Raw genomic sequence first — 104,444 nt, 5'->3', positions numbered from 1 at the left:
CTCAACCGGCTAAAGCCTAAATAAAAAAACGGCATTTCTGCCGTTTAGCCGTGGAGCTCATTTCAAATGGTTGTTTATCCAGTCCAACATGGGTTCCTATGATATCATCTGCAAGATTTGCATGATCTCCTGCTCCATTTTCGCATCCCGCACGGAATCGAGATGTTCTGGCTGGAACAGCTGGTATTTTTTTAACTGGTAAAAATCCATCAGCGCCTGTTTTAACGTGAGATCATACTGGATCGAGAATAGCGGGTCCAAAATACGACGGAGAACCGCATCGTCCTGAACCATGAACAACGCCGCGTTCATCCGATTAAATATGCCCTGGTCCATTCCGGCTTCGAAGAATGCCTCGAGATTTTTGTTGCGGGTTTGCTGGGCTGCCCACAGTCGGTCAAATAACTGCGGATAGGACTCTTTAAGATCCTGCAGGAAAAGATCCGACACGTAAATCACGCATCTCAGAGACTGCTCGTACGTTTTCTGAAAGCGATCGGCAAAAAGAATCTTCTCATCCTGAACCATGAAATCTGCCCGAAGCAGATAGTCGATGTAATGCTCAACCACCACCTGAATGACATCATCTCTGGAAGAAAAATGCTTATACAGCGTTACTTTACTGATGTCCATATGATGTGCAATATCATCTATTTTCAATTGGCTGAACTTCGTTTTTCTCAGTACAGGCTTTATCTTCTCAATATATTGTTCTATACTTACCGCCTTTTTCACCTCTAGAACTCCCCCTCCCGTTCTACTCTTCATTATAACGCATGAAAGAGATCCATAACCATTTGAATTATATTTATTAACTTTATTAACTTTACTAATTTAATTAATTTAGTTTACTTTGTTTAATATCCGTTGTATAATTTCCTTGCAAGTGAGAATTGAGGAGGAATAAGCCATGAGAACAATTTTAATTACAGGCGCTTCTTCAGGAATCGGAAGAGGAACCGCACAGTATTTTTGGGAGCGAGGCTGGAATGTCATCGCAACCATGCGTTCGCCGGAGAACGAAATGGAGTTCATTCAAAGAAAGCGTATGCTCGTTACAAGACTGGATGTTGTGCGTAAGGAAACAATTGAAGCATCCGTCGCTGAGGGGATTCGGCAATTCGGTAAAATCGATGTGCTGCTGAACAATGCAGGCTACGCAGCCATTGGCGCATTTGAAGCCGCGACGGATGAACAGATAAGAAAGCAGTTTGATGTCAACGTATTTGGTATCCTCCAGACAACCCAAGCCATACAGAGTAGCCTTTCCTCTCCTGTCTTTATACCATGCGAGCAAGTGGGCTATAGAAGGGTTCTCGGAGTCCTTGTTTTATGAGCTGGCTGCACAGAATATTAAGGTGAAAGTTGTAGAGCCCGGAAACGTTGCGACAGACTTTACCGGACGTTCATTGGATCTGTTATCAGATCCTTCGCTTGATGCTTATGCAGCGTATACGAAAACGGTCATGCAAAAACAAATGGCCAGCTTCGACAACGTCTCCACACCGGAGTTAATCGCGGAAACCATTTACGAAGCAGCTACAGATGCATCCTCCCGTTTCCGCTATTTATCCGGAGCAGATGCTCATTTCTTGATGGATTTGCGAAGCAAGGCCTCGGAGGAGGAGTTTATGGCGGGGATCACTCAGCAGTTCAGCTGAAAATTAGAAACCACCAGCTCCCGTTATAATCGGAGCTGGTGGTTTCAGGTGATCCATCATTGATCGGATGACAGAGACTGTGCCTTTCTTCCACCTCGCGCGGCTGGCAGCAGGGACAGCAGGCCGAGAACAGCCAGCAGTGCGCCAACCCACAGAGGCGATGCCAAGCCATAACCGGCATCAATCGTCATCCCTCCCATGGAGGAACCAACAACAACGCCGAGGCTGATAACGGACCCATGCACCGTCGTAACAAGCGATCCCGTATCGGCAATCCGGGTGACCCGGCTCGCCATGGCCGGGTTCATGGGCACACCCGCCAAACCTACGATCACAACCGCAATCATAGCGATCGCCTGGCTGTGCACAAACAATCCGAATACCACTAAAGCCGCGGCTAGAGCGACCAACCCAATGGTGAGGATCTGCATCATATAATGATCCGCCAGCCTGCCGGTGACCATGTTGCCAAGCACCGTTGCCACGCCGTAAACGCCAAGCAGGATCGGAACCGCCTGAGCGCCAAAGCCGGCAAGATCGGTTAAGATCGGCGAGAAATAACTGAATGCAGCAAAGGTAGCTCCGATAATCAGCATGCTAGTAGCATATGCAGCCCATAAATGGCGATTCTTGAAGGCGACAAACTCTCCCCGGATGCCGGCCGATTCAGGTCTGGGTAACGACGGGATCGTAAACTGCCCTACCAAACCGGATACCGACACCAGAACCACCACGGCCCAGAAGCTGGCACGCCAACCGAGCAGTTGCTCGATCCACATCGCCAGCGGAAGTCCGATCGCCGTTGCAACCATTAAACCGCCGAGGACGATCGACGCCGCCCTTCCACGCGACTCCGGACCGACGAGGGAAAAGCAAATCGCAAGCGATACGCCGAACGCCGCCGCAGAGGAGATGCCCGTGATCACTCTGGCCACCATCATTACTTCATATGTGGACGCGACAGCGCCCAGCGTCTGACCGACAAGGAAGATGGCAGCCAAGATCATAAAAGCCAGTTTGCGCGGCACCTTCAAAAGCCCCACCGTCAGCAGCGGTCCTCCTATAATCATGCCGACAGCATAAGCGGTAATGAGATAACCGATGGCTGCAACCGAAACGCCGAATTCTGCTGAAAGCGAAGGCATAATGCCTGCTACCATAAACTCAGAGGTCGTCATCGAGAAGATCATTAAACCTAATATATAAATGGAAAATGGCAATGGGAACAACTCCTATCATAATGATTTAATAGTTTTGTAACTTTTGGTACAAAAGTAAGCGCAATAACTCCAACCATCTATAGCTGGATTTTCGCTTTCACATAAAACATTTTTTACTATTCAGTACAAAAATATTCAAAAAAATCATGCCTCTCTAAATTACTACATATCGTAACGTACCATTTCGTCGTTGCAACAACATGCCCCTGCATACTCTTCTCAAGGTGATTGGCTCCTTTCCTAAGGCTTCCAGCTCATTATATACATTTTGTAACGTTCGGTCAATAAGTGTTGTTCGTTCCAAATGTTATCCTTTACGGACGGCCAAATACCCCACTTCTACATTAGAAATAGCATGGGGTACTTAGCTCCGCAACAGCTTTATGTTGCCTTAATGACTTGCCCATTAGTGAACGTACCGAGCTTCCTTAGCTTATCAAATCAACCATCAACGATCCCAATGACGGCATTAATTATAATTCTCTTGCCGGCTCTTGCACCTGCGTATCGTGGCTGGTATCAAGCAATACCGCGTTAATCCCGTTAAGAAAAGCCAACGCGCTCGCCTTAATAATATCCGTATCCATCGCGCGCCCGGAATAGATTTTGCCCTGATATTCGATTCGAATGTTTACCCGGCCGATGGCTTCTTTTCCTCTGGACAGACTGTTGATTTTGTAATCCTTTAACTGTACGTCCAAACCGACCAACGCTTTCATGGCGCTGTACAACGCATCAATTGGGCCATCCCCCACCATGCTGTCCCTGAACGTCTCACTGCCTTTTTTCAGCTTCACGGTTGCCGTCGGATACAGATCATTGGTCACAACCTGGAACGAATCCAGCTCATACAGATGACTGCTGACTTCTTCATGGGTACGATGCTGGGTCACCAGATAAAAAACGTCATGATCATATACTTCCTTCTTAGCATCGGCAAGCTGCAGGAATTTCTCAAACAGCGCTTCAAAATCTTCGCCTTCGCCTGTCTCGAAGCCAAGCTTCTCCACTGCATTCTTGAACGCATGTCTTCCGGATCGCGCAGTCAGGATCAACTCCATGCTGTCAGCGCCAACTTCCTCCGGCGACATAATTTCGTAAACCTGCTTATCCTTAAGCAATCCATCCTGATGGATGCCGGAAGAGTGCGCAAAGGCATTCTCGCCCGTAATCGCCTTATTCACCTGCACATCCAGGCCCGTCAAATGCGTCAGCAGCCTGGAGGTTCTAATCAGCTCCTTGAGCCGGATATTGGTGGAGGCCTTAAAGTGATTCTCCCGGACTTTGAGTCCCATGACCACTTCTTCAAGCGACGTATTGCCTGCGCGCTCCCCTAAACCATTGATCGTACATTCTACTTTTTGAGCGCCGTTTCTCACTGCGCTGAGCGTATTCGCCGTAGCAAGCCCAAGATCGTTATGGCAGTGAACGCTGAGAATAACCTGGTCGTTCAGATTCTTCAGGCGCTCGTTGATTTTGCGGATCAATTCGCCAAACTCATCCGGAACGGCATAACCGACCGTATCCGGCACGTTAATCATCGTTGCTCCGGCCTTCACGACGGCTTCGATCGTTGTCCACAGATATTCAAAATCGGACCTGGATGCATCCTCGGTTGAATACTGTACATGAGGCAGCAGCGTTTTGGCATACTTCACCGCATCAACACCCATTTGGAGCACCGCATCCTTGGAGCGGTTGAATTTCTTCTCCACATGAATGTTCGAGGTGCCGAGTACGATATGAATCAGCGGATTTTGCGCAAGCTTAATGCTTTCATATACGGCATCGATATCGCCCTTCACCGCGCGTGCAAGTGCGGTGATCGAGACACTATCGCCTACGGTTCGGGCGATTTCCTGAACCGCTTGAAAATCCCCTGCCGAAGACGCGGGAAAACCCGCCTCGATAATATCGACGTTCAGCCGCTTTAGCTGCTGCGCAAACTCGATCTTTTGCTGTACGTTCAGTTTCGCGCCCGGAACCTGCTCTCCGTCGCGCAAAGTCGTGTCCAATACGATAATGTTACGTTCCATCTGATATTCCTCCTCGATAATCGATCGTTCATTTTCGTTCATTTATATCAAGCGGGGTTGGTTAAACCCGGAATTTAACCAACAAAAAACCCCGCCTCTACGTATAGAGGCGGGGTTGGACCCGCGGTACCACTCTAATTCATTTTTATGCAAAATGATCTTCTTCGATGGCCATCACCATCTATCCCTATAACGGTGGAACTCCGGCTAACCCTACATGATCAGGCAGCTGTTCATAGACGAGTTCAAAGGGAACGACATTACCGTTTCACACCTGCCAACGGCTCTCTGAAAAGTCATTACGCTTTTACTATTTCTAATCAAAACATTTCGATATGAATTTTGATAACTATCTTAAGGAAAGAGAAGCGTTTTGTCAACCCTTTATCTTCCAAAAGCAAAAGAACGCATGGGTTACAGCAATCCGGACTTCTTCACATTCGCCAGGAAATCATGGAATTCCGGAATATTCAGCTGCTGCGCTGCATCGGACAACGCCGTAGCCGGATCGGGATGAACTTCAACCATCACGCCGTCTGCCCCAGCAGCGAGAGCCGCTCTGGCACAAGGGGCCAGGATGTCCTTACGGCCTGTGGAATGGGTCACGTCCACCAGTACTGGAAGATGTGTTTCCTGTTTCAGAATCGGAACCGCCGAGATGTCCAAGGTGTTTCTTGTCGCCTTCTCGTACGTCCGAATGCCGCGTTCAATCAGCATCACTTGCGTATTGCCACGGGACACGATGTATTCCGCAGCGTGCACGAACTCATCGATCGTAGCTGCAAGACCGCGTTTCAACAGCACCGGGGTCTGAACATCCCCCGCCGCTTTTAACAGCTCAAAATTCTGCATGTTCCGCGCGCCGATCTGAATGACGTCAATGTATTCGCACGCAAGCTCGATATGCGCAGGATCCACGATTTCGCTGATCGTCTTCAGGCCGAACTCGGACGCCACTTCCTTCAAAATTTTCAGGCCTTCAATGCCCAAGCCCTGAAAATCGTAAGGCGATGTTCTCGGTTTGAACGCGCCGCCGCGCATGACGGTTATGCCCGCTTCCTTAAGGGCAGCCGCAACCTGGCGTACTTGCTCATAACTCTCAACCGAGCATGGTCCTGCGATCATGACCGGCGTGCCACCACCAATGATGGTGCTGCCCAGTTGAATCAGTGTATCCTCCTGTTTCTTCTTCCGACTCACCAGCAAATGCTTCTTGTGATCGACTTGCTGCAGCTTCAAGGATGCCTGGAAAATCTGTTTAAATAAATGACGCACGGTTTCATTATCGAAAGGACCTTGGTTATGCTCCACCAGAGTGTCCAACATTTTTTTCTCACGTACCGGATCAAAATCAGGCACTCCCTGCTTTTGCTTCTCCTGACCGATCTCCTGGGCGATTCGCGCCCGCTCCGACAACAGCTCCAGCAGCTGAAGATTAACGGCATCAAGCTCCGATCTTAATTGTTCCAAACGTCCTTGACTCATCTGAAATCTCTCCCTCACCTATTTTTCTAGTTTATAAAAACAAAAAGACCCCCCGCCCGGAAAGGGACGAGGAGTCGTGGTACCACCCTTATTAGATATGCCGAAAAAAGCAAACACATCTCACTTGAACCTCTTAACGCAAGGGTTACGGGTAAACCTACCATCCGCACAGAACATGCAGATTATCAGCATACCAGCTCCGGAATGAACTTCAGCGGAGAACCTTCGCCCGGGCGCTCTCAGTCGGTGGCAGCCCTTTCCTGTCAGGAACGTTCTTTCGCTTACTCTTTCCATCATCGCTTGTTTTAACATATCGTGTTCGTTAATTAAGAAGCATTGTAATACAGCCCGGATTGAAATTGCAAGAGTTTTATTTAAAGCTTGGGTGCTTTGATGCAGTGAAGTTTTATAAAAGCGGGCTTCATGTCAGAGACGAACATTCACCTTCTGCCCCTGTTTCACCGGATTTCCCCAATACGTAAACAGGCGCCAAATGTATTCGAATGGTCCGATCGGAAGCCGTTTTAACCAGACTCTGCTGAAGATCGCTTGCAGAGCAAAAATGACGACAACCATCACCATCTGCCAGATCGGTTCGATCGTTCCGTACCACCCTAATCCGTAGCTGTAAAAGATCAATCCGCACAGGATCGATTGAAGCAAATAGTTGGTGAAGGCCATTTTTCCGGGATAAGAAAATAAATCCAGCACCTTCTGCCACGATGTATTCTGGTATAAAAGTGCAAACACGCCGATATAGCCCAGGGCCAAGAGTAGTGCCCCAACGAATAAGGCTACTGCCTCGCCCCAGGATGGAAGTCCATCCGCTAGCGACATCACGAGTTGAAGGACAAGACCCAAACTTCCGCCAATGACGACCAATTTGATGATCCCCTTCCGGTGCTTCTGGACCTCGTGCAAAATACGGCGCTTGCAGAAGTAGGCACCCATCAGGAACATCCCTAATACTTGCGGGTAGAAGACCACCATATTCAAAATGGAGCTGATGTAATCATTCAGCCGCTGAGCGATGATCTGGGTCATCGTCCCCTCTCCGTATATCGCTGCATCCCGCTCCTGGAAATAGATCCCCATCTGATGCGCATCCGCCTGACTCAACGACTCAAAGACCTGTCCGGCCGAAGAGCTCAGCAGACTTGCTCCTGTCAGCAGGACGGGAACGAGCAGCAGCAGGGACAGTGACCAGATCAGCAGCGTTCTCGGCTTGCAGCGCTGAAACAGCATCAGCAGAAAACCCATGAGTGCATAGTGGGTCAGAACGTCTCCGTACCAAATCAGAATGCCATGAATCAGACCGATCAGAAGCAAAGCCGTTAACCTGCGAGTATAGATACGGTTAAAGCTTCGGCCTTTGGCCTGACTGCTCTCCTGTAACAACACCATACCAAAACCAAACAGGAAAGAGAAAATCAAAATAAATTTGCCGTCAATTACAATGCCGCGCAACAGCATCAGGACTTCATTGTACCAGCCTGACCATAATTCGACCCCGAACGAAATCGTTTGAAGCGATGTTGTAAAAAACGTAATGTTAACCAAAAAGATGCCTAATAATGCAAATCCCCTCAAGCTGTCAATGAGCCTTATTCTTGGCTGTGAATTCGTTGCCATCATCGTACCTCCTTATCATTGTGCCTTCAGGTTAAGGTACAATCATAAAGAAAGGATAAAGAAACTTATATTGAACTGTAAGTATTCAGTAGCTTAAGCATCACTGCGCATGCGGATCATTCTTCCGGTCGCTGTTGCCCCCAGATTTCTATCTATCCATTAAAGAATGGTTGAAATCCGGATGCAGTGTTTGCTTCCAATGCCAGCTTTCCTTTGGAAAGCTTTCAGGCGACCGCTGCCGCTTCTCCAGAACGATTCCGCCTGCTCCGTTGAAGGTTGGGCAATTATAAACTTCAAGTAATCTTACTTACTTTCTTTATTCATTCTTTAGAAATGACGTGTACACTAACTAGATAGACCCTTTTTTAATAGCTATTTTTCGGAGGATGTAATAAATATGGCAAATGAAACGATCCTATTGGTGGATGACGAGGAGGAAATCCTTGCTTTTATACAAGACGCGCTGGAACTGGAAGGCTATCACGTACTGACTGCCGGAAGTGGACGGGAGGCGCTAATCCAGAGCGAGCAGCAGCCGTCCCTGATCATCCTCGATGTGATGATGCCCGAGATGAACGGCATTGAGGTCTGCGAGCAGCTTAGGGAAAGGACGCAGTGTCCCATTGTGTTCTTGAGTGCTTGCCAAAGTGAAATGGACCGGATTCGAGGGCTCGCTGCTGGCGGGGACGATTATCTGCTCAAGCCCTTTAGCCTCGCGGAATTGAAAGCCAGAATCCATGCCCATCTGCGGCGAGAACAGAGAATCCACGCGCAAAAAGAACAAGGCGTCCTGCGATTCCAATCCCTGATGATTGATTGCAAGGGACATGCCGTTACCTGCAGCGGGCACAACATCGCTCTTACAAATAAGGAGTATCAGATCGTAGAACTGCTGGCGATGCATCAGGGGCAGGTCTTTTCCAGAGAACAGATTTACGAGAAGTTATGGGGGTTTGACGCTGAGGGGGACGACGCTACCATTACCGAGCATATCAAGAAAATCCGGGCCAAGCTGGCCGCCCACGCCAAGGACCGCAGCTATATTCAAACCGTATGGGGCATTGGCTACAAGTGGGATCCCAAATGATGAAACAGCGTTCCATCAAAAACACGTTCGCCCGCCATTTCGTCTCCATTCTGGCCTGCAGCTTGCTGGCTACGCTTGTAACCTGGGGACTGCTCGTCATGCTGCTTGGGTACTTGTTCAACCATGACATCGTGCTCCCGGCGAATCATTACGAAGCTCAGATCCCTGTTATTTCGGAGTACGCGGTAGACCGGGGCGATTCTGTCATGAGCATGCAAGGACAAGCCGAATTGGAAAAGGTGATCCCCTCGCAGGGCATGTCCTACCTGGTTGTATCCCTTACCGGCCAACCCTTATATGGTGATCTTACTCTAAAAGAATCGCTTAGCCGGCAAAAGATACTGGCACGCTTGAACCAGACGCGCAGCAGCATGAATCAAGTCGTTAAATACATTCCGGTTGTCTCCAGTGACGGAGATCTTGCAGGAGCTCTTCTGCTTGGATATAACCTGAAGGTGACGGCAGCCAATCCGGCGCTGAATCCCTGGCTAACCTCTGGGACCCTGGCCTTTGTTCTGACGCCTTTTCTGTATATCATCTTGTTCACTCTGATATTCGGAAGGCGATTCAGCCGCAAGATCAGCACCCCGCTGCAGCAGCTTCTGCAAGGAGCCGAACAGATTAAAGAGCGAAATTTACACTTTTCCATGACAGGGACATCATCCATAACGGAAGTTAATCAGCTTACGAATGCTTTTGAGGACATGCGTCAGGAGCTGGAGCAATCCATCGAGCGGGAATGGAGATTGGAGCAGGATAGAAGCACCATGTTTGCGGCTCTCGCTCACGACCTTCGGACACCGCTTACGATTATTCAAGGACATGTTGAGGGCTTGGAGCAGATGAACGGGGAGTCTTATGAAGCTAAACGATCGCAATATCTGCAAGTCATCAAACGCAACACGACACGTGCTTCGAAACTCCTTCAGGATATGAACACCATCGCAGAAATTGAAAAGGTATCTTTTCGGCTTCAACCGCTTCCCGTGGATATCGAAGAATTAGCGGATGATAAAACCATGGAATATGCCGCTTTATGCAGCAATAAGAACATAACCTTCCATATAGAGATCAATGATAAACGAATGAACAAGAAGCCCGTCATCCTGGATCCCTATCGCATCATGCAGGTTCTGGATAATCTCGTTTCGAACAGCATTCGATATACCCCTGAAGCCGGACAGATTCTATGGAGGATCGAAATCACCGAGCAGCAGGTGATGATGGCTGTGACGGATAATGGAGCAGGCTTTGGGCAGCAGCAAGATCTGCAGCAGGTATTTAAGCAGTTTTATCAAGGGGATCATCCTTCCTCCAGACAAAAAGGGCATTCCGGTCTGGGGCTGTATATCGCCAAACTTCTCATTCAGCACCATGGAGGGCATATTTCTGCCGAGAACACCCCACCTCGCGGGGCGACGGTGCGGTTTACCCTACCGATCCAAGCATCATAAGCTTCCCCAAGCACCATAAAGAGGCATCCTTCACGATCCAATGGATCGGGGGATGCCTCAATTGTTATACCTTCAACCGATAAATCGCCTTATTATCGAGTCCGCGGATCATCGGTGTCCATGGCTCCGTTTCAAGCGTCGTATCCAGGGCATCCTCTACCATCTGCAGCTTGGCATCCAGCAGGTCGATATGGTGCAGCGCAACGGCTTCAGCCGTTTGCGGCTGAACCGGGCTCCCCCACTCTCCCAGGTTATGATGGGAAAGTACGAGATGCTGCAATCCCAGTATCACTTCGGATTCTAGCGCGATGTCATTCTGAATGGCGGCTTCCACGATCCAGTTGGATGCCAGGGCGATATGTCCGATCAGTTTTCCCTGGTTGCTGTAGTCCGTAACGATGCCCATCTGGGCGATCATTTCTTCCGGCTTCGCGATATCATGAAGGATAATGCCGGCCTTGATCAAATCCGGATTCAGAAACGGCCGCTGCTTGCAGATGAAATCGCCTATCTCCAGCATGCGGACAATATGATAGGCAAGTCCGGCAAAGTAAGCATGATGATAGGTTTTGGCAGCCGGATAATGCATCAGTTTCTCTTCCACCTTCGACACACAATACTGCACGATGCTTCGTACCTGCGGCTCCGTAATCTCATTCATCGTAAGTTTGATCGTATGTAACAGATCCACGGGACGGATTGGCGCAGCCCTCACAAAATCGGTCAAGGAAACGCCATCCTCATCCGTTGTCTTACGGATTCGGCTGATTTTGACTTGAAGCTGATCCCGGTAGCTCAGCACGGTTCCCTGGATTTTGACTAATTGCATCGGCAGGAACGTTTCTTTATCCTGAATGGTCACATCCCAGTACTTGGCCGAAATCTGGCCGCTCGCATCCGAGAGAATAATGTCAAAATAATCTTTCGGTGGCGTGCCGTTGGTCTGTCTCATATTTAATTCTTTCAGCAAGTAAAATCCAACAAAATCATCTTGAACGCTAAGTTTATTAATCGGTTTCATCTGGTTCCTCCCACGATCTTCATTCCATAAAACTACTCTATCATATTTATAACCTATTACTAAATACGATTCCCAATTTGTCATGAAAGTTCATAATCTAACGAAAAAAAACCACTTAGCAAAGTGGCTTTTTACGATTTTTATATTATACATGCCTAGATTCAAAGCCGCTGATCATGACCGTTCGGCCATTATAAGCGTTTTATTCCCTCCACGAACCCGGATGGTCGTCCTGGACCAGATCCAGCTCCACGGCTCTTGCGTTCATCTCCACCTGCTCGACGCTCTTGCAGCCGGGAATGACACAGCTGACCGCAGGATGCTTCAAACACCAGGCCAGCGCCCATTCAGCCATATTCACGCCCTCCGGCACTTCGTTCTGCTTAATCTCTTCAACAAGCTTCAGCTTGGCATTAATCTCGTCCTGGTCACGGTTCTTGCGCACTTTATCGCTGAAGACCGTCCCCGGCTTATACTTTCCGCTTAAATACCCGCTCGCAAGCGGAACTCGCGCCAATACGCCAAGATCCTGCTTCATGCATGAAGGAAGAACCTCTTCCTCCGGAGCTTGGTCCAGACGGTTATACACGACCTGAATGGCTTTGGCATTAACCTCCGCAGCCTTGTCGGTTTGATAAATATTTTTGTTGCTACCAATGGAAATGCCCAGATTACGGATGGTTCCCGCCTGAACCTGCTTGTCCAGCATCGTCCACATATCATCATTGTTGAACACTTCATCCGAGCCGGAATGGAATTGATACAGGTCGATGTAATCGGTACGAAGCGCTTTAAGTGATTCCTCCAGCTGAATTCGGATCTGCTTCGCATCCCAAGCGTTCTCCCATTGCTCATGCCATCGATGACCAAACTTCGAGGCAATGACCCAATCCTCGCGGCGGCCGCGCGACAAGAAATCGCCGATGAAATTCTCGGACATATGATGAGGCCCATAACATTCGGCTGTATCGAGCAGATTAATGCCAAGTTCCTTCGCATGCGTTAAGATGGCATCAACTTCCTTTTGATTGAAATCCTTCCCCCAATCACCGCCAAACTGCCAGGTTCCCACACCGACAACCGATACTTTCAGATCCGTTTTCCCGAGACGTCTGTACTTCATATATTCACTCCTACTCGTAGATTTGTGCGCCTATATCTTATTTGAAATTGCAACCGTTTGCAACTCTTGCTGCAGACTCTTTTTTTCGTCTATAGACCTTATTTTCATTCACTTGCCGTATCCTGACTGTTTAATAACAAGTCGTTATGGTGAACCCTATAATACGTAAACATTTTGCTATAATAGAACGGAATCAGAAAGGAGGATTGTCGGCGTGAATACTCGGACACTGGAGCAATGGATGCCGGACATTATAGAGAGCCTGAAAGCAAAAACACCAAATGACTTTCAGCGAATGATCGATGAATTTCTGCCTTATGACCTGGCCAGAATACATAGCCATCTCAGCGATACAGACCAAACCCGATTTCTGCAGTTTCTGAACGAGGAACAGCTGGCCGATATGATTCAGGAAATGGAGCATGACCAGCAAATCGAGGTTTTGGGTAAACTGGGCAAAGAAAAAACAGCCATCATCCTGGACTTGATGGATAACGACGACCTCGCCATTCTGCTTGACGAGCTGTCTCCCGAGCAGAAAGACGAATTCCTCAAGGGAATGCGGGACGAGGAATCCCAATTTGTCCAGAACCTGATGAAATACCCGCCGGAAACTGCGGGCCGAATCATGACGAACCGTTATGTGTGGATTCCCCAGCATTACACCGTATCGGAGGTAGTCCAGAAGCTGAAAACCTACGTCTCCATTTCAGAAACGATCAACTATCTGTACGTCATTGACCAAGACAAAAAGCTGATGGGCGTGGTGTCCTACCGCGGACTCATTTTGGCTGAGCCGGATGAATATATGGTGGATATCATGCACAGCCGGGTTCTGTCCGTACCTGTGGATGCCGATCAGGAGGAAGTCGCCCAGATTATCCAAAAATACGATCTCGTCGCCATCCCCGTTGTTGAACAGGATAACAGGCTTGTAGGCATCATTACGGTTGACGATATTCTCGACGTCGTCATCAAGGAAGCCGATGAGGATATTCGCAAAATGAACGCCACCGGGGGCAAATCCATCGACTTCAACACCAAAGCAACCGTTGCCGCCTTTCGAAGATTGCCATGGCTAATCTTGCTCTTATTCATCGGTCTGATCTCGGGAACGATCATTTCCAGATTTGAAGAGACGCTGTCACAGGTTGTGGCGCTAGCCTTCTTCATGCCCATGATTGCAGGAATGACCGGCAATACCGGTACACAGTCGCTTGCTGTCATTGTACGCGGCCTGACCACGAAAGAAATGACGAAGTCGCTGGTGTACCGACTGTTAGCGAGAGAGCTAAAGGTCGGCTTGATGATCGGGGTCACATGCGGCATCCTGATATCCTTGATCGCATACTTCTGGCAGGGCAATCTCTATCTGGGGTTTGTGGTCGGAAGCTCGTTGATTGCAACCCTCATTGTGGGAACCATGGCAGGTACCATCATTCCGCTCATTCTATTCAAATTCAAAATTGATCCGGCAGTAGCCTCGGGGCCGTTAATTACAACCATTAACGATATCCTATCGCTTGTCATCTACTTTGGTATCGCCACCCTGTTTCTTTCTTACATCTAGTCGTTTTTTTGCGAGATATATTCCTTTACTTTAAAAAGACTTCCGGCTTACGCTTACGAACCGGAAGTCTTTTTTGGACTCTGCCAAAGCAAGGATCTCCATTGGCTCAAGAACCTGCTTGTTCATTACCCGTGTTTCCACTATACCGATGAGCATGTGGAATCCTGCCATCTACTGTGGTATAGCCTTCAAAATAATGATAGTGCCCGCCGCCTGCCAAGGGAATGGCGGGGCCAGTTGTTCCTCTAATCATGTGCTTGTGTTGGTCATTAAATGATGTTTGGGCATGATAATTATGGACGTGTGGAACGCCACTTGGAGCTGGTTCAGTTACACCCACGTAATGGTGGAAATGTCCAACATCAAAGGATGTATCTCCTTTAAAGGGATGAACATGAACATTAACGGGTCTTCCATCCCAAGATGTAAGAAAGAGTTGATGCGAGTGTTCCGAATCGGAGTCATTGGAATGAACAATAAAACCGGTTATTGGTATTTCCATCAAATAAACCTCCCTTTTCTTAATGCATGATTTCTTTCTTGTTAACCTTCATGCCAGACAATGACCGATCGAACATGTCAAGGATAAATAAGAATCGTTCAGCCTCACGAAAAACGTGATCTGCTAATAAGGGATGAATGATACTTTTGATTCGACACTCCTCGATCAAGTCGCGTGCAGTCTTCTTAAAATCTCGTAATGATTTGACTGAAACGCGGTTTTCATCAACAAATTGACTTAGTAATGGATGGGTTTGCGATTGTGGACGCATGGAACTTAAGTCAATGGCTTGATACATCAGCGTATCAAAATCTTGGCTAAACTCCCTTGCTTGTTCCACTAATTTCCGCTCCGATGGATCAAGCAGATGACCTATAAATTTTGCATGGTCAGCCATGATTTTCAGGAAAAAGACATTTTCATCGATAATCGCATCAGGTAATGGTTCAAGTCTTCCGTTATTAAGTTCCTCCAGCCGATTCTTAAAGTAATTTGCTTCTCGGCTAATATGATCTACAAGCAGAGGGAAATTTGTTCCTCCAGGAAGCTGGCACCGCAGTATAAGCCCAAGCACCTTTCTCTTAAACGCCCAAATGTGTGCAGCCGCATTGTGAACTTCTGAATTAAACTGTCGAATCGTTTGTGGATCCGTATCTGCACGATATGAATGTGATCTTCTTTCAATCTCTTCAAAGATTGCATGAAATTGATTAGCCTCATTAATTAACTGCGTGTCTTCACATCTAAATCCTAGCCGCAGAAAAAAGGAATGTTCTTTCATAATGCGTGACCAAAAACGTATTTCGTCTAATGATCGAACTACAAAAGGATCTGACAAACCATATCCCACCCTTCCGCACACTTAAAGACAACCATCTTTATTGACTTGATAGCAAAGTATATGGAGAAGGCATGTTTCAATATGCTGTCGAAAAATAAAAAAATCAAGATCCATTAGATTTAAATTAAAAAAGCCTCTCTGGCAAGTTGCCATCTGAGACAAGAAAATGAGCAGGCGTAATGAATGAGCCAAAAATTCACTGTATATTCAAACTGCGTGTTTGACGAAAAGATAATACGTTTGTTACAATCTCACCAACAAACAGGAAAAGGATGAGGACGATGGTTCGTCGTTTGAAAAGGTTTAAGAATGTAGCTATTGCACTAAGCTTCTGAGTAAATCATGATTTATTCTACTTAGAAGCGAGGAGAAAAAGAATGAAACAACATTCGTTTGAACACTGGTCCGAAATTAAGTATTTAAAGGATATTGTCACCAACCCCATGATTCAAGTAGGGGAATACTCTTACTATTCTGGTTATTACGATCATCATGATTTTGAAGATGGGTGTGTTAGATACCTATGGGGAGATGAAAAATCCAGAAGGTTGTTTAACCCCATCGAAGACCATGGTTGGCATATAGATAAATTGATTATTGGAAACTACGTATGCATTGCAAGTGGTGTAGTTATTTTAATGGGTGGAAATCACAATCATCATCCTGAATGGATAACCGTATATCCGTTTGTGGAGCAGATTGAAACTTCTTACCTACCAAAAGGCGATACAGTCATCGAAAGTGATGCCTGGATTGGAATGAATGCCATGATTATGCCAGGTGTGACCATAGGCGAAGGCGCCATTGTAGCGGCTGGTTCGGTAGTTGCAAAAGATGTCCCACCATATACTATCGTAGGCGGTAACCCTGCTAAAGAGATAAGGAAACGCTTTGCGGAAGAAGAAATTGAAAAGTTAAAGGAAATGCGATGGTTTGATTGGAAGCGCGAGAAAATTGAACGGGTCAGTCATATCTTGTCCAGTTGTTCCGTTAATCAATTATATGACTTTTATCAAAAAGAAATAAAACCATACGTTTAATTTCAGATCTTCTCATAGAAAAAACTAATAGTTTAAAAAGCAATAGTCCCTTCTTGGAATTCAAGAAGGGACTATTTTTCTCTAGCCCGATCCTCAAAGTTTTGTTTATCATTCAAAACTAGCTTCGTATCCCCTTAGATTTATGTGGTTGGCATTGCTTAAACATTACCAAAAAGTAACTAGGTCACTTCAAAGTGCGTACTTCTCAAGCCGAACCCTAACGTGCAAAATGACATTAATCAAGAACATGTCGTTAGGAGATGAATTTATGAATACGGATCAACATTCACATTATTCGCAAAAGACGGCTTTGGTTGTAGGAGCAAACGGGGTGATCGGCCGCAACCTCATCGAATACCTTGCGACGCTTCCCGATTGGGATATTATTGGTGTATCGCGCCGAGGCGGGGAATCAACGAACCGAGTTCGTTATATATCAGCCGACCTGCTTGATCGCGAGGATACGATCGCCAAATTAAGTCACTTAACGGAAGTGACGCACATCTTCTATGCGGCCTATCAGGACCGGCCAACGTGGGCCGAGCTCGTTGCACCGAATCTGGCGATGCTCGTCCATGTAGTGGAAGCTATCGAGCCGATTGCTCCCAATTTGCAGCATGTCAGCCTGATGCAGGGCTACAAGGTATACGGTGCTCATCTCGGTCCATTCAAGACGCCAGCACGGGAGTCGGATGCCAGCCATATGCCGCCAGAGTTCAATATCGATCAGCAGAACTTCCTCGAGGAACGGCAGCAAGGCAAAGCTTGGACCTGGTCAGCCCTGCGTCCATCCGTTGTCAGCGGCTTCGCCCTTGGAAACCCGATGAATCTGGCGATGGTCATTGCCGTCTATGCCTCGATTTCGAAAGAGCTCGGCATCCCGCTGCGTTTTCCAGGTAAGCCGGGGGCCTATCACAGCCTGCTGGAGATGACCGATGCCGATCTGCTCGCGAAGGCTACAGTATGGGCAGCAACCGATAAACGATGCGCCAATCAAGCATTTAACATCACGAACGGGGACCTGTTCCGTTGGAACGAGTTATGGCCGAAGATTGCGAAATACTTTGACATGGAAACCGCGCCGCCCTTGCAGATGAATCTGGAAACGGTCATGGCGGATAAAGAGCCGGTCTGGAATCGTATGGTTGAGCAGCATGGACTTGCGGAGCATACGTATCAAGAGGTTTCCTCCTGGAAGTTCGGTGATTTTGTGTTCTCCTGGGATTATGATTTCTTTGCTGACGGTTCGAAGGCCCGCCGCTTCGGATTTCATGAGTATGTCGATACAGAGGCCATGTTCATAAACATCTTTGACGAGCTCCGGCGGCGTAAAGTCATTCCATAAGGATAGAAGAGCCGACTTTATGGATTCAAAGTCGGCTCTTTCATTTACTATACCTTTTAATGCGGATCCTCCAATGCCGGCTTCTCCAGCACCATGGCGGATTCGCCATACTTCCGTTCGATATGCGTATCTCCCCATCTGCACATCAGATGAAGAATTTCCTTTAAGCTCCAGCCATACTCGGTCAATTCATACTCCACCTTGGGCGGAACTTGATTATACGTCTTGCGTAATATAATGCCCTCCTCTTCCAGCTCCCGCAGATGCTGTGTCAGCATTTTTTGCGTGATCTTGGGAATCAGGCTTAAAAATTCGCTGTTGCGTCTTTTACCGAAGGTAAGATGAAATAGAATGACCGGTTTCCACTTTCCGCCGATGACCTGCAGCGTAGCTTCGACCGCGGTGTTGTATACTTTTTCCTTATGCTCCATGAAAAGCCTCGCTCCTTCGTTCCACGATATGGCATTACCAGTGATTTCCGACCTCTCGCTTTACTTCTTCCACTATAACACGAACCCCTTCCTCGATCTGTTCCAATCGCGCTCTGGAAATACTGATACGTATAAACTTCTCGCGCATAAGGTAGTCGGACAGATAAAACAGCTTGCCGGACACCACATGAACGTTCCGCTCTTGCAGCCGCCTGATCAATCGCTCCAGGTTAACGGTCTGCGGCAGCTTAAACAGTTTATATATGCCGCCGTCGCCGGGCATGGCTTCAATGAATCCGGTTCCCTCGTACCGTTGCAAAGCGGCATTCAGGGCTTGCATTCGGGTTTCATACTGGCTATAAATCTTCTGTTTGTGCCGCTCGTACATCCCGTTGCTGATATAAATTTCGAGCGCCGCTTGGGACAGCAGCGACGTATCCCCATAACTACTGTGGGCATTAAACGTTTGGAGCAAATGTTCCGGCAGGACGACGGCTCCCAGGCGCAATCCGGGGAAAATAATCTTCGAGAAGCTCTTCAAATACACGACATGCGAAGTTCGGTTGTAGGCATAGATGGGATCGTATCCCCGCTCCTCGCCGAGATCAGCCATATAATCGTCTTCCACAATGTAGACATTATATTTCGCCGCCAGGTTAGCAATGGCCTTCCTCTGCTCTGCACTGTAGGAGGTGCCCAGCGGATTATGATATCTTGACATCGTATAGAAAAATTTAATATGTCCGGATCGGAAATGCCCCTCCAGAGCCTGCAGGTCGATTCCCGCTGCCGTGCGGGTTATTCCGATAACGGGTACTCCTTCACTCTCCAACAACTGCAAGTAGTTATTGTAGCTTGGCTGTTCGACCAGAATGGCGGAATGTCCGCTGGGAAACGGCATTTTTGTCAAAATCTCAAGTGCCTGCTGGGCGCCCGCCGTAATCACGATCCTCTCCGCGGCAGTGAACACTTGAGCTCCTGCCAAATGGGAGACCAGGGTATGGCGCAGTTTCTCCATCCCTTGCGGATCGCCATAGGTAAACAGTTCATATTTATAGGTATCAATCGCCTTGTTCAGGCAATGCTGAAAATCCAGATACGGGAATACATTCACATCCGGAGAGGCCGAAGAGAAATCGATCATGGTGCTGACACTCGCGTCTTCTTCCTCTTTCGGACGGTCGACCACATAATATCCGCTCTGGGATACGGAATATATCGCATGTCGTTTCTCAAGCTCGGCGTAGGCTCGCAGCACGGTGCTGACACTGCATCCGTACGTGAGCGCAGCACTCCGTACGGAAGGCAGCTTCTGCCCGGGACGGTATTGTCCTTCCGAGATTTTGGATTCCATATCCGAGAGGATGGACAAGTATTTTCTCATCATGCACCTCCTGTCATTTCTATGCTTGATTATATCCGACCGAGCCTCAATCTAAAAAGATCTAATATTTTTAGGTGAAAAACCTAATTTTATTAGGTTTTTTGGGAGGAAAGCGTCTGATAGAATAAATACAAGCGCTTACAATGCAACGATTCAAGGAGGAAACGTGATGACCAAACCCGTACAGCCTAATGAACCGATCGTAACCCATATCTATACCGCGGACCCTTCCGCCCACGTATTCGAGGGTAAAATTTATATTTATCCATCCCATGATCTGGACCACGAGAATACCTCCAATGATAACGGCGACCAGTATGACATGGAAGATTACCATATTCTATCAATGGATGATGTGAATGCTCCATGCGTAGACCATGGCGAAGCCCTTCATGTAAAAGATGTTCCATGGGCGAAAAAGCAAATGTGGGCACCGGATGCTGCCTTCAAGAACGATACTTACTATTTATACTTCCCTGCCAGGGATCATGACGATATTTTCCGTCTTGGCGTAGCGACAAGCTCGTCCCCTTCCGGCCCCTTTAAGCCGGAGCCTCATTACATCCCGGGCAGCTACAGCATTGACCCTGCCGTATTCGTGGACGACGATAACCGGGCCTATATTTACTTCGGCGGCCTCTGGGGCGGACAACTGGAACAATGGCAGACCGGATCGCATATTCCGGATGCGGAAGGACCTGCCGCAGATGCACCTGCCATCGGACCGCGGGTCGCTGAGCTGAGCGACGACATGCTTACTTTCAAGGAGGCGCCCCAAGAAATATCCATCGTCGATGACAAGGGCAACCCCATTGTTGCAGGGGATGAAGAGCGAAGATATTTTGAAGGACCTTGGGTTCATAAATACAACGGAACCTACTATCTTTCTTATTCTACCGGTTCAACACACAAAATCGTCTACGGCACGAGTCAAAGTCCAACGGGTCCTTTCGAGTTCAAAGGCACAATTCTAACCCCCGTTATCGGCTGGACGACCCATCACTCCATCGTTCAGTTCCAGGATAAGTGGTACCTCTTCTACCATGATAGCTCCCTCTCCGGGGGAGCGGACAACAAACGCAGCGTCAAATTCACCGAGCTGACCTACCATGAGGACGGCACCATTCAAACGATTGATCCGTACGGCAAATAAGGCATGCCAAGCTGAATTCCACGATGATGGAGTTCAGCTTTTTTTATTTCATTTTTTATACAGCTGCTTCGCTGTCGTTGTTTAGTGATATAATGAAAGCTGCTATCATTTTTTGATTTTAGTATCGGCGGATCCATCTATATCATAACGAAGAAGGAATGCAACCATGACAAGGCAGCTTATGAAACGATATATCATCCTCATTGTAGGTCTATTCTTAATGGGACTTGGCACGGCTCTCGTGACCAAAGCCAATATCGGAACCTCCCCTATTGCCAGCGTACCGTATGTGCTGAGTTTAAAATTCCCCCTCTCCATGGGACTGATGACCATCCTGTTATGCCTGCTGTTTGTGGTGATCCAGGTCCTCCTGCTTGGTAAGCAGTTTCCCAAGATGCAATATCTGCAAGTGTTTGTCGGTGTTCTGTTTGGCCTGTTTCTGGATATGGGGGCTTATATCGTAAGTTCGCTCAACTTTACGGTGTATTTCATGAAAATTTTGGCGTTACTGACGGGCTGCATGATTCTCGCGATCGGCATCTATCTTCAAATCATCGCGAATACGATCCTGAACCCGGGTGAAGGCATCGTGAAAGTCATCTCTGAAAAGCTCGGTGCCGAATTCGGGAACATTAAGATCATGTTCGACTGGACCCTGGTGTCCATTGGCATCGTCATCTCTCTGTTTGCTTTCGGTTCGGTTGAAGGCGTACGCGAGGGCACGGTCATTTCGGCTTTTCTGGTCGGTTATTTCATCAAATTGCTGCGCCGGATCATGTTTCGCTTGCGCAGCAAAAGAGCCCGGGAAGCGGTGCTCGAGCAGAGCTCGTAATTTTCATGAGAATCCTGTGGTTAAACGATCACATTTTGATTATAATGAGTGGTAAGAGACGAAGAACGTCCCAGCGCATTCCTTATTTGGAGTGAGGCCAGGGCGTTCTTTTTTTATTTATATGGGGAGGTATACCGTAAGATGGATTTTGAGAAGGCTCATGGGACATTTATGCATTATCATCTAAGGAACAGAACCGGAGAAAGAAGAGGTCTTCTGGAACGAGGGCATGGTGAGGCCGAAACCTTGTTTTGCCAAAATGTCTGGTGGCCGCTGCGTGGTCATTTTCGCGATTTACATCCACAATTCGAGGTGCTGGATTGGTGCGGACGATCCTATTATTGCAGCTTCGTCTTCATCACTCCGCATCTGAGGCTGATCATCGAGGTTAAACCATTTAGCACACATACAACCGAGATGGACCGGCAGAAATATTGCAACGAGCTGAATCGGGAAACCTTTTTATCCGCTATGGGTTATCAGGTGATTTCATTTGCTTGCGATGATGTGGCTCACCGCCCGGAGCTGTGCATGACGCTCCTGCGGATGGTCATAAACCGGTATCTGGCAGAACCGCATTCAACAAGTGTATCCACGGTAACAGAACGTGAAATCATCCGATTTGCATGCATGCTTGCACGGCCCCTCCGCCCGATCGATGTGAAGACACATCTGCGTCTGAATCATCGGACCGCCCTTCGCTTCCTTCATTCTCTTTGCGATAAGGGGCTGCTAATTCCGGTAACCGGGTCCCAGGGCAAACATGTCGTGAAGTATGAGCTCCATCCCTATGCGGCGCAGTGCCTATAGCTGCTATGGGGGAGGTCTCCCGAACGGATAGACTCGCGCTTTGCCGTAAAATAAACAAGCTGACCCATTCGATCCTGGAGTCAGCTTGTTGGCAGTTCGTGTAGTTTATGGGTTGAGAACCCGCCCGTTATTACACACCCTTTTTATGCAAAGAGAATGAGTATATCGCTGGAGCCGCTGCAATCAGTATAATGACAGGGACGACTGCGACGGCAAGGTTCACCTTCAGAAACGCCATCAGGATCATGAACGCTCCGCCTGCCATCCATAGATACCCTGCAAAACGATGCGTTTTATTCCAATTATCCTGGCTGTTCAGCGTCCAAGGCAGCTTGATGCCCACCGTATAATTCTGTTTGCTCTTCGGCAAATAATTGCCGGTGACCACGAGAAGCATGCCCACGAGAGCCGGTGCAATCGTCTGGATCGGCAGCTCGGCCCCCATGGCCTTGAACAGCGTGATCGGCATGAGAATGAGAGACAGCGCGGGGATGAGCCATAGACCCATCGTTCTTAAAACCGGGGCAGCATTCATTTTCTTAGGATCGTTGTTAAGCGCTACATGCATAATGACGTTAATAACCGCCGTAAACAACGGAAGCACAAACGCCGCAATCGCCTTCGACACATAATTATCCGGATTGCCCGCCGCGTCCCAGTGAACAGCCACCTGCTCAGGCAATTGGCTATACAGCGTCATCGATAAAATAATCGGCAGCAAGCATATCAGCGTTGTTATAACCAGCATTGAACTATTCTTTTTCCTCATCTTGTTTCCCCCCGTTAAATTGTGAAAACCACAGCATGACTTCTTCGAAGACGGACACGTTGATCTCATAGTAAATATAATTTTTATATTTCGTTTCAAATATCAGCCCGGCCTTCTTCAGCTGCGATAGATGATACGAAATAGTTGCCCCGGTCATATTGAAATGCTGGCCAATCTCTCCGGCTGACATTTTACCGCGCTTGAGCATAACGAGGATGTCCCGTCTCACCGGATCAGACAACGCTTTGAATGTTTCCGGAAACCCCAATGTGCATCACCCATATTTCTATTTAGAATTTCATCTAAATACATTATCTCTCATCCCTGCACCGAATTGCAATACCTATTTTGAAAAAAATCTAAATAGAAGATAAAATGGGTATCTCGACAGACCCCATCGCCATAGCCAAGAAATCGTTCCTTATCTTAAAACAACAAAAGTCCGCTGCGGACCAGCACACGCGCTGATCCTCAGCAGACTTACTTTCAAGGTCTGTTTATCCAAGTACCTTTTCAAATACTGGAAAGCTTGCTGTTCTGCCCGGGAAGTTGACTTCTCCCCGCAGGTCATAACCTAATCCTTGATACAGCTTGAGTGCAGCGGTATTCTTGGCATAGGTATCCAACCGAAGACTTGTGTAACCCTCTCGCGCGGCATATTCTTCGGAGAAGGCTACCAACTTCCGCGCAATACCCTGTCCGTGTGCTTCCGGATCGACAGCAAGGCGATGCATCATGAGATGCGGTCCCTCTTCCTGCTTCCAGCTAATGGTCTGGTATTGTTCATCCTGCGTTTCATCGAGGACAACGATCCCCAAGATGCGTCCTTCGCGCTCAGCTGCAAACAATGTTCCTCGCTGCAAATCCTCACCGATCACCTCTCGGTTTGATACTGATCATCCCATTGATCGCTGCCTCCAGCCTGCATAACCGTAACACAGCGGGCTATCAAATCCATGATTTCTTGAAGGTCCTCTATTCGTCCTGTCCGTATGTTCATATTCATCGATGCACCTACTATTGTTTTTTAGAACAGTTTACTATGATTGAACGGCTTCAACAACACGTAAACATGAAACTCAAAAGGCATCCTATGAAAAAAATTCAATTTGATGAGATAGCACCTTTACACGTTCCATTACAGAGTAACCACTTATTTAAGCAATGTAAGAATCACCTCAATCGTATTATTTACGAATGAGCGCTCCGGACGGGATTTCAACATGACGGTCAGCCCAATTAAGGATACGATTAGCGCTTGTGATAAAGCTTTCGCGTCTGTGCCACTCGCAAGCTCGCCTGATTGTATACCTCGTTCAATGGTTTCTTGAAATATGACCGCCAGGTACATCTGATGCTCCCTTGTCAGAATTTCAAATTTCTCATCATGTGGCGCAAGCTCGACCATCGTATTGATGCAAAAGCATCCTCGGCTGCGGCTTACGGAATATTCCTCATCAACCACATTCTCAAAAAGAGCTCGAAACGCCTCTCTGACCGATGGCTGGTTTTGAAGCCTGGTTCGCGCCTCGGAAGCATGCGACATCGTGTATTTTCGCAGAGCGATTTCGAACAGTTCTTTCTTGTCGCCAAAGGCTGAGTATATACTGGGCCGCTGAATGCCCATTCTGGAGGTCAAATCGCTTAATGAGGTAGCCTCATATCCCTTCTCCCAAAATAACTGCATCGCGGCATCTAATACTTTCTCTTCATCAAATTCGCGGACTCGTCCCATATTGAAATACCTCTCGTTTCGTTTGCTTTTATGGATACTCTATGATCATAACTGTAGATAAACAGCTTCATTTCATTACCAATCAGTATGATTAATTTTATGATGTACGGCTGTGGTTGTCAAATACCGATTTTCTTTTATATTGCGGATATAGATCAATTCATTAGATGTACCTTAATCATTCATAATATACGTATTGACATGGATTGTGATTGTGATATATATTTATCAGGAATTTTATCATACCGATCAGTATATAAAAAACGAAAGGAGTGGATACACAAAAATGGAACAGATAATAGAAGAAAAAGCAGTCCATAACGAAACAGAGGCGAATGCTACCCAAGGGACGGTTGCCTCGACTGAATCCGTTGATCGTAATCCTCTAACTCGTTACGTGACGTTATTGTTTGCGATTGCTTGCGGTATGTCTGTTGCCAATATCTACTTCGCACAGCCGCTGCTCGATGAACTGTCGAACGAGTTCAACATGGACTATTCCATCATTGGAATTCTGATTACCGTCACTCAGATTTTTTATGCATTGGGACTGCTGCTGCTGGTGCCTCTAGGGGATTTGTTGAACCAGCGCCGATTGATTATCGGTCAGATGGCAATTTCCATGATGGCTCTGGTTATCGTTGGTACTGCTTCCTCCGGCACGATGCTCTTTGCAGGTTTGGCTTTGGTCGGATTGCTTGCCGTTGTAACGCAGACGATTGTAGCCTTCGCGGCGACCATAGCTGCCCCTGCTGAACAAGGACGTGTCGTTGGTATGGTAACCAGCGGAGTTGTGATTGGGATCCTTCTTGCGCGAACCGTTTCAGGAATTTTGAAGGATCTTGCAGGATGGCGTTCGGTTTATCTGGTTTCTGCCGGGTTGATGTTGCTCATGGTTTACGCATTATATAAGGTGATGCCCAATGTTGAGCGTAAGGTAAAGACTGTTTCCTATTCTCAACTTCTTAAGTCGGTACTGATGTTGTTCCTGCAAGAACGGCTATTACGTATCCGCGCTGTTTTGGCTATGCTGATTTTTACCGCTTTCAGCATTTTGTGGACACCATTAGTACTGCCTCTTAGCTCGCCGCCACTATCCCTTTCGCACTCTGCCATCGGGGCGTTTGGTCTCGTGGGTGTCGTGGGTGCATTGGCTGCAGCAAAGGCCGGTAAGCTAGCTGATCGAGGTTATGGACAGAGAACGACAGGAATTGCATTGTTCCTGTTATTACTATCTTGGCTGCCAATCAGCTACACAGAACAATCCCTGTTTGCCTTAGTCATTGGCATTGTTCTGCTGGACTTGGCGGTGCAGGCCGTGCATGTCACGAATCAAAGTATGATATTTGTACTGCGCCCACAGGCGCGCAGTCGCATGGTTGCCGGGTATATGATTTTTTATTCCATCGGAAGTGCCGTCGGTTCCATTGCCTCGACCCATATTTATGCACAGTATGGCTGGCATGGAGTTTGCTTGCTTGGAGCCTCCGTCAGCGCTGTTGCTCTTATATTTTGGGTTATGACCAAAGGTGGTAAAGGCGCCTAATGACAGTAAAACAAATGTCCTATATTTACACAGTTTATGGTCGCTCTTTCTCAGAACAGCAAAAGACACGCCGCTTAGGACGGCGTGCCTTCATCAACTCTTTCCTTTATGGTGTCTTCCCTAGTATGACCTCGCCTGTCGCCTGATTCCAGAACAGCGGTATTCCAAGCTTCGCAGTGATCAATTCCAATGGGAACATGCTCGTATTGGCGAGAAATGGAATGGCGGCGTCTTCTCGCGTCACCTTCCCGTTCACCAGTACAACCGCGGGATTGCTGGCCTTAATGGATACGGTATTCCCGCCATAAGAGAAAGACCACACCGGTGAACGATGGTTTTCGTGTTTCGGGTCTGGATTGGATTGTCCGTGCTTCACTTTGACCCCCAAGGCTTCAAAAACACTGGTATAGGGCACGTACAGCTTGCCTTCCAGAATGGCGGATGACCCGTAGAAGCTAACCTCTTGTCCGTTTGCCGTCCAAGACAGGTGAGGCTGTACAAAGGCGGGGTTCCTATTGTTCTCGTTTGGCGAGCCGCTGCCTTGATATTTCCCTTCTCCCCAAGCCAGCAGCTTACCGTCCTTATTGGTTGCATAACCTGTATATCCATTGCTTCCCCAAAGCGCCTTTATACCAGTTAAACCTTTCACTTGAAAAGGCTTCGCCGCTGGGTCGTTATAATTCCACTGCCAGACCGTGCCGTCATTTTTAAGCATATATAAACGGCTGGACCCTGTTCTTATCTCTTTGATATCATTTAATCCCTTCACCGCAACCGGGGCTTGCTGCTTCGTATTTACATTCCATCTCAGCACCGTCCCGTTCTCATGGAGCAGGAACACGTCATACCAGTTGGCAGCGATTCCGGCAATGGAGGAAGTGACAAGCGGCTTAACCTCGCGAAACTCTCGTTCCAGCCGGTACCGATCGTAGAAACTGTTATATACCGTTAACATACCGACGCTGCCGTCATCATCGAGAATCAGTGCCTCATGTCCGGCAATGATCATCGATTTTGCATTCTTGACCCCTTTAACAGGAAAATACTTCACAGACCTCTTCAAGGGATCATCGGGATTAGAAGCAGGATGCCATATTGTTGCGGTTCCATCCTTGTGCAAGGCAACAGCACTATACCTCACAAATGCCAGACTCGCTACATCCTTTAGTCCTTCCAGCTTTATGGGACCTCCCCGCTTTTGGTGAGGCAACATAGGATCTCCGTTAATATAAGGCGAGTACGAATCTCCCCAAGCCCATACGTCGCCATTCTTGTCCAGGGCAAATGACGAATTGTCGCCTGCCGCCACCTGGACAATATCAGTTAGACCCGCGACTTGCTTCGGCACCAACTGATGAATGCTTGTCCCATCACCTACTTGACCGGACAGGTTAAATCCCCAGGCGGTCACGGAACCATCGTTCCATGCCGCAACGCCGTGCCCGCTGCCGCCAGCCACGCTTACCGGTTTAGGCGAGGAATCTCCATGCACAGCTTCAGCAGCTCCCGCAGCGCCCATCGCAGTACAATTGACTGCCAGCAGTATCGTCACTAACATATAAGCTACTCTACGTTTCAATACCTTCACGTATGAGGCCTCCATTCTCAATCCTTATAATGGTATATAATACTATATCAAAAGATGGTATGGAAAAAATAGTATACTCCCCGTTCTGATAGCTGGAATCAGTTACTCAAATCATCGCATAAGTCAGGCTACGTCTGCTGAAACAAGGTTGCCGTGACCCGGCAGTCCACGCACAGGAACATATAATAAATGCCTTCCCCATACTCCTCAATCTGCTCCCAATCCAGCTGGCCGATGAATGTCATGCTTTTGGAACAGCAGGAGCAGGACGGATATACGGCGTCCTGAATCCAAGCCGGGTAGCCGCCGATTTGTGAAACCGCCGGACCGAGCGTCCAATAGGCCGCATAATAACTGTTTCGAGGATGGTCCGCAAGCCGTAAGGACTGCCCTGCCGCCGCATAGCGCTTATCATCGCCCTCGGAATTAGGCTCCGGTACATAACCCTGTCTACTATTGGCTTGGCTCCATTCGGATTTTCCGTGGAAATCCACTTCCATATAGATCGTATCGTAACAGCTGCAGTTCACGCAGGTGCTCACACGCAGCCTCTCTCCGGACAACCCCAAGAATTGAAGCTTCGGATGACTGATGTCCAGATCCGTCAAGGTGGTCAGGCCGCTTCCGCACCATGGACAGAGAGAGGCATCCTCCTTCAGAAATTCTGCGAGTTCCGGTTCCCCTACACGTATGCTTTCTGACGGCACTATTTTCTCTATGGCGTAGCTGTCTTGGTAGAATAATCGGCGCTTGCTCCCTTTCTCCTCGAGCTCCCAGCCCCCCTCATGAGCATAAGCTTCAGGCGGGACATAAAGCTCCTCTGCCCATAATGGAGGTACGGCCCTCCATGCCTGAAATTGATGCACGACCTGATCATCCCCGATCCAAGCCAGGGCAAGCAGCAGATGGTTGCGGTTATCCCTGTCCTGTTCTACTTGTTGTAGCAGCTCGTCGCGGCTACGGGCAGATGCATCTTTAAACAAAATGCCGGGGTAATAGATACCGCACTCCATCAATGTCGGAATACAGGATTCAAGCGATTTGTTCTGATAGCAGACCAGGGACACAAGAATTTCCTGGCAGGTGTCCTCATCGCCTGCTTCCAGCAGATCAAGGGCAATAGTCAGCATGCGCTCTGCCTCGACTGGAGATAACGCCGAATATACCTCTTCTCTTTTCAGAGGATAAGGTATATATCGAATCAATGGATCCCGCCTCAGAGGGGCATGCATGATTTTAAGGACCTCTATGGGATCAGTAATCCCTTCGTATAAGTCGATGTCTCTACGATTTTGTTCTATGTAACGCTGCCGTTCCTTACGCTCCATTTCCTGCTTGCACGGCATGCAATAACCGCCGGTCTTGGCCGCGGTGGCCGGTAATATCGTTGCGGAACAGCCTTCGCTTCGACATGGCAGCCGTTCTGTCATGCTAGCCCCTCCTTATTCTATGGCAAATTAACTCAGCTGGATCCTGGCTCTTATTCTAAGGTAAGTCAACTTAGCTGGATCCTGGATTCTATTCATCCTCATGGCCATGAATTTCCTCTATTAACTATAGCTTTCTTTTCATTCCCTAATCAATAGGGCTAAATTGAATCATACCACTGGACCGGCAGGTATTTAGATTTCAGCATATTAGGGAGCATGATGATTGGGAGCCCTGTAGCGTCTCCATGGAGTTGTGCACGCTGCTCCCTGTGCGCACGTGCGTGGTCCGGGTGTTATCCCTTCAGGTAGATTACGGTGTGTATTGTGAATAGCATACTCCTTGTGTGTGTAATCTTAACGGCAATCGGTTGGCTCATCACTAAGCTCCTCACCTCAGCGATTGCGCGAACCCTGTTCGCCACGTGGGATGTAGCGGCTGCCAGCCGTACCCCTGCCGGGTTTTGGTGTTCGAAGCGCCGCGTTCTCCGCGCTTGCTCCCCGCTTGATATACTGGAGCAGGCGCGTGCAGCACCTCAGCGTAAACCGGCAGCCACACCGAACCCGCAGCAGGCTCGTCATCTACGATATTGACCGGACCCGTCGGCCAGTCCAATGCCTGCAGAGCGGCATTCGCCGCATCTTCGATATGGAGAAATGACATGACGCTATCCGTTGCTGGGAGGGCTCGGGTTCGTACCTTTTCCGCCATTACTCCGTTAGCGTCGTACCACGTGCCAGGGCCATAGAACATACCGTACCTTAAAATGACGTGATTCGGCATTTGTGCAACGGCATGTTCCAGTGAGATGATCCCGTCTATCGTGGACTTGCGCGGCGCAGGCGCCTGGACATCCAAGGGGACGTCTTCGGTGGCAGGATGATCTCCGGGCTCATAAGCCCAGGCAATGCTCTGGGCAATCATTCGTTTAACGCCATGGATCTGCGCGGCTTCTACCAGATGACGAGTACCCTCCATTCGAATCCTCGCATTATCCTCCAGATTCCATTGGCTTAGCGAAGTGAGCTGATGGATAACGACATCCGGCCGTATTTCCCCGATCGCGGCTATCATCCCTTCCCGATCAAAGGCATCTGCTATGATCCCCCTTGCTCCCCATGATTCGATCAACCCTTTTCGCTGAGGATGGTGGGTCATGCCTGTAACCTCATGACCGGCTTGCACCAGCTTGGGAAGCAACCGCTGGCCGATAACGCCAGTAGAGCCTGCTACGAGTATTTTCATAAATGATAACCTCCAGTCTGCTGCATATGAAGTCGGTGGGTTCGCCCCATCAAAAATGGGATATTGGCAGTTACATCTTAGCATGACGGATAGATAGCTATAAGTACCACTTTTCATCAAGTCAACCATGCCATTTCATTCGATTGATAGATTATGACTGACAGGTGGAAAGAGTACGGGGCACTCGCAGTTTGACAAGCGCGACAGGGTGCACTGTGACAAGCGTGAATAGAGTACTCGCTGTACGTGAACAAAGCATTGTAGTTAGACAAGTGCTTAGAGCACTGTTGTTTGACAAGCACGATAGAGTACACAGCAATCGCATGATTCGTTCAACATAAAAACGCACCACATTAAGTGGTACGTTTTTATGGGAACAACCTTCTCCTATCATCACTCTTCGTCTATTACATCACTTACTGATATATGCATACGGCTGTGCAGCTGCTGGCACTCCGGCTGATCGCACACGCTATAAAAAGTAACAATTCGATTCGTATCCACCGTATCGATTTGAGAGTTGCAATGCCTGCACAAGATGACACCCATATTCACCTTTTTAATGGAATTGTTCACGCTTCACTCATCCTCTCTTGGTATCAGATTTGTGTTCGAACTTCCCAGCCATCGTCTTCCTGATTAATTGCAGGACTGAACCTCCCCTTCTCGCTTCAAACTCGTCTGGTTTCGATCCACCTCCAATAATGCATATTTTATAATCATCTTATGTGATTAATGTACATTATAATTAAATAACACACAATATATATTCACTAATTTGTTGTATATCGCTATATATGACGTCATATATGTGAAGACAACATAAAAAACGCTCCCTGTAGTAACAGAAAGCGGTTCAATGACCTAAATTTGTGAAGATCAGGCTTTCAGATCTTTTTAAATCAATTGGCGAACTATATCGCTGTCAAGCATAATATGAAAGCAATACCTTATTGCTAAACCCGCAAAACACGAGTTATACTAGCCATCATAAGGACGTGAAGAACACGCCGCTTCTATGCAAAGTGCCCCAATGAAAGATTGGGTTGCATTGTATGGGGCGGCTTTTTTATGTTCTAGCGCAATCGCATTCCATCTAATACTAAGGGGGAAAATTGAACATGTCACGGTTTGATCAACAATATGAGCTTTGGATGCACACGAATATCCTGAATGAAAGGAATCCCCGCAGGCTCGAAATCCTTCATAAAGGGTTGGGCCACGGCACCGTCGAGTTTCTGCGCTCGGTATGGTTTCCGGCGATCGGTAATTTCGATGACTTGCATCCAGAATGGGAAGTACGCGATTTCGGCAATGGTTATCGTTATTTGGACCTTGCCTATATGCCCGGTGGTGCGAGAGGAGGGATCGAAATCCAAGGATACGGGCCGCATGCCCGTGATCTGGACGTAAGAAGGTTTAAGGATTTATGCCGCCGTCACTGCTTATTGGCATTGGATGGTTGGACATTCCTTCCCATTGCCTACCCTTCCATCGTCGATGAGCCAAAACAGTGCCAGCAGCTCATCTTATCCTTCGTCGGCAGATTTGTGGCATCAGATGTACCTGCGTCCTTAAGTTGGCTGGAGGCAGAAGCTGTCCGATTTGCGCGGCGATTGCTGCGACCGATAACGCCCTTAGAACTCGCTAATCATCTTAGGGTGAGTGACCGGCATACCCGACGCTTATTGCATAAACTGGTCGAACTCCAGATTCTGGTCATAGCAAGCGGTCAACAACGAGCCCGAACCTATGAACTCCGCTTGTAATGAACTGCAAACACGTACCTATGAAACTCCACTTGTTACAGCAGGACTTACGGGAGCATCCAGCAGTTCTTGCAGATATTGCAATTCTCGCAGTTATTCAGGTAGCCGAGAGACAACTGAACAAACTAAAGGACACCAGATCCGTTATTTCGGAAAAAACAACCACTTTACCCTTACTTCCGGACTCAGAATCCGCTATTTACTTTAAATACCACGAATTATCGCACTTCTCTATGTAATAGCGGATCTGGTGTCCTCATATAGCCAAAAACCCACCGATCGAGGCTAAATAGCGGAACCACGGTCCTCATAAATAACGTTGCAACACTCATCAACGAGAACGTATCTATAAACTCCGCTTGTAATAAACTGCGAACACGCACCTATAAAACTCCGCTTGTAATCGCAGTACTGACGGAGCATCCAGCAGTTCTTGCAGATATTGAAGGTATTACAGGTATTACAGGTATTACAGGTATTGCAGGTATTACAGGTATTGCAGGTATTGCAAGTATTGCAGTTATCCAATAGACGACTAAACAAACTAAGGACACCAGATCCGTTATTCCGAAATAAACAGCCACTTTACCCTTACTTCCGGACTCAGAATCCGCTATTTACTTTAAAAACCACGAATTATCGCTATTCTCTATGTAATAGCAGATCTGGTGTCCTCATATAGCCAAAATCCACCCACCGAGACGTAATAGCGGAACCTCTGTCCTCATAACGTAGCAATAGTCAAACACAAGACCGTGCATAATAAACATCAACACTTGCAACAGCCAAACACGAGACCGTACCTATAACATCTCTAAAATCCGCATGTAATGGCAGTACCTACGTGAGCATGCATCAGTTCTTGCAGATATCCACCAGACTCATACTGCGGCCTAGTATTCCTCGGGCAACATACCTACCCTACGGACCCTCAGATCCATATGACTGAATCTCTTCATTTTGGTGCTATAACCTGGCTTTGTAAGGTAGTCAGCATCTCATCCCAATAACGCCTCATGATCTCTCTCATATAAACATCATCCAGCATCTCCTGGTGAATCGCGATGGTTGTTTTTCCGGTATTCGTGGACAACACATAGATTTGCAGCCGGGACGGGTTGTCCCACTCCTTGCGCTTCCAGGTCAGGCGCAGTTTATGGTAAGGTACGACCACCGTAATTTTGCCAGACACGCCTTCCTTTGACTTATATTCATGCCCGACCTGCAGCTCCAGGGATGGGACATCTCCGATCCATAACGACAGTCCCTCAGAAGACATGAGGAAATCCCAAACCCTCTCTTTTGTCACGGCCATCGTCTTCCTGACCCCGATCTGAGCCCCAGCATCTTTGGATACGCCGACAGGCACCCGCCCCATGATCTGCTCATACATGACGGCGATCCATTCGCCCCATTCCCCGGATACCCGATGTTGCTCAACGATATGGTTTCGGATCTGTTCATGGGACCAGAGTGGGCCCACTTCCTGCCCAAGGACCACGATCCATTCTTCCCAAGAACGTCCCGTTACCTTCATCACTTCTTGTTTAAAAATAGAGCCTGCCATCAGCGTACTCTCTCCTCCCTGACACTATCTGATGGTGTTCATTATATAATACAAACACTGACAAAGAAGGTCAGTGTTTGTATTCAGGATTGATAATATTTTAAGAGGGACTCCGCAATGTCGATCATGCCTGATTTCAGTTCATCGGGCCCCATGATTCGAATTTTTCCGCCAAACGACAAAAGGTAGTAGGCAACTTGCGTGTATAACGTATGCTCATCCAGCCTGAACACCGCATGCTCCGCTGTACGATCGACGAGGGCTTGACTGAGCAGCCAATGCGAACATAAATCGTCCAAAGCTTGTGGGATTCCTTGGATATGCACGGAAACCAAATGAGGATTGGATTCGGTACCTTGCCCCGACAGTAAGCTCTCCAATACATGCTCCCGCGGGGAAAACGGCGCCGGACGTTCAAACGTGTTGTCGGTATGCCGGATATCGCTCATACGGTCGACACGGAAACAGCGAATTTCACCGCGCAAATGGCAATAGCCCACCGCATACCATTTGCTTTTCCAATGGACGAGCCCATATGGATCTATGGTACGTGTTTGCCTGACACCGTCATAGCCTGTTGCGTAATCGATCACCAGACTGGTTTGCCGGTCGATCCCCGCCTCGATCTCATGCAGCATGGAGGTAAGCCCGGATGCTGCGGGCGGATGGATGGCCTCGATGCTGTTCTCGTGAAGCGCCAAACGCTCCAGCTGCTCCGGATTCGTATATCGTTTTATTTTGGAAACGGCTCGATGGAGCGGATCGATGGACGGATAACCCGCTTCCCGTGCGAATGCGGCTGCATGAAGAAGCGCCTTTTGCTCATCGGCATCAAAAAACAGGGGCTCCAGCTTGATATGTTCAGGAATGTAGTACCCTCCATCGCGTCCAATCTCCGAAATGACGGGTACACCCGAAATGCACAGGGCATCGATATTCCGATAAATCGTTCGGATATGCACGCCCAGTTCCTCCGATAGCTGTTTTGCCGTGATTCTTTTTCGCGATTTCAGCAACCATAGAATAGCCAGCATATTATCCGCTTTGGACATCGTGTGCAGCAGTCCTTCCCTTGGAATTGCTCTATTTGATCCCATTATATATCACTTCCTGTGGAAGGTTCAGAGATTTCTTCCTGCTATCATCCGGATGTTGATCACCGCTTCCCCTCATTCCGATGAGAAAAGCCGACCCTCTGCAGGATCGGCTAGTCAATGAGTACATCGTGCGGCACTGCTCCCTGTGCCAGCACGGTGAGTGGTCCGGGGGCATGCTTGGATGGCTGTCTATATCCTTGAATGATGCCTTGCTTCATCTGCTGTCATAATCATGCCCCGCCGTGAATGATGACTTTTCCTCAATGATCATGGTCCACCGTGATGACAACGCTGCCCCTCTTGCGTCCTTCATCTACGTACCGGTGCGCCTCAGCCATTTGCTCCAATGCATACCTTCTGTCGATGACCGGCTTGATCTTCCCTTTTCCAAGCAGCTCCGCAAGCAATCTCAGATCCTCCATCAGCACCTTGGCCACCCCTTGCCCTTCAACGGTTACATAGCTCCCGCCCGGGGTGAGCAAATGCTTGCATCTGGATTTCGGCAGTTTACCGACCGCATCCAGGATGATGTCGTATCGCGCTCCGCTTGTGGTCAAATCCTCTTTTGTATAATCAATGACCTGATCGGCTCCGAGCGACCTCACCAGCCCCACATTCACGGTACTGCAAACGCCGGAAACAACTGTTCCATAGTGCTGCTTAGCAAGCTGTACGGCTAACGTCCCCACCGCACCGGACGCTCCATAAATTAGCACCTTGTGCCCCTGCCGGATGTTCCCTTTTCTAAGAAAATGCAGGGCCGTCGTTCCTCCGAAAGATACGGCGGCGGCATCGTCATAAGTCACATGATCGGGCTTCATCAGCAAGAATGAGTCTTCGCGCATGCAGATATACTGGGCATACGTGCCGAATCGCATTCCCCTGAATGCCAAGACCTGATCGCCTACCTTGAATCGCGTAACATCCTTGCCTATCGCTTCTACTTCCCCCGCCAGCTCCACCCCGAGTATCGGTTGTCTTGGCTTTCTCAGACCCAGCACCAATCGCATGGGAATCTTATACAAAAGAGGACTGCGTAATCCCCGTACTCGGCAATCCCCCGAATTGACGGTGGTGGCGTAAATTTTGATCCGAATTTCGCGCTCCTTTGGGATAGGCTTCTCTACCTCTCGCAGCTTTAACACATCCGGTGATCCATAAGCGGTGCATACCATTGCTTTCATGGGTTTCCTCCAAACCTGCATTTGCAATCAGTATATCTGCCGTCAGGTACTGGAACATAGATACTTAAGTATGGTTTTCTCATGAACAGCGATATTGGAAGGGAGATAGCTATCGATGAATATCCATTCTGCGACCGACCGTCACCTACAGTAAACCCAGCTCTCGTGCGCGCGCTACAGCTTCGGTACGGCGCGTGGCCTGAAGTTTATCGAAAATCATCCGGTTATGCCCTTTCACAGTGCTGAGGGCAACAAAAAGCCTCTCGCTAATCTGACGATTCGATAGTCCATCGGCAATAAGCCGCAGAACCTCCAATTCCCGCCGGCTTAGCGGCTCAATCAGAGACTCCGCAGGCTGAACAAACCCTGGAACGAATACTGATGCAACACTACTTTCTAGTCCTTCAACATCAAATGCATGCAGCAGACGCCCCAGATAATCATGCATCGGTTTCTTTATAGCTTCTTTTAACAGCTTCTGCTTCGGTTTGCTCACGGCTTCCCTAAATAGCTTCTGCTTCGATTTGCTCTCAGCTGCTGCGCTTATCAACTGCCGCATCGGCTCCCCTTCATCGATAAACAACCGGATGAAACCGCCCGGCTCGCCCATCCCCAGCACATCCGCAGCAATCTGTGCCGCTTTCAGCTTCTCACCATGGGCTTGAAGGGCCAAAGCCTGCAGCACCATTACCCTAAGCTGTTCGTCCACCCATTCCTTAACTTCCATATCCGTCCGCAGTTGTTCGAGCATCACCAGCGCTGCCGCCGTATCCCCCTGTGCGAGCAGCACTCTGGCTAGGCTTAGCTTGAGCTCAAACTTCTGGGCAAGCTGCAACGCTGAACTGGCATTCCCTTGCTGCAGCAGGGCAAGCACCTGTGCCTCGGCAATATGGAGCAGCTGATGCGTGAAATGATGCTGACGGGCGAAGTGATCCGCCTCGTCTAACATGGCAGCCGCTTCGCTCACCGCTCCCCGTGAAAGCTTCAGCCTTGCGAGAAATACCTCGCAAGCCACGCCCCTGTCTATATGCTCGAACTGCCCTGCCAAGTGGAGGGCCTGCTGCCCATGCTGTTCCGCGGCATCCAGATCATTCCACTCGCTGCATATTCGGGCTAGACCCAGATGCGCTTCGCATGCTGCCGGCAGTGGTGGGTCACCCGCCAAATCCAGAACGCGTCGATACGTCTCGGCCGCTGCATATAACTGATTCTCTGCTTCCTGAATCATTCCGAGTCCGAGCGTCGCCATCATGTTGATCATCATGTGCCCAATCTTCTGACTGATGGTTACGGCTTCCCGATAAGCCTTGCCAGCCGCGGCCCGCTCCCCCTGCAGCTGGTAGGCATATCCCAGCGTCCATATCGTCGCTGTGCGCACGGGCAGATTATGCGGACTCAAGAATTCCAAGGCCCGGCGTGATTCCGCCATGATGGTTTCCGGCTGATGTTTGCTGACAGCAAGGGTGGCACGTATAGAGGCGATATGCCCTATAAGATCCCGGGTATAATCGTCCTCCGCAGCTTGCAGATAGATTTCGGCGGCTTGAAGTTTGGGTTCGATACCGGTCATTTGACCGACCATTAACATGGCGGAAGCATGCATGACATGTAGCGCGGGCCTTGCATCCATTTCTTCCTTAGGCAAGGAATCCAGCCAATGGAGCACAGGTCCTATTGCTCCACGGAAGATCAAAGGTATCCCCTCCCCTTCAATGAGGCGTGCGGCGCGATCCACATCCTGAGCGGCAATCGCATGTTGAAAAGCTTCCAGCAGAAGAGCTTGACGTTCATGCCATTCGCTGGCACGACGATGCAATTCGGACACGTCCCTCTCTCCGCCAGCCGCAGAAGCACCCGTTCGGATTAGACGCTGCCGAAGCGCATCCGAGAACAGGTGGTGATATCGGTACCAGCGCCTCTCCTTGTCCAGCGGAACGATGAACAGGTTGACGCGCTCCAGATACTCCAGGGTTTCTTGCCCGGAGATGGTGTTCTTCGGAGCATCACGGTCTTCGCTACGAAGAATATATTCACACAATGGACCACACAGCCGGTCAAGAATGGAGGTATTTAGCAAAAAATCCTGAATACCCTCAGGCTGCTGCTGCAGCACTTCTTCAACCAGATAGTCCAGTACGTCACGGTGCTTGCCGCCGAAGGATCGGATGAAGGTGGCGGCATCTTGCTGGCCCTGCATGGACAGCGCCGCTAATTGCAGGCCGGCAATCCAGCCCTCCGTGCGGGATTCGAGTAGCGCCGCATCCTCTGCTGACAAATCCAGTCCCATGGAGCGGCGCAGGAATTCAGAGGTTTCAGCGGATGTGAAGCGCAAGTCCGATGTCCGCACTTCCGTCAACTGGTCCCGGGCACGCAGCCGGGCCAAGGGCAGATTAGGATCCTGGCGGCTGGCGATAACCACATGCATCTGCGGCGGCATGTGCTCAATGAGAAAGCCAAGAACGCTGTCTATCGGTTTAGAATCAATTACGTGGTAATCATCAAGAACCAGAATGAAACGGTTCCCCATGGTCGCAATGTGATTAAGCATGGCCGTGACGATGGCTTCGACCGACAGAGGAAGTGGGGATGGAGCTTGGAGTTTGCTTATGATGCCCTCTGCGATATCAACCCCGACGGTTTGCAGGGCAGCCACAAGATAAGCCAGAAATCTTGCTGGCTCACGATCCCCCTCCTCCAAAGACAGCCAGGCGACGGGCAGTCGTGAGTCTTTGATCCATTGGCTGAGCAGCGTAGTTTTACCGCTGCCTGCAGAGGCGGAAATCGTAGTCAGCTTGCGTTGCAATCGCAGCCCCTCGTTCAAACGCTCGATCAAGCGAGGGCGAAGAACAGCCCTCGACCGGGGAGAAGGTATATACAGTTTCGTAGACAAAATAGGCGTGGACATCATAACCCCCGTTATGCCGTCATAGCAGCATTTTTTAACATATATATTATGATAAAGTGTTCGACAGCATCCCGGTTTTCCCTCTTGTGCGCGATATTCGCTCGCTGCAGTCAAACGCAGAAGCATGATTTGAAGGGTTAGGCATACGATGTATGCGAAATGCTTGAAGCCTTGTAATTGAACCCATCATCCCCATCATTCATGCATAAGGAGGTTCCAGATGAAAATTCACCATTCGATTCCCTGGCGTGACAATCTGTATCTGTTCAACTATCGAAGCGTACATACAGAGCCGGTGGAATATTTTCATTATCACGAAGGGTTGGAGATCCTGTACATTCATGAAGGCGCCGGAAGATATATCGTCAATAATCAAACGCACTCGCTGAAGCCCGGCACCTTGGTGTTGATTAAGCCTTTTCAAATACACCATATTCAAGTCATCGTACCGCCGAATTACATTCGCAGCCTGCTGAAAATCAAAGCCTCTGTCATCGAGCGCTTCCTCACCGCACTCCCGCAGCTGACAACCGCTGTTTCACAATTGTTGGAGCATCCGTGGTCCAATCAGGTTTTTCATCTGTCATCCGAGGATGCTTTATATTTGGAAAATCAATTTCTGCAATTGCATGAGATGCTGGCCAGCGTTCCGCGAAAGGTTCAGAAGGAAGTTGTCGCCCTGTTTTTATTTCATTTCTTCACCTACTTCAATAGCCATATTTACCCGCCGGATCGTAGCGGGGGCTTCAAGTATCATACTGTGGCTGATTCGATCGAGCCTGTCGGCGCCATGGTAAGGTGGATCGGCAAGCACTATCATCTATCCTTCACGATTAACGAAATGGCTGCGGAACTTCATTTCTCCCCCAGTTATTTGTCCAAGCTGTTCAAAGAGCAGATGGGCATGACCATCATCGAATTTACAAACAACAAACGTTTAGAGGAAGCCAGAATGCTTCTTAGCTTGCCGTCTCTGACAATCGAAGACATCAGTAAACAGACCGGATTCAACTACCCCTCGTATTTTATCGCCATGTTCAAAAAAAAGCACGGCATGACGCCTCTTCAATATCGAATGCAGACGAAATTATGATATTTTCAAGCAGCAATGTGGTATTGGGATTGGATTATAATTAGAGCGCTTAAACAACAATGATTCTGATCCTTGTCAGGTGAGGTGATGTGTTTCGCACAGAAAAAACGCAAGGCAAAAAATGCGACTGTACGATGAATAGTGTCCAAAATAGCGAGGAGGTTTCATGATGATCAAGCCATCATTCAAGTTTGGCATAGTATCCTTATTTTGTTTCATGCTTGTATTCGCATTCTACCCTGGTCATATTGTAAAGGCAGCAACCAAAACGGTCCCGGCCGGTGACGTTGCGACGCTGCGGAGCTACTTAGCCAGTGCGAATCCCGGCGACATTATCGAAGTTTCCGGGACCTACTCGGTGTCAGATGGAACCATTGCAACCTCCAGGAGCGGATCGTCAGGCAATTACATCACGATTCGCGGCACGGGCGACGGAGCTACATTTCATTTCACGGCATCGGCGGGAAATGCCGCATTCCATATCAAAAACAGCTATTACAAGCTGGAGAATGTGACGATTAACTCCAATGCCAAATCGAACAAAGGCCTTCTGATCGAAGCCTCACATGGCTACGTTACCAACGTAACGGTCAAAAATACGACCGCAGAAGCGTTCAAGATTCGGAAAAACAGCCAATACTGGCTTGTCTCGAACAGTACCGCCCAAAGCGCGGGGCAAGGCGGAAAATTCGGCGAGGGCTTCTATGTGGGGGATGCCGATCAGAACTGGACCACATTGCCGAATCCGGATCGAAGCGGTTATATTACGTTCCTGAATTGCAGCGCCGTACAAACCAAAAACGACGGCTTTGATTTCAAAGAGGGGACGCATCATATCAAAGTGATCGGCAGCACGGTTGACTTTCAGAATACAGTGCCGGAATCGACCGTGGGCAACAACGGAATATTCATGCGGGCCAATGACGTACAGATCATCAACACCACGGTCAAAAACAATGCAGCCACGGGCCAGGCGTTCAGAACAAGCAAAACCACGGCCTCGGACGGGGTGTCCTACGGAAGCAATCTGGAGCTTAAGAACGTAACCGCATCCAATATGTCGGGAGCGATGATTTACACGAACTATACTTCGAACAAATTATATACCGACTATACGATGACCGGTGTTGCCGGGGGACTCTACGCTTTCGGCTCCAAAACAGCGACTTCTTCCAATCCATCCTCCTTCGTGGAGATGACGTGGAGCGGCGAAGGCGGAGATACTTACGGCGGTTTCTAGCAAAAAGCTTTACAGGCCACCTCAAGGTTTTCCTTAGGTGGCCTGCTGCTTCATGTTTTCCTATGCGCATAGCGTACCCGCTCTCATCGCCATTGATCGGATTCACGCAGAAATGGGCAGATCAACAGCGCTTCCCGGATCGTCTCGGCAACAATATCCGCTGCCGTTTGTCCCGAAGTCAGCCCTCTTGTGCCTTGCCCCGCCCACAATGACATATACTCCGGATTGTCTTGGCGATTAGCCGCGTTTCGGATGTCGCGGGTCACCGTATTCTGCGTAGGAAAAGGCAGCGGCTCTATGCCGCTCTCGTCCAATTGCCGGATGAATGCATTGCGGATTCCCCTTGCAGGCCGTCCCGAGAACGCTTTGGTGATCACCGTGCTCTCTTCCGTACTCCGAAGCAGCGCTTGCTTGTAAATCTCATGCGCACCCGATTCAACCGCCGTCAGGAATCGCGTCCCCATCTGAACGCCTTGGGCTCCAAGAACAAGCGAAGCTGCGAGTCCGCGTCCATCCATCACGCCTCCGGCGGCAATCACGGGAATCCTGACGCGATCTACGATTTGCGGTACCAAGGCAAACGTCCCGATTTGGGCACCCATCGGGTGCTCCGAAATGTCAAACGTTCCACGGTGTCCGCCCGCTTCGCTGCCTTGGGCAACGACGGCATCACACCCTGCCTGCTCAGCCAATATGGCTTCACGGACCGTGGTTGCCATCGCAACAACCAGAAGCTTAGCCGCTTTCGCTTGCCGCATATGAGGCTCATCCAGAATCCCGAATGCCGTACTGATGACAGGCACCTTCTCTTCGATCAGAACCGCGAATTGCTGCTCAAACCAATCCGGGGTTGTTACGTTATCCTTGCCCGCATGGGGAATGCCAAGGTCATTCCGCATCCGGTTTAACTCCTGTTGAACCTCTCCGATTCGCTCATGGCGATCCGGGGCACGTGTCGCAAACAGGTTGACGGCAAAAGGCTGATCCGTCCGCTTGCGGATCTCCTGAATGCTGTGACGAATGGCAGCCGGCTCCATATAAGCCGCACCCAGCGTGCCGAGTCCGCCTGCGTTGGATACGGCGGCGACCAGTTCAACTGTCGTCGGTCCCCCGGCCATTCCTGCCAGAAAGAGCGGATAGCGGATTTGGAACCGTTGGCACAGCTCGGTCTGCAGTTGAATGTTCATGATATAATCTACCTCCTTTAACACTACAGATATTATCCTATTATATAGAAGGAAACTTCCAATAAAAGAAAAACGTCGATCGACGTACTTTTCCAGAAGACAGACTGCATATAAGACGTACTCTCTACAGCAGATGTTTTTCTTGCGAGATCAGGAGGGGAAGCATCGGGAGTTTATACTTTCTTATCTCTAAAAAAAAGCCGCTAAGCACCTTGAAACGTGTTTAGCGGCTTTTTACGGGTGTTCCATCTGAGGAGACCCTTCTCCCTGGTTGTTACACCGTCTTCTAGGACATTTTCACCAAGCTGTAGTTTTTCTTGCCTTTGCGGATGATGATGAACCGGCCGCCAATCGCTTGGTCGGCTGTCACCTCGTGACCTACGTCGCTGATACGCTCGCCGTTCATCGAGATGGCGCCTTTGGTAATATCCTCACGAGCTTGCCGCTTGGAAGGCTCGATGCCCAGATCCACAAGCCAGTCCACGATATTCTTCGTTTCCGGCGTTGCTTCGAATGTCGGCATCTCCTTGAAGCCCTGCTCGATCTCATCGGCCGTGAGGGATTTAATATCGCCGCTGAACAAAGCGGCCGTAATGCGCTTGGCCTGCTCCAGCATCTCTTCCCCGTGCACGAATCTCGTCATTTCCTCAGCCAGCATTTTTTGGGCTTCGCGTTTATGCGGCTCGCTCTGCACCTTTTCGGCCAACTCGTCAATTTGCTCTTTGGTCAAGAACGTGAAGTACTTCAAGTATTTCACAACGTCGCGGTCGTCGGTGTTCGCCCAGAACTGGTAGAACTCGAATGGCGTCGTTTTGTTCGGATCGAGCCAGATCGCGCCACCGGCCGTTTTGCCGAATTTCGTGCCGTCGGCCTTCAGCATGAGCGGAATGGTCAAGCCGAATGCTTTTGCTTCGGGTCCTTCCTTCTTCCGGATCAGATCCAGGCCGCTTGTTATGTTGCCCCATTGATCCGATCCGCCGATTTGCAGCTGCACGTCCTCATGCTGGTACAGATGCAGGTAGTCAACCGACTGCAGGATTTGGTATGAGAATTCCGTAAACGAAATGCCGCTGTCAAGCCGGCTCGCGACCACGTCCTTCGCCAGCATCGAGTTAATGGTGAAGTTTTTACCGAAATCGCGCAGGAATTCGATAATGTTGATCTTATGCGTCCAGTCATAGTTGTTAACCATGCGGATCTGATTGTCGCCCTCTGTCACGAAGAGCTTTTTCATTTGTCCGGTCAACGCGTCAACATTATCCTGTACCTGCTCCAGCGTCTGCAGCGAGCGCTCGGTTTGGCGTCCGCTTGGATCGCCGATGGTACCGGTCGCGCCGCCGATCAGGATGACCGGACGATGGCCGGCAAGCTGGAAGCGTTTGAGCATGATGAAGGGAATCAGGTGACCGATATGCATGCTGTCGCCCGTTGGATCCACACCGCAGTACAGCGAGATTGATTTTTCATTCGTAAGCTCCCGAAGGCCTTCGGCATCCGTCTGTTGGTTGATCGCATCGCGCCATTCCAGTTCGTCGATAATATTCACAGTGTTAACACTCCTTCAATTCATTAATTTCCTTATAACGAAACGTCCAACTCGTTGAAAAAGCAAAAAATCGCCCCTTGTCTGTTATAGACATAGGGACGATTATTAACCGTGTTACCACCCAGATTGCACGAATGATCTGCACGCTTGCCGCGCGTCATTCATGCCGCTCATTAGACGAGATATCGTTCGCCGTTTCCGCTCGGCATTACCCGAGATACTCCAGAGTGTAATTCGCTGCCTTGGTGTGTACCGGGTTCCATCATCCCCCGGCTTTCTAGAACAGGGACCAAGCTGCTACTGGGCTCTTTCAACGTATGTTGCTTATAAGATTACAGACAGTATAGTGAATTAATAAATCGATGTCAACCTGCGTTTCGGACGGATGTCCTGCTTTCCCCGGCAGCATGGGTAAACGCCGTCGGATGAGCCCCCTTGGTATCAAGTGCGGCGCATGTACGCACGAACCGTAATGGGAGCAAAGATCGCCACAATGACCGCGGCGCCAACCAAGGATATCGTGAGATCCCAGCCCACGGTGCCAGAGTTGGTAAGATCCCGTACGGCTGTCACAAGATGCGAGATCGGATTCATATTGACGAACCACTGCAGCCAGCCTGGCATCGTATCCACCGGCACGAACGCGTTGGAGAGAAACGTGAGGGGAAACAGCACGATCATCGATATTCCCTGTACGCCGGAGGCGGATCTTGCAATCACGCCGCAGAAAGCAAAGATCCAACTGATGGCCCATGAGCACAAAATGACAACCATCCCGGCAAGAGCAACGTAACCCAAGCCGCCCTCGGGCCGATATCCCATAATGTATCCCATCGTAAAGGTAAGCACCGTTGCAATGGTATACCGAATCGTATCTGCCAGCAGGGCACCAGCCAGCGGTGCAATGCGCGCAATCGGCAGTGATTTGAATCGGTCGAATACGCCTTTATCCATATCCTCGCGCAGCTGAATACCTGTGACGACGGAGGTCGTAATCACGGTCTGGACAAGGATGCCGGGAATGATAACGGGCAAATAACTCGCCACGTCACCGGAGATGGCGCCGCCAAAAATATAGGTGAACATCAGCGTAAAAATAATGGGCTGGAACGTGACGTCAAACAACTGCTCGGGCGTGCGGCGGAGCTTCATCAGCCCGCGGTAGGCCATCGTCAACGAATTTCGCATCGTCTGACCGAAACTCGTTCGGTTCTTGAGCTGACGTTCCGTACCAGGCTTAATCATGGTGCTGCTCATACCCGTGTCACCTCTCTAGCATTGGATTCATAAGACGCTTGGGCAGCGTCTTCCTTCACGCCGTGGCCGGTGATTGTCAGGAACACCTCATCCAGAGTCGGCTTCTGCACGCTCATCTCGGACAAGCCGATTCCTGCCGCGCGCAGCTCGATCAACAGGTCTGTAACAAGACCCGCATTAGCCATCGGCGCCGTTATCTTTCCCGCTTCCGGCGAAACATTAGCATGGACTTTGAGCACTTGTTCCACGGTATGGCGTGTGCGATCCATGTCCTGTAAATGCTGGACGGTCAAATGCAGCGAGGAAGTGCCTACCGACATCTTCAGTTCATCCGCCGTCCCCTCGGCCACAACCCGGCCGTAATCGATAACGGCGATGCGGTCTGCCAATTGATCCGCCTCCTCGAGATACTGTGTGGTCAGCAATACCGTTGAACCGGTATTCACCAATCGGCGGATCGTATCCCACATCTGGGAACGCGTACGCGGGTCAAGCCCCGTCGTCGGTTCATCCAGGAAGATGAGCGGCGGTTGGGCAATAAGGCTTGCCGCCAGATCCAGTCTTCTCCGCATGCCGCCGGAGAAATTTTTTAGCGGCCGTTTCGCGGCTTCCGACAAACCGAATTCCTCAAGCAGCTCACCCGCCTTGCGCCTTGCCTCCGTACGCCCCAAACCAAGCAAACGGGAGAATATAATCAGATTTTCCGTAGCGCTGAGCGATTCGTCCACCGACGCGTATTGACCGGTTACCCCGATCAACTGACGGACGATCTGCGATTCCGCCTGCACGTCGTGTCCAAAGATTCGGGCCGTACCGGCATCCGGCCTTAGCAAGGTCGCCAGCATCCGGATGGTGGTCGTCTTACCTGCCCCATTCGGACCAAGCACACCGTAGATCGTTCCGGTACGCACGTTCAGATCCACGCCATCCACGGCACGATTATCGCCGAATGTTTTGACTAATCCATAAGCCTCAACGGCCAAGTCACCAGGGTTAGGCTCTATTTTCTTTCTGTATACATGCTCCATTATGATTTCCTCCTCTTTGCTAATGGATGATGCTTGAATCGTAACACCCCTATTTAAACGGAATGTAAACCGGGAAAAGAATGGGCTCTTCTTATGAAAATGATCCTCAATCGATAAGGATTCGCGGTTTACTCCGACTACTTCTGACGGTAAACAAAAAAAGTGACAGTACAGAAAAACCTTCTGCACTGCCACTTTTTCCTTTATAAAAAACGGGAAACCTCTCCGCCAACAAGCTGCTGCTGGACTTGCCTATTCTTCGTCAATAGCTAAGCCTTCGGCCACTTATACAATGCATAGTTAAAGGTCTTCCCCATCCTGATCCATCGTATATTTTACCTGCATGATGATATTCTGCTCGTGATCTCCAAACTGGCGGCCGAACAGATTCAGCCCTCCTTGATTCACGGCATCGGGCTTAATGCCGATACGCAACCGCAATTTGGGACTCTCGGAAAGATTCAGCTCAGCCAATGTAACACCCGACACTTTTTCCATATCCAGCGTTGTCTTCTCATGATCGACCCGCCATGTCTTGAGAAACCCGTACTGCGTTGCCCAATCGTACCACCAATTCGGATTCAGCTTGCCGCGTCGATCCCCGAAGTCACCGGGGCTTGTCCACATGCCGATCTCCACGCCATTGACCCACACAGAAATGTTCGAAGGCCAGTTATGATCATAATTGGGCGCCTCGGAGCATATCTCCATGGACAATTCTAGCGATTCGATGCGAGCTCCGGCCGGAATATCCATCGGCATTAAATATTCCAAATATCCCTTGCGCAACCAGATGATCTGGGCATTGACATGCTTGGGATGGTAAAAGCTCGCGGGCTCGTCTTCCTTTATGATATACCCGTCGGCATTCGCCATTCCGCATGTCGGCGATACTTCGCAATCACTGTAATGGCCAATCGGCATCTCTACTTCATAGACATGCGTTACTCCTTTGGGTACCGAGTTTTTCAAATTTAACGCAATATGAATATCATCATAATTCCGGCTGCAGACCTTCATTGCCCCACGTGACGCCGGAAGCAATTCCGTATTAATTAACTCAGCCGCTTCCAACACTTTGATGTTGCTCGCTACCGTCGAAACGGGGAGTTTGAGCTTCTCGGCGATTTCAATAATATTCAAGTTCTTGGAATTCAAGAGCCTTAGAATATCAACCCGAGAACGTGTTGACAAGGCATGGGTTACCATTACCAATCTTTCCGGGTCGTTAAAACCAAGTTCCAGCACAAATCTGCTCTCCTTTAAACATATTCATTACAATAATTTTACTTCTTAATGAAATGAAAAACAATCACACTGGAAAGGCTTACACCAGTCATTTTCCTGCCTCTTGGCATAGGGCATCGTATAGTCGGACGTAGAAAACCATGACCTTCATAGCCAGAAATGGCCTCCGGGAGAACCGGAAGCCATCCATGATCAAGCTAATAATTCTTTATTTATCGGCCCGCTATGCCATCCGCTGTATCCTAATTGGCCGGCTTAATGTCGAAAAAGTCGATTTCTCCGTATCCCTCGCCTTTTGAAAAACGTATCGTGTTCACGCCAGCCTTCAACTGAACCCGCGCCGTGGACAGCCCCCAGTTCTCCCATCCTTTATTCGTGATGTGGAACTTGCTTGCGGTACCGGAATTTACGCTGAGCATGAGATGGGACCAATTCCCCCCGGCTGTTCCATTCGCCGTGCGGGCGAGCAGAATGTATTCGCCTGCGGACGCGGCATGTACCTTGAATTCCACATAGCTCTCCGGCGTATCGATATGCCCGGCCTTCATGCCCCCCGAGCCGTTAGGGCTTTGGGATGCATAGGCGATACCGCCGAATGTTCCTTCCTCACCTTCGTAACGGATGTGTGCCGCTTCGCCGGAAGGCAAGGTTATCGGAGCATTCGGATTCACCGGGACGCCGAGATTTGGCGTGTTGTCGGCATGCCACGTGAATTTCTGCATTCGAACCTCGCGGTTCCACCCGGCATTATTGTATTTGGCGACATGATAGAGTATCCAGTCCTCCGTACCGTCGGGTGACTTGGTAAACGAATGATGACCCGGTCCGTACAGACCGTTACCGGACTTGAATATAGGCTGGCTGCGTTTGCTCCATGATGCCGGATTCAGCAGATCGCTGGTTGTGCTGGCTGTTATGAGGCCCAGGCAATAGTCATTGGTCCAGCTTCCGCTTGCCGAATACACCAGGCTGATGACACCGTTTCGCACAATCACCTGAGGACCTTCGTTTACATGCGGGGAATGATTCGTTTCCCAACTATACGTAGGCCTAGCGATTTCGACACGGTTCGAATCGATCGTCCAAGGATTGCTCATGCGGGCGATGTACAGATTCTGCCGCACATTGGTGTTTCCTTCCCAGCCGGACCAGATAAAATACAACTGACCTCCCGTTTGCAGCACCGTGCCGTCAATCGCCCACTTGTTGGTGGGGTCCGTAATCTGCCCCTTATACTGCCAGGTTCCCTGCATCGGATCCGCCGATGTGTTCTCCATGACATACATGCGGTGATTGACGTTATCTCCATCGTCCTTGGCGTAGTAGATATACCAAGCCCCGTTGATATAATGCAATTCGGGAGCCCAGATCCCGCAGCAGCCCGTTTCCACGACCGTTGTCGGAGCTGCATCGATCGTGGTAAGCTGTGCGGACTTCCAGATGGTCACATTACCGCCGGTCGTTTTCGTGAAGTAGTAAAAGCCGTCGGTGTGTTTATACACCCAGGGATCCGCTCCCTCCTGCATGACCACGTTGTAGAAGTTGTTTTGAAGCGTAGCCGCATGTGTCGCCTGACCCATAGGAAGAATAAGAAATGCGCATATCGTGAGCAATAATTTGTTCCGGTAGTTCACCTTCATCCTTTAGTCACGTTCCTTTCGGATAATATGCATTCATACACCAAACAGGAATTGAACTCTGCCTACTTCTTTGACGGTCATGATGACGGCTCAATCTTCAATCGCGGCCTTGCGGGAATTGATGCGGCGAATCACCTCGGGATCGAATTTCGAACGTCTGTCATAGGTGTACAATCCGTTCACTTCCTGCTCCACATCGTACAGCTGGGTATAACAAAATCCGAACATCTTCGGATGATCCAACAGAACATTCGTTAAGCCCGCATAACGTTCCAGAAACGCTTCTTCGGAGGTCGGCCTGTCGCCATACCCCCATGACTTCTCGTCTTTTTGGTCCGGATTCCACCATATGCCGCCATATTCGCTGATGAAATAAGGCTGGCCTTCATACTGCTGCCGATTCGGGAAGCTATTGTACACCTCTCCGCCGTTCTTCATCGGCTCATATCGTTCCTTGAATGTCTCCGGGTTCTGATCGTAATCATGGATATCGAAAATATCCGTCACGACATGGAAGTTACCGCTCGTATCAATGACGGGACGCGTCGGATCCATCTTTTTCGATACTTCGTACACAATGCGCAGCACTTCGTTATTTTGCTTGGCGCCGTCACGGTCCCATGTCTCGTTAAAAGGACACCAGCCGATGAGAGCAGGATGATTGAAATCGCGTTCCATGCCTTCGAGCCATTCCGGGAGAAAATGTGACAGCCCCTCCGTTGTGGTAATGTCCAATCCCCAATTTGCATGTTCTCCCCACACCAGATACCCTAAACGGTCCGCCCAGTATAGAAAGCGCGGTTCAAACATCTTCTCGTGAAGCCTTGCGCCGTTAAAGCCGAGTCCCATCGAAATTTCGATGTCTTTGCGGAGATCCTCATCGCTTGGGGCGGTGTAGACCCCATCCGGATAGAATCCCTGATCCAGCACAAGGCGCTGAAACACGGATTTGCCGTTGATGCGGAAGGCCATGCCGCCCAGCATGACGGTTCTAAGCCCGAAATAGGATTGGACGGTGTCGCTCACCTGATCCCGTCCTTGCAGGGTTAATTCCAGATCATACAGCCTGGCCTGACCCACCTCCCACAAGTGAACCTCCGCCAATGGAATGGTAAGTTTGACGGACGGCCCGGATACGACCGCACTGGCGTTCCCTACAGGTTTTCCCTCATACAGAGCGGAGGCGCTCAGTTTATGTCCCACAGCATTTCCGCATATCTTTACTTCTAGGTGCGCGCAGGCATTATCGGGATCACCCACTATTTTCATGTCGGACAAATAGGCCTCCGGCACTTGCTCCAGCCATACCGTCTGCCAAATCCCCGTCGTACGGGTGTAATCACAGCCGTGCGAGTGGAACCGCCCGCTTTGTTTCCCGCGCGGCTGGCGTCCGGAACGGACGTCGTCTTCCGCACAGACGGTAATCACGTTCTTGCCCGGTATCACATGCGACGTAATATCAAAGCTAAAAGGCGTATATCCTCCGCGATGCATTCCTACGGATACACCGTTTACCCATACTTCCGTCTCGTAATCCACAGCCCCGAAGTGAAGCAGGATGCTGCCTTTCCATTCTTCAGGCACGGTAAAATCGCGTTTGTACCATACAGCTGCCATGAAATCCTTATATTCAACGCCGGACAGCTTACTTTCGGGGCAGAAGGGAACGGTGATCGTTCCGGATAGATCATGTCCCGGCTCATGGAATCCGCGCTCCTTCCCGCTTTTCCCATGATCGATTTCGAATTGCCAAGCACCGTTCAGATTAATCCATTCAGGTCTTACCCATTGCGGGCGGGGGTACTCCGGACGCGGCAGTGTTAATTCTGTCATGTTTAACTCCTTCTTTTAGGTTTAATTTGTCGGTATTTATCTGTTACCCGGCTGTCACCTATGGCTTTAGCCTCGGCTTCCCTTCACGTACAGCCTGCTGGTCTCTTCCCAGATTTCATTTGGCTCAAGACTGAAACACCCGATTTCTTCGGCTTCCATGTCCATATTGGGCGCATTGACCAGATTGATCTGCGGCTCAGGACAAAAGAAACCCTCGGTCGCTTCGTTGTTCCAGATCATCCATTGTTTATAGGAGGTGCCTACGTCATAAACCAGCGTCAGTTTCTCCGCCCGATCGGTAAGCTCCATCCGGTTTCTTCCATTTTGAGCTACAGCGGTATAATGATTGTCCATACTTTCGAAGAAGGGATAAACGCCTGCTCCTTGCATGACCTGCTCGTTAGCGGACAGCTCCTGATAGGATCCGGTGGGCAGCATTCGCCCATCCAGCTCCCACCGCTTCCCGACGGTCAGCTTTAAGCGGTAATCCCGGGCGTCGCCTCCATTGGTAAATGGCGCGTTGATGGACGTATGGAACGCCAGCAAACACGGCATGGCTTCTTGGCCTGTATTGGTAATCGTTACCCGCTGGGATAGCCCCTGCCGGCTTAAGCCATACCGAAGCTGGATATGGAACCGGAACGGGAAGCTTTGGAATACCGGATGCTGTTCATCCACGTGGACAGACACGGTCACATAAGCTTCCTGCCCGGAATGCCCGTATTCATCGACCTCCCATGGAATGTTGTACAGAAATCCATGCAGATGATGACCGGTTGCCTCTTCATTGACCGACAGCTGATGGACTTTGCCGTTCCACCGGAACTGGCCGTCTTTATAGCGGTTCGGGGGAAACAATACCGGAATGCCATGAATCATCGGTCTTGCTTTGAATCCCGGCATTTCCTCCGACGTCGGCTCATGCAGAAACCGATAGCCCTTATCGAGGTCCCGGAACGATATCAAATTCCCGCCGATATCCGGAAGCATGATGGCCTCATAACCCCCGGCTCTCAAATAAACTGCTCGCTCGTTATGGTATACGCCTTCGTAGGCATTCGTCCCTTCCATTTCTCCACCTCCTATTTACCCGTCATGATGTTGCGAATGGTTTCAAGCGGCGCCTTCGGCTTACGGTCATACGTCAGCAAACCGTTAATTTCCTGCTCAACATCCGTCAGCTGCGTATAGCAATATCCCTGGATCACCGGGGATGAAAACATCGGATCCACTACGGCCTTGAGCCGGATCAGGAAGTCCTCCTCGTTCTCGGCGCCGGAATACCCCCAGCCCTCCCAATCGCTCTTCTTAAAGGCTATCCCGCCAAACTCCGATACCAGAATGGGTTGGCCTTCGTAAGAAGCACCGCCGACGAATATTCTCCGGTTCGCCGGCATGGCTTCCACCGCGGAAGCGGCTGTTGCATACCGCTCCTCCAGCACTTCCTGGCGGCTCTCGTAGTCATGAATAGTAACCAGGTCGGTGGTCATATGCTCCCACCCGTCGTTGTAAACAACCGGCCTGCTATCGTCCAATGACTTCGTTAAATGATACATGGCAAGCCCATGCTGCTGCTGACGCTTATCCATCTGAATATTGGGAACGCCCCAGCTCTCATTGAGCGGAACCCAGGTGACGATGCAAGGATGGTTATAGTCCCGCTCGATGATCTCCTGCCATTCCGCCGTGAAGCGGCGAACATATGACTCGGAATATTCATACGCGTTAGCCGCCTCGCTCCATAACAGCAAGCCGAGCTGGTCGCACCAGTACAAGAACCTTGGGTCCTCCGTCTTCTGGTGCTTTCTCACGCCGTTGAATCCCATTTCCTTCGCCAGCTCCACATCGCGCTTCAAAGCCTCGTCTGAAGGAGCCGTCAGAATTCCCTCAGGGAAATACCCCTGATCCAGCACCAGCCTTTGGAAATACGGACGGTTATTCAGGCACAGCTTGCCGTTCTCGATCGATACCTTCCGCATCCCGAAATAACTGGATACTTGATCGACAACGTTCCCATCTTGAACAAGGCGAAACTCGATGGTATACAAGTTCGGAAACTCGGGGCTCCAGAGGCGTCCCAGGCCATGATCCGTAAAATCGCTCAGCCCTATAGTCCGGAGCTGTTCCGCATTTCGGATCGTATACTGATCCTCGGCAACCAATTCACCCTTATACGATATGGTGATCTGCAGCTTAAAATCCTCTGTAGATTTATAGCCGTCAAGGAATGTCCGGATGCGAATTTCGTTCCGGTCAATGTCAGGCGTCATCATCGCTTTGCTCAGATGTACCGGGGATACCGGCTCTATCCACACACTTTGCCAGATGCCGGTCGTACGGGTATAGAAAATGCTTGCCGAATGCTCAAGCCAATATTGTTTGCCCCTCGGCAGAGTGACGTCGCGGCTGAAATCCTCCACCCGCAGCACGACCGTGTTGCTTCCTTCCGTGAGCGCGGCCGTAATGTCCGCTTGAAACGGCGTATGCCCTCCTTCATGCATGGCCACCAAATGCCCGTTCACCCACACTTTGGCCATATAATCCACGGCACCGAAATGAAGCACGATCCGTTTCCCGTTCCAGTTCTGCGGGATTTCAAACGTTCTGCGGTACCATACCACATCATGAAAAGAAGGATCTTCAATGCCGCTCAGCCTGCTTTGGAACGTAAAGGGGACGTTGATCTTCCGTGTAAAGGAAGCCATCGCTTCCGCCCGATACCACCCTTCATCCTCGCCGATGGTTTCATCATCAAAACGGAAATCCCATTCGCCATTGAGGGTCAACCACTCTTTGCGCTGAAACTGGGGTCTCGGATATTCGCTGCGAACCGTTTGTGTCTTGCTAACTTCTGTCAACATGATACAACTCACTCCTAATTATTCAATCTCTCTATCTGCTCGTTTGAACGTCTAGCCTTTGATCGAACCCACATAAACGCCTTTCACAAAATACTTTTGCAAGAAAGGATACACCAGCAATATAGGCACGGTCGAAACTACTATTGCGCAATATTTAACCAACTCCCGGAAAGCCGTCGAGCTCTGAGCACTGTTAATGACAACCCCGCCCGCGCTGCCGATCGTGGTGGCCGTCGAATCATTAGCGACCAGGATTTCCTTCATGAGCAGCTGTAACGGGAACAATTCCCTATCCTTCAGCAGGACCATCGCGTTAAACCAGGAGTTCCAATTCCCGACCAGATAATACAGGAAGATAACGGCCAGCGTGGCTTTCGATAGTGGCAGGATGACCGTGATCAGAATATTGGCCTGGCTCGCGCCGTCAATCAATGCCGCTTCTTCCAGCTCTCTCGGAATCGATTGGAATCCGGTTCTTAAAATGATGATGTTCCAAGTGCTTAAAGCGGTCGGCAAAATCATCGCCCACAGATTGTTGTACAAGCCGATGTCCTTCATTAACAGGAACCAGGGAATCAGCCCTCCGCCAAAAAACATGGTGATCGTAATTAAAATCATGATAAAATTTTTGAAATACAAGTCCCGTCTGGAGAGCACGTATGCGCCCAATATCGTCATGACCATATTGACCAAGGTGCCCAGTCCCACATAAATGATCGTATTCATGTACCCCTTCAGCAGGCTGTTGTCTTTAAACACCAGTTTGTAACCGTCGAGCGTGAATCCCAGCGGCCTTAACAATACCCCTTTATGGGCCATCAAGGCGCTGGGATCGCTGACGGAAGCAAACAAGATATGCAATATGGGATAAAAACAAACCAACGTTAATGCGGTTAACAGCGTATAGTTCGTGAAGTCGAATACGCGGTCCCCTATGCTTTTATGCTTCCTTCTTCGTTTCACTTTGAGTTGCTTGATATCCTCCATAGCCTTCCCTCTCTCTTACCATAAGCTGGATTCAGATCTGCGCTTCACGATGGTATTTGTCATCCATAACAGCCCGAAGTTCACGATGGAGCTTATTAATCCGACGGCTGTAGAATAACTTAGGCTCGCTTCCCTCAAGCCCCTTCGGTAAACATAGGAGGCGATGACATCCGCCGTATCATAGATCAAAGGATTATAGAGCAGGATAATTTTCTCGTAGCCGGAGGCCATCAATCCGCCGATCGCAAAGATAAACAGGATGATGATGACCGGACTGATCTGAGGCAGCGTAATGTACCACATTTTTTTCACCCTGCCGACCCCGTCGATATCGGCCGCTTCATATAATGATGGATCGATGGAGCTCATCGCAGCCAGATAAATGATGCTGTCCCATCCGATGCTCTGCCAGATTCCGGAAAAGGTATAAATCGGCCGAAACAAATTGGAATACCCGAGAAGGGATGAGTAGTCTTTTCCCGTTATGAACGAAAGCAGCTGCGTAACGACACCTTCATTGGCCGTAAAGATGTGAATGATCCCGCACACAACCACCAGTGAAATAAAATGCGGCATATACGTAATGGTTTGAACGGTCCGCTTAAACTTGGAAGAACGAACTTCGTTCAGCAGCAATGCCAAGATGATCGGTGCCGTAAATCCAAACACGATGCCCCACACATTCAGCAGGAGCGTATTCTTGACGACTCTCCAAAAATAGGGTCCGGAGAAAAAATCGATAAAATGCTTGAAGCCCACCCAATCGCTATCCGCGAAGCCCAGCAAAGGCTTGAAATCCTTGAATGCGATCATAACGCCCCACATCGGCCCGTAGCAGAAGATAATGAACCACGCCACGACGGGAAGGGCCATCAGATAGACGAACCAATTCTTTTTCAGATCCTTTTGAATCAACCGCTTGGCATTCTTGGGCTCCGAGGGCGTCCGAACATGGTCTATTTCCCTGTTTTTCCGTAATATCTCCATGAATCAACCACCTGTTCTTATTATGAAAACTATCGTTGGTTATACCGATCCAAGGCTGCTTGATGGAGACTTATGAATTCGTCCAGCCCCATGCTCTGCGCTTCCTTCAAAAATTTATCGTAAGCATCGACCGGCAATTCGCCCATAATGATCTTCGCAAAGTATTCTCCGCGCAGCGTCGATAACTGGTTTCCAAGCTCGGCTTCGCGCGAGGCTTCTTCTTTCGTGAACGTGATCGGCGGCATCGCCATGCTGGTATCCATGTTTTCCGTCCAATTCTTTCGGATATCTCCCGAATAGCTTCCTTTAGCCGAGATCAACGGGTTGGCGTGGTGCTCATCGCGGATATTCGGCCAACTATGCCAGCGGTATTTCCAAAGTGTGACGTCTACCGGCTGACCTTCCGGATCATTGTACATATAACTGTTTTCAGGATAATAAGGCATTCCTTGCTCATCCACCAAGTGCACGGTACCGTACTCTCCGAAGTTAATGATCTCCCAGCCTTTTTTGGAATAATTGAAATCCAGCCATGCCATTGCAGCTTCGACATTTTTGCTCTGGGTGGTGATGGCCGCACTGGTTCCGGTTCTTTTGAAGTTTTTATAGGTGGTCGAGGATTTGTCTCCTTTGTTAAGTACAGGATTCAGCGCCCCCACGAAATCAATATCGTTCTGCACTTTCCAATAGCTCCACATCGTATCCGGTGAGTCCATCATCACGGCCGTATCTTCGGATATCGCGCTAGCCATCCGTTGATTGAAATCAGCGGTTGCCCAATCCCGATTCAGCAAACCTTCCTTGTTCCACTGCTGCATGGTCGCGAGATATTCCTTGGCTTTCGGCTGCGCAGGACCCCATGCGACCTTGCCGTTCTCATCCAGGAAGGTCCAGTCCCAGACGCCATATGCACCATTAATGATGCCGGTAAAAATTTGACCGTACGTCGATCCGTAATTCAGTGGAGCTTTATATCCGACTTCCTTAGACTTCTTCAGGAACTCATACCATTCGTCTATTGTTGTCGGGACTGGAAGTCCCGTCTTATCCAGCGCTTCCTGCTTGATCAGCGTTCCGAACCAGATCCATTCGGAATACGGGGCGATGCCGTAGAAGCCCAGCAGCCTACCATCGTCGGTCACGGTCGTTTTTCTTCTCGTTTCGTCCGAATTGCGCCACGCTGTATAGTTGGGAGCATGCTCTTCCATCAGGTCGGTCAGATCGAGGTAAGCGCCGTCATTCACCCCCGCTTCAAAGCCTCCCGGATAACGACCCGGGTCAATGATGATGTCCGGCAGCTCACCGGAGGAGATCATCAAGGTAAAGCTATCGGCTTCCTGCCCGACAGGCGGCGTAATGAAGTTCACCTTAATGCCGGTCAGTTTCTCCACCTGCTTCTGAACCAAGTGATTATTCATATCCGGGATGTTGGAGTTGGCAGGCATCCATACATCCAGCACCACATCGCCTTTGACGGGATAAGCGGAATAATCGCTAGGAATGACTTCTTCGAAAACGTCGCCAAGGTATGTATCATTCAGCGTGCTGTTTACCTCGTCGATTTGTTCCTGCGTTGGTGCTTTGTTACCGCGTATGTCCCCGCTAATATCTTCAAAGGTCACCTCATTCTTCTCTTTGGAGACGCCCTCCTCCTGGGTTACGGTATTATCGGGCTCATTCTTTGCTTTACCGCTGCAAGCGGTCACCATCGAAATGATCAATATGGATATGAATAACAGAGTGAAAAAACGCTTCATCGTTCTGTTCATGCTTAACCTCCCATGATATGAATAATTGACGAGCACCCCCAGCATTAGCGTCGAGAGGATCTATATTCCGTAGTTTTTAAGGGGTGCCAGTTTAAAGCTTGCTATCTACCATTCTTCAATCGTCGGCGTGTCTAAGCACCCCAGTCTGAAATGCTGCTCTTCCTCATCACCATTCCAATGGATCCCCTTTCACATGTAAGTTGACGGTATTACCAACCTCTACGCATCCATTTAATACAATTATCCTGTATCTTTAACCGAAGTATAAGCATATTGATTTATCTTGTCAACGCTTTCATACATAATTTTTGTAACTAAAGTGAGTCATTTTTTTAAATACATGCTTTTAATTTAGGATATCGGAAACGATAAATAAACACATATTCCTTTATACAAAGGGATTTTCATTTGGAAAAACACGATTTCCGTTATGGATTTGCAATTCCTTCACGTTTCACTCTTATCCGTAATAAACCCCCATTCATTACACAAAATCCGTAATGAATGGGGGTTTATATAAAATCCTATGAATGTTCACTTCATCAGTGCGGCATTTGCCACTCCTTTGCCGTCATCATCGTTCTTCTCGGCAATACCTACTCGTTTATGTTATGAATCCGCATACATGATTCTCCGGACGGTATCGGTATGGCCTCCGAATCACTGGCAGGGACACCGAAGTCCGGGGTTCCATCCGGCTTCCAGTCGAACTTCTGGATGCGGGTCGATCGCAAGGCCGTATCTGCTCCAGGCGCTGGAAGCGCATGGTAGACGATCCAGTCCTCCTTGCCATCCGGTGATTGCGTGAAGCTGTTATGGCCGGTGGCATACACCCCGTTTCCCACGCTTTTGTAAAATACAGGCTCCATGGATTTAGTCCAGGAAAGCGGGTCCATCGGATCTGCGGTTTCATCCATCGTGAGCATTCCCAGCGCATAATCCTCAGACCAGGTGGTGCTGGCCGAGTATACTAGGAAGATACGGCCGTTTCGCTGAAGGATAACGGGACCTTCGTTAATGGCCATTCCGCCTTGTTTTTCCCAGGATAGAGTCGGGGCCGTGAGCAATACATGGTCCCCCGTCAAGGTCCAAGGGTTCGACATTCTCATGATGTATATGGCAGAACCGTAGTCCGGGAAATGTCCGTACCCGGCATACAGGAAATAAAGCTGATTCCCTAAGGTCATGACCGTACCGTCCAGTCCGGGTACAGGGGTTGGCAGCGCGCCCTTCCATTCCCATTCGCCTTCCATCGGATCAGGCTCCACGTTCTCCAGCACGCATATTTGGCGTGACTCGTCGCCTCCTCCATCATTTGCCGTAAAATAAATGTACCATTTGTTATCCAAATGATGAATTTCCGGCGCCCACAGGTTATAACTATAGCGTCCGCCGGCTTCCGGAGTCCAGATCGTTTTCTTCCGGCCCTCCGCAAGGCCTGTCAAGGTCGCGGATTGCGTCAACTCCAGACGATCGCGTCTCGTCGACATAAAATAGTAATGGCCGTCCGTATGCTTCCATACCCAAGGATCGGCTGCTTGCTCCACAATCGGATTATTGAATGTTGGTCCATGTGGCATCTTCTTATCCCCCTCATTCTTCAATTTCTGTAACCTGAGTAACCACTAGGGCGATACCAATGATGACTCCCACTAGCTCCTCCACACCTCCCGCAAAAAAGTTAAACTCATCTTACTGATGTCTTCCAGCGTTGTCTATAAGCAAAAACAAGAGGTATTTTATGTTATATTATCTAACATATAGGGGGTGGATGTATTGGTTCATGAGGAAAGGAACCCACTCCGTTGGGGTCGGTGCCAATCTGGAGTCCGTCCAGAACGCTATTGTCGAACGCAAAAAAAGCTAATCCATTAAGGATCAGCTTTACTGTACAATGGATCTGGCCAGACGAAACCCGAGATCCTCAATCCGAAACGTCGGGTGGCTACGACGGCGGCATGTCGCCCCGCAGCCCCTGGCCTCTTCCGCCCAGCTTCCGCCGCGGAATACTCTGTATGAGCCGTATACGTCCGGATCGTATATATCCCAACACCATTCCCACACATTTCCGAGCATATCGTAAAGCCCCCAGGCATTCGGATGCTTTTTGCCTACCACATGCAGGGCGCCCCCGGAATTCCCTTCATACCAAGCGATGTCATCAAGCTCTCCGTAACGATAGCCATCACTCCCGGCCCTACACGCATATTGCCATTCCGCTTCCGTCGGTAGGCGGTACCCATCCGTCTCCCAGTTGCACACCACACACTCACCATCTTCCGTGGCCGAATAACACTCGTCTAGACCTGAGTGCCGAGATAGCATATTACAGAAGTGAATCGCATCATTCCATGATACATCGACGACCGGAGCCTGCATGACATCAGTGAATCCTGCCAACTGCGACATAAGCGAGAAATATAACGCCTTTGTAACAGGAATCGGTGCAAGCTGAAAAGCATTCACTTCAACCGCCCACGAAGATTTGATTCGGTCGTCCCTTAATTGAATTTCGCCTGCTGGAATGTCTACCATCGGATATTCTTTTGGATTAAACCCTGGTACTGACAACCGTCTTCCTCCCGCTTTCGTCTCTTAGTTCAACCTGCTTAACCGTTCAATTCCTTGTTGTTCACTCGGCAAGAAAAAGAAATCGTTTCCCTTATTGCATTCGTATATGAAGTCTTGCAAGCTTTGGCTGCCCGTTTCATATTGCACGGTTGCCATAAGATCCAATGGGGATAGGACATCCTTTATCATTATCTCATTGCTGCTTACGACCGCTATGGTTCCTCCATCTGTTTCAACCTTCTCGATATTCATAGTTCCCTCCTGTTTCGGTAAGTCTTCTTACATAATCCTCACATATGTACCGGTTATCGCCGCCGTTGGCTGGTGGAACGTTCGCTACTCTAAAGAAGCTCAAACCTATAACCATCGCCATCAGCCCATAGGCAGCGCTGTGGGAATCCTCAACGGACATATGTCCAGTCCGATTACCGTAATCCATGATCTTGGTGATGCCTTGGAGATCAGCCTCGTAACTCTTCGATACAACTTCCTGCAAATTGTGATCCAGCATGGCTTTTGAGAAAAACTGCACAAAGAGTTTGCCTTGATCTGCATGCGGGATATACATCTTCTCGACCCCATCCAGCTGCGACACATTAATCGTTTGATCCTTGTCATCGGTGAGCGGGGGAAGCATAAACTTCAGGGCAAGATCCATCATTTCCCCCGATGTCATGGTATGTTCAATGCCTGATTCGATCTTCAGTCCATAGTACGCCAAGAACGACTTGAAAGCTTCAATCGTCAGATGATCCTTATTCTTATAATAATAAGTGACAACTCCCTTGGAGCAGTTCGCATGATCAGCAACCTTATCCAGGGTCATGCCGTCAATCCCATACATGCTGATGCAGGTTAACGTGGCATTAATGACGTCTGCCCTGCGTTTTTGTTCCATCCCTAATTTGGGCATGATTTCTTCACCTGTATCTTTGTTGATTTTATTTATACTGAACAGTCGGAATAAAAAGAGTGTACACAAGAATTACACTTATTGTCAATGAAGGCTTATTAAGCGAGATGGCATCCAATGCCAAAAACCCCCGGTCTTGTTCAAGACTGGGGGTTTGCTTCTTCTCAAGTTTGAACACGCATTTATTTCCCAGCCAAAAACTCGTCCAACTGACGCTGGATTTCAGCGACATAGTCATCAATGCCCGCGGCCTTCAGCTTCTCGATGGCTTTGGGATACTCTGTCTCAAAATCGATGAAACCGGAACGTATAGCGGCTAAATCCTTGCCCGCAATTTCTTTCAGAGCCGTCTCGATTAACTTGACCTTCTCATTGTTAAATCGGAAGCCCAATGAATCGGATCGTATAGCCTTCTCATCCCAGCTCTTATACTTATCGATGGACTCTTGGGCCACACTCGGCCCGAACAATTGGTAATTTTGGTTTCTAAACATCCATTCATAGAAGAATTCGCTAGCGGTGAGCTTATTGATTCTTCCATCTACAATCTCGTAATCCTTGCCTTCGATGCCATAGAGAGCAAACAGATAATTCTCCTGGGATTTATAAATCCAGTTCACGAATTTCATGGCTCCTTCCGGATTAGGAGCATTTACTGGTATGCCAAGAACTTCTCCGCCTGTGGCTGTCACATAACGCGGTTTATCCTCGGCTAACAGGTACGTTTTAATCTCGGCATTCGGCGCATTGGCTTTGATGGCATCGACAATTTCCATTTCCTTGCCCAAAGATCCTTCAACCCATAAATATAAGCCTGTCTGCATGCGGGAGTCTCTCTCATTGTATTTGATGGTCAAATCCTCTGTATATAACCCCGCATCATACATTCCGCGGTTAAACTTCGCGACTTCCTGGAACGCTTCCGTTTCATAGTAGCTGTATGCTTTTTTGCTGTCTTCCCCGAATACGACCAAATCTTCTACGGCGATCCAGTTATATTGTTCATCGCTAAAATATCGGGTCAACGGCTTAAAGACAATATCGGCGGGCCCCTTCATTTCAGGGAATTTCTCTTTCGCCCTGGTTGCGAATTCCTTTAAATCGTCAGCTGTCTTCAAGTCGGTCATCCCCACCGCTTCGAGAATATCCTGACGAACGGCCACCAGCTGGTACATGGCGGAGGACGGTGCATATGCGGATGGAATGCCATGAATCTTCCCATCGATCGTTGCGCCCTGAAGCTGTTCCATCGGCAGGACTTTTAACATATCCTGACCATATTTCTCGATTAAATCATCCAATACCATGGCTTGTTTCTTGTTGACGATGGTAGAAAGGTCCGGGAGGCCATCCCAATATAAATCGATCGGTTCATTTGCGGCCAGCATGATATCTTTTTGTTCCCAATACTGAGCCCACGGCACAAATACGACTTCAACCTTCAAACCAAGATCGGCTGCCATCTTCTCCGCGAATTCGTTATCCAGAAATTCGCCCATCCGATCGCTTCGCTCCCCCGGGTACAAAATCGTGACGGTTTCGAGCTCGGCTGCCCCCTCTTTTTTGCCGCTGCATCCCGCCATAACCGAAACGGACGCGATCAATAAAACCAACAAGATCAGCATTTTCCTTGCTTTCATGAAAGACCCTCCCTAATAAAATGGTTAATCTATGTTAAAAGCCGGAATCGGCCAGTAACCACGCAGGCGTCTATTCTTTGACCGCACCGGCCATAATCCCGTGCACGAAGTATTTTTGAATGAAAGGGTACAAGAATATGATCGGCCCGATCGTAATGACCGTAATGGCCATCTTCACGGTCTCCGCTGGCAATGTGATGTTACCTGACGCCCCTGATGGAATACGTCCGGAGCTTATCGCATTGACGTTCGACAGGATGTTGTAGAGGAAATATTGCAGCGGAAATAAATCGCGTTCGTTAATAAAAATCAGAGCATGCCACCAATCATTCCAATATTGAAGCGCATACATTAATCCAACCGTCAGCAATGCGGTCTTGCTTAATGGGAGGGCTACTTTTACATAGATCGTAAAATAATTGGCGCCGTCCATCTCAGCAGCTTCATATAAAGATGGAGAGATGCTTGCAAAGTATGTGCGCATCAGAAACATGTTCCATACGCTGAATATGGAAGGCAAGATCAAGGCCAGAATGCTGTTCTTCAGTCCATAATAATTGACGCTGACCATGTACCACGGAATCAAGCCGGCCGAGAAGATGATCGTAAAGTTGCTAATAAATGCGAGCACGTTGCGGTATCTCAGCTTTTTGATGGATAGGGAAAATGCAATCATGCTGGTAATTAGCAGGGCCCCTACCGTACCCACAGTGGTTACAAACAGGGTTACTCCGTAGGATTTGAGCAGTTTCATACCACTATTAACAAAGATATATTTATAGGTATCCAAGCTGGGACTTAAGGGGATGATCGAATAGCCGTTTCTCGCAACGGCCTGTTCCGAAGAAAAGGATACGCTTAAGGTTAAAACAAGGGGATACAGACACACGAGTGCGAATAAGCCAATGAATCCATAGGCACAGGCTATCACCAATTGATCGCCAAGCAATCTATTCTTTTGTCTCATCAAAATAGACCCTCTCCGTCATTTATTTTCTTAGCCGATTGGTTTGCAGCCGTAATCAGGATCAATCCCATCAAGGACTGAAATAGCCCAATTGCCGTAGAGTAAGAAAAGCCCAGCGTACGCATCGACTGATAAACATAGGTATCGATGACCGTTACCTCTTCAGCCAAGACCGGGTTGTTGCCCACAATACCGTAAATCATGCCAAAGTCCCCGTAGAAGATCCTGCCGACGCTCAGCAAGCTCAAGACAATGATGGTTGGTTTCAGCATGGGCACGGTCAAGTAAAAAATCCGCTGCAATTTGTTGGCGCCATCCACCTTAGCCGCTTCGTATAAGCTTCCATCAAAATTGGACATCGCCGCCATATAGATAATGGAGCTGTACCCGCTCCATTTCCAGACGCTCGACAGAATGATGATCCATTTCCAATACTTTGGCTCCGAGTACCACCTTATCGGCTCTGCTCCGAAGAACTCCAGAATATGATTGGCAACACCCACATCTGTAGAGAAGATCCCATACAGAATCGCTCCAACGACGACCCACGAGATGAAATAGGGAAAAAACATCATACTCTGAGCGACTTTTTTGTAGGTTTTATGCCGGATTTCGTTGATCAGAATGGCAATGCTGACAGGAATGATAATGCCTAATATGAGACCAAAAAAGTTGATGTACAGCGTATTATAGGTAACCTTCCATCCCATGCTGTTTTCCGAGAAAAAGTATTTGAAATTGTCCAGACCCACAAATTTACTGCCGAAGATGCCGTCGACCACATTGAAATCGGTAAACGCCATCCATATCCCGGCAAAAGGGATATAGGAGAACATCATCAGCACAATCAGAGCAGGCACGCACATCAGATACAGTATTCTGTTTTTCTTTATTTCATCTAGAAACCCCTTAACCACTGAACCCATTCCATCATCACGACCTTTGCATTGTGATTAACGATTAAGCTAACATGCTCTGCTGCAGTCTCTCCTTAAGTTGATCCAGATCAATCACGGTTCCGGTCATTCTGGCCTCTTCTGCTGCATACGCCATGATATGACTTTCGACGGACATGTCGATGGAGGATCTGCTGCTGAAGTCGGCGTTCTCCACATTATCCAAGAAGTCGATCATAAGACCTGTGTCGCCGCCATTATGTCCGCCGCTCATGGCTGCCGGCCGAATGACCGTTTGCTGACTGGCTTCAGCCATATTGGAGTTAAATCGAGTGACTTCAATGACATTCAAGCTGTCATCCCCGCGGATTTCCCCATGCTCACACATGATTTTGAGCGTGCGGTACATTTTATTCGTAAATCCGCTCAAGTTAAACGTTGCCGTAACCCCGTTCTTAAACTCGATAATGGTCACCTGATGATCACACACATCATTGTCCATCCGATAAACGCAGCGTCCATAAGGACTTGTTTCCAATGCCTTCATAAGTCCCGCTTCGGACTGATCCACCGAAATGGCTGTAGCCGGCCATTGTCCTCTGACGGGCATATAGGCTTTTCTTGCATCGAATCGGCAATCCTCAGCTGCCTTGCAGTCCAAGCATCGTTCAGCGCTTCCAGCCGGTGCATTCTCCGCTTTAAAATAAGTCAAGTTTCCATAGGAAGAGATACGTTTGGCTTGACTGTCCACCAGCCAGGCTAGAATATCCATGTCATGGCAGGACTTCTGCATGATGATCGGACTGGCCAGGTCGCTTCTTCTCCAATTGCCTCTTACAAAGGAGTGTGCCATATGGAAATTACCAACATTCTCGTTATGCTGAATGGTGATCACTTTACCGAGCTCATGACTATCAATAATTTTCTTAATCTCTGCAAAAAAATGGGTGTAGCGGAGCACATGACACACAATCACTTTCCGGCCTGTTTCATTGGCTTTTCGTTGTATTCTCAAGCTTTCTTCAGGACTTGGTGAAATGGGCTTTTCCAACAAAATATCATAGCCCAGATCAAGTGCCTCCATGGTTTGGTTATAATGATCCCGGTCCATGGAAGAAACAATAACGGCATCGCAAATTTTACCGAGTCGATAAAATTCATCTACGGATTTAAATTGTTTCTCCAGAGGAATCTGAAACTCATCCGCTGCCGCCTTTCTTCTGCTGTCATTCGGTTCAACGACCGCAACAATGTCCTCGCTTTGGTATGCATGCCTTGCGTAGATCATGCCTCTTTGTCCTGCGCCGATTAATGCTAACTTCAAATCCATAACCTCCAGCAAACTCGAATTTGTCCTAAACGATCTACTCCTGTTCTGGAACCACAGGATCTTCCAAGGGATAATATCCTTCCGGATAATAAGTGTCCCAAATATTCTTCAGCGGATCCTCAGCGGATATTTCGACTTGTATCGTGCCTGCCTCATAATACCCATCCTGTTGCGGATTCTGTATATGTAGGGGGATGTACGACCGGTCTTCGAAATAGAGTGCTATACTCAGCGTATATTTACCCGGTAACATATCCTTCAGGGAGACCATCTCGTTATGGACAAGGTCCCCGGTTAACCAGGAATGCGTGGCGGCGTGCAGGGGATATTCATAGGAAACCTCCCCCTGCTTTAACTGCACCCATAACTGAAACTCCCGGTATATTCTCGAACTGCCCTCGTTGACGAACCAGAATCGCAATGGCAAGCTTCCACGGCTATATACCGTTTCCGGATAAGTCAGTCGGCGCAAAGTTAGATGATATCCAAGCCCCATATTCAGATTGGAGAGGCCGGCGTGCCAGCGATATGCCTCGCGTCTGGTATGAGGACCGCAAACGTCATCGGTCACATGAAGGACCACCTGGTAGCGCTTCCATATCTTCTGCAGTTTGTGTTTGGCAAAAGCCCCACAGCATTCGATCCAATTCGCCTCACTGCACTTCACCAGCAGGCCAAATCCACGACTGTGTTCTCTTAAATGTTGAATCAGTCTATCATTCTGCAGTTCCGCTAGCAGCGTCTGCGTCTCAAACGACTCCATATAAGCGTTCCATTCTTCCTTACTATCAGCTAAGGTTGATATCAGAACGGCTGTTAAGCGTCTGTCGGAGTCAATATAACTACCGACTTTTCGGATCAAAGCGGCAAAACAATCAGGTGCGTAATCCTGAACCCAGATTGGCAATTCCGGTACCAGGACTAGAATGGGGTTTTGGGCCGTACGCAGTGCTTCATGGATCGCTTCAAGTCTGTATTCTCCTCGATGCGGCTCAAGCGCTCTCCAGGAAAAGGAGACGTATTCGAATGGTCCCTGGCTTGCATCATGCTCGCTATTCGATAAGGGCTGCGGTCGGATTTTTACGGTTTTATACTTCTCGTAGTTTTCGAGTGAGTATTTCCCCATCCTCTTCTCTCCTTTGCAAATGGCTGTCAACGGTTTTATGGAACTGCTCGATATCTGCATCGGTTATATACGGCCTACTGCCAATCTTTTCGATATCTTCCCGCAATACAATCATGCTTAATGTGTTAAAACGGGCTCCCGTTTCCATATACGCGGCTGCTGCTTTTTGCAGTGAGGTTGTATATTCGCCTGGGCTTCGGACCGGGTCTGCCTTCCAGTCTCCAAAGGCTTCATAACGCAGCATGCCGTCCCCTTCCATGGTCGGATAATTATAGAATTGTCGTTGAACGAGGACGATATTGCTTTTTTCAGGGTCCAGGATAAGCGACAGCCTTGTATCATAGAGCCAGCTTGAGCTCCAGAAGCCTTTGATGAGTAACTCCGGAAAGTACTGGTCATAGAATGCAGCAGCCATCTCCATGGAACTCTTCAACCTGTCCGGTGTGTACCCGGGGCCGGATGGAATGTGAAGGGCTAACAGCGTATCCCCTTTTTGAAGTGCCGGCTCCCATTCCTTCTTAAGGATCGGCGTTGTTTCTCTTTCTACGAATCCCATGGGATTTATCCGATTAGCGATGACAAACTCGGCATTCTCGTGCCATTCTGAGGTGAAGTTTCCTTGAAGATCATATACATCATTGATGCCATTCCGTTGTCCATCACTGCGAAATTCTTCGCCTGCGTGCCGAAGGGCAATCACCTCCTGCGTGTCCACATGACGGAACATGGTGAAAGGATCCTCAAATCGGTAGGGGATAAAATAAAACCGGTCTAACAGAAAGATGGAGCAGGTATAAAAATTCATCACCCATGGAAAATCATGAACCTTGGCGTCGCCGTGCTGCACCAATTTTTCCAATTGAAGCTTCAGGGGCTGTTGAGGGATCTGGTCGTAGTAGGCTTTAGGTACGGAACGCGTCTCCAGCATGTTCATGGAAGGAACAACGCAGGCCAGCAGCAAAAGAAAGGAGTATAATTCTCCGTATTGCTCCATGCATCCCGGTGTCATATTCGTATAATGAGTCTCATCACAGCGATTGCGCAAAGTGCACATATCATCTACCAAAAATTGGGTAAAGTGAAATAGTACGGCATCTTTCTCTATCGCCTCAACCCCATGAACGAGCCATTGCCGGGTATGTTCAGGAATTTGATACTGCTCAAAGATTCCAGACAAGAACTCCCGCGGGATAAGATGGGGCTTACTGTCCGGTTTATGGCGATTATATTTGGCTTCCAATCCTTCCGGCAGATAATCAAAGTTGCAGATTGCGATACACTCTTTAAAATTCAACAGACTCTCCATTTCCTTTTCTCCCCCGTTCAACGATTAGCTTGCCCATCGGGTAATAGCCGTCCTTGTTCCCCTCAATCGCCAGCTGGATATTCCCGATTTCCTTCACACCGGTTTCGATGCCAATCTCCAAACGATATTCACCTTCGGACATATTACCGGGTAAACCAAAACTTTCTTCCCAAACAATATCTTCGTCCGGCCGCCACTCCCTGATATCCTCCCTGCTGCGCAGCGTATAGGTTTGGTCATGGCCAGTAAGCCTCACGACCAGCGGGTAGTGATTATAGATCGGGGCTACTCCTACATTAGCCCACAATGCACTGATTTTTAGCTGACCACCCGCATTCACCTTCGAATCGTACGTGAACTTCCTCAATTCAAATCGGTATCCCATCTTATTCAGCCAAGCCTTGACCTTCTCTTTCCACGGTTCGGGGACTACCGTTCCTTTATTGTTAAAGGAAGAGATGTGCCACTTCAGCGTTTCTTGAATGATATAATCCATATCCCAGCCCTGAAGATACCAATCATTCATGTGCCAGCATGCTTCAAATAGAATCGGAGCCTTCTCCCAGGCATCTCCCATGTTGAAATTCTGAATATTCTGGGGATAGAAATCCGTCATATGAGACCACTGATTTCCATGAAAGCCGCCCATATCACCCAAGCAATCGACGCGAAAGCCCACTTTGGCTTTGCGATCTTTTACAATGCTGATCGACAGGGGATCATGCAGCAGAGCTTGGAGAGGCGTTATTTTAAACCCGTCCAAGTAGGCATCTGTAATGCGTTTAATGGCCTCCGGCTTTAAAAACTCGGTCCCGCCGCCTTCTCCCCAGGCCCCTACAATCGTCAAATCAATTGAGCTTATGACCGGGTGTCCGTCAAACCGTGCGGCAAACGCCTTGATAAAGTCAGACCAATACAACACATAGGGTGTGGTCTCTGGGTCAACTCTCCAGAACGGAAAGTCGGGCTCCTCTGGATATTCCGCACGATACCAAGCCGGTATATCATCTTCTTCGCTTAACGCGTATGGGGAACAGCGAACCACGGCCGTACAGCCCAGCGATTTGGCGTAGTCCAGCCTCTCCTCAAGAACTTCCCACCTGTACTCCCCTTGGCGAACTTCCAAGTCCCGCCAGCGCACGCTGCAGAAATACACTTTGCTGTCGGGATGATTGTACGTTCTACTGTCTTCCGTGAACTTGTATTTCTTGTGCTCTTCCCCTCGGTTGTCGCAGATCCGATCCGGGTCCCCCATTAACCCCGGTGCTGCTGTAAAACCAATGCCCGGGTTGTTTAGGATGTCTTCCAATATCATGGGGTAAACCGTTACTGCTTTGTTCATGTTCTAATCAGCCCCCCGCCGCCTGCTCAAACGCCGCTGTTTTGTTACGTAAATGTTACGTAACAAAACAGCATAAAAACTTGTAACATTTCGTGACTTCATGTTATATCATCCATGCATATCCTTGCAATAATAATTTTAAATTTTTAAAAAATTCTAGTAACATAGCACGATAGGAACATGTTATGATTGATTTTAATCATGAACGCTTGTAGACTAAGAACGTAACATTGTCACGCAACAAAATAACGCAACAAAACAACCAACAGGTCCATCATTGTTTACCATGTAACATTCCTATAAACTCTAAATGGTGACTATTCGTAACTAAAAAGGAGAATGTGTTTATTTATGAGTACCATTCGGGATGTTGCTAAATTAGCAAATGTATCTACTGCCACCGTATCCAGAGTGTTAAACAATGATACGAAATATAAAATTACGGACGAAACCCGGGAACGAGTTTGGCAGGCGGTTACGCAGCTGAACTATAAAATCACTTCAAGTCCCAAGCGAAAAGTTTCAACCAGGGATCATTCCGATAGCAAGTCGCAGATCAAGATCGGTTGTGTACTAAGCGTAACAAAAGATAAATACAACGATCCTTATTTCATGTCGATCTTATCCGGTGTGGAAGAGCGATTGCTGAGTGCGGGATATAACATCTCCTTTATCCGGACTGGAATCGAGCTGAATGATAACAAGATCTTATTCAATACATTCAGCGAACCGATTACCGGTCTGATACTTATGGAATCGTTGAACAGTGAAACCTATGAGTATATACGCAAGCAGGTCCCTTATATCGTGGGGATTGATACCGAGCGCGGGGATATCGATAATGTGGGCTATGATCATTACAATGTTGCTTCGATGGCCGTCAACCACCTCATTGAAAAAGGCCACACCCAGATTGGTTACATCGGGGGAAGCGGATTAACGAATAACCTGAAAGACAGCCGCCGTTACCGAGGCTACTACGCCACCATGCATGCTGCCGGAATGTCGGTGAATCCCGATTGGGTTATTGATTGCATGTGGGATGAAGCGGTCTGCATTGAACAAATAAATCATTTATGTAAAACCAAAAATTGCCCGACCGCCTTCTTTGCAGGCAGCGATCTAATGGCCATGGCTGCCCTCAACAGCTTGTATAACAACGGCATTGCCGTTCCTACTGAAGTGGCTGTCATGGGTCTATCCAATATCGAGGTGTCCAAGTATTCCAATCCGCCTCTATCAACAATCGATGTACCAACAAAAGAAATCGGCATGGTTGCCGTCGACAACCTGATCGACAGAATGAACGGAAATCAACTACTGCCCAAGAAGGTGATTTTGCCTACCCGTTTGGTCGTACGCAGTTCCACTTAAAGGGACTACGAAGTTGAAATGAATACATTCATCAACGCATTACACATGAAGGCACCTGACACGGTGCTCTTTTTTTCATGGTGGATGTGTTAGGAAGTTACATGGGAAAGGAGGTGATAGACTCAGATTCGGTAGAGTGAATCCAGTGTTAAAAAGACATTTGGACTTGCAGCTCTATGACACCAATCATTCTGTGAGGAGGTTTGACATGAAAGCATGGGGTATCAAACTGAAAATGAGATTCGCTATTTTTACGATGACGGCCATTCTTCTTACCTTGTTCCCTTATCCCCTCTTTATTTCGGCTGCGGAAGCGCCTTCTATCGTTGTGGATGGTGATCCAAGTGACTGGAAAGGGCTTCCGGCTCTTTCCACGAATTCGGGAACCGCTAACATCTTAAAGGCTTCCCACGACGACAGGAATCTTTATCTGCTTGTGGAAGGCTCAGGCCTTAGCACTACCATGGGAAGCTTCTGGCTGAATACGGACAAGAATGCTTCGACCGGATATCAAGCTTTCGGATGGGGGGCGACCGGAATTGAATGGCTCCTCGAGAATCAATCGTTATACCGCTACGCAGGAAATGGAAGTAGCTGGAATTGGGATTGGTCTTCCTCCCCTCCTTCTTCTCAATACGTGCGTACCTCATCTACTATTGAAGTTGCACTCCCTCTCGCTACACTTGGCCTAGCTGCGGGCAGCAGCGTGAGCATTGGTTATCTGGATAACAATTCGGATATCCATCGCCTGCCAGCGCAGAACCAGCCGCTTCCCGTTTATACGCTTAATGAAGGAAATCCCGGAAAAGAAATGATCGAATTTTACCCTAGCGAGCTGGATGATCCGCTCAATAACCCGTTTAAGGGTTGGGCTCCTTCAGCGAAATCGACCAATTACCCCCAGGACCACCGTCTCGTGTATGCCGGTGTCACCTGGAAAGAGTTAGAGCCAACCAAAGGCAACTATGATTTCAGTGCAATTGAAGCGTCCAATCATTTCGACTATTGGCAGAGCCGCGGAGTCAAGGTGGTGCTGCGTTTCATTCTGGACAGTCCTTCGGGTGTGCCTCACCGGGATATTCCCGACTGGCTGTACAATGACATAGCCAGTTTGGGACAATCTCCAGGTAAGGCCTACCAAGATGAAACCGGTGGTATGGGAGCCGGCAACAACACGGGCTTCTCTCCGAATTACAGTTCCGAGTATTTGATCGCCAGACACAAGCTTGCCATTGAGGCGATTGCGGAGCATTACAACACGGCTGACAGCCCGATCGCTTTTGTGCAAATCGGTTCGCTTGGCCATTGGGCGGAATTCCACACCTGGCCTTACATCGGACCGAACGGGGAAAGCAATTATACAGGCGCGTTTCCTCCGAACCCAATATCCAACCAATACATTCAGCACTATATCGATGCTTTCGCCGATCAGGAGGATTATACGCAGCTATTGATCAGACGGAGCGTGGAATTGGCCAAGAATAATAACAAGGGTCTGATTCTGGGAATGTACAATGATGTGTTCGGAGATCAGCCGAGCTTCGATTCCGAATGGGGATGGTATACTGGCACACAGAACGGTTATTGGGATGATATCGGCCAGCAGCAGCCAAACCATGCCAACTTCTGGGACACTCGCGTCTCTGGCGGCGAATTTTACGGGGGGGCCTATGGTATGAATGCTGCGCTCACGACAGGCAGCAGCTTTAATGAGACGCTGCGGCAGACCGAGCTTAGCAAACCGAGCTGGCTTGGACCGAATTCTCCAGCTTCCTTGGCGCTGGGCAATCCGTTGCAGGGCAATATGAATACACTGAAGAAACGAATGGGCTATCACTTTGTATTGAAGAAAGTTGCATATCCGCAAGAAAATAGCGGAAGTGCGTTAAATGTATCCGTCGCTGTGGAAAATAAGGGGGTTCAACACTTCCCGTTCAACTGGCCTGTTGAAGTGCAGCTGCGCAGCGGAGGCCATGTCGTGGCACGCCAATCCACATCGGCGGACTTAAGAACCTGGAGGACTGGTTTGCATACAGTCTCAGGCACTATCTCCACAAACACGCTGCCAAACGGTACCTATGAGCTGACCATAGCCATTCTTAATCCGTCCACGAACCAACCCGGGGTTGATTTTGCTAATACGGAGCGCCTTTCGGACGGAGCTTATAAGATCGGTACATGGACTAAATAATAAAAGCCGCAGGCTGATCCGAACACTATGAACAACAGCTATCGGGAATATCCCGATAGCTGTTGTTCATTCCGGCCCATGCTATAATGGACTCACCATTTAAAGCATACGGAACAGGGGCGACTTTTTAATGAATTCTCCTAAAACAGTACTGATCATTGAAGATGAACAGGATATCTCGCGCATTGTAAATGACTATTTGCGTGTTCAGGGATTCAGCACGTTCATCACGGAAAATGCCGGCGACGGATTGCAGGCGGTCCGTCACCGGCAGCCGGATTTTATCATTCTCGATCTGACGTTGCCTGACGCTGACGGGATTGAAGTGTGCCGCAAGCTCCGTACATTGACGGCTGCGCCCATTCTAATTTTAAGCGCCCGCAGCAGCGACACGGACAAAGTGCTTGCCCTGGGTTTTGGTGCCGATGATTACATGACCAAGCCCTTCTCGCTCAGTGAACTGGTCGCTCGCGTTCAGGCACATTTGCGCAGAATCCCAGATCCGAAACTCCCGGTATCCCCACAGCAGCGCTTACAATTCGGCACCCTGTCGATTGATAAAAATGCCCGCAGGGTCATGGTCGGACAGTTGGAAATTTCTTTATCCGCCAAAGAATTTGATTTGCTATACTTTTTGGCTTCCAGCCCTAATCAAGTGTTTACCAAATCGCAGCTGCTGGATCATGTGTGGGGGTATTCGGCTTATGTCGAGGATAATACGATCACGGTCTACATTCGGCGGCTCCGTGAGAAATTGGAACGAACCGAAATCAAGTCCTCCTATATTAAAACCGTGTGGGGCGTCGGTTATAAATTCACCCCCGACGAAACGGAGTAGCCCCTATGGACTGGAAATCTTGGTATTCAAAACGACTCTGGGCAGCTGGTCTATCCATCATTACGATGATACTATCTGTCGTTTGGCTTACTCTTATTGGACCTTCAAACCAGCTGGCTCCGTCAACTATTGTGAAGCAAATTCGCGTACTGACGAATCCGATCGTCCATACCCTGGAAAATGAGCATGCGGAATTACTGCTCACCGATGCTCCGATCCGGCGGCAATTAACCGACTGGAGTCAGGAGACGCGGGGCGGCCTCAAGGTTGTGCTTCCTGATGGAACGTTGATCTATGATAGCAAAAATTCATCGAAGCGCCCAATCAATCCGCGCTTTGAACTAGACTATACGCTGCGCATTTCTGACAGCGAACCGCCCCACTATCATCTCGCTTTTCCGCTGCGGGATGCCGGCACGAAAGCCTTTGTAGGTTACGCTCAATTTGCGGTCCCGGCATCTGCCTTGGCCACAGTAATGCCTTCCTCCGACTCCTTTATTTATGTGCCATGGATCATGCTTTCTCTGGCACTTTTGACGCTGCTTTATTTATTCTTCTCCATCGGACGCCGGGTGCAGCATGACCTGGTGCAGCCTGTCGCCGGACTCAAGCCTTATGCGGAAGCTATATTGAGAGGTGACTATGAGCAGCGTGCCGAATGGACAAGCGATAATGAGGTCGGGGAGCTCTATGCCGTATTTGATCTCATGCGTGAAGAGATTCGTAATTTACATATCCAGCAAGCTGCACACAGCCAGTCGCATAAAGAACTCATATCCAATCTGTCTCATGACTTGAAAACTCCGCTGGCGACAATCAAAGCGTATATTGAAGCCATTCGCGAAGGGATTTGCCCTGATCTGCCAAGTGTGATGACTTATCTTGAAGTTGTTCACGCAAATACGAGTAAGATGGCCGTGCTCGTAGACGATTTGCTGCTGCACGCACTGCGTGATCTGGAACAGATTGCCGTACATCCGATTGAGCAGTACAGCGCTCCAACGCTGGAGCCTATCTTCAACGCGATGGGCCATTATATCCGAACGATGGGCGTACGCTGCGAAGAGCCTGCTGTGATTCCTAACGTGCTTGTCCGCATCGATGCTGTACGGATCGAGCAAGTCATTGCCAATCTCGTCACGAACGCACTGAAGCATACCGAAACCGGAGATACAATTCGCCTCGCTGTTGAAGAACACTCGGAAACATCCTGCCTGCAGATCATCGTCTCCGATACAGGCAGCGGGATTTCCCCGCGTGATATGCCTTTTATTTTTGAACGGTACTATCAGGGTAACGTTTTACAACGAACTGCCGGCCAACTGGCCGAGCGCCACGGGGTCGGACTTGGTTTGTCGATTTGCAAATATATTATGGAAGCGCATGGCGGTACGATCTCTTTTCACAGTCAACAGCAGCAGGGAACGACCTTCTGCTTAACTCTGCCCCTTTAGCTGACTCCTGTCATACTTTATTTATAATTTGATAACAAATGTGCAAGATTCGTCCTCTATACTTTGGTGGCAGTGGGAGATAAGGAGAGGAGATCACAATATGCCTTCAAGCAACACCGTCATGCTGCAAGCTAGTAATTTATGCAAAACATACACCACCGGCAAGGAGCAATACCATGCCATCCGCAATGTCGATCTGTCCATTTATGAAGGAGACTTTACCGTCATCATGGGCGATTCGGGGTCGGGTAAGTCCACCTTGCTGTACTTGCTCAGCGGACTTGATGAAGTGACAGCCGGAGAAGTCTGTCTGCAGGGACAGCGCCTTGACCAATTTTCAGCCAAGGAGCTTGCACGCTTTCGGGCGAATCAGATCGGCTTTATCTATCAAAACAGCAACCTTGTACCAGATCTGTCGCTATTTGATAACATTGCCCTCCCTGGATATATCGCTAATCAGGATAAGGAGCAAGTACGACAACGGGCACATGACTTGATGGTCAATCTATCCCTCGATAAACAGAGCAACCGGCTGCCTTCCCAAGTATCTGGAGGACAGCAGCAGCGGGCGGCAATCGCCAGGGCACTCATCAATAACCCGGACATCATCTTCGCCGATGAGCCTACCGGCAGCCTGAACTACGAGCAAGGCGTTACGGTGCTTGATATATTGAGCCAGATGCATGCGGAAGGTCAATCGATTGTCATGGTCACCCACGACATGAAGGCAGCCTGCCGCGGCAATCGCCTCATCTATATTCGAGATGGCAAGATCGGTGGCACGCTGGATATGGGACCCTACACTCCAGAGCAAGCATCCGAGCGGGAAGCGATGATCTTTGCTTATGTCACCGGGAGGAGGTAGTCTGGGATGCGAGCCATATTAACACTCTGCTGGGGCAACCTGCGCAAAAGAAAAATGCAAAATACGCTGATCGCATTGCTTATTGCCCTATCTGCTCTACTAGTCAGCACCGCATTCACGGTCTTGATGAATACGGAAAATGTATTCAACGATCGCCATACGGCTGCTCAGGGTGCCCATGAAGTCATCAATATGACCCGCGGGCTGCATGACAAACAAATGGTAGCCGATTGGTGGTCAAGCCAAGACGGAGTAACCGCCTCCAGCTTAGTCCCTTATAAGCCATGGACGGGACTGGTCTATAACGGAGAAGAATTACCCAATCTTTATCTGTATATGATCAATACGCCTCCGATGCCGCATGGGGTCAACAATCCTCTTCCCGGTACAGGCACTGAGCATCTGACGGTGCCGGAAGCCGGCGAGATCTGGATACCCACCTCGCTTGCCTACAAATACAACATGCACATCGGTGATGAATTGACGTTCACCTCAGGGACTGCACCAGTACATTTTACGATTGGCGCCATTGTCATCGACTTATCCCATGGCGGTCCTTTCTCGACCACTGCCCGCATCTGGATGAACGATGCCGACTACCGGTCTACCATGGGGCGCTTGGACACGCCGGAGCAATACATGTTATCGCTTCGCTATGCGTATCCCGAACAAAGCGGGGAGTACTGGCAGCGCTTTGAGCAGGCGCTCGGATCGCCGTTTTTGGAGGAACGCGTTTCGTTTGCCGAATTGTCGGCCTTTTACTTTATCATGAACAAGGTGATCGGCTTTGTCATGAGTTTCCTCGGGCTGATCATGATCCTCGTCGCTTTGCTTACGATCGGCTTTACGATCACGGACACGATCCTTGCCAATTATCGCACCATCGGCATTCTCAAATCGATCGGCATGACTTCCGAACGTATCATCGGCACTTATATGCTGCAGTACGGTTTAATGGCGGTTGTCGCCTTGGTCCCCGCTCTGATTGGCAGTCGTCTGCTATCGGATGTCATTATCCGGAATTCCCTTTCCTTCCTCAAATCCGATACAGCACCTGTTCCCGTACAAGCAGCAGATGTTGCGATCTGGACCGGCTGTGGCCTGCTGCTCATCATCCTTCTATGCGTCCTTGTTTATGCTGCCAAAACACGCCATATCGAGCCCATTCAAGCGATCCGTTACGGCATGTCGGAATCCTCGCATAGTCGTACCCATCGGCATGGTGCCCGCATAAGACTGCTGGATCGATGGTCCGTACCCACAGTCATCGGCTGGAAGCATGTGAGCGGCAACAAAAAAAGCGCAGCACTGATCTTTCTGTTGATGAGCATCACGGTGGCTGTGCTCGTCTTTGGCGCCGTGCTGGTAACCAGTGTCTATCGCATTAGTGAAACGTCGGCCCAGTGGGGCTATGACGATGCGGATATCGCCATTATGGTTATCCATGCGGAAGGTATGGATCGGGCAGAAATGCAAGCCTATATCCAAAACGACCCTCGGGTTCTCAGTCTAAACTGGTCTGGGTCCGCCACCGGCGTCATCGCGGATGTCGAAGGGGATAGCGATCATCAACAGACGTTTAGCCTCCCTTTGACGGTCGTGGAAGGCAGCATGGACGAGATGGGATTTGCCTCGCTTGCGGGCCGTAATCCTGCACTGCCTAATGAAGTTTCTATCGGAATCAATATTGCGCGTAAGTTGGACAAAGATATCGGCGACATACTCACGATCTACATTGAAGGAAAACCGCAGCAATTGCTGATCACCGGCACCTTTCAGTCTATTTCCAATATGTCGAACGTCGCCAGGGTCACCTCTGACCTTGTGGAGCAGTTGCATCCGGACGCCGGGTTTATTCAGCTGAAGAGCAAAACCGATAGCGATGCGCTTGTACAGCAGCTGAACGAGCGTTACGGCCCTTCCATCCAAGCGCTGAAGCAGGAAGTGCTGCTCGATTCCGTATTCAAAGAAGCTGCGGCGGTTTTGCTCATTCCGATGAGTATGCTGGCTCTTCTGTTCATGGCTGTCACTTGTCTTATTGTTTATACGACTTGCCGTCTGCATATTCGTAAGGAAACGAAAACATATGGCATCTATGCCTCGCTCGGCCTGACAGCAACCGATATCCGTCGTGCCTTGACAAGTGGCATTGCCGGACTGGCTGCGCTTGGTGCACTTGTTGGCATCGCTTGCGGTTTCTACGCATTGCCAGCCGTGCTGCGCGGTCTGCTCTCTACCTACGGTATTGTCAAGCTGCCACTCATCATGGAATGGCCGCTAGCCATTGGGCTGGCTCTGATCGGGCTTGCTATTGCAGTCAGCGGCTGCTGGCTGGCTTCGCGAATCCTCCGCCGCACCTCCCTTCGGGTGTTGGTCATGGATTCATGAGGACAGCCCACGAGCAGAAGATGACCTCCGAATCTCGGAGGTCATCTTTTTTACTTCTTGCCTTAGTAAATCTTAATGTTGTTTCTCTTATTTTAATTCACATCGTATTTGTTCCTTCCACTTGATTATATTGGCGATGGCGTTTGTTTCACCGCCCAGGTAGATATCTTCTATGGTCATTGACCAAGATTTAGGTTTGCGATTTCTTTCGTTATTCGGAAGCATATAACGCTGGATCATCATGTTCCCAAACAAGGGTGTTTAATCCCTTATTCTCCGGACACTTGAAAGCTTACGTCCGTATATAGAATCACTTTTTGCGCCAAGCGGGTTCATAAACCGGCTTCGGAGGAGGGAACTGGTGAATCCAGTTAATGATCCGGGTCGACATCCACTGGCATACCACTGCAAGGATAATAATCTTCCAATCGATCACATAGGAAGCGAAGGCGAATATAATTCCATTCATCCAGAACAATGCGGTACCAGGGTTGATTCTTTTATACTTATAAATGGCCAAGGCAACATACCCGATTCCCCCGTTCGATACCCTCTGCCTTATGAGGATCGCGACACCTGTTCCGAGAATAACCGAGCCGAATATAAGATCAATCCATACGTTGCCGAACGGTGGTTCTAAGAACACCTCGAAGAAATTAACGGAAACGGACGTTACCGTTATGACAAATATGGTCCCAAAGGCACTGACGCCGTCAAGATAAGGAACTGTAAAGGCGAGGAAAACAAAATTGGCCAGCCACAGTCCGAGACTCATGGGGATCTCGAACACATGGTTTAGAAGCACCGCGATCCCGGCTCCTCCCCCCGACGGAATGGCGTGAGGAAACAGGAACATTGCCATGGCAAAACCTTGAATGATGGAGCCGGCGGTAATGAAGAAGAGTTTCTTAGAAATATGACGTAAGAAAAAAGGGTTCTTTCGTCCAGGTATGATCTGTAAGTTCACACGGAATCATCCTTCATAGATTAGAGTAACAAGCCAGTCCTGCTTGTTTAGTGTATGCTTGTTCCCTGAAGGGGATTACCGGGATCGGTCTCTTCAACGAAAATATGTATAGGCTGACTCTGGAGATATCCATAGACAGCCTTCTAGTATTTATCATTCTCTTGGTTTGGTCTATGTTTAAATCACGTAACAAAATCCATCCGTATGTTTCTCTCTCACCCCGAGTTCAAACGTATCTTGACGAAGTCCCCGGCGCATCGTTTCAAGGGAAAGCACTTCGGTGGGTTGGATATTCCCCAAATGTACATTAGATCCCAATTTGCGGAGAAGCATCGCTTGCTGCTCCTTAAGAGGTGCCTCCCAAATCAGCTTTCTTGCATCCGACACGTAGTCGATGATAGTATTTATCATTTCTTCCTGACACTCGCCATGCTTATCGAAAATACCGATACCTAGTCCTGACTCGCGCGCTTCAACGATTATAAACTCGGCGCCTACGTCCAAATCCGCTTCCATCGTATACGCGAGCATTTCGGCTTCGATGCGGGAACCGGACTGTTTTTTACCATACTCCGTAAAAACCCGAAGTCCGCGTTGTTTACCTTCCCGGATGAGCTCCGTTCGTTTTTTTCGCGACATCTCAATCGTGCCGTCGGATACTTCTATAGCGTTAAATCCAAGACGGCAAACGGTATTAAAAAATGCGGGGACGACATCTTGCTGCACGGCTGTCTCAAGCAAGGTTCCGCCGGGCATGACCGTGATTCCATGTTGTTTGGCTAGATTGATCTTATATAGCAGCATTTCCGTTTTATACAGCGGAGCCGTCCCAAAACCGAATTTGACGCAATCGATGTAATCCGAGGCTGTCTCGATCACATCTGAAAACATGTTTCTACCCAAGCCTTTATCAATAACCATCGTCATCCCGCGTTCCATGACCCCGTAGGTGTCGTGGTCTTTTTTGCCGTGCTCGGGATTTTCGCGCAGCCCGCTCGGATCACATATCTCCATGGGCCAAACTGTTCGCAGGGAACTGTTCATTTTAGGATCTCCTCAATTCTTTTTGATGTAGTCGTTTAATCCAATGACATTGGCATAATATGCTCATGCCCATTGACAGGTGCCCATTTTTTACAATAAGCGATTTGTCTGGTCATCCGATCTGCCGAGGCGGCTTAATCAAAAAGAACACGAATCCTAAAGCAACCAGGGATAGTGAAGACACGGTTATAAAAACAACATGATCCGATTTATCCATCATTCACCCGAATAAGGGAGGCCCTGCTGCAACCCCCAAAAATCGCAAGCTATTGTAAAGGGACGTAATCATTCCTCGCTCACTTTTCTCAACAGCGCCGGTGATCATTGTATTTAAGCAAGGAAGAAGCATTCCGGTTCCAATGCAGCTGACTGTCAACAAGCCGATAAACACATAAATGTTGTTAAAAAAGAAAAGTGTAGCCGCCAGAGAGAGAGTCATGGCAATCAGCCCGATATTCATCAGCCAACGGATCAGCAGGCCATTTTTCTTGATCAAACTTCCAGTTGTATAAGAAGTGATCACCATCCCAAGTAATGGAATGGCCAAAATCAAGCCCTTCACGACCCCGTCAATGTTATAAGGCTTGTCTTCAAGAATGTTGGATAAATAAAACAGTATGCCAAACAAAATGAATAGCCCCAGTGAACCGGCAAAAAAAGCAGTGATGAGCCAGCGGCCTTTTTCTTTAAAGATGCCTTTGATTTTCCCAAGGTACTTCCCTAGTTCTTGCTTTGAAGGTTGTTTCGATTCTTTGATCATAAAAATGACGGCCAACAACGATAACGCACAGAACACGGGAAATGCGAAGAAGGAAGCATACCACACGATCAGCATAAGCAGAGAGCCGATGATCGGGCTGAGTACTTTGCCTGCGCCATTGGAGGCTTCGATTAGGCCCAGTGCCTTGCTTTCTGTCCCCCCATCGTATAAGTCGCCAACGAGCGCCATGGCAATCGGTGCTGTTCCGGCGGCTGCAAGCCCCTGAATCGCCCTCGCAGAGATAATCACCGCAAATGAGTTCCAAACGGCGCCGAATCCTGCCAGAATACCGGCAGCTCCATATATGATCAAGGCGGGTATAATAATAATTTTGCGTCCATACCGATCTGACAAATAACCAATAATCGGAATAAACAAGCCTGCTGCCAAGGAGAAAATTGTGATGATCAAGCTGCTTTGGAATTTACTGATACCAAGCTCCCTTTGCATTTCAGGAAGCCCCGGGACTAGCATGGAATTGCCGAAAACGAGCACAATTGGGATCGTCGCTAGTGCGATAAATTCCCACAATTGACCCTTTGAGCCGTTAGAAGATTTTGATTTTCCGGAGGATTCGCTGTCTTTTGTCTCCGCGGAGTCGGTCTGCAGGTCGATATCGCTATTAAAGCTAATATTCAGTTTTCGCTTTTTGGTCTTTTCCATGGTATCGCTCCTCGGACTTGAAGTTCGTTTATAATAGGCCATTTTCTTTATTAGTTCATGCTTCCTAATTATCACCACATCCGAATTTAATATTCCTTCATTGCTGCCGAATCCTTGGGGGATTTGAGCACTCCTTGGATTTGGGCAAATATACTGTTACTAAAATAGCCCAAGTATGCCGGGTGAAAGGGGTTTGCTGCATGCCGATACAGATTATCCGAGGACATCATCATACATTGGAAGCATCCCACATCAATGTTGTAATTGATGTTATAAGGGCTTTTACCGTAGCGCACTATGCCTTTATCAATGGGGTTCAGGGTATCATTCTGGCGGGAACTCTAGACGACGCCTTGCGTCTAAACAAAATCTATCCTGACTTTTTATTAGCGGGAGAGATACAGGGTCTGCCGATTCCGGGGTTTGAACTGGACAATTCGCCTGTACGTTTACACAACTTGGATCTTCGGGAGAAATTTCTGATTCAGAAGACAACCAATGGAGTTACAGCAACCCTAAACGCATTGAGTACCGAGCACCTATTCGTTACCGGGTTCACCAATGCAAGAACAACAGCAGAGTTTATAAAGAGAAACTTATTAAAAGAAGACGACATGATGATTAATTTAATTGCTTCGCATCCGTCAGGGGATGATGATCTGGCCTGCGCACAGTATATATCGGAGATTCTCCAAGACACTAACCGTATATCTGCCGAGGAAACCATTGAACGGATACGAAAGTCAGAAGCGGCCGAGAAATTTTACGATAATGAACAACCGGAATTTTTACAGGAGGATATTTCGTTTTGCATCCAAGAGCTCCCTTCCGACTTTGTAATGAAAGTGAATCTTAATAAAAGTAATCCGTTGATTGAAAGGTTCCAGGTGGGGGCTTTAATCCCTGATCATGAGGGGTATCGCTTGTGAATTTCTGATCCGTCATCATAAGGGTATAATTTACATTGATAAAAGAACGAATGTTCGCATATAATACAAACAAACGTTCCCGTCAATGAGGTGAATAATGATGTTGAGTATTGGGTTGAAACCAGATGAAACCAAACTGGTGAAGGATTATATTTTATTACCCCTTTTACTTGATGTGTTAGAGCATGACCGTTCAATCCTATGTAGAGCAGATTTAAAGACCCCCGAGCTAACGAATGCGATCATCGACCATTTGCAGGCAGCTGCATTATCCGATTTAGCTCAGGCTCGTAGAACAATGCGTGAATATGCCATTAAGGTTTACGAGGATCGAAAAACAAAGCTTGGCATTGAGGTTGAATTCATCTGTAGAGGGTATCATCACAAGCTGTCCATACTATGGGGGCTAATTGAGGCGGAGATCGAGCAAAGATCGTACACCTACCTTGGGCTACAAATTGCAGATAAGGGGAGTCTGTTGTGAAATCATCTAACCGAGTCATCATGTTAGGGGATTGCCAGTCCTTTTATGCATCTGTTGAGAAAGCAGACCATCCCGAGTATACAGGCCGCCCTTTGGTAGTTGCAGGGGATCCGGAAAGACGTTCAGGTATCGTGTTGGCTGCTTGTCCGCTTGCTAAAGAAAAAGGAATAACGACGGCAGAGCGATTAGGAGAGGCACTATCAAAGTGCCCGGATCTTGTCGTCATTAAACCCAGAATGCAGAAGTATATTGACGTTTCGATGCAAATCACGGAGATATATAAGAGCTATACCGATTTAGTTGAGCCTTACAGTATCGATGAGCAATTTTTAGACGTTACCGGTTCGCTGCACCTATTCGGCACACCCGATGAGTTAGCCCAAACCATTCAGCGCCATATCCTGGATGCTACGGGTGTTCGCGCCCGCTTCGGCATCGGTGAAACCAAAATCCTTGCTAAAACGGCCTGTGACAACTATGCCAAGAAAAATCCGTCCGGCATCTACACGTTGTCCAAGGACTCGCTTGCGGATACCCTTTGGAAATTGCCCGTTAGCTGTATGTTTATGGCCGGCAGCAAGATGACCCGCCACTTTAACGTCATGGGGCTGCCCACGATCGGCAGCGTGGCTCAGACGCCTCTTGCTAAATTGAAGCAGATGATGCGCCGTAAATTCGGTAAAAATTCCGATATCTCAGCCGAGATGTACTGGCGAATTGCCAAGGGAATCGATGACAGCCCGGTAAGACCCGGCACTCACCAGGTTGACCCTAAATCGGTTGGACACATGATGACCCTCCCTCGGGATTATACCAAGCTGGAAGAAATTAAGGTTGTGCTGCTTGAGCTAACCGAGTTGGTTTGCCAGCGATGCCGCGGTCTTGGTTTTATGGGGCATGTTGTATCGGTCGGTTGTATGGGAGCAGACTTTGACCGCCCTACGGGATTTAGCCGACAGATGAAGATGGAGGATCCATCGAATATTACGAATCAGGTTTACCGCTGGGCATGCCGGCTGCTTGAAACGTATTGGGACGGCCTGCCGATTCGGCGGGTCGGTATTAGCTTGTCGCAGTTTTCCCCGGATACGGAATACCAAATGTCATTGTTTGATACCGGACGGGAGCGGTCGATGGCACTTGAACGGGTGACCGATGCCCTCAAAAATAAATACGGGAATTCGGTTGTGATCCGAGCCGTATCCAAAACAGACGCAGGCCAAGCGCTGGATCGATCAGCCAAGATAGGAGGACATTATAAATGACAACACGAAAAAAGCTTGAGGGAAACGGGCTGTGGGAATCCAGTCGGATGATGCTGCCGGAACACAAAGAAACCATCATTCGCAGGCAACTGGAAGAGGGCAGGAAAGACCGGCCAACGCTGGATCCACAAGAAATGGAATTAATCGAGAGTGCGCTCGCCGAGTCTTTTCATGAACACCGTATGATTACCGTGAGGCTGTTCGATGAATATGAGAACACGGAATTGACAGGAATTGTCGTGCTGATCCACACGTTTAGACGGGAGATCAAACTGTCCATGGCCGAAGAGGAATCGCGCTGGATTAAAATTGACGAGATCCTTTCAGCAGGATAATGGTGGATAATAAATACCTCTGATCGGGATCAGAGGTATTTATGTTACTACACATAATAAATGCATACATCATGGCGGTTGATCCCCCTCATGAAAACGGCTCCCCCTGCCCTGGTTACAGGACAAGGAGAGCCGAAGTCTGACGAATTATGGTTTCATTTTTATCCGTTTGCGACCTAACCATACACCGAAAGCGATCAGCCCGAGGCCAGCCAAATAGAATGGATAAGGGCTCGCTTCACCGGTTTTTGGAAGCATCGAAACTGTCGTTTGCGGTGTTGAAGTCTTCTCAGATGGAGTTGGTGCTTCCGGCATCTGAGGCTCAGGCTCGACGCCTCCTCGCGGAATATCCTCTTCGCTAATATCAACGGTAGGTGTTTCCGGCTCTGTCGGAGGCGTTTGAGGAGTTTGAGGCGTTGTTGGTTCACCTCTTGGAACATCCTCGTCCGGCACCTCTACTTCACCGGTCGGATTGCCCGGATCTATTGGGTTCCCTGGGTTACCTGGATCCGTCGGATTGCCAGGATCGGTTGGGTTCCCCGGGTTGCCTGGGTCCGTCGGATTGCCCGGATCAGTTGGGTTCCCCGGATTACCTGGATCCGTCGGATCCGTAGGATTGGAAGGCTCGCCAGGTGTAACCGGCTCTTCCTTGCGGTTCATTACGATTATTTTCTTCACATTGCCTTGGTCCTTGATGCTGGAATTAATCGTTACGTCCCATGTCGCTTGCTCGATCTTATACCCCTCTGGAGCTGACAGCTCCTCCAAAATGTACTCGTCGTACAGCAGCTTCGTAAAGAGGATTTTGCCTTCCTCATCCGTGGTTTTTACGATCGGCGTTCGTTTGCCTGCCTTGTCGTAAAGCGCAAACTTTGCTCCCGTCAGTGGCTTCGTCTGATCGTCCTGATCCACCTTCGTTACTTCCAGGCTGCCCGTTACGCCACCTCCCGAACCTGAGCCGGAGGAAGTACGGACAATAACCTCTTCCGTCGTTTCCCGAATCTCAGTCTTCAGCTGATCTCCTTCGAGAGCCACCTTATTTTGTACAGCCTCTTTATCTTCAGCGATAATGAACGACTGATATTCCAAAATATAGGCCGTTGAGATGTCATCCTCAAACTTTAATTCGAATGTCTCCTGATCTCCGTCAAGCCTATTGATGGTTAAGGTGTAATCCTTCCCTTTTGTCAGCCCTTGAGCTTTTTCCGCTTTACCGTTTGCATTAATCTTGGTAGCGTACAAGTGGAAGGAATCCTCGATCAAGATTTGGTTCGCACTTGGATAGTCGATCATTCTGGCGTTGGAAATATGCGACTGACCTTCATTGATTCGAATCACCCAGTCGATTTTGTTTCCGTTTTGGGCGCCACTTTTCTTCACATATTCGCCGCCGTGAGGAATCGTTACGCTGGCGTTCCATGTTGCCTTTTTAGCGCTGCCATCCAGCAGTTCCGCGGTATTATCGATTTTATTGACAATCAATGTGCCTTCCAGCGATGTTTTGAATTCAATCCAGTATGCGGATGAGATCGGGCTGGTAAAACGAATGGACAGCTGGTTTCCGTTAGCTTCTGATGGTTCCGTCACTACATATTGTTCAGCTGGAACTAGCGAGCCCTTCTGAACGCCATTCCGTCCCCCGGTAAGCTTCATCTCGTATACCTTGACTGAATCCGGCACAAGCTTCTGCTCCTGCTTCAGAACATCGGTTACGATCGCTTCTTTAAGCGAATCGAGATTATAATTCATCTTGATGTTCCACGTAATTTCTTTGCTGACAGGATTATAGCTGCCGTCTTTGCCGCCGTTATTTTTCGTATAATCGTCAGCGGAGAAGCTCGCATCTCGCTCAATCGGTCCTTTGGTCTTGCCTTCCTCGATCCATGTCATCGAAGCTCTGTTCAAAAAGTCCCGTTTGCGATCCTTCAGCCAGCTGATGTTAAACTTCGTTTCATATTCAATCGTATAGGTGGTGTCAATCTTAGAGAATTCGATTACAAAGCCTTCGCGTACATTATCGTACTTCACCGTGTATTCGCTCTCTGGAACGACTTTCCCGTCCGCTTTTACGGTCACTGAATCCGGAACGAATTCGAGTCCGTCTTGCGGGAACGTATCCGTGATGACTACCTTCTCCATGCTGTATTTGGTGCCGTCCGGCTTTTTATCACCATTGACCGTGATCTTCCACTTTGCCTTTTTGTTGGCGAAATCGATGTTCGAGGTTCCTTTGACCAGAGCACGGCTTCCATAGCCCGGAGCAGTTACTTCCTTGGACGCTTCACCCGATACGACTTTGTTCTTGACCTCCTGCCCTTCGGAGCTCAAGCGATCGACCGGCATCGTCTGGTAAACGATCGTATAAGGCGAATCGATATCCTGCTTGAATTGAAGCTCGAATCCGTTCATACCTTTCGCTTCAGCTTTATATTCATCCTCTGAAACCAGGTCTTGGGCATTGGCCGAATTCCCGTTATACACCTTCAGCGAATCGGCTATCCAGGTATGATTCTCACTAAATTCATCCGTAATAATAGCTTGAGCACTCGGAATCTTCTTCTCGTTGAAATTGTATTTCACCGTCCAAGTGATGATTCCGGTATCCTTATCCTGGCGATACGATTTATTCAAGAATTGGCCGCGATCTACCGTTACGGTAGCCGTCGATTGGGCATTTTCCATCCCGTCGCCAGACAGGACAGCGGTGTTCTCAAACCGGGACTGTTGACCGATAAGCTTCGTCGAGAAACGAATTTCGTAGGCTTTGCTGATCGTCTCATCCTGGAATGCAAGCTCCAGTTTGCCGCCGCCCGTTTGGACGGTATACTTGCCAGCATCCAGCTGATCACCAAGAACTGCTGAGCCGTCACCGTTAACCTGCAGGTTGTGAACCTCTACGGAATCCGCGATGAGCTCCAAGCCTTCAGGCATTTCATCGGTGATGACCGCGTGCTTGATTTTGTCCAGAGATTTGTTGATCTGGACCGTCCAATCGATCCGGTCTTTGCCAATCGCTTTCCCTTGCTTCTCGATCAGCTTTCCGCCTTGCGGCTTTAGGTTCACGATGATGGTCTGAACCCCACCCTTTATCGGAATAGCAATAATGATTTCTGTGCTTCCTTTAAGGACTTCCTTCTTAAACTCTGTGCGAATTTCCAGCTTGCCGCTGATGTTGGAATGGTTCTCCACGTAATCGTTGAAGGTCATCACAACTTTCCCGTTCCGATCAACCGTAAATCGGCCAACTTCGCCTTGACCGGTAAGGAGTGGTGCATCAATATCCGTAAAAATCTCAAACTGCGTCGGCAGCTCGAATGTGTATGTATCCCCATTCTTGTAGCCGTGCCCGTTCGGAAGCTCCCATTCGTAGCTGAGATTAACGGCTGCGCCGATGTCCAGGCTGCTGTCCGGATTATATACCGCATCAACCACGGTACCGTTCATATCGGTTAATACGACTTTGGTTAGTATCCCCTCCATGTCGGCTACTGGTGCTGGCGTGTTATATACGTCATCCGTCACTGTTTTTTGTTCACTAACTTCTAATTCTTGCACGCCAGTCTCTAATTCCTGCATAGTAACTGCTGATTCCTGCTCGCTACCCGCCGCATTCGCTGTCAAAGCGAATGTGCCCAATAGTGTTTGAAACAGAAGCAGCAGCGCCACAACGATTCCACTTACTTTTTTCTTCATAATCTCTCCCTCAATCTCAGCATTACCCTCGTAATATTCGGTTCCGATCTTACTTTCCGTGCGTTAATTCGTCCCATGCTTCTATCAAAATGCATGCCGATAATGGACTTCCCGAGCCATCATCTCCAAGACCTGTTATGGGCGCACGATTCATTGGTGTCTGTATTTCCCTTCAGAACCCAGCGGGCTTCCTGCATTATATCGGCCAAAACTCTACATTTTCTATACAACCGAAATAAGCCTTGGACTTATTCGTCCAAAGCTTAGTTTTATTGCACATTTATTAGTAGTATTTGGATGCAGAATAGCTGGAAGCATCTTTAATCATTTTGTACTCGGTCCCTTTGCTTTTCCAGCTCGCATCGACGGTTGTGTCAATGGTTACCCACTGCCCATTCAAATATACTTCATTCCAGGCGTGGTACACATCGACGTATTCCGAGGTTCCCATGACAAGCTTTGCCGGAATATCGAGGCTTCGGAGCATGGAAGCGAACAGGGAGGCGTAATCATAACACATCCCTTTCTGTCCAGCGATCGTGCGGTTGATATCGGGAAGGTAATCCGTCAGCTTGCTGGATGCAAGAGCATTGTCGTACCGGACCGTCCCGACGATATATTCGTAGACAGCCTGTACTTTTTCCTTGTCGGAGTGAGCCGAACGGGTTAGCTTTTTCGCAAGCTGAGCAGCCTTGTCCTCTTCGCTCCAATCGATATTTTGTACAGAATTCAAAAACACTTTGCTGCCGTTTGTCAGTTGAAGCTTAACTGCCGCTTCCTGAACGATCTTGTATTTGCTGCCGCTAACTTGTTCCAGCACGGAAATCGTGTAATCTCCGTTGCCCATCTGCAGTGGAAAAACTTCCTGCTGCTTGGCTGGCGAAAGCCCATATGTATATTGGTCCTGACCTTTTCCGATCATGAGCTTTGTCTTGGTGCCTGCTTTCACGTCATATTGAATGACGATTGCCCCACGATCCAGTTCCTCCAAGCCCAGCCAATCTTCAGATGGTGCAGCTTGTACAACCGGAGCCCATATCAATAACGCAAAAAGTCCTACAATCGCGAACACTGCGTTGCGCATGCTAACTCCCCTTCGGTGGCCAGGCTGCCATTTGACATTTCGTCAAGAAGGCCCTGTAGCTTTGCGTCCTAGTCTTTCGACAAGTTTGCCATTATCGTATTAGAGTTCCACAGGATTCAATGGATGTTTGTCCAAAAAAACAAAAAAAGCGTTTTCATTCGGTAGCTGGCTGTCATTGACGTTTCGTCAAGAAGACCCTGTAGCTTTGCGTCCTTGCCTTTCGACAAGTTTGCCGTTATCGTGAGTAGCTTTTGTGAATACATCATATCAAATATCTCAATTTCCATCAATAAAAATCTTTCGAATCTAACGTTTGTTGACTATAGTATCAAGTTTGTTATCTGGAAGCGACGAATCTTCCTCTTATACAATGAAACTACCAGGTGCACGACAAGCGAGATAACACCGTAAGGAGTGACAGACATGAGCTCTACAGCCCAATCAAAAGTTAAACGAAAGCGCTTACGAATACGTTGGCACAAGCAGGATACGGAACTTACCCTCTTGGCGCTGCCGACCACGATTTGGTACCTCCTGTTTAGTTTCTTACCGATGTTTGGGATCATTATCGCCTTCAAAAATTTCAAGATAAGCGGCGGCTTTTTGAGCAATGTGTTTAACAGTCCATGGGTAGGCCTCAAAAACTTCGAATTCTTGTTCAAATCGAATGACGCTTGGATCATTATTCGCAACACCATTGGCTACAACATTGTGTTTATCGTGCTAGGAATCGTTCTGCCCGTGCTATTCGCGATTATGATCGGACTCCTCCACAGCCGCAAAGCGAGCAAGGTCTATCAGACGATGATGTTCCTCCCCTATTTCCTATCCTGGGTGGTCGTATCTGCGGTAGGCTGGGCATTCTTAAGTTTCGATAAAGGGATTGTCAATCAAATGCTCGTCAATATGGGCAGCGATCCTATTAACTGGTATATGGAGCCGAAATATTGGCCATTGTTCTTGATTCTCTTGAATGTCTGGAAGGGCCTGGGCTATGGTATGGTCATTTATTTGGCAACTATCACAAGCATTGACAGCACCTATTATGAAGCAGCTGTTATTGATGGCGCTTCGATTTGGCAGCAGACGAGATTTATTACACTGCCCATGCTCAAGCTGGTGATCGTCATGATGTTCATACTGGCCGTCGGGCGGATATTTTACACTGATTTCGGCTTGTTCTATCAGGTCACGCGAGATTCCAATTCGCTGTTCAACGTGGCAACCACCATCGATGTCATGGTGTATAAGCAACTGAAAACCGCCACCGTAGGGATGGCATCCGCAGCCGCATTCGTACAGTCTGTTCTGGGATGCGCAACGATTCTGATCGCTAACTGGATTGTTCGCAGAATCGATCCGGATAGCGCGATGATGTAAGGAGGCAAGACGATGACACCGAAAACCACTTACGAGACAGGCCTTGAGAAGTTTAACCGTACAAACAAAGCCGTCAACCTGTTCTTCAACCTGATATTTATCATCTTGGCTCTGCTCTGCGTCATACCTGTAGTTGTTGTTCTGTCCATTTCCTTCTCCAGTGAGGAGTCCATCCGTGAGACCGGATATCACCTACTTCCGGTTGCTTTATCGGCTGAGGCTTACGTCTATATCGTCAAGCAGGGAACGATGATTCTGCGATCGCTCGGCGTGTCCGCCCTCGTTACCGTGGTTGGTACCGTGCTCGGCGTATTGCTTACCGCCTCCATGGGTTATGTGCTCTCTCGCCCAAACTACAAGCTGAGGGGCTTTCTGACCTGGGTGGTATTCATCCCCATGGTATTCAATGGCGGCTTGGTGTCCAGCTACTTCATTAATACCAATTTATTAGGACTTAAGGATAGCATCTGGGCACTAATACTGCCGCTAGCCGTTTCATCGTTCAACGTAATTATATGTAAAACCTTCTTCAAGAGCACGATTCCCGATGGACTGATCGAATCTGCCGAAATCGATGGCGCGAGCCAGCTGCGAATCTTCTTCTCCATCATCCTGCCGATCTCGCTGCCGGTCATCGCAACCATTGGACTGTTTCTCTGCTTTGCTTACTGGAATGACTGGTTCCAATCGATGCTCTATATCGACAACCAGAATCTGTATTCCCTGCAAGCACTGCTCAACAGCTTAATGAGTAATGTAGACGCACTCGCGAAGAATGCAGCAAGTATGGGCGTGAGTTACGCCATGCTCGTTGCAACGATGCCGAAGGAATCAGCCCGTATGGCTGTCGCCATTCTCATCGTGCTGCCGGTAGCATTCGCCTACCCTTTCTTCCAGAAGTATTTTATTTCCGGATTGACGGTCGGCGCCGTGAAAGGCTAAAGACGAAATAAGCCAAGAAAAAACCTTGGTTTATGATAGATCACACTGTACAACTCTTAAGCGATTTAACTTCAATAAGGGGGAATTTGGAATGAAGAGAGCTTTTAAGTTCATCTCTACACTGTGCGTACTGGCACTCATGTTGACCGTTTTAGCAGCCTGCGGCGGCTCGAAGTCTCCAGCTGCGACGGATGGATCTAAAGCGACAACAGACACACCGAAGGACAACACCGAAACAAGTAAGGATATTCCGACATTGACCTGGTGGACCATCGGGGGCCAAGTGCCGAACAATTTCAGCAAAGCGGTTGATGCCATGAATGCCTATACGGCCGAGAAGATTGGCGTGAAGGTTGACATCAAGGTAGCCAGCTGGGGCGAATGGGATACCAAAATGAACACCATCGTGAATACCGGCGAACCCTTTGACATCATGTTCACGAACAGCGGTAAATACAGCAAGCAAGTAGCTATGGGCGCATTTGCCGATATTACGGATCTGGTTCAGAGCGAAACGCCCGACTTGTACAAACTGATTCCCGAAAAAGTATGGGAAGGCACAAAAATCGGCGGCAAATATTATTCCGTTCCGACGTACAAAGATTCAGCGCTAACGCAGTACTGGGTATTCGATGATAAGTATGTGCAAAAGTACGGCATTGACATGAATAATATCAAAACGCTGCAGGATCTGGATAAACCTCTCCATGAAATGAAGGCTGGCGAAGGCAAAAGCTTCTATCCGCTGCCAATGACGCAAGGCGAAGGCTTGAACGGTTTCTTTAACGAATATGACGATTTAACGCTAGGCTTCCCTCCTATCGGCGTGAAAGCGGACGATGCAGCACGCACGGTGGTCTCTGTTCTCGAGCAGCCGGATGTCATGGCTAATCTGAAGCTCCTGCACCAGTGGTATCAGGATGGTATCATCAACCCGGATGCTCCGACGAAAACGGAGAACGACAAAGGCAGACCGTTCTTTGCAGCCCAGGCATTCCCGGGAGCCGAGGTCAGCTGGCAAATCAATGACGCCGTTGAAAAGTATAATATGGTTCAGCATTATGGTCCTATCTATACTACCAGTACAATCCAAGGCTCGCTCAATGCGATTTCGGCAAATTCGAAATATCAGAAGGAAGCTTTGAAATATCTTGAATTAGTGAACACGGATCCCAAACTTCGCAATATGCTGGCATTCGGCGAGATAGGCGTAGACTACAACAATGTCGATGGCGAAAAGGTGATTGAGCGTACATCCGATACTTGGCCGCTGGCTGCCTACACACAAGGCACATTCTTTAATTTAGCAGTGACCAAAGGCGCTCCCGAAGATCAATGGGAACAGGTTAAAAAGCTGAACGATGCAGCGACCTCCTCTACGATCCTAGGCTTTGCGCTGGACATCACCGATCTTCAGACCGAAGTGGCAAATTGCCAAGCGGTATGGGATAAATACAAATATGAGCTGATCACGGGCGCATCCGATCCGGAGAAAATGGTGCCGAAGATTACGGCTGAATTAAAATCAGCCGGCATGGACACGATTATGCAAGCTGCCCAAGAGCAAATCAACAATTACTTCAAGTAAGATTACATTCAAGCGCATCCCTTAATGAGGCTCTCTTAAGGGGTGCTTTTTCCTTACGATCTATGAAGCTAGGCGTTAATCGTGTTAAATTGAGATATAGCAACTTGTTTCAACGACCTGCTGCAATCGAGGTGTCATATGGGCTCTTTTTTGCAAATCAAAATTTATCGTCACAAGTTTATTGCCTATGTCATCTTCGTCGTCGCCATCGGAATCACGCTTGGTACGCTGACCTGTGCCATGCTGCTGAATCAATGGGTTGGCAACTCCCGGATCGAGGCGGCTAATGCCTTCTCGCGTGTAGAGAATGAGCTGCAGTATGATGCTGACCGCATTGAGGCTTACATGCAGCGTATTTACTCCAATACAGGTCTGATGGATGATGCTCGCAGCTTTTTAAGCAGCAGTGCTGAGGGATACTTAACCAGCAGGCTGCAGAACAGCCAATTCTCACAGCCGCTGGTTTCTTTTCCGGAGGATGTTAAGACCTATCTGTACAGCTGGGCGCAAGGTGAAATCACGCAGATAAGCACGCATACCGACAAGTATGGCAATGTCGTCCGTTTTAATGATAACGGAATTGCAAGCTTTACCTTCGGGCTTCCGAATACGGATGAAGCTTTTCGCGACACCCTGATGAAGGGATTCGTATATCGCAAGAAACTGTCGGATCCCACGTCAGGTCCCCAGGAATTCGGTGAGCTGCGCTTCTTGGTCAGCAGTGAGCAAATCTTTAAATCCGTTCAAAGCTTCCGATTGGGTAATGCGGCTGCAGTCAGCCCTTCCGGTGAAATATATCTGATCGGTAGCGGACAGGACCGGGACCTAGAAGAACTATCCCGACTAGCAGCGGCGAATGGACGCAGTCACGGTATTATTTCTAGGGGTGTTTTGAAACATATCTTTTTTGTCTCCTTTCCATCCACCAAGTTTAATTTCAAATTCGTGAGCATCATCGATTTATCCATGCTCATCCGTCAGCATGCTGGGATGCTGATCACCATCTTTCTGATCGTATTGACGGCCATGATTAGTGTGCTTCTACTCATTGCATACAATATGCGGGATGATGCCCTTTTCCTGCGCCGCATCATTCAATCGATTGGACGTGTGAAAATGGCCAATTTCACGCCTAACCGCCCTGCCCGTTACCGTCGGAATGAATACGGCATGATCGCCCGGGAATTGGACGATATGATTCAGCAACTGGATAAGCATATCCGGAATGAATATCTGTTAAAGATCAAACAGCAGGAAACTGAAATGAAAGCGCTTCAACACCAAATCAACCCTCATTTTTTATACAACACGTTAGAGGTTATCCGCTCCACTGCTCTTGTCAATCAGGACAGGGACACCGCTGACGCCATTGCAACGCTGGGGACGCTCTATCGCGAAATCGTCAAAAAGGAAAATATCATTTCGATTGCAAGCGAGCTGGAATTGCTGCAGAAGTACTTGGAGATTATGGAGTTTAAGTATCCCGAGCGCTTTTATTATCAAGTCAATGTAGAGCCGGCACTGCTCCTCATCCCTACCGTGAAATTTTGGATGCAGCCTTTGGCTGAGAACTTTTTCATCCATGGCTTTAACGCGAATCATGAGTTTAATTTGTATGTCGTTAATGGCTTTGAAGCCGAAGACTGTTATGTACTGGAATTCGTGGACAACGGACGCGGTATTTCTCCGGAGCGTTTACATACCGTTCGAAGCACAATGTCTAATCATGATGAACCATCTTCCAATAGTATCGGGCTGCGCAACGTATATACGCGCCTTCACTTTTTCTACGGGGACGGCTTTTCGATCGAGATTGCGAATAATGAGGAATCTGGAGTCAACATTTCCGTGCGGATTTCAAAAGAGGTGATTGAACATGTACAAACTGATGATTGTGGATGACGAACCTCAGATTTTGGAGGGAATGAAGCGAATCCTGGATTGGAAACAATACGGTTTTGGTCGGATCGAAACCTGCGAATCCACGGAGGAGGCCATGTCCAAAGTAGTGGACCTGCTTCCGGATGTCGCCATATTCGATGTTTGCATTGGCAAGGAACTTGGATATGAAGCGATCCGCAGGCTGAACGAATTTCAAATTCCTACGAAATATATCATTATGAGCGGTTATAGTGAATTTACATATGCCCAGGAAGCCATTCGCTGTGGCGTCAAAGACTATCTGCTCAAGCCTATAGAACGCACCAAGCTGCAGCAAGTGATTGAGAAGATCATCGTTGAGGATCTGGGCGGTTCGATAGGTAACAGGAATGGCGAAAGCCTGAACACGGACCCGGTATTAGGTGTAAGCTATGACAGCTTATCCAAGTTGGTCAACCGTATTCTGCTGATGATCAGGACAGAGTATGCTCAGAATATAACCTTGAAGTCCGTAGCGGAGCGTTTTCAGATGAACAGCACCTACCTTGGACAATTGTTTCTTAAAGAAACCGCGATGAAGTTTTCCGAATATCTCATGGCTTACCGAATGCTTCTTGCACAAGAACGAATTCAATCGACAGATGAGAAGATTTCCTATATCGCATTTTCCGTCGGCTACAACAATCTCAACTACTTCTATACGCACTTTCACAGCTTTTTTGAAAAATCTCCTTCTGAACTGCGGGGAAAAGGGTAACAACAAACGCGGCGAAAAAGGAGGATACCGATGATGTTTAAGCACCCAAGAAGGCCCAAACGCATCCTCATGATCATCAGTCTCATATTGCTGCTCACATCCTATACAACCGGCTGCTTCCGGCAGCCTGGATACAACAACGAAACATATGATGGGGACACGGTAAACCTGATCTATTATACGATCGGAGAGCCTGACAAGGATCTGCAGCTCGTCAATGATAAAATCAATGAAATCATGGCTCGTAAAATCGATGTGACGATCACCTATGTCAAGGTAAGCTGGCAGGAGTATGAAGATCGGCTGAACACGCTGATATCCGCCGGAAGTCCATTTGATATTGCTTTTGCACCCGATTATGCAACCACCGCTATGCGCGGCGCCTGGCTGAAGCTGGATGACTATCTTGCCGGCCTTGGCAAGGAAATGTACGACGCGATTGACCCCACCTTTTGGCAAGGGGTACGTATGAATGATGGCAGCATTTACGGTGTGCCGACCAATAAAGAGTTAGCCGTGCTTGATCAGTGGATGTATCCCGCTTCCATCGTGAGTAAATATAATATCGATATTACCAAATACAATACGCTGGAATCGCTTGAACCGCTGCTTCGGATGATTCATCGGGAGGAGCCGGCATACATCCCCATGGAATTGGATCGGGATTCCCACAATTTCTTCGCTCTCCATGGATACGAATATATTATGAACCATAAATTGCCCTTGATGATCAAATCACTGGACCCGAGTGCTCAGGTGGTGAATATCTTCGAAACCAAGGAAGCGCGGCAGGTGCTAGATACGTTGCGGCGTTATTACAAGGAAGGCTTCATTAATGAGGATGCCGCACTGCGAGAGCCTGGAGGACTTAAACGAGGGGCCAAAGTGTTCTGGAAGTCCTCAGGCGGCGGTCCGCTCTCGGAGACGACTTGGAGTAAGGATCGCGGCTACAAGATTGTAGCGAATCCCATAACCCCAAGCACCGTCACAACGGAATCCGTCCGGGGCGGCATCATGACCGTGAACGCCAATACAAAGCATCCGGTGGAATGTATTAAATTCCTGAATTTGCTCAATACGGACCCGGAAATACGAAACTTATTTAACTATGGGATTGAAGGCGTGCACTATACACTGGATAAACAAGGGCAAGTCGTTCTAACTACGGACAAGGACAGCGATGGCAACCCGATTCCGGATGCGCCTGCAAGCCGCTATTCAGGAGTACAGTACACGCAGGGGAATTGGTTTATCCTGAAAACCATGGGCGGCGATAACCCGGACCCCCTCGACAAATGGGATCAATTTCGCAAATACAACGCAGGCGTCGTCAAGTCCAACGTGCTCGGCTTTACACCTGATCTATCCAAGCTGACCGTCCAAACCGATAACATCGAGATGGTCTGGCATAAATATTATCCGAGCCTCATGACAGGCTCCGTCGATGTGGATACAATCCTCCCCAAGTTTAACGATGAGCTGAAGCAAGCTGGCATGGACGACGTACGGCTGGAAGTGCAGAAGCAGTTGGATGCTTGGCGGGGTGAAATGAAGTGAGTATTGACAGCTTTTGTTCACTGAACGGATCGAGCCGCTTAATGTCGGCAGCGATTTCAGGCCAAACTTAAACAGCGCGCGCCGATTGAGTATCGGTGCGCGCTGGCTGCATAGCCTTTTCCATCTCTCTACTTGACAGGGGTATGACCACGCCTATATAAGGGCCAAGCCTTTGTGAATACGGATTCTTCCGTTATTTTACATCCACGTGGAATTCCAGCTCGCTGATGTATTTCTTTTCGCTGGATTTACCGGAAGATTTGTCTTGCTTCAACACATAAGGCTTTATTGTAACCGACTTCAGCGTCTCTTTAAACGGCGTGAAATTATAGTCGATCACATATTGCCCGCTAATAAAATTCATATTGTTACCTGGAAGTTCCTTCAGCAGGTTGTTGTTCTCATCGTAGATATCGAATCCAAACCAATGTTTGCCGGCATACAGATCTCCATCTGGAAGTTTGTATTCATCCCCGAGGCTGGCAAGCTCCCCGTGGCCGGTCATGGACAAACGCGTCGTGATCGGCGTCAATTCCAGCTTGTCCAGAGAAAAGTGGAATCCGTCATAGGATTTAACCGATTCCGGCTTCAAAACGAGGTTTTCGGTGTTTTTCTTTACCGGAAACGTCAAAACATAAGGCTGGTCAGAACCGGTTAAGGTCGCTTCAAGTTTGAAATTGAAGGAATCGCCCAGCGGTTCAGGCCGTCTCACCTTATCCGGATCAGCGTTAGGCAAAATGATAGGAGGGGAGTCGTTGAATTCCAGAATTACCGTATCCCGGGTATCTCCGTCCTTCATGGTATAACTTCCTGGAAAGTACTCCTTGCCGTTAATGTACATACGGATATCTTTAAGGACCCCTTTGCCGTTGATGTCCCTGTCACCGTTGCCCAAGCGCTCGCCAAGCAGTTTAGCATCCGCTTGACCGTCTCTTTTTAGGGCAACCGATATACGGGTTCCATCATAAATAAAACCGGTGCTTTCAAGTGTCATATCATTGTGGCTGTCTTTAGCTTGGACGGACTGATACAATCCGTTGGCTATACTTGCCTGCAGCCCCGGATCACCATACTGCTGAAAGATGTTGCCGATGAGCGGAACCTGGCTCAGTGCGTTGGCCATGACCGGCGATACGAACCCGCTGCCGATGACCCCAAAACCCAAGGCTGCGGCTATGCCCGTGGCAGCCACGACTCTTTTCATCCGTTTGTTTTTGCTGCGATTGCGCTGGTTCAATTCTGTATTTGTATTGTTCATTTGTTCAACAATCCTTTCTCCCAAGTTTAACTCCGGAACTTCCGTATTTTGAATCATATATTCCAGGTTGTCAGTAACCTGCTTTGCTGGATCGGATATTTGCTTCAATTTGCGGTCCTCCCTTATCTCGTTTGTATTGGACTAGTTTGTTGCGGATGCGCTCATATTGTTTCCGTAATGTGGCCGGTTTGCAGTCCATAATCTGCCCGATCTCCTCGAAAGTGTACTGCTCTACCGCTTTTAACAGCACAAGGTTTCGTTCGCTGGGAGTCAGCGGATCCAGCAATTCCATTACGGCGGATTCCCGTTCGGAATAGCTGTATAATGCGGCTTCATTCTGGTATCTGTCTGCAATTCGTTGATACTGTTTTTTCTTTTTCAGCACATTCATGCTGTGATTGTAGGCGATTTTGTACAGCCATGCCGAGAATGGGGAATCCCCGCGGTAATCACCTATATTCTGATAGGCCCGGATAAAAATATCCTGAAGCGCATCCTTGGTTTCCTCGCGTTCTCTAATCAGATAAAAACAATAGATATACAGCTCTCTTTCGAAGTGGCGGGTGATCTCGATAAACGCTTCCTGTGAACCCGCTTGTGCCTGGCGGGCCCATTCATCGACCATAGCTCTTCGATCTGCCCTGTTTATCGAAGTCGCTGTTTTGCTATCCAATCCATCACCTCCCTGTGTTTTGACTTCGCTTATATGACAACCGTTTCTTTACGATTTGTGACAAGAAAATTAAAAAAAGAGCAGGTTATTTATGGATACTTGCCCTGGCCTTACTTTCGCAGCTCTTCCTCCAAGGCCATCCATTCCTGCTGTACAGGCTTACCAAGCAGCTTCAGCGTTTCCAGATGAACAGCACCTACCTCGGACAATCATATCTAAAAGAGACCCTGAAGCTGATAGCTCAGGGTCTCTTGGCCTTTTATTTCGAATGGCCCTTAAATTGTTAACGGGGAGAGCATTTGAGTTAATTAGCTACTCCCATTTATCGTAGGCTGCGTGCAAATTGACTTCAGACAGGAGTCCTTTTTGCAGCTGTGGATTCGGAACCATTCGGTTGTACTTTATAATCTTTTGATTAATGGCCTCGAACTCTGTCTCCGGAATTGCATTGGGCTCCGGGCGCTCCAAGAGCCGCTTGATGTCGGCGGCGATTTCTTTTCTCAGCTCCACCCATGCTGGCTGGTAATTCGCGTTCTTCATGATCCCGGTTAGAACATCCCCGTCTTCGATCTTAATCGGCTTTCCCTTTAACGGTGAATCGTCAAAGCCGCCTTCTCTGGCAAATTTGTCGATGGCCGATTCCAGAAGCCCGCTGCTGGTCGACATGGTGCGTCGTTCCTTTTCTTCACTTTGATCTTCTTCAGCAGCAGAAGCGGATTCTTTTGGGTCATCGTTCAAATCCATTCAGTCACCTCCATTCTAACAATTCATATGAAGCTCGTAGTCATTCTTTCGGCAAAAGAAAGGCCATTCCTTCTTTGAATTCATTTTCTAAAAACCAGGTCTTTTACTGCACCTATTAACGCTGCCGGGAGTAATGTAACGGCAAAAATAGCAGCGAATAAGTTGTATGGGACTCTTACAAGTCTTTTCTAGTAAAGAGGCTTATCGTTAAGAAATAGGAAGCGATGAATACAACTACGATACCAATTAGAATAAGAAGTAAGGTTTGATCGCTAAGGACGCCTTTCTCGCTCACCATATTCATTAGCACCGCTGCAGGTTGTGCCAGGATAATTAAGGAGACCATGAATACTGCATTGATAATTCCGGCTCCTTTTTTACTAAGTGCGTAAAAAAGAGGCATATAGATAGAAATTAGAACAAGCAGCATTCCTACTGAAACCAATATGGACAATACCGTATAGTCTGGCTTTTCAAGCTGGGGGAATGAAAGATTAATGAGCCGGTGAATTCCGTAAGAAGCAATGACTCCAAACAGTGTATACATGATGGCTGTTATGTATTTGGCTTGCACAATATGTTTGCGACTAATCGGCAGCGTGACCAGAAATTTATGGTTATGGTTTTTGATATCGATCATCGTAGCTAGGATGATGGAGCCGAAAGCCGTATAGATTCCTACAAAATAAATAGACATTTCACTTTTGGGTATAAAAGCGAAACTGAATACAACGAGATAAAGAAGAATCGTCCAAAGTGAGCTTTTTAAAGCAATGAAGTCTTTACGAAGCAAATTAAGCATGAACTCGTCCTCCCTTGGCAGTGAAATACATAATGTCTTCTAAGGATGGTTTTTCTAAAATAGCATTATTGCCGAACAGCTGCGCGGCCTTGCGTCTATTATCAACTAAGCCCTCAAAACCAAGCGCCGTCTCACGAATCCCGATAAATTCCTTTCGAATATCCGAATCAATCAGTTGTAAATCGCCCTTCACGATCGCATATCTCTCAAGCACATCATCTTTCGCTTCATTGAATACAAGTTTTCCGTTATTGACAAAAGTAATATAGTCAGCAATGCGGTCCAAATCCGTCGTAATATGTGTCGAGAAGATAATCGTATTTTTTTCGTCCTGCATCATATCCGCAAGTAGATCGAGCATTTCCCTTCTGAACACAGGATCGAGTCCAGAAGTCGGCTCATCCATGACCAGGAGCTCAGCCTCATGGGATAAGGCAATGGCAAGGGAGAGTTTGATCTTCATTCCCTTAGATAAATCTTCAACCTTCTTCTTAGGAGACAATTCGAATTGTTCGAGGTAGCGGTTAAATTTCTTTTCATTCCAATGGCTGTAAAAGGGCGCAATCATTCTCTTCGTATCACGAATCGTAAGATGCTCATAATAGAAGCAATCATCCGAGACGATGCCAATGCGTTGTTTAATGTCGACTTCATGTTTAGGCATATCACGGCCGAGTATTTTTACACTGCCGGAATCGGGACGAATCATGCCGAGCATCATCTTGATTAAGGTGCTTTTACCAACACCATTCGGACCAATGAGTCCAGTAATGTAGCCTTGTTTCACATCCAGAGATACATGATCGACTTTGAAAAGAGGGTATGCTTTTGTTAAATTTCGTAATTCGATTGCATTCATGGCGTTTGTTCCTCCTCGAACAGTAAAGTCAGATGATCGATTACATCTTGTTGGCTCATGTTTAATCCCTTGCTTTCTCGAATGATATTCATCATTTTCTCTTCTAATCGCTTCATGCGCTGCTCCCTGATGAAATCTTTATTTGCCCCTGATACGAAACAACCCTTACCTACGACCGAGTCGATTAGTTTTTCGTTCTCCAATTCTTCATAGGCACGCTTAGTCGTAATAACACTAACCTGCAAATCCTTAGCAAGCTGCCTTATAGAAGGGAGACTGTCACCTGCGCGCAATTCCCCACTCAGAATACTCTGTCTAATCTGGTTCATAATCTGTATGTAAATCGGATCGCTCGATGCGTTGGATAATATGATTTTTATGCCGTTCACCTCACTGCTGTTAATTAAGTGCATAGTGTATATATATAATATATACACTATTCCCTCTTGTGTCAATTCATCCATCTGGGCAGTCATTCTTGTCCACTTCGATTAAAAATAAAAAAGCCGCGGATTACGCGACTTTGTATGGGTGTATGTTCTTGTCTCCGCCAGGTCCATCTTATGGCATACTTCGGCTTCAGGATATAGTCCGCTACACCACTCTGAAAAGTAGACCGGACGTAATCGTATTCAGTGAAACTGCTGAGCACGATGACTTCCATGTGAGGATACTTCTCCTTAACGGTCTTGACCATTTTCTCCCCGCCCATGACAGGCATTACGATATCTGTAAGAATGACGTGAGGATTCACCTCATCCATCAAATTCAGCGCTTCAAGACCGTTAGAAGCCTCACCGACGATTTGGCGCAGCTTTGTAAGCGCTTATAATAAGCGAAGGCTTGTTTCAGGATCAAGTCCGCGAGGACATAAGCGGTACTGCGTCCTTCGATAAACAGCACACTGTTTACCGAGCATAATATTCAGCTTGAGCTCATCCCACTTGGATTCTGGTTTTACATACCCTACATTTGTAATGGAGTCTTCGGAAGGGTTCCCCGACTCAAGCTGAAGCGGAGCGAGAACATCATGATTGAGGCATGTCTTATCGGTTAATTCGTCCATGTATACGAGAGCCGCTTCTTCTCCGGTTTGTTTAATATGTAGCTTACGTATGATCAAGTCGGGAGTATCCGTGAAAGCTTCTTCAATTCTGCCTAAAGCTTCTTTTAGATGTGTGGTAATGTGTTCCTTTTGCTCGTAATTGGCAGATCGCTCCTTCACTATCCTTTGCTCCCTTCATTCCCGCATGTTTTTCCTTATTATGACGATTATGGACGTTGATATGCATCATATCCTTACAAACTGGGGAACGGAGGTGGATGGAATGGTGCCAACGGTGCAACAAGGATTTGGTGGTACTTTTGATCAACTCGCCAAGTACCTTGAAAGCCAGAAATAATTACACTGATAAAAGGACTAGACGGATTGTAATATGAAG

The 104,444-nt window shown here is 48.5% G+C and carries 89 protein-coding genes, 3 pseudogenes, 2 riboswitches and 2 other annotated features; of the genes and pseudogenes, 32 read left to right on the top strand and 60 right to left on the bottom strand.

Translation table 11 applies throughout. The features are described from left to right. Positions 1 to 96 precede the first annotated feature (96 nt). Entirely contained in the window at positions 97 to 768 is a 672-nt protein-coding gene (locus J7E85_RS17735; RefSeq protein WP_215159975.1) for a TetR/AcrR family transcriptional regulator, read from the bottom strand. A gap of 142 nt (positions 769 to 910) precedes the next feature. On the opposite strand from J7E85_RS17735, the pseudogene J7E85_RS34870 reads away from it, so the two are divergent. Both J7E85_RS34870 and J7E85_RS34865 read left to right on the top strand, forming a co-directional pair. Further along, positions 911 to 1,343, top strand: a pseudogene (locus J7E85_RS34870) (SDR family NAD(P)-dependent oxidoreductase); the annotation flags it as partial. Positions 1,344 to 1,358: 15 nt separating this feature from the next. Then, positions 1,359 to 1,661, top strand: a complete 303-nt coding sequence (locus J7E85_RS34865; RefSeq protein WP_353049527.1) for a Rossmann-fold NAD(P)-binding domain-containing protein — start codon at positions 1,359 to 1,361, stop codon at positions 1,659 to 1,661. A 56-nt stretch (positions 1,662 to 1,717) separates the two neighbouring features. Here J7E85_RS34865 and J7E85_RS17725 read toward each other — a convergent pair whose 3' ends face one another. From J7E85_RS17725 to J7E85_RS17710, 4 genes are all read right to left on the bottom strand, one after another. Continuing rightward, a complete protein-coding gene (locus J7E85_RS17725; RefSeq protein ID WP_215159973.1) occupies positions 1,718 to 2,881 on the bottom strand; it encodes an MFS transporter in 1,164 nt (387 codons plus the stop codon). Positions 2,882 to 3,354: 473 nt separating this feature from the next. Beyond that, entirely contained in the window at positions 3,355 to 4,917 is a 1,563-nt protein-coding gene (locus J7E85_RS17720) for a 2-isopropylmalate synthase (RefSeq protein ID WP_215159971.1), read from the bottom strand. A gap of 102 nt (positions 4,918 to 5,019) precedes the next feature. Further along, positions 5,020 to 5,250, bottom strand: a binding site (T-box leader). Between the two features lie 81 nt (positions 5,251 to 5,331). Next, a complete protein-coding gene (locus J7E85_RS17715; RefSeq protein WP_215159969.1) occupies positions 5,332 to 6,402 on the bottom strand; it encodes a bifunctional 3-deoxy-7-phosphoheptulonate synthase/chorismate mutase in 1,071 nt (356 codons plus the stop codon). Between the two features lie 426 nt (positions 6,403 to 6,828). Continuing rightward, a complete protein-coding gene (locus tag J7E85_RS17710) occupies positions 6,829 to 8,034 on the bottom strand; it encodes a DUF418 domain-containing protein (protein WP_215159967.1) in 1,206 nt (401 codons plus the stop codon). A gap of 397 nt (positions 8,035 to 8,431) precedes the next feature. On the opposite strand from J7E85_RS17710, the gene J7E85_RS17705 reads away from it, so the two are divergent. Together J7E85_RS17705 and J7E85_RS17700 are read left to right on the top strand one after the other, a co-directional pair. Then, positions 8,432 to 9,121, top strand: coding sequence for a response regulator transcription factor (locus J7E85_RS17705; RefSeq protein ID WP_215159965.1), 690 nt, complete (start codon positions 8,432 to 8,434; stop codon positions 9,119 to 9,121). Continuing rightward, a complete protein-coding gene (locus J7E85_RS17700; protein ID WP_215159963.1) occupies positions 9,118 to 10,575 on the top strand; it encodes a HAMP domain-containing sensor histidine kinase in 1,458 nt (485 codons plus the stop codon). Before J7E85_RS17705 ends, J7E85_RS17700 begins: the two co-directional genes overlap by 4 nt. A gap of 64 nt (positions 10,576 to 10,639) precedes the next feature. Here the strand turns inward: J7E85_RS17700 and J7E85_RS17695 are convergent, their stop codons facing one another. Further along, positions 10,640 to 11,596, bottom strand: coding sequence for a 3'-5' exoribonuclease YhaM family protein (locus tag J7E85_RS17695; protein WP_215159961.1), 957 nt, complete (start codon positions 11,594 to 11,596; stop codon positions 10,640 to 10,642). Positions 11,597 to 11,798: 202 nt separating this feature from the next. Continuing rightward, positions 11,799 to 12,719 (bottom strand): aldo/keto reductase, encoded by a 921-nt coding sequence (locus J7E85_RS17690; protein WP_215159959.1) that lies wholly within the window; start codon positions 12,717 to 12,719, stop codon positions 11,799 to 11,801. A 214-nt stretch (positions 12,720 to 12,933) separates the two neighbouring features. Here J7E85_RS17690 and mgtE point away from each other — a divergent pair, with 214 nt between their 5' ends. Beyond that, positions 12,934 to 14,289, top strand: coding sequence for a magnesium transporter (gene mgtE, locus J7E85_RS17685; RefSeq protein WP_215159956.1), 1,356 nt, complete (start codon positions 12,934 to 12,936; stop codon positions 14,287 to 14,289). Between the two features lie 106 nt (positions 14,290 to 14,395). Here the strand turns inward: mgtE and J7E85_RS17680 are convergent, their stop codons facing one another. Both J7E85_RS17680 and J7E85_RS17675 read right to left on the bottom strand, forming a co-directional pair. Next, positions 14,396 to 14,791 carry a YmaF family protein gene (locus tag J7E85_RS17680; protein ID WP_215159955.1) on the bottom strand — a complete coding sequence of 132 codons (396 nt, stop codon included), beginning with the start codon at positions 14,789 to 14,791 and terminating at the stop codon, positions 14,396 to 14,398. Positions 14,792 to 14,810: 19 nt separating this feature from the next. Then, positions 14,811 to 15,572 (bottom strand): DUF2935 domain-containing protein, encoded by a 762-nt coding sequence (locus tag J7E85_RS17675; RefSeq protein ID WP_251035806.1) that lies wholly within the window; start codon positions 15,570 to 15,572, stop codon positions 14,811 to 14,813. A 437-nt stretch (positions 15,573 to 16,009) separates the two neighbouring features. On the opposite strand from J7E85_RS17675, the gene J7E85_RS17670 reads away from it, so the two are divergent. Together J7E85_RS17670 and J7E85_RS17665 are read left to right on the top strand one after the other, a co-directional pair. Further along, a complete protein-coding gene (locus tag J7E85_RS17670; RefSeq protein WP_215159951.1) occupies positions 16,010 to 16,672 on the top strand; it encodes a CatB-related O-acetyltransferase in 663 nt (220 codons plus the stop codon). A 268-nt stretch (positions 16,673 to 16,940) separates the two neighbouring features. After that, positions 16,941 to 18,017, top strand: coding sequence for an SDR family oxidoreductase (locus J7E85_RS17665; protein WP_215159950.1), 1,077 nt, complete (start codon positions 16,941 to 16,943; stop codon positions 18,015 to 18,017). Between the two features lie 56 nt (positions 18,018 to 18,073). Here the strand turns inward: J7E85_RS17665 and J7E85_RS17660 are convergent, their stop codons facing one another. After that, positions 18,074 to 18,448: a winged helix-turn-helix transcriptional regulator gene (locus J7E85_RS17660; RefSeq protein WP_215159948.1), complete on the bottom strand. Its 375-nt coding sequence runs from the start codon at positions 18,446 to 18,448 to the stop codon at positions 18,074 to 18,076. 34 nt (positions 18,449 to 18,482) lie between these two features. Beyond that, positions 18,483 to 19,832, bottom strand: a complete 1,350-nt coding sequence (locus J7E85_RS17655; RefSeq protein WP_215159946.1) for an aminotransferase-like domain-containing protein — start codon at positions 19,830 to 19,832, stop codon at positions 18,483 to 18,485. Positions 19,833 to 20,001: 169 nt separating this feature from the next. On the opposite strand from J7E85_RS17655, the gene J7E85_RS17650 reads away from it, so the two are divergent. From J7E85_RS17650 to J7E85_RS17640, 3 genes are all read left to right on the top strand, one after another. After that, entirely contained in the window at positions 20,002 to 20,985 is a 984-nt protein-coding gene (locus J7E85_RS17650) for a glycoside hydrolase family 43 protein (protein WP_215159943.1), read from the top strand. A gap of 181 nt (positions 20,986 to 21,166) precedes the next feature. After that, on the top strand, positions 21,167 to 21,817 hold the full coding sequence (locus J7E85_RS17645; protein ID WP_251035805.1) for a YczE/YyaS/YitT family protein: 651 nt from the start codon (positions 21,167 to 21,169) through the stop codon (positions 21,815 to 21,817). Positions 21,818 to 21,958: 141 nt separating this feature from the next. Beyond that, positions 21,959 to 22,627: a hypothetical protein gene (locus J7E85_RS17640; protein WP_215159940.1), complete on the top strand. Its 669-nt coding sequence runs from the start codon at positions 21,959 to 21,961 to the stop codon at positions 22,625 to 22,627. Between the two features lie 130 nt (positions 22,628 to 22,757). Here the strand turns inward: J7E85_RS17640 and J7E85_RS17635 are convergent, their stop codons facing one another. The 5 genes from J7E85_RS17635 to J7E85_RS17620 all read right to left on the bottom strand — a co-directional run bounded on the left by J7E85_RS17635 (position 22,758) and on the right by J7E85_RS17620 (position 25,131). Beyond that, the gene (locus J7E85_RS17635) at positions 22,758 to 23,396 is read right to left on the bottom strand and encodes an SdpI family protein (RefSeq protein ID WP_215159938.1); all 639 of its coding nucleotides are present in this window, start codon (positions 23,394 to 23,396) and stop codon (positions 22,758 to 22,760) included. Continuing rightward, positions 23,380 to 23,664, bottom strand: a complete 285-nt coding sequence (locus J7E85_RS17630; RefSeq protein ID WP_215159936.1) for an autorepressor SdpR family transcription factor — start codon at positions 23,662 to 23,664, stop codon at positions 23,380 to 23,382. Before J7E85_RS17630 ends, J7E85_RS17635 begins: the two co-directional genes overlap by 17 nt. Positions 23,665 to 23,893: 229 nt before the next feature. Continuing rightward, the gene (locus J7E85_RS34085; protein ID WP_353049525.1) at positions 23,894 to 24,274 is read right to left on the bottom strand and encodes a GNAT family N-acetyltransferase; all 381 of its coding nucleotides are present in this window, start codon (positions 24,272 to 24,274) and stop codon (positions 23,894 to 23,896) included. After that, positions 24,271 to 24,396, bottom strand: coding sequence for a hypothetical protein (locus tag J7E85_RS34600; RefSeq protein WP_285228827.1), 126 nt, complete (start codon positions 24,394 to 24,396; stop codon positions 24,271 to 24,273). The genes J7E85_RS34085 and J7E85_RS34600 overlap by 4 nt, the downstream gene beginning before the upstream one ends. 153 nt (positions 24,397 to 24,549) lie before the next feature. Then, positions 24,550 to 25,131, bottom strand: a complete 582-nt coding sequence (locus J7E85_RS17620) for a TetR/AcrR family transcriptional regulator (RefSeq protein ID WP_215159934.1) — start codon at positions 25,129 to 25,131, stop codon at positions 24,550 to 24,552. A 286-nt stretch (positions 25,132 to 25,417) separates the two neighbouring features. On the opposite strand from J7E85_RS17620, the gene J7E85_RS17615 reads away from it, so the two are divergent. After that, the gene (locus J7E85_RS17615; RefSeq protein WP_215159932.1) at positions 25,418 to 26,677 is read left to right on the top strand and encodes an MFS transporter; all 1,260 of its coding nucleotides are present in this window, start codon (positions 25,418 to 25,420) and stop codon (positions 26,675 to 26,677) included. A 106-nt stretch (positions 26,678 to 26,783) separates the two neighbouring features. Here J7E85_RS17615 and J7E85_RS17610 read toward each other — a convergent pair whose 3' ends face one another. The 4 genes from J7E85_RS17610 to J7E85_RS17595 all read right to left on the bottom strand — a co-directional run bounded on the left by J7E85_RS17610 (position 26,784) and on the right by J7E85_RS17595 (position 31,514). After that, positions 26,784 to 28,265 carry a stalk domain-containing protein gene (locus J7E85_RS17610; RefSeq protein ID WP_215159930.1) on the bottom strand — a complete coding sequence of 494 codons (1,482 nt, stop codon included), beginning with the start codon at positions 28,263 to 28,265 and terminating at the stop codon, positions 26,784 to 26,786. 128 nt (positions 28,266 to 28,393) lie between these two features. Further along, positions 28,394 to 29,695: a DUF1963 domain-containing protein gene (locus J7E85_RS17605; protein ID WP_215159928.1), complete on the bottom strand. Its 1,302-nt coding sequence runs from the start codon at positions 29,693 to 29,695 to the stop codon at positions 28,394 to 28,396. Between the two features lie 388 nt (positions 29,696 to 30,083). Then, positions 30,084 to 30,938 (bottom strand): NAD-dependent epimerase/dehydratase family protein, encoded by an 855-nt coding sequence (locus J7E85_RS17600; protein WP_215159926.1) that lies wholly within the window; start codon positions 30,936 to 30,938, stop codon positions 30,084 to 30,086. A 393-nt stretch (positions 30,939 to 31,331) separates the two neighbouring features. Further along, positions 31,332 to 31,514, bottom strand: coding sequence for a GapA-binding peptide SR1P (locus tag J7E85_RS17595; RefSeq protein WP_076324206.1), 183 nt, complete (start codon positions 31,512 to 31,514; stop codon positions 31,332 to 31,334). Positions 31,515 to 32,059: 545 nt separating this feature from the next. Between J7E85_RS17595 and J7E85_RS17590 the strand changes: the two genes are divergently transcribed. Beyond that, positions 32,060 to 32,707: a transcriptional regulator gene (locus tag J7E85_RS17590; protein WP_215159924.1), complete on the top strand. Its 648-nt coding sequence runs from the start codon at positions 32,060 to 32,062 to the stop codon at positions 32,705 to 32,707. Between the two features lie 955 nt (positions 32,708 to 33,662). Here the strand turns inward: J7E85_RS17590 and J7E85_RS17585 are convergent. Together J7E85_RS17585 and J7E85_RS17580 are read right to left on the bottom strand one after the other, a co-directional pair. Further along, positions 33,663 to 34,274 carry an SRPBCC family protein gene (locus J7E85_RS17585; RefSeq protein ID WP_215159922.1) on the bottom strand — a complete coding sequence of 204 codons (612 nt, stop codon included), beginning with the start codon at positions 34,272 to 34,274 and terminating at the stop codon, positions 33,663 to 33,665. Positions 34,275 to 34,357: 83 nt separating this feature from the next. After that, positions 34,358 to 35,371 (bottom strand): helix-turn-helix transcriptional regulator, encoded by a 1,014-nt coding sequence (locus tag J7E85_RS17580; protein WP_251035804.1) that lies wholly within the window; start codon positions 35,369 to 35,371, stop codon positions 34,358 to 34,360. A gap of 80 nt (positions 35,372 to 35,451) precedes the next feature. On the opposite strand from J7E85_RS17580, the gene J7E85_RS17575 reads away from it, so the two are divergent. Continuing rightward, entirely contained in the window at positions 35,452 to 35,601 is a 150-nt protein-coding gene (locus tag J7E85_RS17575) for a hypothetical protein (protein ID WP_215159920.1), read from the top strand. 30 nt (positions 35,602 to 35,631) lie between these two features. Here the strand turns inward: J7E85_RS17575 and J7E85_RS17570 are convergent, their stop codons facing one another. Beyond that, positions 35,632 to 36,555 carry an NAD(P)-dependent alcohol dehydrogenase gene (locus tag J7E85_RS17570; protein WP_215159918.1) on the bottom strand — a complete coding sequence of 308 codons (924 nt, stop codon included), beginning with the start codon at positions 36,553 to 36,555 and terminating at the stop codon, positions 35,632 to 35,634. Between the two features lie 145 nt (positions 36,556 to 36,700). Then, the gene (locus J7E85_RS17565; protein ID WP_215159916.1) at positions 36,701 to 39,460 is read right to left on the bottom strand and encodes a winged helix-turn-helix domain-containing protein; all 2,760 of its coding nucleotides are present in this window, start codon (positions 39,458 to 39,460) and stop codon (positions 36,701 to 36,703) included. 220 nt (positions 39,461 to 39,680) lie between these two features. Here J7E85_RS17565 and J7E85_RS17560 point away from each other — a divergent pair, with 220 nt between their 5' ends. Both J7E85_RS17560 and J7E85_RS17555 read left to right on the top strand, forming a co-directional pair. After that, positions 39,681 to 40,553 carry a helix-turn-helix domain-containing protein gene (locus J7E85_RS17560; RefSeq protein ID WP_215159914.1) on the top strand — a complete coding sequence of 291 codons (873 nt, stop codon included), beginning with the start codon at positions 39,681 to 39,683 and terminating at the stop codon, positions 40,551 to 40,553. Between the two features lie 169 nt (positions 40,554 to 40,722). After that, positions 40,723 to 41,793: a hypothetical protein gene (locus J7E85_RS17555; protein ID WP_251035803.1), complete on the top strand. Its 1,071-nt coding sequence runs from the start codon at positions 40,723 to 40,725 to the stop codon at positions 41,791 to 41,793. 83 nt (positions 41,794 to 41,876) lie between these two features. Here the strand turns inward: J7E85_RS17555 and J7E85_RS17550 are convergent, their stop codons facing one another. The 23 genes from J7E85_RS17550 to J7E85_RS17440 form a co-directional block, all read right to left on the bottom strand. Further along, positions 41,877 to 42,980 carry an NAD(P)H-dependent flavin oxidoreductase gene (locus tag J7E85_RS17550; RefSeq protein ID WP_215159912.1) on the bottom strand — a complete coding sequence of 368 codons (1,104 nt, stop codon included), beginning with the start codon at positions 42,978 to 42,980 and terminating at the stop codon, positions 41,877 to 41,879. A 286-nt stretch (positions 42,981 to 43,266) separates the two neighbouring features. Then, on the bottom strand, positions 43,267 to 44,526 hold the full coding sequence (tyrS, locus tag J7E85_RS17545) for a tyrosine--tRNA ligase (RefSeq protein ID WP_215159910.1): 1,260 nt from the start codon (positions 44,524 to 44,526) through the stop codon (positions 43,267 to 43,269). 91 nt (positions 44,527 to 44,617) lie between these two features. After that, positions 44,618 to 44,849, bottom strand: a binding site (T-box leader). A gap of 118 nt (positions 44,850 to 44,967) precedes the next feature. Continuing rightward, positions 44,968 to 45,783, bottom strand: a complete 816-nt coding sequence (gene tetB(58) / locus J7E85_RS17540) for a tetracycline efflux ABC transporter Tet(58) subunit B (RefSeq protein ID WP_215159908.1) — start codon at positions 45,781 to 45,783, stop codon at positions 44,968 to 44,970. Then, a complete protein-coding gene (tetA(58), locus tag J7E85_RS17535) occupies positions 45,780 to 46,811 on the bottom strand; it encodes a tetracycline efflux ABC transporter Tet(58) subunit A (RefSeq protein WP_215159906.1) in 1,032 nt (343 codons plus the stop codon). The genes tetB(58) and tetA(58) overlap by 4 nt, the downstream gene beginning before the upstream one ends. A gap of 300 nt (positions 46,812 to 47,111) precedes the next feature. Beyond that, positions 47,112 to 48,059 carry an ArsR/SmtB family transcription factor gene (locus tag J7E85_RS17530; RefSeq protein ID WP_215159904.1) on the bottom strand — a complete coding sequence of 316 codons (948 nt, stop codon included), beginning with the start codon at positions 48,057 to 48,059 and terminating at the stop codon, positions 47,112 to 47,114. A gap of 242 nt (positions 48,060 to 48,301) precedes the next feature. Next, positions 48,302 to 49,699 carry a family 43 glycosylhydrolase gene (locus tag J7E85_RS17525; RefSeq protein ID WP_215159902.1) on the bottom strand — a complete coding sequence of 466 codons (1,398 nt, stop codon included), beginning with the start codon at positions 49,697 to 49,699 and terminating at the stop codon, positions 48,302 to 48,304. 90 nt (positions 49,700 to 49,789) lie between these two features. Then, positions 49,790 to 51,532, bottom strand: coding sequence for a glycoside hydrolase family 2 protein (locus tag J7E85_RS17520; RefSeq protein ID WP_215159900.1), 1,743 nt, complete (start codon positions 51,530 to 51,532; stop codon positions 49,790 to 49,792). 66 nt (positions 51,533 to 51,598) lie between these two features. After that, the gene (locus J7E85_RS17515; RefSeq protein ID WP_215159898.1) at positions 51,599 to 52,603 is read right to left on the bottom strand and encodes an aldose 1-epimerase; all 1,005 of its coding nucleotides are present in this window, start codon (positions 52,601 to 52,603) and stop codon (positions 51,599 to 51,601) included. A gap of 11 nt (positions 52,604 to 52,614) precedes the next feature. Next, positions 52,615 to 54,393: a glycoside hydrolase family 2 protein gene (locus tag J7E85_RS17510; RefSeq protein WP_215159896.1), complete on the bottom strand. Its 1,779-nt coding sequence runs from the start codon at positions 54,391 to 54,393 to the stop codon at positions 52,615 to 52,617. Positions 54,394 to 54,444: 51 nt separating this feature from the next. Then, positions 54,445 to 55,380, bottom strand: a complete 936-nt coding sequence (locus J7E85_RS17505) for a carbohydrate ABC transporter permease (RefSeq protein ID WP_215159894.1) — start codon at positions 55,378 to 55,380, stop codon at positions 54,445 to 54,447. Between the two features lie 15 nt (positions 55,381 to 55,395). After that, positions 55,396 to 56,367 (bottom strand): ABC transporter permease, encoded by a 972-nt coding sequence (locus tag J7E85_RS17500; protein WP_076324224.1) that lies wholly within the window; start codon positions 56,365 to 56,367, stop codon positions 55,396 to 55,398. Between the two features lie 29 nt (positions 56,368 to 56,396). Further along, entirely contained in the window at positions 56,397 to 58,136 is a 1,740-nt protein-coding gene (locus tag J7E85_RS17495) for an extracellular solute-binding protein (RefSeq protein WP_215159892.1), read from the bottom strand. A gap of 596 nt (positions 58,137 to 58,732) precedes the next feature. Next, positions 58,733 to 59,716 carry a glycoside hydrolase family 43 protein gene (locus tag J7E85_RS17490; protein WP_215159890.1) on the bottom strand — a complete coding sequence of 328 codons (984 nt, stop codon included), beginning with the start codon at positions 59,714 to 59,716 and terminating at the stop codon, positions 58,733 to 58,735. Positions 59,717 to 60,020: 304 nt separating this feature from the next. Further along, positions 60,021 to 60,671, bottom strand: a complete 651-nt coding sequence (locus J7E85_RS17485) for a formylglycine-generating enzyme family protein (protein ID WP_215159991.1) — start codon at positions 60,669 to 60,671, stop codon at positions 60,021 to 60,023. 60 nt (positions 60,672 to 60,731) lie between these two features. Continuing rightward, positions 60,732 to 60,959, bottom strand: coding sequence for a DUF4180 domain-containing protein (locus J7E85_RS17480; RefSeq protein ID WP_215159888.1), 228 nt, complete (start codon positions 60,957 to 60,959; stop codon positions 60,732 to 60,734). Next, positions 60,940 to 61,620 carry a TetR/AcrR family transcriptional regulator gene (locus J7E85_RS17475; protein ID WP_215159887.1) on the bottom strand — a complete coding sequence of 227 codons (681 nt, stop codon included), beginning with the start codon at positions 61,618 to 61,620 and terminating at the stop codon, positions 60,940 to 60,942. Before J7E85_RS17475 ends, J7E85_RS17480 begins: the two co-directional genes overlap by 20 nt. Before the next feature lie 182 nt (positions 61,621 to 61,802). Beyond that, positions 61,803 to 63,260 (bottom strand): ABC transporter substrate-binding protein, encoded by a 1,458-nt coding sequence (locus tag J7E85_RS17470; RefSeq protein WP_215159885.1) that lies wholly within the window; start codon positions 63,258 to 63,260, stop codon positions 61,803 to 61,805. Between the two features lie 70 nt (positions 63,261 to 63,330). Further along, entirely contained in the window at positions 63,331 to 64,227 is an 897-nt protein-coding gene (locus J7E85_RS17465) for a carbohydrate ABC transporter permease (protein ID WP_215159883.1), read from the bottom strand. Beyond that, positions 64,227 to 65,093, bottom strand: a complete 867-nt coding sequence (locus J7E85_RS17460) for an ABC transporter permease (RefSeq protein WP_251035809.1) — start codon at positions 65,091 to 65,093, stop codon at positions 64,227 to 64,229. The genes J7E85_RS17465 and J7E85_RS17460 overlap by 1 nt, the downstream gene beginning before the upstream one ends. Positions 65,094 to 65,187: 94 nt before the next feature. Beyond that, positions 65,188 to 66,453 carry a Gfo/Idh/MocA family protein gene (locus tag J7E85_RS17455; RefSeq protein ID WP_251035802.1) on the bottom strand — a complete coding sequence of 422 codons (1,266 nt, stop codon included), beginning with the start codon at positions 66,451 to 66,453 and terminating at the stop codon, positions 65,188 to 65,190. A gap of 34 nt (positions 66,454 to 66,487) precedes the next feature. After that, the gene (locus tag J7E85_RS17450; RefSeq protein WP_215159879.1) at positions 66,488 to 67,579 is read right to left on the bottom strand and encodes a DUF4832 domain-containing protein; all 1,092 of its coding nucleotides are present in this window, start codon (positions 67,577 to 67,579) and stop codon (positions 66,488 to 66,490) included. After that, a complete protein-coding gene (locus tag J7E85_RS17445) occupies positions 67,542 to 68,885 on the bottom strand; it encodes an acyltransferase domain-containing protein (protein WP_215159877.1) in 1,344 nt (447 codons plus the stop codon). The genes J7E85_RS17450 and J7E85_RS17445 overlap by 38 nt, the downstream gene beginning before the upstream one ends. Further along, positions 68,863 to 70,227: a DUF4832 domain-containing protein gene (locus tag J7E85_RS17440; RefSeq protein WP_215159875.1), complete on the bottom strand. Its 1,365-nt coding sequence runs from the start codon at positions 70,225 to 70,227 to the stop codon at positions 68,863 to 68,865. Before J7E85_RS17440 ends, J7E85_RS17445 begins: the two co-directional genes overlap by 23 nt. Positions 70,228 to 70,578: 351 nt before the next feature. Here J7E85_RS17440 and J7E85_RS17435 point away from each other — a divergent pair, with 351 nt between their 5' ends. From J7E85_RS17435 to J7E85_RS17410, 6 genes are all read left to right on the top strand, one after another. After that, entirely contained in the window at positions 70,579 to 71,601 is a 1,023-nt protein-coding gene (locus tag J7E85_RS17435; RefSeq protein WP_215159873.1) for a LacI family DNA-binding transcriptional regulator, read from the top strand. 208 nt (positions 71,602 to 71,809) lie between these two features. Then, a complete protein-coding gene (locus J7E85_RS17430; protein WP_215159871.1) occupies positions 71,810 to 73,792 on the top strand; it encodes a DUF4832 domain-containing protein in 1,983 nt (660 codons plus the stop codon). 130 nt (positions 73,793 to 73,922) lie between these two features. Beyond that, positions 73,923 to 74,630 carry a response regulator transcription factor gene (locus J7E85_RS17425; RefSeq protein WP_215159869.1) on the top strand — a complete coding sequence of 236 codons (708 nt, stop codon included), beginning with the start codon at positions 73,923 to 73,925 and terminating at the stop codon, positions 74,628 to 74,630. Positions 74,631 to 74,635: 5 nt separating this feature from the next. Further along, positions 74,636 to 76,084 carry a HAMP domain-containing sensor histidine kinase gene (locus tag J7E85_RS17420; RefSeq protein ID WP_215159867.1) on the top strand — a complete coding sequence of 483 codons (1,449 nt, stop codon included), beginning with the start codon at positions 74,636 to 74,638 and terminating at the stop codon, positions 76,082 to 76,084. Between the two features lie 100 nt (positions 76,085 to 76,184). Beyond that, positions 76,185 to 76,949 carry an ABC transporter ATP-binding protein gene (locus J7E85_RS17415; protein WP_215159865.1) on the top strand — a complete coding sequence of 255 codons (765 nt, stop codon included), beginning with the start codon at positions 76,185 to 76,187 and terminating at the stop codon, positions 76,947 to 76,949. 6 nt (positions 76,950 to 76,955) lie between these two features. Next, on the top strand, positions 76,956 to 79,337 hold the full coding sequence (locus tag J7E85_RS17410) for an ABC transporter permease (protein ID WP_215159863.1): 2,382 nt from the start codon (positions 76,956 to 76,958) through the stop codon (positions 79,335 to 79,337). A gap of 310 nt (positions 79,338 to 79,647) precedes the next feature. On the opposite strand, the gene J7E85_RS17405 is transcribed toward J7E85_RS17410, so the two are convergent. The 3 genes and pseudogenes from J7E85_RS17405 to J7E85_RS17395 form a co-directional block, all read right to left on the bottom strand. Continuing rightward, positions 79,648 to 80,304, bottom strand: coding sequence for a YitT family protein (locus J7E85_RS17405; protein WP_483311324.1), 657 nt, complete (start codon positions 80,302 to 80,304; stop codon positions 79,648 to 79,650). 177 nt (positions 80,305 to 80,481) lie between these two features. Further along, a complete protein-coding gene (comA, locus tag J7E85_RS17400; RefSeq protein ID WP_215159861.1) occupies positions 80,482 to 81,348 on the bottom strand; it encodes a phosphosulfolactate synthase in 867 nt (288 codons plus the stop codon). A 112-nt stretch (positions 81,349 to 81,460) separates the two neighbouring features. Beyond that, positions 81,461 to 82,771 (bottom strand): annotated as a pseudogene (locus J7E85_RS17395) (MFS transporter). Between the two features lie 200 nt (positions 82,772 to 82,971). Here J7E85_RS17395 and J7E85_RS17390 point away from each other — a divergent pair. From J7E85_RS17390 to J7E85_RS17375, 4 genes are all read left to right on the top strand, one after another. Beyond that, positions 82,972 to 83,700 (top strand): 2-phosphosulfolactate phosphatase, encoded by a 729-nt coding sequence (locus J7E85_RS17390; RefSeq protein ID WP_215159987.1) that lies wholly within the window; start codon positions 82,972 to 82,974, stop codon positions 83,698 to 83,700. 97 nt (positions 83,701 to 83,797) lie between these two features. After that, entirely contained in the window at positions 83,798 to 84,184 is a 387-nt protein-coding gene (locus J7E85_RS17385; RefSeq protein WP_251035801.1) for a YhjD family protein, read from the top strand. Beyond that, on the top strand, positions 84,181 to 85,449 hold the full coding sequence (locus tag J7E85_RS17380) for a DNA polymerase IV (protein WP_353049524.1): 1,269 nt from the start codon (positions 84,181 to 84,183) through the stop codon (positions 85,447 to 85,449). The genes J7E85_RS17385 and J7E85_RS17380 overlap by 4 nt, the downstream gene beginning before the upstream one ends. Beyond that, the gene (locus J7E85_RS17375; RefSeq protein WP_215159859.1) at positions 85,446 to 85,784 is read left to right on the top strand and encodes a YolD-like family protein; all 339 of its coding nucleotides are present in this window, start codon (positions 85,446 to 85,448) and stop codon (positions 85,782 to 85,784) included. Before J7E85_RS17380 ends, J7E85_RS17375 begins: the two co-directional genes overlap by 4 nt. 147 nt (positions 85,785 to 85,931) lie before the next feature. On the opposite strand, the gene J7E85_RS17370 is transcribed toward J7E85_RS17375, so the two are convergent. Both J7E85_RS17370 and J7E85_RS17365 read right to left on the bottom strand, forming a co-directional pair. Then, a complete protein-coding gene (locus tag J7E85_RS17370) occupies positions 85,932 to 89,477 on the bottom strand; it encodes a collagen binding domain-containing protein (protein WP_215159857.1) in 3,546 nt (1,181 codons plus the stop codon). Positions 89,478 to 89,760: 283 nt separating this feature from the next. Next, positions 89,761 to 90,561 carry a transglutaminase-like domain-containing protein gene (locus tag J7E85_RS17365; RefSeq protein ID WP_215159855.1) on the bottom strand — a complete coding sequence of 267 codons (801 nt, stop codon included), beginning with the start codon at positions 90,559 to 90,561 and terminating at the stop codon, positions 89,761 to 89,763. 11 nt (positions 90,562 to 90,572) lie between these two features. Beyond that, positions 90,573 to 90,661: riboswitch (cyclic di-GMP riboswitch) on the bottom strand. A 57-nt stretch (positions 90,662 to 90,718) separates the two neighbouring features. After that, positions 90,719 to 90,805: riboswitch (cyclic di-GMP riboswitch) on the bottom strand. Positions 90,806 to 90,984: 179 nt separating this feature from the next. On the opposite strand from J7E85_RS17365, the gene J7E85_RS17360 reads away from it, so the two are divergent. The 6 genes from J7E85_RS17360 to J7E85_RS17335 all read left to right on the top strand — a co-directional run bounded on the left by J7E85_RS17360 (position 90,985) and on the right by J7E85_RS17335 (position 98,666). Beyond that, entirely contained in the window at positions 90,985 to 91,941 is a 957-nt protein-coding gene (locus J7E85_RS17360; RefSeq protein ID WP_215159853.1) for an ABC transporter permease, read from the top strand. A gap of 12 nt (positions 91,942 to 91,953) precedes the next feature. Further along, the gene (locus J7E85_RS17355) at positions 91,954 to 92,883 is read left to right on the top strand and encodes a carbohydrate ABC transporter permease (protein WP_215159852.1); all 930 of its coding nucleotides are present in this window, start codon (positions 91,954 to 91,956) and stop codon (positions 92,881 to 92,883) included. A gap of 91 nt (positions 92,884 to 92,974) precedes the next feature. Further along, positions 92,975 to 94,471 (top strand): ABC transporter substrate-binding protein, encoded by a 1,497-nt coding sequence (locus J7E85_RS17350; protein WP_215159851.1) that lies wholly within the window; start codon positions 92,975 to 92,977, stop codon positions 94,469 to 94,471. A gap of 150 nt (positions 94,472 to 94,621) precedes the next feature. Beyond that, positions 94,622 to 96,373: a sensor histidine kinase gene (locus J7E85_RS17345; RefSeq protein ID WP_251035800.1), complete on the top strand. Its 1,752-nt coding sequence runs from the start codon at positions 94,622 to 94,624 to the stop codon at positions 96,371 to 96,373. Further along, entirely contained in the window at positions 96,348 to 97,109 is a 762-nt protein-coding gene (locus tag J7E85_RS17340) for a response regulator transcription factor (RefSeq protein WP_215159848.1), read from the top strand. The genes J7E85_RS17345 and J7E85_RS17340 overlap by 26 nt, the downstream gene beginning before the upstream one ends. Positions 97,110 to 97,139: 30 nt before the next feature. Continuing rightward, the gene (locus J7E85_RS17335; protein ID WP_251035799.1) at positions 97,140 to 98,666 is read left to right on the top strand and encodes an ABC transporter substrate-binding protein; all 1,527 of its coding nucleotides are present in this window, start codon (positions 97,140 to 97,142) and stop codon (positions 98,664 to 98,666) included. A gap of 193 nt (positions 98,667 to 98,859) precedes the next feature. Here J7E85_RS17335 and J7E85_RS17330 read toward each other — a convergent pair whose 3' ends face one another. The 8 genes and pseudogenes from J7E85_RS17330 to J7E85_RS34080 form a co-directional block, all read right to left on the bottom strand. Then, complete coding sequence (locus J7E85_RS17330; RefSeq protein ID WP_215159846.1) at positions 98,860 to 100,032, bottom strand: DUF4179 domain-containing protein; 1,173 nt, start codon at positions 100,030 to 100,032, stop codon at positions 98,860 to 98,862. After that, positions 99,995 to 100,597: an RNA polymerase sigma factor gene (locus J7E85_RS17325; RefSeq protein ID WP_251035798.1), complete on the bottom strand. Its 603-nt coding sequence runs from the start codon at positions 100,595 to 100,597 to the stop codon at positions 99,995 to 99,997. The genes J7E85_RS17330 and J7E85_RS17325 overlap by 38 nt, the downstream gene beginning before the upstream one ends. 312 nt (positions 100,598 to 100,909) lie before the next feature. Then, the gene (locus J7E85_RS17320; protein WP_215159844.1) at positions 100,910 to 101,341 is read right to left on the bottom strand and encodes a DnaJ family domain-containing protein; all 432 of its coding nucleotides are present in this window, start codon (positions 101,339 to 101,341) and stop codon (positions 100,910 to 100,912) included. Between the two features lie 175 nt (positions 101,342 to 101,516). Further along, positions 101,517 to 102,143, bottom strand: coding sequence for an ABC-2 transporter permease (locus J7E85_RS17315; RefSeq protein WP_215159842.1), 627 nt, complete (start codon positions 102,141 to 102,143; stop codon positions 101,517 to 101,519). Further along, positions 102,136 to 103,002, bottom strand: coding sequence for an ABC transporter ATP-binding protein (locus tag J7E85_RS17310; RefSeq protein ID WP_215159840.1), 867 nt, complete (start codon positions 103,000 to 103,002; stop codon positions 102,136 to 102,138). The genes J7E85_RS17315 and J7E85_RS17310 overlap by 8 nt, the downstream gene beginning before the upstream one ends. Then, the gene (locus J7E85_RS17305) at positions 102,999 to 103,382 is read right to left on the bottom strand and encodes a GntR family transcriptional regulator (protein ID WP_215159977.1); all 384 of its coding nucleotides are present in this window, start codon (positions 103,380 to 103,382) and stop codon (positions 102,999 to 103,001) included. The genes J7E85_RS17310 and J7E85_RS17305 overlap by 4 nt, the downstream gene beginning before the upstream one ends. 191 nt (positions 103,383 to 103,573) lie before the next feature. Beyond that, positions 103,574 to 103,810 (bottom strand): annotated as a pseudogene (locus tag J7E85_RS17300) (response regulator); the annotation flags it as partial. Between the two features lie 18 nt (positions 103,811 to 103,828). Further along, a complete protein-coding gene (locus J7E85_RS34080) occupies positions 103,829 to 104,227 on the bottom strand; it encodes a spore germination protein (RefSeq protein WP_353049522.1) in 399 nt (132 codons plus the stop codon). Positions 104,228 to 104,267: 40 nt separating this feature from the next. Between J7E85_RS34080 and J7E85_RS17290 the strand changes: the two genes are divergently transcribed. Next, entirely contained in the window at positions 104,268 to 104,405 is a 138-nt protein-coding gene (locus tag J7E85_RS17290) for a hypothetical protein (protein WP_215159838.1), read from the top strand. The last annotated feature ends 39 nt before the right edge of the window (positions 104,406 to 104,444 follow it).

This window comes from Paenibacillus sp. ISL-20 (assembly GCF_018613005.1).
In the GTDB taxonomy this organism is placed as follows: Bacteria; Bacillota; Bacilli; order Paenibacillales; family Paenibacillaceae; genus Paenibacillus_AQ.
Note: the sequence above shows the minus strand (reverse complement) of the source record. Positions and strands in the feature narration are given on the sequence as shown.

Excerpts from the sequence above, each read along its gene's own strand:
- J7E85_RS17525 (WP_215159902.1), bottom strand. The coding sequence starts at position 49,699 with ATGAAGGTGAACTACCGGAACAAATTATTGCTCACGATATGCGCATTT.
- J7E85_RS17515 (WP_215159898.1), bottom strand. The coding sequence starts at position 52,603 with ATGGAAGGGACGAATGCCTACGAAGGCGTATACCATAACGAGCGAGCA.
- J7E85_RS17520 (WP_215159900.1), bottom strand. The coding sequence starts at position 51,532 with ATGACAGAATTAACACTGCCGCGTCCGGAGTACCCCCGCCCGCAATGG.
- J7E85_RS17660 (WP_215159948.1), bottom strand. The coding sequence starts at position 18,448 with ATGGAGCATAAGGAAAAAGTATACAACACCGCGGTCGAAGCTACGCTG.
- J7E85_RS17615 (WP_215159932.1), top strand. The coding sequence starts at position 25,418 with ATGGAACAGATAATAGAAGAAAAAGCAGTCCATAACGAAACAGAGGCG.
- J7E85_RS17430 (WP_215159871.1), top strand. The coding sequence starts at position 71,810 with ATGAAAGCATGGGGTATCAAACTGAAAATGAGATTCGCTATTTTTACG.
- J7E85_RS17695 (WP_215159961.1), bottom strand. The coding sequence starts at position 11,596 with ATGAAACCGATTAATAAACTTAGCGTTCAAGATGATTTTGTTGGATTT.
- J7E85_RS17560 (WP_215159914.1), top strand. The coding sequence starts at position 39,681 with ATGAAAATTCACCATTCGATTCCCTGGCGTGACAATCTGTATCTGTTC.
- J7E85_RS17335 (WP_251035799.1), top strand. The coding sequence starts at position 97,140 with ATGATGTTTAAGCACCCAAGAAGGCCCAAACGCATCCTCATGATCATC.
- J7E85_RS17640 (WP_215159940.1), top strand. The coding sequence starts at position 21,959 with ATGGATTTTGAGAAGGCTCATGGGACATTTATGCATTATCATCTAAGG.
- J7E85_RS17570 (WP_215159918.1), bottom strand. The coding sequence starts at position 36,555 with ATGAAAGCAATGGTATGCACCGCTTATGGATCACCGGATGTGTTAAAG.
- J7E85_RS17355 (WP_215159852.1), top strand. The coding sequence starts at position 91,954 with ATGACACCGAAAACCACTTACGAGACAGGCCTTGAGAAGTTTAACCGT.
- J7E85_RS17470 (WP_215159885.1), bottom strand. The coding sequence starts at position 63,260 with ATGAAAGCAAGGAAAATGCTGATCTTGTTGGTTTTATTGATCGCGTCC.
- J7E85_RS17670 (WP_215159951.1), top strand. The coding sequence starts at position 16,010 with ATGAAACAACATTCGTTTGAACACTGGTCCGAAATTAAGTATTTAAAG.
- J7E85_RS34600 (WP_285228827.1), bottom strand. The coding sequence starts at position 24,396 with ATGAACATACGGACAGGACGAATAGAGGACCTTCAAGAAATCATGGAT.
- J7E85_RS17500 (WP_076324224.1), bottom strand. The coding sequence starts at position 56,367 with ATGGAGATATTACGGAAAAACAGGGAAATAGACCATGTTCGGACGCCC.
- J7E85_RS17480 (WP_215159888.1), bottom strand. The coding sequence starts at position 60,959 with ATGAATATCGAGAAGGTTGAAACAGATGGAGGAACCATAGCGGTCGTA.
- J7E85_RS17415 (WP_215159865.1), top strand. The coding sequence starts at position 76,185 with ATGCCTTCAAGCAACACCGTCATGCTGCAAGCTAGTAATTTATGCAAA.
- J7E85_RS17440 (WP_215159875.1), bottom strand. The coding sequence starts at position 70,227 with ATGAACAAAGCAGTAACGGTTTACCCCATGATATTGGAAGACATCCTA.
- J7E85_RS17590 (WP_215159924.1), top strand. The coding sequence starts at position 32,060 with ATGTCACGGTTTGATCAACAATATGAGCTTTGGATGCACACGAATATC.
- J7E85_RS17510 (WP_215159896.1), bottom strand. The coding sequence starts at position 54,393 with ATGTTGACAGAAGTTAGCAAGACACAAACGGTTCGCAGCGAATATCCG.
- J7E85_RS17650 (WP_215159943.1), top strand. The coding sequence starts at position 20,002 with ATGACCAAACCCGTACAGCCTAATGAACCGATCGTAACCCATATCTAT.
- J7E85_RS17445 (WP_215159877.1), bottom strand. The coding sequence starts at position 68,885 with ATGGAGAGTCTGTTGAATTTTAAAGAGTGTATCGCAATCTGCAACTTT.
- J7E85_RS17370 (WP_215159857.1), bottom strand. The coding sequence starts at position 89,477 with ATGAAGAAAAAAGTAAGTGGAATCGTTGTGGCGCTGCTGCTTCTGTTT.
- J7E85_RS17700 (WP_215159963.1), top strand. The coding sequence starts at position 9,118 with ATGATGAAACAGCGTTCCATCAAAAACACGTTCGCCCGCCATTTCGTC.
- J7E85_RS17675 (WP_251035806.1), bottom strand. The coding sequence starts at position 15,572 with ATGAAAGAACATTCCTTTTTTCTGCGGCTAGGATTTAGATGTGAAGAC.
- J7E85_RS17575 (WP_215159920.1), top strand. The coding sequence starts at position 35,452 with ATGAGAAAAGCCGACCCTCTGCAGGATCGGCTAGTCAATGAGTACATC.
- J7E85_RS17320 (WP_215159844.1), bottom strand. The coding sequence starts at position 101,341 with ATGGATTTGAACGATGACCCAAAAGAATCCGCTTCTGCTGCTGAAGAA.
- J7E85_RS17645 (WP_251035805.1), top strand. The coding sequence starts at position 21,167 with ATGAAACGATATATCATCCTCATTGTAGGTCTATTCTTAATGGGACTT.
- J7E85_RS17385 (WP_251035801.1), top strand. The coding sequence starts at position 83,798 with ATGATGTTGAGTATTGGGTTGAAACCAGATGAAACCAAACTGGTGAAG.
- J7E85_RS17505 (WP_215159894.1), bottom strand. The coding sequence starts at position 55,380 with ATGGAGGATATCAAGCAACTCAAAGTGAAACGAAGAAGGAAGCATAAA.
- J7E85_RS17485 (WP_215159991.1), bottom strand. The coding sequence starts at position 60,671 with ATGGTAGACATTCCAGCAGGCGAAATTCAATTAAGGGACGACCGAATC.
- J7E85_RS17435 (WP_215159873.1), top strand. The coding sequence starts at position 70,579 with ATGAGTACCATTCGGGATGTTGCTAAATTAGCAAATGTATCTACTGCC.
- J7E85_RS17315 (WP_215159842.1), bottom strand. The coding sequence starts at position 102,143 with ATGCTTAATTTGCTTCGTAAAGACTTCATTGCTTTAAAAAGCTCACTT.
- J7E85_RS17605 (WP_215159928.1), bottom strand. The coding sequence starts at position 29,695 with ATGACAGAACGGCTGCCATGTCGAAGCGAAGGCTGTTCCGCAACGATA.
- J7E85_RS17735 (WP_215159975.1), bottom strand. The coding sequence starts at position 768 with ATGAAGAGTAGAACGGGAGGGGGAGTTCTAGAGGTGAAAAAGGCGGTA.
- J7E85_RS17290 (WP_215159838.1), top strand. The coding sequence starts at position 104,268 with ATGACGATTATGGACGTTGATATGCATCATATCCTTACAAACTGGGGA.
- J7E85_RS17620 (WP_215159934.1), bottom strand. The coding sequence starts at position 25,131 with ATGGGACGAGTCCGCGAATTTGATGAAGAGAAAGTATTAGATGCCGCG.
- J7E85_RS17390 (WP_215159987.1), top strand. The coding sequence starts at position 82,972 with ATGCCGATACAGATTATCCGAGGACATCATCATACATTGGAAGCATCC.
- J7E85_RS17690 (WP_215159959.1), bottom strand. The coding sequence starts at position 12,719 with ATGAAGTACAGACGTCTCGGGAAAACGGATCTGAAAGTATCGGTTGTC.
- J7E85_RS17410 (WP_215159863.1), top strand. The coding sequence starts at position 76,956 with ATGCGAGCCATATTAACACTCTGCTGGGGCAACCTGCGCAAAAGAAAA.
- J7E85_RS17310 (WP_215159840.1), bottom strand. The coding sequence starts at position 103,002 with ATGAATGCAATCGAATTACGAAATTTAACAAAAGCATACCCTCTTTTC.
- J7E85_RS17375 (WP_215159859.1), top strand. The coding sequence starts at position 85,446 with ATGACAACACGAAAAAAGCTTGAGGGAAACGGGCTGTGGGAATCCAGT.
- J7E85_RS17425 (WP_215159869.1), top strand. The coding sequence starts at position 73,923 with ATGAATTCTCCTAAAACAGTACTGATCATTGAAGATGAACAGGATATC.
- J7E85_RS17665 (WP_215159950.1), top strand. The coding sequence starts at position 16,941 with ATGAATACGGATCAACATTCACATTATTCGCAAAAGACGGCTTTGGTT.
- J7E85_RS17550 (WP_215159912.1), bottom strand. The coding sequence starts at position 42,980 with ATGAACATTCAACTGCAGACCGAGCTGTGCCAACGGTTCCAAATCCGC.
- J7E85_RS17580 (WP_251035804.1), bottom strand. The coding sequence starts at position 35,371 with ATGGGATCAAATAGAGCAATTCCAAGGGAAGGACTGCTGCACACGATG.
- J7E85_RS17655 (WP_215159946.1), bottom strand. The coding sequence starts at position 19,832 with ATGAGAAAATACTTGTCCATCCTCTCGGATATGGAATCCAAAATCTCG.
- J7E85_RS17585 (WP_215159922.1), bottom strand. The coding sequence starts at position 34,274 with ATGGCAGGCTCTATTTTTAAACAAGAAGTGATGAAGGTAACGGGACGT.
- J7E85_RS17420 (WP_215159867.1), top strand. The coding sequence starts at position 74,636 with ATGGACTGGAAATCTTGGTATTCAAAACGACTCTGGGCAGCTGGTCTA.
- J7E85_RS17365 (WP_215159855.1), bottom strand. The coding sequence starts at position 90,561 with ATGCGCAACGCAGTGTTCGCGATTGTAGGACTTTTTGCGTTATTGATA.
- J7E85_RS17340 (WP_215159848.1), top strand. The coding sequence starts at position 96,348 with ATGTACAAACTGATGATTGTGGATGACGAACCTCAGATTTTGGAGGGA.
- J7E85_RS17565 (WP_215159916.1), bottom strand. The coding sequence starts at position 39,460 with ATGTCCACGCCTATTTTGTCTACGAAACTGTATATACCTTCTCCCCGG.
- J7E85_RS17635 (WP_215159938.1), bottom strand. The coding sequence starts at position 23,396 with ATGAGGAAAAAGAATAGTTCAATGCTGGTTATAACAACGCTGATATGC.
- J7E85_RS17705 (WP_215159965.1), top strand. The coding sequence starts at position 8,432 with ATGGCAAATGAAACGATCCTATTGGTGGATGACGAGGAGGAAATCCTT.
- J7E85_RS17555 (WP_251035803.1), top strand. The coding sequence starts at position 40,723 with ATGATCAAGCCATCATTCAAGTTTGGCATAGTATCCTTATTTTGTTTC.
- J7E85_RS17450 (WP_215159879.1), bottom strand. The coding sequence starts at position 67,579 with ATGGGGAAATACTCACTCGAAAACTACGAGAAGTATAAAACCGTAAAA.
- J7E85_RS17350 (WP_215159851.1), top strand. The coding sequence starts at position 92,975 with ATGAAGAGAGCTTTTAAGTTCATCTCTACACTGTGCGTACTGGCACTC.
- J7E85_RS17465 (WP_215159883.1), bottom strand. The coding sequence starts at position 64,227 with ATGAGACAAAAGAATAGATTGCTTGGCGATCAATTGGTGATAGCCTGT.
- J7E85_RS17460 (WP_251035809.1), bottom strand. The coding sequence starts at position 65,093 with ATGTGCGTGCCTGCTCTGATTGTGCTGATGATGTTCTCCTATATCCCT.
- J7E85_RS17710 (WP_215159967.1), bottom strand. The coding sequence starts at position 8,034 with ATGGCAACGAATTCACAGCCAAGAATAAGGCTCATTGACAGCTTGAGG.
- J7E85_RS17490 (WP_215159890.1), bottom strand. The coding sequence starts at position 59,716 with ATGCCACATGGACCAACATTCAATAATCCGATTGTGGAGCAAGCAGCC.
- J7E85_RS17680 (WP_215159955.1), bottom strand. The coding sequence starts at position 14,791 with ATGGAAATACCAATAACCGGTTTTATTGTTCATTCCAATGACTCCGAT.
- J7E85_RS17455 (WP_251035802.1), bottom strand. The coding sequence starts at position 66,453 with ATGGATTTGAAGTTAGCATTAATCGGCGCAGGACAAAGAGGCATGATC.
- J7E85_RS17600 (WP_215159926.1), bottom strand. The coding sequence starts at position 30,938 with ATGAAAATACTCGTAGCAGGCTCTACTGGCGTTATCGGCCAGCGGTTG.
- comA (WP_215159861.1), bottom strand. The coding sequence starts at position 81,348 with ATGAACAGTTCCCTGCGAACAGTTTGGCCCATGGAGATATGTGATCCG.
- J7E85_RS17720 (WP_215159971.1), bottom strand. The coding sequence starts at position 4,917 with ATGGAACGTAACATTATCGTATTGGACACGACTTTGCGCGACGGAGAG.
- J7E85_RS17475 (WP_215159887.1), bottom strand. The coding sequence starts at position 61,620 with ATGCCCAAATTAGGGATGGAACAAAAACGCAGGGCAGACGTCATTAAT.
- J7E85_RS17495 (WP_215159892.1), bottom strand. The coding sequence starts at position 58,136 with ATGAACAGAACGATGAAGCGTTTTTTCACTCTGTTATTCATATCCATA.
- J7E85_RS17715 (WP_215159969.1), bottom strand. The coding sequence starts at position 6,402 with ATGAGTCAAGGACGTTTGGAACAATTAAGATCGGAGCTTGATGCCGTT.
- J7E85_RS17360 (WP_215159853.1), top strand. The coding sequence starts at position 90,985 with ATGAGCTCTACAGCCCAATCAAAAGTTAAACGAAAGCGCTTACGAATA.